The sequence below is a fragment of the Cohnella terricola genome, from assembly GCF_007786475.1.
GTDB lineage: Bacteria > Bacillota > Bacilli > Paenibacillales > Paenibacillaceae > Cohnella > Cohnella terricola.
Genome location: NZ_VNJJ01000009.1, coordinates 1 through 115343, shown reverse-complemented (window position 1 = coordinate 115343; position 115343 = coordinate 1). Strand labels below are relative to the sequence as shown.

Here is a 115343-nt window from a genome sequence, read left to right as displayed (position 1 = left end):
CCGGGCAACTGCCGAGGGGCCAGCGTTCCATCCGACAAATAAAGACGGTCCGCGAATCCCTCCACGACATAACGTAGTCCGACAGCCGCCGCGGACTCCAGCAATCGGCCTGCTGGAGGTCCATACAAAAGCAGCTTCGGATCGAGTTGATGAACGACCTTCACGATCGCTACCGCCAATCTCTCGTCTTTAGAGGCCATATGGTAAAGAGCTCCATGCAGCTTGACATGCCGGAGCTTGCCTCCCGCCGCATGAACGAAAGCCTGCAGCGCCCCGGTCTGATAGAGAACGAAATCGGCCGCCTCCTCGGGCGTGACCGCCATCTCGCGCCGGCCGAAGCCAAGGCGGTCCGGCAAGCCCGGATGCGCTCCGATCGCCACGCCACGCTTCACGCAGCTCTCTGCGGTTCGGCGCATCGCATGCGGGTCTCCTGCATGAAATCCGCAAGCAATATTCGCCGAGGAGACGAATTGCAGCAACGTTTCGTCCGCGCCCCACTCATAGGCGCCGAAGCTTTCGCCCAGATCTGCGTTGATATCGATCTCGTTCATGATTCTCCCTCTCCATTCATCAGCGCGCGTGTGTAAGCGAAAATTCCCGCTTTTAAGCGCGCAAACTCCTTTTCCCGGTTGGCCAATTCCCTCTCGGCCGTCTCTAGGTCGACCATCTCGAAATACAGCCGATCGCCAGGCGCCGCTTGAGCTAGCATCGGCCAATCGGCCGTAATGACGTGCGCGATCTTCGGATACCCGCCGGTTGGCTGACAACCCGCACCCAGGATGATCGGCTGGCCTCCGGCGGGAACTTGAATCGTGCCGGGCACGACGCCGTGGGACGACAACTCTTCACTCGCGTTCCGGCTCAGCGCCTCTCCCGACAGCCTTAGTCCCATCCGATCTGATGAGGCCTCCACACGATAGGAGGATTTTAGCAGCGCCTTGCGAGATTCCGGGGTAAAATCGTCCCATTCCGCCCCCGGGACAAGACGCAGCGTACCGGAACGACTGCCGTGTTGCCATAGACCGCTTGCCACGGGGGGCGCCGCGCTCCATTTCACCGTCCCCCAAGTTGCTTTATGTTTGATCGCCGATGTCCGAATTCTCTCCAGAAGAGCCGATGACTGAGGGGAAAACGGCCGCGAGCCGATCGCGTCCCCCTCCGCTAATGCCCGGCCGAATCGCCCGCCGAAGCCGGCCCTCGTATCCGTGCTTTTGCTTCCGAGCGTATCCGGGACATCGATCCCTCCGGCCACGGCCACGTACGCCCTGCAGCCGGAACGGACAGCCCCGAAAGACAATTCCGCGCCTCGGGCGAGGTAGACGGGCCGATTCATCGGAATCGGATCGCCGCCCGCGCACGGAGACAGATCCGCTCCGCATATGGCAATCAGAACATCGTTATCGCAGATATAGTGTCCTCCGATTAACGTGAGCTCCAGCACAGCGGCGTATTCGTCGTTTCCGACCAGAAGATTGGCCATCCTCATCGCTGCCCCGTCCATCGCCCCCCCGGGAGATACGCCGCTGGATCGCCATCCTATGCGTCCCGAGTCCTGAATCGTCGTATGCAATCCCGGCTTCAGCACAGTCAGCGCCGCATTGGCGGGACGTTCACGATCTCTGCTTGCATCGCCTGCAGCCGCTTCCGCCGGTATCGAAGAATATTCGGCGACCGGGACAAACTTGACGCGATCTCCTTGAGAGAGAAGAAACGGCCTTTCATGATTGGGCCGGAAAAGCGGAACCGCCGTTCTTCCGATAATCTGCCAGCCTCCCGGCGAGTCCGTCGGATATATGCCTGTCCGATCGCCGGCAATGCCGACTGAACCGGCTGGCACCTTCAAACGAGGACTGGCATGGCGAGGCTGCGTCAAACCGTCGGGCAAACCGCTCAAGTAAGGAAAACCGGGAGCGAATCCCATCGCATCGACTGTATATACGACCTCCGAATGCTTCGCCGCGAATTGCTCTGCCGTCATCTCGCTTCTAATGGCGCAATCCGCTAGATCGGGACCGTGCTCGCCACCATAGACGACCGGGAGTTCAACTTCCCTAGGGGGAAGATCGCTAACTTCCCCCACGAACTGCCGTCCCGCCATCGGTATAACTTCCCGAATCGCATCGCTCATCGCCATCGGAGAAGTCGCCTTCATATAAATCGCGATCGACCGGCTAGCCGTGACCGTCTCGAGCAGCCAGGGCAGACTCCTATTTTCGATGGCTATTGCTTTCGCCGCCAGTTCTCCCGCTTCGATCTCCCCATGCCAGCGAAGCAGGAACGCTCGATCGCCAAGCGGACTTGCGTAGAAGCCGATCATGCTCAAGATGCCGCCTCCTCTCGGAACTTCCGATTGCAACCTTCTTGAACCACACGTTACAATTATACTAACAGCAAGAGAGGTTGGGGTACAAAGTGGAATGTTACGAATTGGCGAAACTCGTCATCGAGCAGCGGCCTCGGTACGTGGATATCGATAGATTGTCGGGGTACGAACCGCAATAGCGCAAGAAGGAGGAGGGACGATGGACATCTGGATACGTTGGATAGCCAAGCTGCGCTGGGTTGTCGTCGCGGCTTGGCTTGCGGCCGGTTCCCTCGCAATCATCGCTCTGCCGAATCTGCAGGATGTCCTGCGAACGTCGGAGCAGAAATTTCTTCCCGCCGAGGCCGGGTCCGTTCAGGCGACGCATCTGCTGCAAAATATAACCCCGAACGATCGCTCGCTATCGAGCGCGGTTATCGTATTCTCGCGGTCTGAAGGCTTGACGCGGACAGACCAGGAATGGATAGACGGCTTGATGGATCGTATCGATTCAGAACGGGAAGAGATTGGCGTGACAAGCGTCGTTTCGGCCGGAACGCAGCCTGAGATCGCCGACAGATTGCTGAGCAAGGACGGTTCGACCCGGATCGCGATCGTGAATCTGCCTCATGCCGATTTCGACGAGGCGACCAAGACGACGCTTGGCAGGCTGAAGGAGTTGCTTAAGGATGCTCCCGAAGGGAGCTCAGCATTATTAACGGGCAGCGCTCCGCTGTCCCAGGACTTCCAGCAATCCGCGGAAAGCGGCCTTCGCCGTACGGAAATGCTGACGGTCGGGTTCGTCGTGCTCATCTTGCTGTTTTTATTCCGGTCCCCGATTGCCGCGGTGATCCCATTGCTCACGATCGGAACCAGCTTTGTGCTGGCTCGGGGAATCGTTGGAATATGCGCGCAGTTCGGCGTTCCTGTGTCCCATTTCTCGGAATCTTTCCTGATCGCCGTTCTGTTTGGCGCGGGCACGGACTACTGCATTCTCTTGATTTTGCGATATCGCGAGGAATTATCGGCAGGCAACCCTCGCGATCGGATTGCCGCGTTGTCCCGAACGATGTCCGGCGTAGGCGCGACGATCGTCTACTCGGCCGCCACCGTATTCGCGGCCTTCCTGCTTCTCGGATTAGCCGAGTTCGGCCTGTACCGGTCTGCTGTCGGCGTTGCCGTCGGCATGCTCGTCACCGTCGCGGCGGCTTTGACGCTCGCTCCCGCGCTGCTGCTCGTATTCGGCAAAGCCGCGTTCTGGCCCGATAGCGGCGCCGCCGGTTCGCAACGGCGCCTGTCCCGCCTATGGGAGACCTTCGCCTCGCTAGCCCGGAAACGCTCGGTTGCCGTGCTGCTCGCGGCGGTCATCGGATTAACGCCGCTGACTTTGCTTTATGAAGGCAAACGCTCCTTCGACGATATTTCCGAGATCAATCCGAATTTGCCATCCGTCTCGGGTTTCCGTCAGGCGGAGAAAGCATTCGGAGCCGGGGAGCTATTCCCGGTCACGATCGTCGTTACCGCCAAGCAGTCCATGCGCACGACTTCGGGGCTTGCCGCCTTGGAGCAAGCCAGCACGGACCTGACCCGTCTGGACGACGTTCGCGAAGTCCGCAGCGCGGTTCGCCCGCTCGGCCGCAAGCCGGACGAGCTGACCGTTCCGGGCCAGCTTCGGAAGCCCAACGTCGCAGAGCTTATCCAAACGATCGTGGGAGAACAAGAATCGCTGATCGACGGTCTGAAAACGATCGCTCTCAGCTCCGCCCCTCTGAGCCAAGGCCTGCTCGGTATCGCGTCATCCGTCAAGCAGCTCCAGAGCGGATTAAGCCAACTGATCGTCTCACAGCTTGGCGGACTGAAGCGATTAAACGACAGCTCTGGGGAGCGACATCACGCCGCCAGCGAACGAGCGTTAGACTACTACATTTCCCCGGACGGGCGAACGGCGAAGATTGAGCTCATTCTCGACTCGAATCCTTATTCCGATCGGGCGCTGGATACGGTACCGTTGATCATGGAGAAATTGCAGCACAGCTTGAACGCTACATGGCTGGAGGATCCGCAGGCGTATGCAGCCGGGATTTCCGCGAAATACGGCGAACTTCGCGACATCTCGCTGCGGGATTTCGTTCGCACGGGAGTATGGGTGCTTATCGGGATTGCCCTATTGCTCATGCTGCTGCTTCGTTCTTTCGTCGCTCCTCTATATGTATTGCTCTCGCTCGGATTAAATTATTTGATCACGATGGGCATATTGGAGTTTTTGTTCGTAAAAGGGTTGGGATATGACGGATTATCGTGGACGGTTTCCTTCTTCGTCTTCATCATTATCGTGGCGTTAGGAGTGGACTACGGTATTTTCCTCATGGCCCGTTTCAAAGAAGAATACCGCCCCGGGCAAGCGGCGGCCGCGATGACCACGGCCATGCGATCGACAGGAGGGGTCATCGGTTCCTCCGCCGTCATTATGGGGGGAACGTTCGGGGCGCTCGCCTTCTCCGGGGTTGATACGCTAGCACAGATCGGCGTCGGCGCGCTCATCGGGTTATTGCTGTACGCGACGCTGTTCATGGGCTTGATCGTTCCCGCTTGCGCTTGTTTGCTTGGAGACGCTAACTGGCGCCCGTTTCATCGCGTACGAAATCCGCGGTGACGTTCTGTTTTCTTCGCTTATCTATTCGGGGTTTACGGCGATACGTCCTTCGAGAAAACGAAGCACAGCCTCCAGTTCCAATTGTTGCAGGTACTCAAGCGGATAACGCGCGTTATCTTCACCGACCTGATTTTCCTGGATTTCGACGGCGTTCACGAACAGATACGGATTCCAACTCCCCTGCGTGACGATGTTGTCCAATGCTTGCTCAAGCGGGCCGCGAACCCCTTCATGCTGGCGCAGGAATGCCGCCGCCCTTGCTTGCAATCCGTGATAAGCAGGATGGTTGCCCGTCCGGTGGAACCAATATTTCGCATTGTCGTAATCTCCCTCGCGCCGATGAATAATGCCGTGAAGCAGCATTCCCGTCGGCGTATCCAGCTCCTGCACGAGCTCATGCGCAGCTTCCAGACTGTCGTTCCACAGATGAAGGGCGGCCTGGTAAGCCTGTAACGACGACAAGCCGTCGGGCAGTCCGTCCGCCCAGTACGCTCGCGACAACGCCGCGATCTCCTCGTCGATGCGGGGATGCCACGCCTTCTCCGGAGTCAGCGGCGGCAGCCGATTCCGAATGCTTAACCGATCCAGAATATCATTCAGCAGACGGGGTTGTTCGGCGCCTTCGGACCGTTCTCCCCCGTTCGTCCCCGGAAAGAAGCTTCCATACTCTGCTCCCGACATGTATCCGACCTCCATGCGTGCCATGTTTTTACAAAAACAATAGCCTACGGAACGCCTTTTGTCGAGTCGAAAGCACTATTGGGTGCGAAAAAAGAGCCGTACGAGTCGATTGGACTCGAAAACGGCTCTTGCGTCGACAAGCTTATTTCCCGTGGAAAACTTCCGGGGTCGTCATCTTGTCGTAAAATTCGGTAAACAGATCGCGCTTGTCCGAAGCTCTCCAACCCATGGCGCTTCTCGGATGCTCGTCGAGCGTGCCCGTGATCATGTCCGGAATGAGGTAACCCCACTCTTCCTTCTCGCGCAGCTTGATCATATGCTTCTCGATCATGCCGAGCACCGGACGAAGATTGTACTCCGGCTTCGTAAGCTTGGCGAGCAGCAGCTCGGTCGGCGTATTGCCGGCGGCGCGGCCCATGCCGAAAACGGACGCGTCGAGCAATTCGACGCCAAGTTGAGCGGCGGTTAACGTATTGGCAAAAGCAAGCTGGAGATTGTTATGCGTATGGACGCCCAGACGTTTGTTCTTGAGCGCGCGGCTGAATTTCTCCACGAGATAGCGAATATCGTCCGGGTCCAAGCTTCCGTAGGAATCAACAATGTAGACAACGTCGATCGGGCTGTCGTTAATCATCGCAAGCGACTCGTTCAATTCGTTGTCCATGACGCCGGACAGCGCCATAATATTGATCGTCGTCTCGTAACCGCGATTATGGAACAACGTTCCGAGGTCGATCGCCTTCGCCGTATCCCGCGCGTAACAAGCAACGCGAATCAAGTCGAGCATCGATTCGCTCCGCTGAAGCACGTCGGCTTCGTCTACCCGCCCTACGTCAACGAGCGCGGACAGCTTCGTACGTTTCTTCTCGCCGATCACTTTGCGCAGGAAGTCGTCGTCCAGAAATCTCCACGGTCCTTCCTTTCCTTCGCTCTTCAGAAGCTTCGGAGAGTTTTTGTAGCCGACCTCCATGTACTCCACGCCGGCAGCGTTCAAGGACTCGTACAAATCTTGCACGAACTCCACGCTGAAATCCCAGTTGTTGACGAGACCTCCGTCACGTACCGTACAATCCACGATCTTGCAATGATTCGTCTTGCTATGTACCGTCATATCCTTTCAATCTCCCTTTCTCTGCCTGCCGGAGCATGTCGAAATATAATGATTATTAGTTTACATCAATCCGCTCCGGTTTTCTACCTTAAGAAAAATGAAATACGATATCTTCGCCTTGGTTATCGATCCGAAGGCTTTTGCCCTCTAGGAACCAGACGTCTTTACTCTCCATGTAAAACGTCACCTCGCCGGCAACCGTTACAACCGCGGCATCGATCGGCGTATCTCGCGTTATTCCGAACGCAAACGGGGTCTCTCCACCGCTTACGTATCTGACGAAAATACGGACCGTTTCTCCTTGCCCAATACCCCATTCTTCTTTGAAGCATGACAGAGCGGAAGGCGTTACGATCAATTCCATGCCGAACACCTCGTCTTTTCTTTAGTGGATTCGTTCAATTCCATTCTACCACGGTTTCGCTGGCGCGCGATTGTTTCCGTTTACCGAATACGAACGGTGCGACGGCAAACGCCAATACGAGCAGCGCAACTCCGGCGATCGCGACAATCCCGTATGTCTGCAGCCAGAGCGGCCAGTTGTTCGCGGCATCGTACAGCCAGCCCCCTGCGATTGGACCGATAAATCCGGATATCCCCGTAAAGGCGGAGAAAACGGCGACATACATAGGCCGTTCCGATTTGGGCGAATCTCCGATTAGGAAATTAAAGACGAGCAAATTATAGCCTGCTTGCCCGAAACCTAGCAGCACGTGCACGACGATTAGCACGAGCAGCGCGGGAAGAATCGACATGCCCGCCCACACCGCGCAAGCGGCAGAGATGATCGGAAACGTCCACAGCAACAGCGTATTCGTCGAATAGCGGCTATTCAGCACACCCCAATAATAATAGCTGAACATCATGGCCAGGTTTTGCAGCATGATGACGATCGTCACCTTGCTCGCGGTCATGTCCAACACTTGGAGCATGATGTAAGAGAATAACGGAATCACGATATTTTGCAACAAAATAAAAACGGAAATAAACATCGTCGCCGACAAAAAACGCCGATCCGAGAATGGACGTGCGAACATCCGCAGCGACCGTCCGCTTTCCGATCGTTGGAAAGGCGGATTCGGATAACGCGTCAACGCCCAGCCGTTCCAAATGACGCATGCGGCGCTCAGCGAGAAGAGGACGATAAACCCTTGCGTTCCCGGCAGCCGCTCCATGATCTGCCCGCCGGCGAGCAACGTCACGCAGACGACCGCCCAATGGATCGTGTTGCGTATGCCGAAGTATTTGCCCCTCAAGGACGGAGGAACGACATCGGCCATTAGAGAGGTCCATACGACGCCTCCGGCTTGTCCGGATATCATGCAGACCAGCCAGACCGCGATATAGACCGGAATCCAGGCATCCTGAGTAAAGGTGAGAGGGATTAACCCCGTTCCGACCCATAGGGTGCGATGTACGATACCGAATAGCGCGGAGAAAAACCGTCGGTTCTGCCAGCTCTGCATCGCGAACGCAATAATAATCTGAACCAGCAAGGCGAATGGCGGAACCGCCAACACCAGACCGATATGGAATGCGGAAAAACCAAGATACGTTAAATATACGGTCTGCAGAGGACCGCCTAATAGGTTAGCCAAAATATTGGCAGGTATCCCCTCGATCAATGAGATCCGAAGGCTTCTCCGGTTCTCCGATTCGCTCTTGCGGATCCAGATCTTGCGCTTGATTTCATTCGCCCAACCGCTCATCGCGATGCTCCCCCATGTTGTCCCGGATGTTTACTCCGAAGCTCCCGTTTCATTGCGAATATATTCGAGCAGCGAACGAACCATGACGCCCGTTCCGCCTTTTCCTTCGAATCCCCTATCGCTCCACATCCAGGCGGTTCCTCCGATGTCTAGATGAATCCATGGCCGATCTTCCGCGAAGGCGCCGACGAACAACGCGCCCGCGATCGCCCCGGCCCAAGCCCCTCCATGATTTTTCAAGTCTGCGACATCGCTCTTAAGCAAGCTTTGGTATTCCGGGAACGTCGGCAGCGGCCATACGTATTCCCCGGCCCGCTCGGCGGAACGCAAAAAACTTTGGAGCATCCCTTCGGCGTTGGAGAAAACTCCTGTCGACCAATCGCCAAGCGCATGCATGACCGCCCCGGTCAAAGTCGCCACGTCGATCAACCTTGTCGCGCCATGACGGATGGCCGTCGTCAGGCCGTCCGCGAGCACGATTCTCCCTTCGGCATCCGTGTTCAGCACTTCGACGGTTTTCCCGCCGTACATGCGAATGACATCGCCGGGCTTAAAGGCGCTCCCCGACGGCATATTCTCCGCCGCGGGAATCACCGCAACGATGTTCGCCGCGGGTTTGCGTTCGCCAACGGCCCTCATCGCGCCCAGTACTGCCGCCGCGCCGCCCATGTCGGAGATCATCTCCTCCATGCCCTCTGCTTTCTTGAGGGAAATGCCTCCGGTATCGAAGGTTATGCCTTTGCCGATGATTCCAAGCGTTTCCTTCGAGTCGGGATTCCCGTTATGCCGCAAGACGATCATGCGCGGCGGATTGATGCTTCCTCGGCCGACCGCCAGAAGACCGCCCATTCCTTCCGTGGCGGCGTCTTTCTCGTCATAGATCAGACAATCCAAGCCGTAATGAGCCGCAAGGGAACGTGCTTCCTCCGCCAACCGCTCAGGGGTAAGGAGATTGGCCGGCTCATTCGTGAGTTCCCGCGCATAACATACGGCGTTCGCCGTTTCATAACCGCGTCGCAAGCCTTCGTCCCAATCGTTAGCCGCTTCTTCGTGATTCAGAATAAACCCGATCTCTTCCAGAACGGCCTCGGGACGGCTTTCAGCTGCCGCGCTTTGCCTGCGGTATAACCCGAGCAACAGTCCTTCCATGAAAGCTTGAGAGACCTCCTGGCGCTCCGCGGACGACAGCCCGACTAACCAATCCGTCGGCAAGAGGAAGGTCATCTTGCGAATTCGATATTGAAGCAGCGATTTTCCGAGGCTTCCCGCCGCTACTCGCCATTTCTTGGCTGGGCGGAAGTCGCCTTCGATCCCTGCGTAAGCCGCATATTTCTCGGGAACCAGTCCTAACGTCGGCATGAATTCCGCTTCTCCCGATTTGCTTGTATAGATGCCTAGATTCGCCCTGTCGCGTAATTCCCGATCCAGCTCGGAATGCAGCAATAAGCGTCTGTCGTCCAACGCTTTCCGATCCGTGAATACAGTGATCAAATCGGCCGCCGGCAGCAAGCCGTCACGATCAGATTTGATTTCCCATCTAATCATCCGTTCAGTCCATAACATCGCTGATGTCCCACCTTAGACAAAATGTTGCGCTCACCCCCGATTCTACCCTCCCTACTCCACAAAAGGCAAATAAATCATGAAAGCCGTTCCCTCCCCAATCTGGCTTTCTACATGGATCGTTCCTCCGTGATTGCTGATGATGCGATAACTGACCGACAAGCCCAATCCCGTCCCCGCTTCCTTCGTCGTGAAAAAGGGATCGAAGAGCCGATTTAACGTCGCTCTCTCCATGCCTTTCCCATTGTCACGAATCGTGATCAAGGCGTATCCGTTCTCCCGACTTGCCGAGATTACGATGAGACCTTTCCGCTCGTTCAGCACCTCCTGAATGGCGTCCATGGCGTTTTTCACGATATTCAAGAGCACCTGTTTGACCTGTTTCACATCAACAGCTACGGTTAAATCATCATCGTAAATTTCTTGATACAGCTCGCAACCTTTCATCACCGCTTCGCTCTCCGAAAGCATGATCGTGTCCTTAAGCAGCATCCTGATAGATACCTTCTGCTTCATCGGAACGAACGGCTTGGACGAATTCAGAAACTCGTATATGATGTCATTCGCCCTGTCGATCTCCGATAGGATGATTCTCCCGTATTCCTGTTTGCCGATTTCCTTTAAGTAAGGGTTCAACAATTGGATAAAGCCTCGAATCGAAGTCAGCGGATTGCGGATTTCATGAGCGATGGCCGCGGCGATCTTGCCCAGCATGGCAAGCTTGTCGTTCTGAAATGCCGCCTGTTCGATCTGCTTGAATTCCGATATGTCTTTCACGCTGACCAAGTAATCGCCGTCGAGCTCGTCGATTCTGGAAATGCTGATAAGCAGAAACCTGCCGCTCGCATCTTGAAATTCGTCGTTATACCGTCGGTAATAAATCATACCTTTATAGATGCGCAATAAATTTTTGCGAATGGACAAGCGTAGTTCCCGATGTAAAAACAATTGGCGAAGCGAGCAGCCGACCAACGATCTTCGCGGCAACTGAAGTACCTTCGACATCTGCATGTTGACGAATCTCAAATTCCCCGTGCCATCAAACAGGGCCACGCCGCTGTCCATATGCTGGAGAACGGTTTCAAATCTGTTCGGGCGTTTCTCCATCAGCTCCGTAATAAACAAAAGAGACCGGTGAACGATCGTCATCCGGTCTTCGGGTTCTGCGTTGGAAAGCAAAAGTTTGACGCACTCTTCATGTTGTTCAAGGACCTCGGCAGCCGACAGTCCGACAAGTTGAAGTCCTAACTCTTTCATCTCTGCGGATACGCTGTGCTCGACGGTCCGAACAAACTCGGCAAGAATTGCAAAATAACGCGTTTTCCACCCGTTCATTCGCGTATCCTCCATAGGCCTGTCAGTCACAATTCCATCCCTAAATTAATCAAATCATATCCATTTATGATTGCGACTGTCAACGGGAGAAGTTGTCGAGCGGTGACGAATCGAGCCGCTTAACGTTGGTCCCGGCCCTTGCCCGAGTTTTCGTGCTTGCGATTTCCATTTTTATCGCTTTTTCTATTGTCTTTGCCATTCTTTTTCTCATGATTTGTTCCGCTTTTATTACGATTCTCGTTCTTGCCGTCGCTTCCTTTGCTCGGTTTACTTCCTTTATTAATAGAAGACTTTTCGTTTTTCTTATCCTTTTGATCGTCGTTTTCGTTTTGATTGCCGTTTCTGTCTTGTTTGTCTCTTCCGTTTTTATTGTCGTTTCTATCTTGTTTGTCTCTTCCGTCTTTATTGTCGTTTCTATCTTGTTTGTCTTTTTTGTCGCTCTTGTCTTTTTTGTCGCTCTTGTCTTTTTTGTCGCTCTTGTCTTTTTTGTCATGTTTGTCTTTATGGTTTTTGGAGTCGCCGCTTTTCCCGTCGCGAGGCTTATCTCTCATCTTATGCTCGTATTGCCCCATGACCTCTTTGATGCCACCCCAATCGGCAGCGATATCCTTCATGGACTCCTTTTTGAGCGTCTCAAGCGACACTTCGTGGCCTTGGCTTTCGGAAGCGAGCCAGAACGCCATCTTGCCCGAGGAGATGCCGTTGGCTTCCGCCTCTTTCCTGACTTCCTTCGGTACCGAGACCGTCGTGACGTCAAGCTTGACGGCTTGATTCTCCCGCTCGCTCTTCGTCGCCTCGTTCAGAATTCGCGCCATCTTCCAGGTAACTTGCCGCTCCCATTGTTCGTCGACGTCTTTCACCGGAACGCTTGCGATAACAACCTCGCCGTCGTCCGGCGTCAGCATATGCGTCTCGACGAGTTTGCGGGCGATCTCGTTCACGACCGTCTCCATATCCCGTCCGCGATATTTTACGCCTTCGACGAGTTCTTTCCCGTCTTCGTTGACCGCGCGCAGCTCACGAACCTTCTCATCTGCGTCCAAGCCAAGTTCGATGCTTGGATTAACGTCCATCGTGACGTAAGCCACGACGGGGCGCGTCCCAAACATCGTCGCTGCGAAGAGGATCAGCGCGATGGCCGATACCACCGCCCCGGCTTGAAGCAAACGCCTCCGGACGCGGGAGGCTGCGCGTACGAGCGCTTCCCCGGCAATTTCTTCACCGATCTCGAACCAACTCTGCCTGCGGACTCTAATAAACTGCCCGTCCGGCGTCAGCACGACGGCCGTATTTCTCTGCAACGACATTACCGTTCCGCGTGTCACGTTACCCCTCCTCCTCTTCGCGATCCAAGCCGATATATTCCTGTAAGAATGGATAGGATCCTCCCGCTATCATGCTTACCGCGATAATGTATTTTCGGTGCCTTTCGACCGTTTTGCGCGACGTAGTTCCCATTTCGCATAATTCCTTAATCGGCAATTGCCGGGTTTCGCGGAGCGAACGAAATAGCCGTTCCTCTCTTGCAAGCTTTCTTCCTATTCGCAGCAACTGCGCGCGCGAATCTTGATGTTTGGGAGACAGCTTCGCCAGATCTTCGAAAGTAATCCCGTAAAGAGCCAGATCTTCCGTCAACGAAGCGATCTCCAGCTTGCGCTCGTCCGCCGTTACCTCCCGTCTATATGCCTCCATTGCTTGCGCGACTTCCACGCGGTTAACCGTGCTTCCGCCTTCTTCGGATTCGATGTCGAACGCGCTATAGGGGACGGCGGCGGCATGTTTGCTCTCTTGCCGGACATAATCGACCAAACGCCGGTGTATGACCGTTTCCGCGAAGCCCAAAAACAGCCTGCCCTTCTCCGGCGAAAAACGATTGATCGCCTCGTCGAAAGCGGCAAGCGCGACGCTGTACGCGTCGTCTCTAGCCGGATCGATCGACCGCCGGAAAAAGCGGCTGGTTATTTTCAGAATGTATGGATTATAACGACGAATAAACGCATTGCGAAGTTCTTCGTCACCGTTTTGAATCTGCTCTACCGAACGCTCCGGCGTTTTCCCGTCTCCGGGTAACTTCGACGTTCTGCCGGATGAGTTCAGCCATTTCTTGATCAATAAGAGCAGCACTCGCTCACCCCACTATATACATTCGCAAGTCGATCCGATTTTCAGGGGGTAACCTCCGAATAAATACAAAGAACCGCGATTAAGCAGAAGAGATCGGCCTAATCACGGTTCTTCCATTCTATCTAACGTTCACCCGCCCCGTATTTTCAGACCGTGCCCCCGGGAGCGCGTTTCATTTTAAGTTTGAGGCGCCTTTGGCTTAATACGATGAGACGTTTCTTCAATTGCTGCTCCCATTCCGAGTCGCCGATTTCCTTGGCGAACGTCAACAGATCGAGCGACATGTCAATCTGATTCTGCACGATCTGCATCGGATCTTCGTCCTCGTTGTTTACGCAATTCTCATGAAGCGCTTTATCCGATTCATCGACGTAATCGTGGAAGTCGACTTCAGATGCTCCGTCGCCATGCGCATATTCGGCCAATATTTCGTATTCGTTCTCCACCAGATAGTGCACTTCGATACGGTGACAAACGGGACAAAACAAAATCGGCACATTATGAATCCTGGTTCGGTAGTGTTTTAAGGTCCCCTTCGTACCGATCATGCTAGCTCCGCAGCAAAAGCTCATCGCCTTCCCTCCTTCGGTTCGATTCCTTATTCTTCTCACTATATTCTCTACCGATGAGCACAATTCCTGCCGCCAATATATGTCAAAAGCCTAATTTGAGTCTTTCTACCCGATAGGTCTGGTAGGATAGAAAACTCCCCGGAACTTTCGTTCCGAGGAGTTTTCTATCCGGGTTAAACGGTTTATTGAGCGACGAGGTTCTTGTCGCCGGCTTTCCAGTTCATCGGGCACAAGCCGCCGGATTGCAGAGCTTGCAGCACGCGCAGAGTTTCGTCAACGCTGCGGCCCACGTCGTTGTGGTTAACGACTTGGTATTTCAATTCGCCGTCCGGATCGATGATGAACAGACCGCGCAGAGCGACGCCTTCTTCATCGATCAGCACGCCGTAATCGCGAGCAACTTGTTTCGTAATGTCCGCCGCGAGCGGGAAGTTCAATTGGCCAAGACCGTTGTCGTTCTTAGGCGTATTGATCCATGCGCGGTGGCTATGTTTGCTGTCGACGCTGACGCCGAGAACTTCAGCGTTCAAACCTTTGAACGTTTCAGCCGCTTCGGAAAGCGCCGTGATCTCCGTCGGGCACACGAATGTGAAGTCGAGCGGATAGAAGAAGAATACCAACCATTTGCCGCGATAATCGGACAAAGAAACTTTACCGAAATCTTTACCGTCGCCGTTCGCCGTTTCCAATGTGAAATCCGGTGCGGGACGTCCTACTAAACGTTCTGCCATGCCGAATGCCTCCTAGTTAAGCCCAGCCTTGCTGCTAGTGCTTTCTGAATTTGCTCTCGACAAAAATCGTACCAAACTCGGACAGGCTCGTCAAGATGATAACAATTCCTTTTTTAGAATTATTATAATTAATTTCTCAAAGCCGCCACAATTAGATCGCCCATCGCGCCCGTTCCGATCGCTTTGCTCTTATCGACCGCGATATCGCCCGTACGGTGGCCCGCGTCGAGCACATTTTTGACTGCCGTTTCGATTGCCGTTGCCGCGTCTTCGTACCCAAAGGTGAGGCGGAACATGAGCGCGACGGACAAGATCGTCGCGATCGGGTTGGCGATGCCTTGGCCAGCAATGTCCGGCGCGGAGCCGTGCACCGGCTCGTATAAGCCAAAGCTGCCTTCACCCAAGGAAGCCGAGGACAGCATGCCGATCGAACCGGTCAGCATCGCAGCTTCGTCGCTCAGGATGTCGCCGAACATGTTCTCTGTCACGATGACATCGAAGCTCGAAGGACGGCGCAGCAATTGCATCGCGCAGTTGTCGACGAGTACGTGTTCCACTTCGACGTCCGAATATTCCGGTGCGATACGGTTAACCGTTTCTCTCCACAGGCGGGAGGTTTCGAGCACGTTCGCTTTGTCGACGGAAGCCAGACGTTTGCTGCGCTTCTGAGCCACTTCGAACGCTTGGCGTACGATACGTTCGATCTCCGTTACGTTGTATACGCATGTATCGACGGCTTCCTCACCTTGCGCGCCTTCGCGGCGGAATTTCTCGCCGAAATAGATACCGCCCGTCAGTTCGCGAACGACGATCAGGTCAGTGCCTTCAAGCACTTCCGGCTTCAGCGTGGATGCGTCCTTCAGGCAATCGAATACGACGGCCGGACGAATGTTGGAGAACAAGCCGAGCGCTTTGCGAATGCCGAGCAATCCTGTCTCCGGGCGAAGCTCCTTCGAATTGTTGTCCCATTTCGGACCGCCTACCGCGCCGAGTAATACGGCATCCGCTTTCTGGCAGATGTCCAACGTTTCTTGCGGAAGAGGCGTGCCTTTCTCGTCGATCGCGATGCCGCCGAACAGGCCGTGTTCGAATTCAAACTTGTATCCGAACAATTCTTCTGTTTTTTTCATGACTTTGATCGCTTCCGCGACGACTTCTGGACCGATACCGTCACCAGCGATGACGGCTATTTTTTTCGTTTCTGACATCGTTCTTATCCACTCCACATGTAGGTTATAGTTGTCCATTGAGACCTTCTCTCAATTGTAGTACATTTCCCCTCAAGAGACAAAATAGATAATAACTATCGATTCTATAGTTTTCGCCTATGTAAGGTTTGCAACTACAAACCATTCGGACGCCCTGGATAAAGGACGTCCGTCGTGAATCCGAAATACACGCGATTTACTTGACCAATACGGTCTGCATCGCTTCGTTTAATCGTTTCATTCCCGTAACGGTGCCTTCGAAGTCGTTGTGCGTGAAGTTCAAGCGCATCGTGTTCTTGCCCGTATTGTCGGCGAAGAATGAGACGCCCGGGACGAACGCGACGCCCAAGTCGACAGCGGTCTTGAGCAGCTCCGCCGTATCGACGGACTCCGGAAGCTCGAGCCAGAAGAACATGCCGCCTTTCGGCTCGTTCCAGGTTACGCCCGGCCATTCTTGCTCGGCAAGAAGATCCGCCATCTGGCGCATGCGTGCTTCGTATTCTTTGCGAACGAACTCGATGTGACCCGCCAGATCGAAGTGCTCCATTAACTGATGCAGCGTCTGCTGGTCGAGCGAGCTCGAGTGAAGATCCGCGGCCTGCTTGGCGCGGGCCATATGACGGATGATCTCCGGATCGGCCATTACCCAGCCTGTACGCAGCGCGGGAGCGACCGTCTTCGAGAACGTGCTCGTATAGACGACACAAGAGCCTAGCGGATGTTGGTCGAGGGAGAACAACGACGGATAGTGAATCGACGAATCGCCGAATTTCAATTCTCCGTAAGGATCGTCTTCCAGAATGAGCGCCTCGCTGGCCCGGCACAGCTCAAGCGCGCCTTTGCGGCGCTCCATGCTCCAGGCTTTGCCCGTCGGGTTGGAGAAAGTCGGAATCACGTACACGAGTTTCGGACGATACTCCTTCAGCTTGGCGGCCAGATCCTCTAGCACCATGCCGTTTTCGTCGGCGTCCACGGATACGAGAACCGCGCCGTAAGAGCGGAATACTTGCAATGCCGATAAATAAGTGGGCTTCTCAACTAAAATGACGTCGCCCGGGTCGATGTAGATGCGCGTCAACAGATCGATCGCCTGCTGCGAGCCGGTTGTGATCAGCATATCGTCCGGCGTTACGGTCACGCCTTTATGTGACATCCACTTGCATATGCTCTCACGAAGCGGCAAATACCCTTCCGTCAGCCCGTATTGAAGCGCTTTATTGCCTGCCGCCAGCACCCGTTGGAAAGCTTCTCCGATCGCCGCGACCGGGAAATGTTCTTCCGCCGGCAATCCGCCCGCGAACGAAATTATCGATTTCTTCTGCGTCAGCTTCAAAATTTCGCGAACCGCAGAAGAAGAGAACGAGTCCAGCTTCTTGGAATAACGGTAGTTCATCTAACGTTCCCCCGTTTCATAGAGATCAAGTTGACGCCGTTGTTTAGCAAAAACCCCGGCAGCGCTATGCCGGGGTTTCCTGTAATAATCGGTGATTATTTATTGATCCAGTGCATCAGGCCACGAAGTTGCGCGCCGACGACTTCGATCGGATGCTCGGCTTCGTTGCGGCGGGTAGCCGTAAGGAACGCGCGTCCGGATTGGTTTTCAAGGATGAAGTCGCGAGCGAATTTACCTTCTTGGATATCGGAAAGCACGCGTTTCATTTCTTTTTTCGTTTCTTCCGTCACGATGCGTGGGCCGGTAACATAGTCGCCGTACTCCGCCGTGTTGGAGATCGAGTTACGCATGGAAGCCAGACCGCCTTCGTACATCAGGTCGACGATCAGCTTCAGCTCGTGCAAGCACTCGAAGTAAGCCATCTCAGGAGCATATCCTGCTTCAACCAGCGTCTCGAAGCCCGCTTTAACGAGCGCGGAAGCGCCGCCGCACAGAACGGCTTGTTCGCCGAACAGATCGGTTTCGGTTTCTTCTTTGAAAGTCGTTTCGATAACGCCCGCGCGAGTACAGCCGATGCCTTTAGCATAAGCCATGCCGATCTCGAACGCTTTGCCTGTACCGTTTTGGTGGATCGCGATCAATCCTGGAACGCCGAAGCCTTCGACGTAAGTACGGCGAACCATGTGGCCTGGGGATTTCGGAGCGACAAGAAGAACGTCAGCGTCCGCAGGAGCTACGATCTGGCCAAAATGAACGTTAAAGCCGTGAGAGAACATCAGTGCCGCGCCTTTTTTCAGGTTCGGCTCGATTTCGTTTTTATAGACGGACGCTTGCGTTTCGTCCGGCATCAGGATTTGCACAACGTCCGCTTTGCGAGTTGCGTCGGCAACGGAAAGAACTTCGAAACCGTCATTGCGAGCGCTTTCTGCGGATTTACCTTCGCGAAGGCCGATGATGACGTTTACTCCGCTGTCGCGAAGGTTTTGCGCTTGCGCATGGCCCTGGCTGCCGTAACCGATAACTGCGATCGTTTTGCCTTTAAGAACGCCAAGATCAGCGTCTTTCTCATGGAACAAGTTAACTGCCATTGGATTGTGTTCCTCCTTAAAATAAGTAAATAATTTGTCAACCCTCGAAGCGGGCGTTCCAAGAGAGACGTTCCCGGTGCTAGCGCCGGCCTCTCTCCTCGAATACCCGCTCCGGCGGGCTTAATTACGCATAACAAGCGTTTTTTCAACTTATTTGGCGCCTCTGTTCATCGCGGTAACTCCGGTTCTCGACAACTCGCGGATGCCGTAAGGCTTGAGCAACTCGATCATCGCGTCGATTTTCTCGGAATCCCCGACGACCTGAACAATCAGGCTCGACGGACCGATGTCCACGATCGCTGCGCGGAACGTCTCCACGATGCCCAGAATTTCCGGACGCATGGACGGTTCCGCTCCGATCTTGATCAAACCGAGTTCCCGGCCGACCATCGGATTGCTGCTGATGTCGATGACCTTAATCACATCGATAAGCTTGTACAATTGCTTCTGGATTTGCTCCAGCGTATGGTCGTCGCCAGTCGTAACGATGACCATACGGGAGAGTCCCGGCTCTTCGGATGCGCCGACGGTGATGCTCTCGATGTTATAGCCGCGGCGGCCGAACAGGCCAGAGACCCGTTGCAGCACGCCCGGTTGGTCGTTCACTAATATCGCTATCGTATATTTACGGTTCATTCGGCATCCCCCATGATCATCTGATCGATCGTGCTACCTTGGGTAACCATCGGATAGACGTTCTCGTGTTTGCGGACGACGAATTCCACGACCGCGGGACCCGGATGCGCAAGCGCTTCTTTCCAGACTTGCAGAGCATCGTCTTTGTTCGTCGCGCGATAGCCTTTCACGCCGTAGGCTTCGGCAAGCTTCACGAAGTCAGGACTGCCTGCGAGATCGATGTGGCTGTAACGGTTATCGTAAATCAGTTCTTGCCATTGGCGTACCATGCCAAGCACCTGGTTGTTGATAATAACCACTTTGACCGGAATGTTGTTGATCGCGCAGATCGCAAGCTCTTGGGCGCACATTTGCATGCCGCCGTCACCGTTGATGGAGACGACCGTTCTTCCCGGGTTGCCCATCTGCGCACCGATCGCGGACGGGAAACCGAAGCCCATCGTCCCGAGACCACCCGACGTCACCCACGAACGCGGCTTGTTAAACGGATAATATTGCGCCGCCCACATCTGATGCTGACCGACGTCCGTCGTAACGATCGCGTCGCCGTGCGTCGTTTCATGAATCATCGAGATGACCCATTGAGGCTTCAATTCCGTATCGGAATCGATGTATTTGAAAGGCTTAGCCGCCTTCCATTCTTGGATCTGCTTGCGCCATGCGTCCGCTTTGGCCGCAGGTTTTACCAGTTGGTTCGCCTGCTGCAGCACGGCTTTCACGTCGCCGACGATCGGAATGTCGGTCGGCACGTTCTTGCCGATCTCCGCCGGATCGATGTCGATATGAACGATCTTCGCGTTCGGCGCGAAGCCGGACAGTTTGCCGGTAACCCGGTCGTCGAAGCGGGCGCCGATATTGATCAGGAGGTCCGCCGTCTGAATCGACGTATTCGCGGTCCATGTGCCGTGCATGCCCGGCATGCCCATATGCAGTTCGTGCCCGCTCGGGAATCCGCCTAGGCCAAGGAGCGTCGTTGTCGTCGGAATTCCCGTTTTCGTGACGAATTCGAACAGTTCCTCGTGCGCTCCGGAGTAGACAACACCACCGCCCGCGAGAATGACCGGTTTCTCGGCGTTCTCGATGGCGCGGATCATTTTCTCCACTTGGTTCTTGTTCGGTTGAACCGTCGGGTTGTAACCGCGAAGATGAACTTCGGACACCGGCTGGAATAACGTCTTCTCCGCCGATACGTCCTTCGGAATATCGATGAGCACCGGTCCTTTGCGTCCGCTATTGGCAATATGGAAGGCTTCGTGAATGACGCGAGGCAGATCCTCCGCTTTACGTACGAGATAGCTGTGCTTCGTAATCGGCATCGTGATGCCGACGATATCGGCTTCTTGGAACGCATCCGTTCCGATCAGGCTCGTCGCGACGTTCCCCGTAATAACGACCAGCGGAACAGAATCCATGTATGCGGTCGCGATTCCCGTGACCAGGTTCGTCGCCCCCGGTCCCGAAGTCGCGATACAAACGCCCACCTTGCCGGTAGAACGGGCATAACCGTCGGCCGCGTGGATCGCGCCTTGCTCATGCCGGGTCAGCAGATGCTGGAAATCGGTGAAGCCGTGCATCGCATCGTAGATAAACAGAACCGCGCCGCCCGGATATCCGAAGACGCACTCCGCACCCTCCAGAAGCAAACTGCGAAGCAGCATTTCCGATCCAGTGATGACTTCCGGCTTGCTCCATTTCTCGATTAATTCTTCTTTGGACTTCATTGTAACACCCTGTGTACTCATCTTTTTTCCTCCTTTCAACAAATCAAAAAGCCTTTCGTCCCGACGCCAATATGGCTGTCAAGGGACGAAAGGCTATAGCTTTCGCGGTACCACCCGAATTTACCGCCCACCTCACGGTGACGGCCTTATAAAGTATGAGCTTCCGCTTGAACAAAACACGGAATCCTCCATACTTCAAGCGCAATAACGTGCGCTACTCCGTTTCTCCCTAATGCGCCTATGCGGCGGTTCAGGGGAACAGCTCCGAGGAGACTTCGCGAACAGGGATTAAGGCATCGGTTGCAGCGTTTCCGACGCTCTCTGAGCATAAGAGCCCTATTGCTTTTTCCTCATCACGGCTATTTGATGTTCAGTCGATTTAGGATTTATTATATTCTTCGCAAACCCATTCGTCAATACACATCTTCGTTCGCATTTCATGCATTTTGCGGGTTCATTGCCGTTACCATCGGAGCGGCAGGTTCATACGTTGTACAATTAGCGCTTGTTGACGCAAGAAACGACAGCCGATCAACTGAACCGGCAGGGGAGGTACCCCGCTTGATCCGATGGAGACAATTACGAGACGACAAAGGTATTGTCGAGCTGGTCCGCAATGAATTGGTTCCGATTTCCCCTTGGCGACATCCCAGGGACGGCAGGTTGTTTGCCGAGATTTCCCACCGCCTTCGCAGAGGCCCAACATTAGTTGCCTCCCGAACGCTCAGAAGCCCTCCGATCGGTTTTCTTCACATGGAGTTTCGCGGCGGCGCATTATTTATCGACCTGCTTGCCGTAGATTCCCGTCATCAGAGCAAAAAACTCGGAACCCTGCTCATGAACCGCGCAGAAAGCTACGGCCGGTCAAAAGGATGCAAGTGGGCCCACCTCTTCGTCGACGATCATAACGAGCGAGCAATACGATTCTACCGCCGACGCGGTTATCATTCCGTTCGCTCAATTGAATCCTTGAAAATCATCGAGCTTGCGAAATCGTTAGACGACTAAACAAAAAGCAGCGGTTCGGGCCGAATTCGGCTCGAATCGCTGCTTTGTCATCTGCACGATATCGGGTTACAACCAGCCGTCATAACCATAGCCATAGCCGTAGCCGTCGTATCCATAGCCTGGATATCCCCATCCGAATCCGCCGTCTACCGCGCCTACAGTGAACAAGTCCAACAAGGCCAGCGACAGAAGGGCTTTCGTTTGCACCTTTTTGTTTTTCGGCTGCTCCAGGATGAGCGTGTTTCCCGAAATGCTTGCCAGCTTGCCCGTTGCAACGGTTCCGTCCTTGCGAACGGCATAAATCTGTTTGCCCACCAGCTTCTGCGCTTGCGAACGTGTAACGCGCGACATAGTCATGCACTCCTCCCTTTGCACGATCGATTGCCTTCACGCTGTGCCATTTACCTTACGCGCCAACATCCAATCCAAACGGCGAAGAGCTTAACTCCCCGTTGTCCTGTAACATATGGTCGAGGAGTCTATCGCGCTTGTACCTCTGTCCTTATGCTCGTAAATGGGGCTTGTGGTAAATTGGAAATCTATGGTATTTTATGTAAGTAAGCTAGTACTTTTTTGTGTTAAAAGCTTCGTAAATATCATTGGATTAGGAGGTTTCATTACGTGGTAGAAACGGCGGACCCGAAATTTGAGTTTGCTTATGAAAAATGGTTGGACAAGCACATCAAGATGGACTCCGGCGAGAGGAAACGCAAGCTTGCGAAGGGAATCGGCTACGCCCAGAAAATGTTTCTGTTCAAAATCTGGTGGCCCCTATTCCGGAACCTGAACGAGATGATTCCCGAGTTCGAGGTTCGCGATTTTAAAGACGGTTATCGGTATTTGGACTTCGCTTGGCAACTAAACATGGCGAACGTCGCCATTGAGATCGACGGCTTCGGCCCCCATTGGCGTAACGTCGACCGGTGGCAATTCGCCGACCATTTGCGGCGTCAAAACGATTTGATCCTTGACGATTGGATCGTGCTTCGTTTCTCTTACGATGAGATCATGGAGCACCCACGCAAATGCCAACAAACTATTATGCAGGCAAAAGGGAAGTGGGGTCACGTACCGCATCCGCCCTCTTCTGCAAACGATCCGATCGACCGGGCGATTCTGGATTACGCGGCACACGCGGATGGACCTTTCTCTCCTGCTGAAGCAGCAGAACGCTTAGGCTGGAACCGCGTTACTATCGTGCGTCGGGCGAAGGACTTATCCGCAGCGGGAAAGCTCATTCCGGCTGTACCCGGCAAACAGCGGAATAGAAGATATATTCTCAACTCATCCGACCAATAGAGCTATTTATAACGCACTGTCAGTGCTCTATCATCACCTCCAGCTCCTCCAACTCGCTCATAACGCACTGTCAGTGCTTTATCATCAGTTTCAGCTCCTCCAACTCGCTCACAACGCACTGTCAGTGCTTTATCATCAGTTTCAGCTCCTCCAACTCGCTCATAACGCACTGTCAGTGCTTTATCATCAGCTTCAGCTCTTCCAACTCGCTCACAACGCACTGTCAGTGCTCTTTCATCACCTCCAGCACCTCCAACTCGCTCACAACGCACTGTCAGTGCTCTATCATCAGCTTCAGCACCTCCAACTCGCTCATAACGCACTGCCAGTTCTCTATCGCGAGATCCAGCTCCGAACGAGACGGCGGGGCTAGGTATTCTACGAGTTTTAAGTAGAATATTGTCGAAATTTATCCCTATTTTATCGAATTTTAACCCTAATACTCTATTAAAAAGAGTTATTTTATAGCTAAGCGCTTATTTTTCACCAGTCTTTCCATTTTCCTCTACCCCTTCTCATCGCCCCCATTGGCGGCAACCTCGAATCCCCTTTTGTCGCCTTCTTTCAACTCCGATCTTCTGTCACTTCTTGTTTTGTATGTCCGATTAATTCGTTTAAGGAGGTGGTCATCTTCACGCCTGCCTGCTTAAACGTGCGTCGCACCGTCGTCAGGGTGGTTTATTGGAGGTGAAAACTAGCGTCTGGAAGACCAAAAATCAATTTATTTAGGAGGAATGGTTTTATGTTGCGGCAGTACACGTTTAATTCGTCAAAATGGTTGAAAATGTTAGTCGTTGTCATCGGTATGTTCATCGCGTTTGCGCTATCGGCATGGTTCGCAGACAGCGCGTCCGCACACGGTTATGTGGAAGGTCCCTCCAGCCGCGCTGCCCTGTGCAAAAACAACGTAAATACCGACTGCGGCTCGATCATCTATGAGCCTCAAAGTCTGGAAGCTCCGAAGGGCTGGCCGAATGCAGGACCTGCGGATGGGAAAATCGCCAGCGCAGGCGGTGCCTTTCCAAAGCTGGATGAGCAGTCCGCCACCCGCTGGGCCAAAGTAAACGTCACGTCGGGACCGACAACGTTCTCCTGGAAGCTGACAGCCGCCCACTCAACCGCAAGCTGGAAATATTATATTACGAAACCGAACTGGGATTCGAACGCCCCGTTGACCCGGAATTCCTTCGATTTGACGCCGTTCTGCAGCCTGCCGTACAGCGGCCAGCCGCCGGCTAACTTCTCCCATACCTGCGACATTCCGGCTCGCACCGGATACCACGTCATCTTGGCGGTATGGGAAATCGCCGATACGGCCAATGCATTCTATAACGTCATCGATGTCAACTTCACCGGACCGTCCGACACCATTCCGCCGACCGCTCCTAGCAATCTCGACGTCACAAATACGACTTCCTCGACAATTGCGCTCTCCTGGACGGCTTCGACCGACAACGTTGGCGTTACCGAGTATCGTATCTATCGCAACGGTGTTCAGGTCGGCACCGTTAACGGCACGACAACGACATTCCTGGATACTGGCCTTGCTGCCAATACTTCCTATGTCTACAAAGTCGTCGCACGAGATCTCGCTGGCAATACGTCGCCCGACAGCAACTCTGTGACGGGCACGACTAATCCGCCCGCACCTGACACTCAGGCGCCTACCGCCCCTGTAAACTTGCATAATATGGGCGTTACGCCGAACAGCGTCTCCCTGATGTGGGGAGCCTCAACGGACAATGTCGGCGTAACGGAATACCGCATTTACAACGGTTCGACTTACGTTGCTACTGTGAACGGATCGACGCTATCTTACAACGTAACCGGATTGTCGCCGGACACTAGCTACACCTTTACCGTCTATGCAGCCGACGCAGCCGGTAATGTTTCTCCGGCGAGCAACGCGCATACGGCGAAGACTGCGAGCGTCAACACTTGTCCGGCTCCTTGGAGCACAACGCAGGTTTACGTAAACGGCGATCAAGTCACGTACAACGGCAAAATCTATCAAGCCAAATGGTGGACGCTGAACGAACGACCGGATCTGAGAAGCGGCGAATGGGACGTCTGGAAGCTCATTGGCAACTGCTCTTAAGTCTCGCAATAACGCAACAGCCCCCGGCACCCTGCCGGGGGTTTTTGGCATCTGTTAATCGCTACCCCAATAATGTCGGCATTAAAAAAAACAAGCCCCGGTTCCCCGAGGCTTGTCTGCTCACGCGTAGCTTACGCGTTGATTTTTGCTTTAGCTGCGCCGGCAAGCGAGTTGAACGCGCTGATGTCGTTCACGGCCAGGTCGGCAAGCATTTTGCGGTTGACTTCGATGCCAGCCAGCTTCAGGCCATGCATCAATTTGCTGTAGGACAAGCCATTCTGGCGAGCTGCAGCGTTAATACGCACGATCCACAATTTGCGGAAGTTCCGCTTCGTCTGACGACGGTCGCGGTATGCGTACATCAAGGATTTCATTACTTGTTCTTTAGCTTTCTTAAACAGGCGATGTTTCGCGCCCCAGTAACCTTTAGCCAACTTCAACATTCTATTGCGACGACGGCGCGTGACGAATCCGCCTTTGACTCTTGCCATGATTCATTACCTCCCGGAAGTGTTCTTCAAAAAGTCCGAGACTTTTTGAACTGTTGTATCTACATTATTTCAGGTTTGCGAGTTGTTGCTGCATGCGACGAACGTCGCCTTGAGCTACTAGCGGTTGAGTACCTAGAACACGTTTTGCACGTCCCGATTTGTGGGAAAGCAAGTGGTTTTTGTAAGCTTTGAAGCGTTTGACTTTACCAGTTCCGGTAATTTTGAAACGATCTTTCAAGCTGCTGTGCGTTTTCATTTTAGGCATGAATTGTATCCTCCTGTCAGTGGGCTTTCGGAGCCAAAATCATAATCATGCTACGGCCTTCAAGCTTAGGCACGCGTTCAACAATACAGATATCGGTGACTTCGCTCGCCACACGCTCCAGAATCTTCTGGCCGAGCTTGGCATGCGTAATTTCGCGACCGCGGAACCGCACGGAGCATTTCACCTTGTCGCCTTCGTTCAAAAATTTCACAACGTTGCGAAACTTCGTTTGGTAATCATGTTCCTCGATGTTCGCACGAAACCAAACTTCTTTAAGGTCGACGATTTTCTGATTCTTCCGAGCTTCCTTTTCTTTCTTCTGCTGCTCATAACGGAATTTGCCGTAGTCCATAATGCGGCACACAGGAGGTTTTGCCTGCGGCGCCACGTTGACTAAGTCAAGATTCGTGTCAATCGCCATCTGCATCGCTTCACGAAAAGGTTTAATCCCCAGTTGCTCGCCTTCTGAGCCGACCAGTCTGACTTCTTTCGCCCGGATTTCCTCGTTGATTTGATGATCCTTGCTAATAATGTTCCACCTCCGAATTAGTCTGCCGAGTGAATGGTTGCAAACAAAAAAATGCGAGTCGTGTCGACCCGCATTCTAGTCCTAACGTTAACGTCCATGCTCGGAAACCATCGTTTCTTCCGCACTTCACGTCCATCGTCGGCTACGCTGACCCGTCAGCCGAAGCCGATCAGGTGAGAAGCGGGTGCTCCTTCTTGCGCGTGCTGATTAATTTTCATAAACAGTCACAACGATTACTTTATCATGACGTCTACGCGATGTCAACATATCCGTTGTGTGATCTGTCGCTGATCTTTTCTTACATTTGTTTGCCTTGGACTTCTTCCAGCCGAATGACGCGCGTATGCTGCGTATGGCTCCAAGTTTTGTTGTTTTGCGTGAAAAAGGCGTAAAACGCGATCGGCCACCAGGACAGGAAAAATACCGGGAACAGCAGCAGCTTCAAGTACATTTTCCAATTGACTTTCTCCATCAGCATGGCGATTGGACATTGCAGATAACCGTACAGCACGATGGTCAGCGACAAGCCGAGCGGCATTTTCGAGTAGATGGATGTCAGGTGCGGACCGCCCGGAAGCATGATGTCGAACCAAAGCGCGAGCGTAACCAGGAAACCGATCAAATAGATGAACGCGTTAAAAATATACAGAGCGGCGTCGATCTTGACGATGCTCCCCGTACGGATGCCTTGCCACAGCAAAGGGAGCAAATAACGGCGGGATACGTCGAAGTGTCCTTGCATCCAGCGCAGGCGCTGGCGGGCGGACGCTCGGAACGTAATCGGCTTCTCGTCATAGACGCGCGCGTCATAGTTGAATTTCGGGTAGATGCCTCTTTGAATACAGCGAACGGTGAATTCCAAGTCTTCGACGAGGCTTGTTGCGCCCCACCCCATATCCTTGAGCAGCTTCGTCTCGAAGCACATTCCCGTACCGCCGAGGAAGTTAGACAACTTCAGATTATACCGGGGCAATTGCCATAGCCGGTTGCAGAACCAGTAAGTAATGCCGTTGGCGGCGCTGATCCAGGAGTCGTGCGGGTTTTTCGTATCCAAGTAACCTTGGATGACGCGGTAGCCGTTGCACAAATCCTCGTTCATGTATTGTAGGAAGTTCGTCGCGACCAGGTTGTCGGCGTCGAACATGACGATCGCATCGTATTGCCGAGGATTTTTCCAAAGCTCCTTAAGCATCCACTCGATCGCGAATCCTTTGCCTCGTTGGTTCGGATTCGTTCTTTCGCAGGCATATACGCCCTCGTACTTGCGTACGACGTCCGCGGTTCCATCCGTGCAATTGTCGCAAATGACGAAAATATCGAACAGCTCGCGCGGATACTCCATCTTCAGCAAGTTCTCGATCAAAGCTCCGACGACAGTCTCTTCGTTGTGCGCGGCCACGAGCAGCGCGAACGACTTAGTTGGCTTGTGGGTAATCCGTTCTCTCCTGCGGTACCAGCCGAAAAACGACAGAATGATTTGATACACCCCGATCGCCGCGGCAAGTCCTTGGATCACCATAAGAACATTGTTAAACATATTCAGTTGTACCCCCTAGATCCCTTTTTTCTTTTTCTCTTTTTTCTCTCTGAGTGTTTTTTGTTTTTTCTCTTTGTCTTTTTGTTTACTAAGTGACCAACGCTATTCTTTATTGCCCCCTCCAAAAGAGATAATCTTGATTGTTATCCGTTTGCTTCCTTTTGTCAAAAGGAGATTAAATCCAAAATCGGTTGCTTTTCGGTAAGATGCGGCTTTCAGGTCGACTAACCGACGCTCGCAACGGAATATTCTGCTTCTCAACCCGGATTTTCATCGAATTTCATTGATTCTCTATCCGAAGACCTATGCTCATTTCACAGTAAATTAACGAAAAGCGTAACGACAAGGTTGCAGCCAATAGAAGTTTACCCAACGAAGGGGTTTATAAAACTGCTTTTCCACGATTCGGAAATTCCACGTTAATACTGTCATGACAATGGCGTTATATGTTAGAGAAGGAACGAAAAGTTCCCCGCTATGATCAGTATGTTCAAGCCTAAGGAGGAGAATATGAGCCGATTCTACCGTATCCTTCTGGAAGTAGAGCGCCCATTGTTCCTGCATGTCAACACACGTTGGAATCGTTCCGCTTTGAACTGGATTTTTCAGCTTTTGTCCCTGATCGCAGGTGCTACATTCAGTCTTGCCATCTCTCTTGCAGCAGGGTTATTCGCACCGGGGCCATGGAGCCATGCGGGCTGGCTTGCTTTCGCTTCCATCGTTCTCAGCCACATTCCCGTCGCGATCGCCAAACGCAGCGCGCCGCGGCTTCGCCCTTATCAAGTGCTGCCGCAGACGAATACCGGCCGCCGTCCCCTTAAAGATCCATCTTTCCCATCCGGACATACGACCGCCGCATTCGCTATGCTGACGCCTTGGATGCTGATGGAACCGCTGTTCATCCCGGTTTTGCTGCCGATCGGCATCGGCGTCGCCTTGTCGCGCATCTACTTCGGCCTTCATTTCCCAAGCGACACCGTAGCAGGCGCGGTACTGGGCAGCTCTACCGTTCTCCTATTATCGATATGGATATAAACGTTAAAAAACGTGCTAGCCAATTCCGGCAGCACGTTTTTTGATCGCTTATTATTATTCCTCTTCGAAATCCTTGGTCGTTCCTCTGCGGAATTGCTCTTGCAGCTCCTCCGCCACCGTACGGCGATGCTCTTGAAGAACTTTGTCGCCGATTACCGCTTCCAGTCTATAGATCGGCTTCCCCTGGCCGATGAATTTCGCCTCGTACTCTGTCAGAACAAGATCTTCCCGCACACCGTTGCGGTGCAGATCCAAAGAAATATTGCGCATCTGCAATTCGCTGTCGGAGAAGCTGTTCAACGAGAATTCGAACAGGCTTAACGAGTCGGTCTTGAAGTGGATTTCTCCGATGTCGTTCAGCACGTGCTTATATTTCATCAGAAAACGCGGGTGTGTCAGACGGCGCTTGCCGTGCTTCGACTTCGGCCACGGATCGCTAAAATTCAAGTAGATGCGAGTCAGCTCGTTCTCCTCGAACATGTCGTCCAGAAATTCGACATTGCCCCGCACCAGCGCAAGGTTCGGAACCTCCTCCGAGTCCTTCTCTTCCTTCCACAGCTTCCGAGCTTTCTCGCTGCCGCGCTGAAGCAGCTCATCGTATATATCCATTCCGATATAATTGATTTCCGGATTGTTCGCGCTCCACCGGCTGATGAACTGACCTTTGCCCATTCCGCACTCGATGTGAATGGGATTGTCGTTGCCGAAAAACTCTCTCCAACGCCCCTTCAACTTCTTGGGCTCGAGCACGACGATATCCTGTTGCGATTCCAAGCTTTCCCTTTTTCTTCCGCGAAGTCTCATTCCATTTCCTCCCGCAGCCCATGGCCGCCTAACGTCAATGAATCTTATTTTGCCCAATTCCGGGCCGGTTGTAAAGATAAGATTACCGCCCAGCAATCCCCTTCCCGAATTGAAGTGAAAATTTGATTTATGGGCATATTAGTGGTGAAGGGAGGCACATTTTATGAAAAAATCCATATGGTTACTCGCGATTGTCGCGGCGATCGCCATGTTCGCGCTAAGCGCGTGTGCAACCAAAAACAACGCAAACGTTTCTCCGTCCTCGCCGCCGCCTAGTTCTCCGCCCGCAGGGACTTCCCCAGCTGCCGGAGGCGGTGCGGTGAAAGAAGTGACGGTTAACGCCTCGAACTGGAAGTTCGAACCGAATGAAATTACGGCGAACGTCGGCGATACGCTGAAGCTGACTTTGAACAACACGCAAGGCGCGCACGGCCTCGAGATTCCGGATTTCGGCGTCAATCTCAAAAACGGCGATACCAAGGAAATCAAGCTCGATAAAGCCGGTTCATTCGAATTCCATTGCTCCATTCAATGCGGTCAAGGTCATGACAGCATGACGGGAGCGCTCATCGTTCAATAATCGAAAAAAAGGATTGCGGTTGTCCCTCTTCCCCCGGACGTTCCGCAACCTTTTTTTATTTGATCAGTCTTTGATTCCATTTGCGAAAAAATTCGATCATTAGTCCTAGCCATACGCTGCTTGCCAAGTAGCCCCCGATGACATCGCTCGGATAATGAACGCCCAAATAAATTCGGCTTAAACCGATGCAAAGGATGAGCAGGGAACCGATAACGACAAGAACGATTTTCCCGGCGCCGCTCCGGACGTGCCTCCATAGCAAATAAATCAATGCGCCGTATAGCGCGAACGCCGCCATGGAATGTCCGCTCGGGAAACTATAACCGGTTTCCTCCACCAGACGGTGAAGATTCGGACGCTCCCTGTGAAACGTATTTTTCAGCACTTTATTCAGTAAAGCAGACCCGCCGACTACGGCGACGAAAAAAATCAATTCCTTGCGGTGTCCGAGAACGAAAGCCAGAAAAAGAAACGCTACTGCGGATATTAGCGTTGCGCCGATCGTCGAGCCGATCCAACTGAATCCTTCCATGAGGCGAGTTAGACCCGGAGTCTCCCAGCCTTGAACGGCTGCGATCACGTTTTGGTCGAATCCGGTTATATGATCCGTAAAGGTGAGCGCGCAAACGCACGCGAATAGAATAATGACCAACCCCAACCAGACATAACTTCTTCTCAAATCCCCAACCCCTTGCCGAATTTTTACACTAAGTTAATAGAAGTTTATCATATTCGGCAGGATTCACGAAAAAGAGGACAAACAAAAAAAGTACTTGGGAAGGACTCATCTTCGCCAAGTACTTATGTTTGTTTTGCGCGGATGACGCGTAATCGCTCTGTCGCGATTAGTTATCATCGACAAGCTTAGAGAACAACTGGGCCATTATGGCTACCTCGACATCGGAAAGAACGGAAAAGATCCTTCTCGATACGCCTTCCCACTCTTCTTTGATATCGGGATAGGCTTTCCTGCCTTCGTCGGTAATTTCCATGAAAACGGCACGCCGGTCCTGCTCGGTCTTGATTTTGCGAATGTAGCCCAATTGACCTAATTTATCGGATATGACCGTAATTCCGCCGGAAGAGACAGCCAAATTTTCCATTAACTCTTTGGCCTGCATCGGCCCCTTCTGATATAGAAGAATTAGCATAAAAGCCTGACTACTAGTAAACCCGCTCTTGTTTGATCTTTGCCATTCCGATTCCCACATTTTGCGATGAACGACAAATTTTTCGAGATAAGTCGATAACCATCCATTTCTGTCCAATCGGAAATTCTCCTTCAAGAGTCATTGTATTAGTCCTCATAGCCTATATCCATTATATACGATCACTGGAAAGCTTTCCAACCAAGTCAGAACGATGCCTTGCGAAGCAGTAAATAAGACAATCCAACGTAAACAAGCGTCAATAAGAACAGTCCGTTTGCTAGACCCAGCACGGTCAAATCCACAAACCAATCGAAGACGGCACGCAATCTGTCGAACACGGAGAGCAGGTAAACCGCGAATGTAATCGCCACCCCAAACGCGATGAAGAAGAAGAATAACCCGTCGCGACCGAACTTGCGGTAGATCGATGAAATCGCGAATCCGACGAAGAAGAAATGCAACATCATGCTGAACAGCACCCAGAACTTCTGAATCAGCGGCCCATCTGTCACGTAGGAAATATTAAAAAAGTGAAGCTCGATCCCCCAGTAACCGGTCTGTCGCTCGACGTAACCGAGAATAAGCAGTAGAATCACCGAGCCCGCGCCGATCAGCGCGATCGTCGCGGTCGTACCGAGGAAGTAATCTTTTCTCCTTGCCCCGAATCCGATCAGAAATGGAAACGTCTGACCTACGCTACCGACACCGAGTACAAGCATATAAACATAGATCGAACTCAACCCACCGGTCTCGATCTTATCTCCGACCGACGCACCGATAATCACGTTTACGGTAAAGCTGATGCCAAGAATCAGCCATGGCATCATCGCCCAAGACCACAGGTCCGTCAAATGCGTTTTTACGATACCCGCCACTCTGCTCATAGCGCTTCCTCCTTATTTCCGCTTTTGCTCCCGGTCAGATGAACGATCATCTGCTGCAGGGATACCGGCGCGATCTCGAGTCCGAGCTCGGAGGCCCGGGCGCGGTCTTCCGCGGTCAACGCTCCCAGTATCGTCGCGGACGAGAGTCCGCCGAACGGTTCGCGGTGGATGACTTGCTTGCCCGCCAAGAAAAATTCGACCTTCGCGGCCGAGCCGACGATTTTCGAAGCTCTCCCCCGCAACGCTTCCGCTTCCTCGTTCAGAATCAATCTGCCCCGATCGAGAACCAGAACGTGTTCAAGCAACTGGCTGACTTCGTCGATCAGATGCGTTGACAGGATAATCGTGCGCGGGTGTTCCGCGTAATCCTCAAGCAATTTGTTGTAAAACAAACTTCTCGCGACCGCGTCCAGTCCCAAATACGGCTCGTCGAAAATCGTCAGAGGCGCCCGGCTGGCCAACCCGACGATGATACCGACGGCGGACAACATCCCTCTGGATAGCTTGCGGATGCGTTGTTTCAAAGGAAGATTAAACAGTTCGACGAGTTCGTTAGCGAATTTCCGATCCCAATTCGGGAAGAACATCGGCGATACTTTCAGCACATCCTCCATTCGGAACATATCGGGATATCTCTGGCTTTCTTTAATGAAGCAAATTTGTTTTAATACGCGTTCGTTCTCGTATGGATCTTCTCCGAACACTTTGATCTCTCCAGACGTCTTGAACAACTGTGCCGTCAGGATGTGCATGATCGACGTTTTGCCCGCTCCGTTCCTTCCAAGCAAGCCGTAGATTTTCCCTTCCTCCAGGGTAAAGCTGACGTTATCGATTGCGTTGACTTTGCCGAACTGCTTAGAAAGTCCGACAACCTCGACGATTTTGTTCATGGCTTCTTAGCCCCTCTCTTGACCATTTCGGTGAGCTGCTCTTCGTTAATGCCCAGCTTCTCCGCTTCCTTCACCATCGTTACGACGTACTGCTCGAAAAATTGCTCCTTGCGCTTCTCGACGATTTTCTCTCGCACTCCCGTCGCCACGAACATACCGATCCCTCTCTTCTTATACAGAATTTCTTGATCCACGAGCAGGTTTACGCCTTTCATGACCGTCGCCGGATTGATCTGGTAAAATGCAGCGAACTGATTGGTCGAGGGCACCTGCGATTCCTCCGGCAATCTCCCCTCGATAATATCGTTCTCGATCCGTTCAGCAATCTGCATGAAAATAGGGCGGCTGTCATCCATGTGAAACGTCATTTCCTCACCACCACGTTAGTCGGTTAGTTACTCATGTAACTAACTATATAACTAGTGGTTGAAATTGTCAAACCTAAAAAAGAACGAATCCCCAAAAATGGGTATTCGTCCTTTGTTTGCGTATCCGATTAATCTTAATGCGACCGTTTGTATTCTTCGATATAGTGGTCTTCGATAATGCTCTTAAGCTTCTTTCGTGCCGAGACTTCGATGCTATGATTGTTGGGGAACTTAGCTCCGGACAAGGCCAACACTTCTTTCACCGTCAATTCGACCTTAACCGTATCGTCCCCTTGCGGAATGCGCGTGCTCGAATTCATTACGCTCACCTCTCCAATAGGTTGTAATCGCTTTGCGTCTAGCCTGCCCGAGGTATGGAAACGACATGAATGAATCTGCGAAAAATGTTGTAATGTCAGGTTTTTTCATTGATTTGACGCACTTTTAATATAACACATCATGTTAGGTATTTCAAGCCGAACTTGATTCAAGATCGATGTTTGTTTGAAATCGGACTCCGTCCGATCAATCGGTAATCGGAATGAAATAAAGCGTTATCACGGGGTTATGAACCAGGAACTTGCGGTCCGCCCTCGCATTTTGATTCGATTTTCGCTACAATTATACCGACCTCAGCAAAGGACGGATGCATCGATGACAACGACCGAAAAAGCGGATCGCGCTCCGCTGTTATGGGCGGACAAACGATTTCACACTTGGAATTACGAAATGCGGGAAACGTTCGGCGAGAAAGTATTCAAAGTCATGCTGGACGCCGGCTTTACTTGCCCGAACCGTGACGGCAGCATCGCCGCGGGCGGATGCACATTCTGCAGCACGCGGGGCTCCGGGGACTTCGCCGGCAGCCGGCGGGACGATCTCGTCTCGCAATTCAATCATATTCGCGATCGCCAGCATTTGAAGTGGCCCGATGCGAAATACATCGGCTATTTCCAGGCCTACACGAATACGTATGCGCCGGTGGAGACGCTTAGGGAATATTACGAAGTCATTCTCGAGCAGCCGGGCGTCGTCGGATTATCGATTGCGACGCGGCCGGATTGCCTTCCCGACGACGTCGTGGACTATTTGGCCGAACTCAACGACCGCACGTATTTGTGGGTGGAGATGGGACTGCAGACGATCCACGAATCCACTTCGCAGCTCATTAACCGCGCTCACGATACCGATTGCTTCGTCGACGCCGTAAACCGGCTGAGAACCCGGGGGATACGCGTCTGTGCGCACATCATTCACGGCTTGCCCGGCGAGTCTCGCGAGATGATGCTGGACACCGTTCGAGCCGTCGCGGCGATGGACGTCCAGGGGATCAAAATCCATTTGCTTCATTTAATGCGCAAAACGCCGATGGTCCGCCAGTGGAAGGAAGGCCTGCTGCGCTTCCTGGACATGGACGAATACGTCTCGCTCGTCGTCGATTCCCTCGAGATGCTTCCGCCGGATATGATCGTGCACCGATTGACCGGGGACGCTCCGCGCGATCTGCTGATCGGGCCGATGTGGAGCTTGCGCAAATGGGAAGTGCTGAACGCCATCGACGACGAGCTCGTCCGCCGCGACAGCTGGCAAGGCAAGGCCTGGAAGGGAGCTCCGAATGGGATTCCTGTCCGTACTTAGCCAAGCCCAGCGCTGGGTGAAGGAACGGGCCGAATCGGGAGACATCGTCGTGGATGCGACGGCCGGCAACGGCTCGGATACGCTGTTCCTCTCACGGGCCGTCGGCCCGCAAGGACTCGTATACGCCTTCGACGTTCAAGCCGAAGCGCTTGCCAGCACGGAGCGCAGGCTTTCGGCGGAGGCGGAGCCGAGCTCGCTCTCTCCGGTGAAGCTTGTGCTCGCCGGTCATGAAACGATGGGCGACGTGATTCCAACCGACAAGCATGGAAGGATTGCCGCGGCGATGTTTAACCTCGGCTACCTGCCTGGCGCGTCGTCTCCCTTGATTACGAAACCGGAGACGACACTTGCCGCGCTGGATACCGCGCTTAAGCTGCTGCGAAGCGGCGGCATTCTGACCGTCGTCGTCTATCCGGGCCACGAAGGCGGTCTGGAGGAAGCCGATGCGGTGACGGCTTGGGCCGCGGAAGTCCCGCAGAACGTCGCGCAAGCCGTCCTGTACCGTTTTCCGCAGAAAGCGGCGTCGCCTAATCTCATCGCCTTGAACAAGAAGTAAGCGGCGAGTATTCAAAGAATGACACCACGATATTTATGAAACCAAGGAGGCAATTAATGATGAGCGTACAACCTTATCCTTTGCATTTTAAACCGGAGTTCAAAGAAAGAGTGTGGGGCGGGCGCGCCCTTGAGAAATTCGGCTTCGACGTTCCGGCGGGAGCGATCGGTGAAGGCTGGATGATCGCGGACCACCCGAACGGCGTGTCGCATGTGACGAACGGAGCGTTCGCGGGCAAAGGACTTGACGAAATCCGCGAACTCGTAGGGGATTCCTGGTTTGGCGCCAAAGACGGGGCATCCGGCAACGGTCGGTTCCCTCTTCTAATCAAGCTGCTCGATTGCAACGACGATCTGTCCATTCAGGTGCACCCGAACGATCATTACGAGAAGCTGCCGAAAGGCGAGCTTGGCAAGACGGAAATGTGGTACGTGCTCGATGCGAAGCCTGACGCGAAAATCATCTATGGGTTGAAGCCCGGCGTAGACCGCGACGCGATGGCTCGCGCGATCGAGGAAGGCCGAATCATGGACTGCCTTCAGGAAGTGTCCGTCAAAGCCGGGGATACGTTCTACATACCGGCCGGAACCGTTCATGCGCTCTGCGCGGGCGTCGTCGTGGCGGAGATTCAGCAGAATTCGGATACGACGTACCGGCTGTACGATTACGACCGCCCGGGTCTGGACGGCAAACCTCGCGAGTTGCATATCGAGGATTCTCTGAACGTAACGGCTTATGAAAATTCCGGCGCCGAACGGATGGATACGTCCGCCGCGACTCCGGGAGAGTGGCTGACGCTTGCCCGTTCGCCTTACTTCAAGACGGATAAAGGCATCGTCCGCGGACCTTGGTCCTTATCGACCTCTTCGGATAGCTTCGTGATCGTCATCGTCTGCGAAGGTTCCGGCAGCATTGGTTGGGCGAACGGCCATGTGGACGCCAAAGCGGGCGATTGCTTCCTGCTGCCTGCCAATCTAGGCTCTTACACGCTCGACGGAACGATGACCGTACTGCGGAGTTTGGTGCCTTAAGCAGAGAGGATATCGACGGATCGCGTCGAATACGTGAGCAAGTAGTCAGATTCTCGCGATCGCGAAAGGAAGGATTTCCATGCGCCAAGGATTGATATTAGCCGGATTAGGAGTCGCGGTATGGGCGGTGCCCACCCTCTTCTTCCTATTATTCGGTGATTGGGTCGTACTCGAAGTGGGAAATGCTTATTTCGGATCATCGCTGTTTCTGCTGGAGATGCTCTCGTTCCTTCTGCTCATCGGCCTGGCCATCATCGTAAGGCTCCGCTTGCTGCCGGAGCGCGGTTCCGCGACCCGTTTCGGCTTCACGGCGGCTGCCATTGGTCTTGTGCTGAATACGTTCACGGTATGGCATCGCGAATCGGTGTTCCCTTCATTCAGCGAAGGCCAGCACCATGCCTATTCGGTATGGATGACGCTCGCCTATGCATTGACGCTCGTCGTTCCCGCCGTCGTCGATCGGCTGATTAAGGAAAGCGCAAAGCCGCAAGCTGCTGTACCCGCGGATGAACCTGAGTTGACGGAAACAACGACTTCCCCGTCAGCGGATATCCCCGAATCCGCGAACTGAAGGCACACGGAGGAGAAATCCATTGTCGACTTCAATCGAGCAGCATCGCCGGGAAGCACCGGCTAGCGTTGCGTGCGCCATCATCACCGTATCCGATACCCGCACTCCCGACACAGACACCAGTGGGATGCTGATTCGCAGCCTGCTTGAGGAGAACGGACATCAGGTAACCGATTATACCATCGTCAAGGACGAATATAACGGCATCCGCAAGCTGCTCCGCGACGCCGCCGACAACCCTCGGGTTGAAGCGCTGCTGCTGAACGGAGGAACCGGCATCGCGGGACGGGATACGACGTACGAAGCGGTGCGCGATCAGTTGCACAAGGAGCTGCCCGGCTTCGGTGAGATTTTCCGCTATCTTAGCTTCGCGGAAGAAATCGGCTCCGCCGCCATCCTGTCGCGCGCAATCGCTGGCACGATCGGGACGACCGCCGTCTTCTCTATGCCGGGCTCGACCGGAGCGGTTCGCCTCGCGATGACCCGCTTGGTCCTCCCCGAACTCGGGCATGTGATGCGGGAACTATATAAGGACAAGTGAGCGACGGCGCATAGTGTGGCTAGGCGTCCCGGGATTCGTCTCGCCAAGGTACTATTTTGGCCTTCGTTCGCACGCTGTCCCGGGATTCGTCTCGCCAAGGTACTATTTTGGCCCTCATAGCTGAGCGCCCTCCCTTTCTGAGTGAAGGGGAGGGCGCTCTTTTATTAACATAGCCGAAAATGTCGCAACATGAACTCGATCGCTTGGCGGTTATGATCGTTGGTGACGACGTGGCCGGAGAACGGGTACGGTACGATCGTTTTCTCCGACGTTACCCGATTGTATGCCGCATAGATCGTCTCGGGCATCGTGATCGGATCCTTGAGGCCGACCGTCACGAGGATCGGAATCCGGATACGGTGCGCGAGATTCAAATTGTCAAAATAGCTGAGCGTACGAATTACCGTCTCCAGGTGCTCGGGAAATCGTTCGATAAATGCCGCAGCTTCCGTCAACGAGCTGGCTGAGTTTAATATTCCAAAATCCATGTGGCACATGTTCGGAATATGTGGTACGGCGATCGCTGGCTTGTCGGACAGCGCCGCCGCGATCATCGCGAGCCCGCCGCCTTGGCTGCCGCCCATCGCGCAGATGCGGGAGGCGTCCACCTCCGGCTGCTCGCTGACCCAATCAAGCGCTTTAAGCGCGTCTATCGTAATCGCTTTGTAATAGCAGGTGTCCCGATCGAGGATGCCTTGCGTTACCCACCCTTTGATCATTCCTTAATCTTGAGGCATCAAGTTGCCCGTCTCTCCCGCTTGTCCGCGAACGTCGACCGCGAATACGGCCAGCCCCGCCATCAAGTAAGTGGCGTAATTCTCCGGATAACCTTTGCTCTCCGTGTAGCCATGATAAAGCACAACGCAAGGAAGCTTCTGCTCACGGGCAAACCGTGGAAGCAAATACCACCCGCGAATCGGCGTCGCGTCGAACCCTTCATACTCGACTTTGTATACATCCATATGCATAAACGGAGTTTCTACCGGCGTCCTCTTCGCATTCAAAGGTTTGGCGGCAAACTCCTGCAACGTTCGGTCCCAATACTCGTCCAAATCCGGTTGTGCCGTCAACGGCGGATCCAAGCGTTCCAGCTCTTCGATTCTTCTCGTAATCGCGTTGCTCATATTCCAGTCTCCTTCAACGTAGCATTCTCGCTCTCCTTAACAAGGATATGCCCCATTCGAGGCTCGCTGCAAGTACCCAATCTCATCACCATTGCCGCTTTTTGCGACAATGATAGGGGCCGCTGCGGCTCCGACCTTACCATTGTCGCTTTTTGCGACAATGACAGGGGGCGCTGCGGTTCTGACCTCACCATTGCCGCTTTTTGCGACAATGACAAGGGGGCTGCGCGGCTCTAACCTCACCATTGTCGCTTTTTGCGACAATGATAGGGATCGCCGCGGCTCCGACCTCACCATTGTCGCTTTTTGCGACAATGAGAGGGGCCGCCGCGGCTCCGACCTCACCATTGTCGCTTTTTGCGACAATGATAGGGGCCGCTGCGGCTCCGACCTCACCATTGCCGCTTTTTGCGACAATGAGAGGGGGCGCCGCGGCTCCGACCTCACCATTGTCGCTTTTTGCGACAATGATAGGGGCCGCTGCGGCTCCGACCTCACCATTGTCGCTTTTTGCGACAATGAGACGGGGCGCCGCGGTTCTGACCTCGCCATTGTCGCTTTTTGCGACAATGACAGACCGATGCACGCGCTCGCCGCATCCGACACGGCGGCTATATACATCAGCCGAAAAAAAGCCCGGCGGAAAGAAATCCCGCCGAGCCGATCCCAATCTATTTACTTCAAAATCTCTTCGATCCGAGCCAGCTCGTCCGCCGAGAAGTCGAGACGCTTCAGCATATCGACATTATCGTCAAGCTGGGAGACCTTGCTCGCGCCGATAAGCACGCTCGTGACGCGTTCGCCGCGCAGCACCCAAGCCAGCGCCATCTGGGCGAGCGACTGTCCGCGATCGGACGCGATCTCGTTCAACCGGCGTACCTTATCCAGCTTCTCCTCCGTAATGCTGTTCTCGCTGAGGAAGATGGACGCTCCGGCCGCACGGGAATCCTGCGGAATCCCACCCAGATAACGGTTCGTTAGCAACCCCTGCTCTAGCGGTGAGAAGACGATGGAGCCGACTCCCCCTTCTTCCAGAACATCCTGCAGGCCATCCTCGATCCAGCGATCGAACATGCTGTAACGAGGCTGATGAATCAGCAGCGGCGTGCCGAGTTCCTTCAGAATACGGATCGCTTCCTTCGCTTCAGGCGCGCGGTAATTGGAAATGCCGACGTATAGCGCCTTGCCCGAACGGACGGCGTAATCGAGCGCCATCATCGTCTCTTCGAGCGGAGTATCCGGATCTGGACGGTGGTGATAGAAAATGTCGACATAGTCGAGACCCATCCGTTTTAAGCTCTGATCGAGACTGGAGATCAGATATTTGCGGGAACCCCACTCCCCGTAAGGGCCCTCCCACATGTAGTAACCCGCTTTCGTCGAAATGACGAGCTCGTCGCGGTAAGGTTTAAGATCGGTGGCGAGCAATTGCCCGAACATCGTCTCCGCAGATCCCGGAGGAGGTCCATAGTTGTTAGCAAGATCGAAATGAGTAATGCCCAGATCGAAAGCATGACGCACCAATTCGCGTCCGTTCTCGAAGGAATCGACTCCTCCGAAATTGTGCCAAAGACCCAACGATACAGCGGGTATTTTCAAACCAGATCTTCCAACTCGATTGTACTTCATCGTTGCGTAACGGTCAGACTTTGCCTGATAAACCATCTTCCGGTCACCTCTCGCCTATGATTTGTTTGCCGCCAGCCCCTCAGGCAACGGCAGTGCCGATAATTGCGGTCCCGCTTCTTCCCCGGCGTATAGGAATACGAGCAAAGACGGACTGTTCCGATCCACGCGCCCCTCTTGCACCCACGTGCCGTAATCGAAAGGAAGGAAGTCGAGCGCCGCCTTTTTCTGCAACTCGCGTTCGTCCATTCCGAGCTTGCTCGCCGCATGCTTTAAGCCTGCCGACCAGCTTACCTTCCCAATTCTGTCTTCCCACCACAGCTTGCGTGGCTTGTACTTGTGCTGCAAGTAGTAATCGATCTTAAGCAATCCGAGCGCAACGTCCTCGTCCAATTCCGGTCGAGCGTCGAACTGCAAGAATCCCCATATCCGCGAAAATAAATCCTCCAGCTGGTGCCCGATGCGGCTCCACCCGCGCTCTTCCCAATAGTCCCCGAATGCTTGGAAAAAATCAAACGGAGACGGATACGCCTTCTCGATCAAATATTCCATCGTGCGATCCATCCGGTGGGCGTTCCAATATTTCTCGAGCACATCCTCGACCCGCTTGATCCGCACGATATCGCCGAACGGCATCAGATCGTTGCCCAGCATCTCGTAAGGAGCCCGCTCCGAATAAACGTACCCGTACTTGGCCGCATCGATGCGCAGCCCCGTTCCCCGCAGCATTTTCAGGAATCCGAGCTGCAGTTCTTCGGGCCTGAGCGCGAACACGTCGTTAAATGTTTTGCGGAACGTATCGTAATCCTCGTGCGGAAGCCCCGCGATCAAGTCCAAGTGTTGGTCGATCTTCCCGCTTTCTTTCACCTTAACGACCGTGCGAGTCAGCTTCGCGAAATTTTGCCGCCGCTGCACTGCGAGGTTGGTCGGATCGTTCGTCGATTGAACGCCGATCTCGAAGCGGAAGATGCCCGGAGGCGCATTGTCCGCTAGAAAATCGAGCACTTCCGGCCTCATGATGTCCGCCGTAATCTCGAACTGAAACACGCAGCCCCGGTGGTTGTCGATCAGAAAACGGAAGATCTCCATCGCATAATCGCGTTTGATATTAAAGGTACGATCGACGAATTTGATCAGCTTGGCACCGCTGTCGATCAAATATGTCAGTTCTGCCTTCACCCGTTCCATATCGAAATAACGAACGCCCACTTCAATGCTGGACAAGCAGAATTGGCAGCTGAACGGACATCCCCGACTCGTCTCAAAATACACGACGCGGTTACGGAGCGAAGGAATGTCCGCTTCGAACCGGTGCGGGGACGGAATGACGTTCAGATCTAGCTTCGGTCTTGGCGGCGTGATGACGACTTGTCCGTCTTTGCGATAGGCCATGCCGAAGACGAAGTGGTATTTTCGCTCGCCGCTTATCTGCCTGAGCAGGTCGCGGAAAGTCTCCTCCCCTTCGCCCATGACGATAAAGTCAACCGAAGCCAGCCGATTCATCCAGTACTCCGTATCATAGGAAACTTCCGGTCCTCCCAGGATGATTTTCGCGTCCGGCAGAACCTTCCTTAACATATCGATGACGACGATCGTCTCTTCGATATTCCAAATATAGCACGAGAACCCGATCACGTCGGGCTTCTTCGAGAACAGGTCGGCCGCGATTCCCATCGCCGGGTCCTTGATCGTATATTCGGCAATATCGATGTCGAACTCGTCCTGAGAGAAAGCTTTCAAACATCTCAGAGCAAGAGAAGTATGAATATATTTGGCGTTTAACGTTGCTAGAACGACTTTCATGAGCGTTATCCTCTTTCGTTGTCAGGCTTCGCTCTTATTGTAACGGATAACGCCCTGGAATGACAAAGATCGGGCAGAGATTGTCTTTTATGCTTCAAACCCGCCATTCTTGATCACATCTTGAATAAAATAGTAACTGTCTTTCGGATAACGCTCCAACGTCTCGTAGTTCGTATAGACAATTCCGAAACGCTTGCGATAACCTTCCGCCCATTCGAAGTTATCGAGCAGAGACCAAGCGAAGTATCCTTTCAACGGAACTCCGGACTCGACGAGACGATGGCATTGGATAAAATGTTTCTTGTAATAGTCGGTGCGCAGAGTGTCATGAACGCGGTTGCCTTCGGCTAGGACGTCCTCGTAGCAAGCTCCGTTCTCGGTAATGTAAATCGGCGTATCGCCGTACTCCTCATGGACCCAGGAGAGAACCTTGTACAAACCTTCCGCGTAAACGTTCCAATCCATGTAGGTCTTGTCGAAGCCGATCTGCACTTCCTCGCAATCGAACAAGCCATCGCCTTTCTTATAACGGCCGAAACCGCCGCTATAATAGTTAACGCCGATGAAGTCGATTTTCTGTGCGATCGTCTCCATGTCGCCAGGCAGAACGGGGACCTTCGCACCCTTGGACGCGAACCAATCTACCATGAATTGCGGGTAAGTGCCTTTGAACGTTGGTTCCATGAACCATTCGTTGTTGAATGCGCGGTTACGGTGAGCCGCGGCCACGTCTTCCGCTGACTTCGAGTACGGCTCGCACCAACTCAGGTTGTGCGTCGTGCCGATCTCTCCTCGGATGCCGAGCGCGCGGAACTTCTTGACGGCCTCCCCGTGCGCGACCATGCAATGGTGAGCCACGTTGATCGCCAGTTGGAGGTCCGTATTCCCCGGAGCATGCAGTCCGATATAATTGGACAAGAACGAGACGCACCAAGTTTCGTTAAAGGTGATCCATTGCTTGATCTTGCCGTCGAAAGCTTTGAAAACGACTTCTGCATATTTGACGAAAGCATCGATCGTGTCCCGATTGTCCCAGCCGCCCTTGTCCTGCAGCGCTTGCGGCAGATCCCAATGATACAGAGTCACGCAAGGCTCGATCCCCGCTTCTAGCAGCGCGTCAACGACTTTGCGGTAATATTCCAAACCTTTTTCGTTGACTTCTCCCGTTCCTTGAGGAAAAATGCGAGGCCATGCGATCGAGAAACGATAAGCTGTCACGCCCAGCTTTTTCAGAAGGGCCACATCTTCCTCGTAACGATGGTAGCTGTCACAAGCAATGTCCCCGTTATCGTTGTTGAACACCTTACCCGGTGTATGTGAGAAAGTATCCCAGATCGACAAGCCGCGGCCGTCTTCCTGATAAGCGCCCTCGATCTGATACGACGCCGTAGCCGTGCCCCATACGAAATCCTTCGGAAAATCAATACGAGCCAAAAGAAATCCCCCCGCGAATAATCAAGTTAGAAAACGATTTCTAGCTTTAAAAATTCGTCGGAGGGAGCCGATTTCCTGTATGCGATTTTGTCCTCTATTTATCTCATTTTACGGCCGGGAGCTTCGATTGCGCCTTCTTTACAATATTTTCGCGGAATTGCTTCATGGCAGGAATGTCGATTTGCTCCCCTTTTTTGCCTTTTTGGTACACGAAGCCGCCAGTTTCGCTCAAGACGTCGAGCAATTCCTTGGCAAGCTGTCCCGTGATCGTACCTCCGTGGGAAACAACCATTTGCTCGTATTGTTTTTTGACGTCCGGCAGAACGGCGAAGGTGTCGTAATCGAAGATCGGCGTGTTGTTTAAGCCTACCAGGTACATGCTCAGATAGTTATGGTAACGATCTTCTACTTTGGCTCTTTCCGCCGTATCGGGGAACGTCACGATATAACTTTCCGCCGCAAGCGTACGGGAAGCCAGTTCGTCCCATGTGATGACCAATCCGGCGTCCTTGGCCGTCGGGGCATCGGATTCGGTACCCATTAGGTCCAAGTAAGCTTTCATTGCGATCGAGACTTTGTCGCCGAAGGATAGGAGCTTGCCGTAGTCAACGACCGGGAAATAAAAGCCTTCGGCCGTCTCCAGCTTATATCCGCCCGCTATCGTCTGTTCGACAAGCTGCCGCACGTCATCGTCTTTAATGGAGTGGATCTGATCTTCCGTAATCGGCCATTTTAATTGGGATAACTGTTGCTGAACGTCGCTTTGTTGGATCTTCTCCTCCGCCACGGGCAGATTTTTGTCATAGTAAGCTTCCATGGAGCGAATGAGTTCATCTGCTTGCGCAGGCTGTAAGCCCTCGATCGATTTCTCTAAAGACGCATATAGTTCATCCGCCGGGCCTCCGGCCAGAGCGAGCTTACGGAACGCATTGACGATCAGCTCATCCGATTCCTCGCTCGGAGTCTCGGATGCGGTTTCCGTCGGGGCCGGTTCGTTGATCGATGACGACGGAGAAGGCGTCGGAGTTTCGGAGCCGTCTCCTCTCGCCCCGCAGGCGGTAAGAATGGAAGCTAACAACACCGCGGTTAAGCTGATTTTGATGCTTGTTTGCGTTTTATTCATGGATGAAACCTCCCTTTAAAACAAAATCTTCTATAGGTAACAACGAGGCGGGAAAATGATAAGTTGCATCTCGTGGGATTATTTGGGTGGTTTTGGGCGGGTGGTTTTGGGCGGGTGGTTTTGGGCGGGTGGTTTTGGGTATGAGTTGTACGATTATTTCGTGCAATTCACGATTTTTGGAACGGTGCGTGGCGAGTTGTTCGATGATTTCGAGTTATTCCCGGAGTTTGGGCCGGCGCGACGTGAGTTGTTCGATGATTTCGAGTTATTCCCGGAGTTTGGGCCGGCGCGACGTGAGTTGTTCGATGATTTCGAGTTATTCCAAAGTTTGGAACGGTGTGTAGCGAGTTGCTCGATGATTTTGAACAATTCCCCGTGTGGGAGCGCGGTTTGACACATGGAGCACATCGCACACAAAAAAGCACTCCCGCCGAGAGAGTGCTTCGCTCTCAATGCGGGGCGTTAGCTTGTACCCACCGCCGGTTCGAAACGTACAATCCCTTCCAGCTCGGGCAGTTGAGTAAAGGATGAACATCTATTCCGAGGGATATTCCAAGCGATAAAAAAGTTGGAGAATAGCGTTTCCTGAACTATACTGAAAATATCCGGTGCGAACCCTAGGCTCACATAATTTTCCTGGGAGATCCGCACCTCTTAAGTTACATAGGACTTCGGGTTCTTGGCACATATTTGTGCCTAAATTTCCACCTCCGTAGTAACAACTCGCACTTTCGGACGTTGAATCCCTTGCTGTGCAAGGGCTCATATCGTTCGCTGTCGCCTCCGGCATGGAGGCGTGGATTGAAACGTGATCGGGTACCGGGAAGCGCTCAAGCTTCCGGGTCGCCTCCGGCATGGAGGCGTGGATTGAAACTCTGCACTGGCTTGAGCATAAGGAGGGAACGAATGTCGCCTCCGGCATGGAGGCGTGGATTGAAACCATTTGCTTTTCACCTCGTGAGGCATCGCTTTGTGTCGCCTCCGGCATGGAGGCGTGGATTGAAACCAATCGTTCCAGTGGACTCGCACGTCACTTCATGTCGCCTCCGGCATGGAGGCGTGGATTGAAACCATCTCCTGCAGCAGCCGGGCTTGGGTGTCAACCGTCGCCTCCGGCATGGAGGCGTGGATTGAAACATTGCCGTGCGTGTATAATTTTGAATTACAAAATGTCGCCTCCGGCATGGAGGCGTGGATTGAAACTTTTGAATTGGAGGAGTGACTATGAAGCCACGTGTCGCCTCCGGCATGGGGGCGTGGATTGAAACCTTCATCGATCGCATCCCGGACGCAGGCGCGGATGTCGCCTCCGGCATGGAGGCGTGGATTGAAACTTTGGCCTGTGCAACGGTCTTAATCCCGTCGGCAGTCGCCTCCGGCATGGAGGCGTGGATTGAAACCTAAATGCGCTCTACGGTAAATTCGGGCAGCGCGGGTCGCCTCCGGCATGGAGGCGTGGATTGAAACACTGTAGTGACGTACCTATAATCTGACCAAGCAAGTCGCCTCCGGCATGGAGGCGTGGATTGAAACGTATACTTTAATAGTACCGGATGCTGTGATTTCGAGTCGCCTCCGGCATGGAGGCGTGGATTGAAACTGGACATAAATTATTCTTGATATAGCGATCTCCCGTCGCCTCCGGCATGGAGGCGTGGATTGAAACACACCGCTGAAACTGTTTTACCGGAGTGGTTGTCGTCGCCTCCGGCATGGAGGCGTGGATTGAAACTTCATGTTGTTGCTGCCAGTAGGAGGACACTTCCGTCGCCTCCGGCATGGAGGCGTGGATTGAAACTGCTATACGGCATGGTGCAGGTGTACAACCCTCGCGTCGCCTCCGGCATGGAGGCGTGGATTGAAACGAGGGCGGAACGATCGCGATCGGAAGTGGAAACAGTCGCCTCCGGCATGGAGGCGTGGATTGAAACAGTAGTCCCATCTTTACCCACGTAGGACGGTAAGTCGCCTCCGGCATGGAGGCGTGGATTGAAACACTTAGCAATGCCCCACTCGTAACCCCGTTTACGTCGCCTCCGGCATGGAGGCGTGGATTGAAACTCTCCTGCGCTTGCAGAGCTTTCCCAGGGCGCAGTCGCCTCCGGCATGGAGTCGTTGATTGAAACGCATTTAAAACGACCCAGGACTATTATCTGAGCCGTCGCCTCCGGCATGGAGTCGTGGATTGAAACTCTGGGACGTAAGCCAGATTGTTCCAGAGTTCAGGTCGCCTCCGGCATGGAGGCGTGGATTGAAACTCGCATTTCAACTATGACCCGCAGGTGCTTTATGTCGCCTCCGGCATGGAGGCGTGGATTGAAACAAAAAAGCCCCAATCCGTGCCTTGGTTGTTTGTGTCGCCTCCGGCATGGAGGCGTGGGTTGAAACCCGCAAATCGTTCGCCAAGCCGCTTTTCGAGCAGGTCGCCTCCGGCATGGAGGCGTGGATTGAAACCCTTCTCATCGTAAACCATAATGCTCAGTCTCTTAGTCGCCTCCGGTACGGAGGCGTGGATTGTAACCGGGTTGAGTTGACCACTCGTTTCGGATGCGCACGTCGCCTCCGGTACGGAGGCGTGAATTGAAACTGACACAAAGGTTGTAGCAACACAGTCAACAGCGGTCGTCTCCGTCGACGCACAACTTGATGGCGTTTGTTATGGTCGGCGGCTCCCCGTACTAGAGTGTGGATTGAAACGGCTTATGATCCAGGATCACAGGGCCGTAAGCGAGTCACTCCCTTTGTGGGAGTGTGATTTAATACTTGATTTTCAGATTTAACCACTACTACGTAAATGAAATAAAGACCCCTCACGGAGTCTTTATTGGAGATTAATGTTGACTTATCCTATAACATCTCAATCAATTGAACTCCCTCGGGAACAGAGCCCTTATCTACTGTAAGTTCATAGTGTTTAAAAGATCTTGACGGCTCGCTTGGATTAATTAATTTTGCCTCGATGAGATCGAACAATGCTGCAGCCGGGGCATTTCCTAGCTCGGATTCATGCTTAAACACATACAACTTCCTTGCAGACATTTTACCTCGTGAGGCGGAACGATCTTGATCAAACATCAGCTTAAGCGATTCGAAGAAGAGATCGAGATCCTTTTGAGTAAAGCCTGTTTTCTGTGCAAATTTGGCCGACACGAATCCTTCCAATCGATATAGCCCATAGGGAACCAAGTACTTCCTTCCCATCGTGCGATTTTCGGAGGCATTTTCTTTTTCCGTAGTTGAGGCCATGCGTGTAATTGTCACTTCTTGTTGAAGGATCACATCCTCACTTTTGGAGAAACAAAGCTGGATTGGCCCTCTCACTTGGCCACACTTAAAATCGCCGGTATCCATGACAGCGCCAAATGCTCTTACGTCAAAAAATCGTCTGCACATATAAGCTTGGGCTGTCAGCTTATCGTCCTTATTATCTTTTGTTTTCAGATCATTAGCTTCGTAAGCCTCTTTCTGCTTATTATTCAATACTGCGCCCTCGCTAACGTAAATATCGAAACCGTCTTGACCCTCTTTGGAAAACTGAACATAATTACGTACTTTGCGTTTAATGCTTACATCACTCACAAGGCCATACCCCGTCTGCGGATCGATACGCGGCATATTTCCAGCATCGGGATCTCCGTTAGGATTACCATTCTCAACATCAAAATAAAGCACAAATTCATACCTGTTTTTCAATACTTCACTCATCCTCTTCAGCCTCCTATTATAATTAAACTTTGACTACCGATTCATTGCCTTCTTCCGACTGCTCCTTATCCTTCCTTTTATAAAAAACCTGTTCTTGATGAAAAAATCCCACTAGAAACCGACCTTGTTCATCGGCATTTAACGTCTTGGGAAAAGCAGTCGTGGGGACTTCTCCAAGTACCTCTAAAAGTAAATTGTATAGATAGAGATATCTGCCTTTATAATTTTTTTGAATTTTCGTGAAATGAGGTCGGGAGTTGGCCAGCAATGTCGGAAAAACTTGTTGGGGACTTGCTAATGCAGCGTTCAAATACTTGTCTACAACAGAAGAATTGACTTTTTCCAAAGCGTCCAGTTGCGCCTTGTTTAAGATTGCGAACAACCTGCCCAACCGATACGGAATGGCTTTCTCGTTTGGATCTAACACTTCACTCACCCTTTCCATCTGTTTCATTTGCCGTGCCGATCGATTTATACAGCCCTTGATGATGCCGATTCGAATTCGATTGATTGCTTTGCCTGCATCTTCTGACGCCTCCGCTCTAATTCTCCCAAGCATGGCCATGTAGAGGCTATTAGGATATGGAATTCCTGATATCACACTTCGAATTAGGGATGATTGATGCGGGGGAGGAATGTTCTTACTTTCCCTTCGAAGCGCTGTCTCCAGTAAAATTTGCGAAATTGAAGGATACTCTGGTTCCCAAGGTGCCCCTTGTACATAAATGTCGGACTGATGTTGCCGTATTTTTTCTACTAGTTGACCGAATGTGTCGATATAGAAATAACGAATCACAGCTCTAGTCTTGTTAGAGGATAAACCTAGCACAAAAAATCGAGCGTTTGCGTTGAGACCCAACTGTTCAGGCGAAGTACCATTATAGAGATGATCCATCACCCCCGATAGTTTTCGTCTTGAAAACTCGTCTAGCTTCCAGTTCCCCGCTTCTCCATTAAGCATTGAACCGACAATCTGCTCTTCCAATTGCGCTTTCTTCTCTGCCCAGAACAATACTTTTTCGTCATTAATGTTGATGCTATGATTTCTATCGTTTATAAGTAGATTTAGTGCCGTAACATACTTAAAAGCAGCAGATTCCGATATTGGAGCATTCTCTCCCTGCTCTTTCCGATATGAAACGAAGCTATCCTTATTGAATCCAACGAGAGTAGGCTTGTCCTGTCCGAATCCATCCAAATTGCCATGTATACGTGCTATGCGGTCAACTTCCCCCGTTACTAGACACTGACCTATGCCGGCTTCCGCGGAACGGCTATTCAAGTAATTCATCCAAGCTTTTCGAATAGCGGGTCTTTCATGAACGTAGTTCCACATGTCGTCTTCCAATTGAAAAACGATATTTCCCCCATCCTCTAAACCCGAAGTATCTATACCCACATAGTCCAAAGATCCCTTTTTTCGTTTGGAGAAAAATGAAAGAATGGCTGATGCCCCTTCATCCTCTACTCCCCTTAGAACTAGTTCATGTAAATCACGGCTAGCCCCAAATCTATAGTCCGCTCCATCTGGATCGCTATAGATTCCGAATAAAAAATTGGCGTTCTCGCACAAAAAGGCTGGTTCTGGCCGTTTACCCGATCTCTTAGGTTGCTGGGGAGTGAGAAGTCGCTGCGGAACAGCCTTAACTTTTACAACACCCTTTTTTTCAAAATACTCTTGAAATTGCATACGATCCAGAACTTGTACGATATTTCCTTCCCTGTCCAATACAATACATTGAGATACCGGAGTAATGGCAAAACCGAATGGCGCGACACTTTCCGGATACTCTTCCATCATGCGATCGTAAAACCCGCATAATGCCTGCAAAATCATAAGCTCACCTCGCTGGGAACGTTTATTATGCCGTTTACCATCCGGGCATGGAAAAAACGAGGATTGAACGAATATAGGGTTTTGTTTTTGAACTCTTTTTGTTCGTATTCAATATCCCACAGCATCCAACTGAGATCGTAGTCTTCGTCATTGGCGTAGTAACTGATTGGTCGTTCCCCTTGCGCTTCCACGAAACGGAATTTTGCTGCAAACTCTCTGCATCCCAAATAAGGGTTATGAAAACACTGTCCTTGTCTAGCCCTTCGCAAGAACATGTTATAAAATTTCTCCGGAGTATCACTCTCTCCCGCTTTCTCCGGAATGATTACAAAATGAGCATCGATAATATAAGCTACGTTACGAAGCACAAGAGAGGCACGTTGTTGTCGATCTTCGTTAATATATTGATGTAAATCCACCTTAGAGCCGGCCATGGCTGCCGAAACATTCCTGGGCGGAATCTTGGAGCCTACCTCGTTACGGCGAACAGACTCGAATTCAATTCGGTTAAGGACTGTTATGCGATCGACTACCCATCTGATGGCCGGACGCCACAATATTGCTTCTAACACACCGCGTGCTGCCGATGGCGTGATCACGTCATAGCTTACTCGCTCTGCTTTCATCTCAGGTCTTGAAAATAAGGCATAATCTCCACTCACATGTAACGAAACACCATATCCCATTGAATTTAGCCCTCCTCTTCTGCATAGATTTTCAAACCCAGCCTATCACCGTAGAGATCATTAATTTCCCCTTCGAATCCTCCTTCCGTATCTTGCAGATAGTAGATAGCACTACCGATGGTCTCCAATCTTCCTTTCTTGTGTAAATATTCCAGTTCCTTCGGATATAAAGAAATCGTATAACGCTGTAACTTGCGACTGAAGCTAGTAGGATAACGGGAATCAGTAGCCTGTTGAAGTATTTCTCGACAGGCTGTGTTATATGGAATGACAACAGATACGGTATCTTCATTAATAAAACGATACTTTTCAGCAATCTCGCGGAACTGGAACGAGTATTCATCCGCAGCACCGTTAAGATTACGCAAAATACCATGCTTGTCCAGTTGATTCATTTCTTGAAAATAAAATCGTTGAAAGTATTCTTCTACGGCTTCCGGAGTTAACGGGTCAGGGTGGCGACTTAGAATAAATTTGGCCAATTTGGCCCTTCCCGAATACCAGGCGTAAGGAGGAGACGGATAATCGGCAGATTCGAAAAGGAACATCATTCCTTTTTCGACTAGCATCTCACGGTTGCATCGTCCGGCGGCTTGGGCGATTCCCTCCAATCCGGTCATCTCCCGCATAACGACAGGGAAATCAATATCTACTCCAGCCTCAATAAGACTTGTTGCGATTACATAGCATGGATCTTCTTTTGTCTTTGATTTGATCTCTTCCAACATTACTGCCCGATGATCTGCATTCATTAAGGCGCTTAAGTGATAGACATCGGATTTCTCGATTTGCTTTGAATTCGTAAGAAGGCTATATAACTGTTGTGCCTGTTTCCTCGTGTTGACTATGCATAAAACCCGATTCCCATTAGAAATAATTAACTCGGCTAATTCCAGATTTGTTTTCCTGCCGATGAAGGTAGTGTTGACTCTCTTAAGTTCCGAATAAAGTTTACCTGGTTCTTCAATAATTTCTATAGGCTGCATCCCATCCAACCAAGAAGCTTGGAAAGCAGGTTGAGTAGCCGTACAAAACAAAACCGTAACCCCATAATCAGCTACTAAGCAACGAAGCACAGCCAAAGTCGGCAGTAAAAGATTCTCAGGTAGAGTCTGCGCTTCGTCCAGAATAATGACGCTGTTAGCTAACCTATGTAACTTGCGAGCACGCGAAGGTTTAGAGGCAAATAGACTCTCGAATAACTGAACGTTAGTGGTAACAATCAGCCCGGCATCAAAGTTTTCACTGTCGAGCAATCGGGGGTCCAACTCATTCTCAACGCTTGGCTCTATAACGATATTGCTGTGATACTCCAGAACCGTATTCAGATTATCTTTACCAAGCGCTTCACGGTATACCCCAACCGTTTGTTCTATCAGGCTCGTGAATGGCAAAGCCACAATTACTCTCTTTACTCGATTTTCAATTGCGTTTTGTTGTTCGGCATGTTTTAAGGCAAATGCTAATGAGGAATAGGTTTTCCCACTGCCCGTTGGAGCACGCAACATATAGAAGCCTTTCGGACCGAGAGCTTTTTGGAGGCAGCTCTCCATCACTCTTCTTCGAGCTCGAGCCATTACTGAATCTAATGATGAAGATAAAAGTCCATCCAGCTTCTTTTGATACAACATGCTTAACTGCTTTAACAGCATAAAACTTTGCCTCGCGGCCGCCTTCTCTGCATGTAAAAAACGTTCTGTATCCAAGTAATCAGCGTCCACCAGGGCAGAATACAACATACGAATCCATAAGGACCGGGACATTCCCTTATTTGTCGTAGGGGCTCGTTTTGGAATTGTATTCCCTATTAGTTCAGGAAAGTGTGGAGGGATATTATCGATAATCTTAAATTTGTTTTTGGATAATACGTCGTGCAAGCCGGGAACGCCACCACGAGAGATATGATCGGGAAGTCCTCCATGATGTCCATAAATTGCGTAGGCCATAATAAGACCATATGGAAATGGATAATGCTCGTAAACAGCAAGAGCTCCCATTGTTTTATGGTCTACATTGAGCTTCGAGCCTTCAAGTCTATGCTGGAAGTCAAGTAAGTTCTTTCCGTAATCATGCACATAGCCAAGAATTTCACCGAGTATTTCACACTTAAAGCAGCCAGCAAATTTCCCTGATAAATTCGCAGTACCTTCCGAATGGGAATCAAGTCCGTGCCATTGTTCTTTGGGGAGTAACTTTCTCGTTAGTGGGTCTCGTTTGGAATGGGCATAATTCATGGCAGACACTTCCTTTGATATAAGGATGTCTGTTGGTCTGAGGTGGTTGGAAGAACTTAAACTATGTAATTGAAAATTCATATTATTTATCTAGTGCTGATTAACCTCATGCTACTTAACTAACAGTACTAAGTCAATAGTTTTTTTACATTTAGAGATTATTAATCCAAATTATAGTTGCGCTTTATTGATACTCTTTCTGTTTCTATGATTTAATAGTGGTATTGGCACACCGTCGCTCTCTATACGGAAGCGTGGATTGAAACATATTGTTTATGTAGTATGGCTTGTCGAGGGGCTTCAGCCCCTCCCTTTTGATTTATAACTGACGATGCAAGCGACCGATAATTCCTGTCATTACAGCTAATACGAGTTTACTACCCTACCATACTTGGGAAAGCTTATAATAGAATTGACTGTGAGCAATATAACTCCTTGATTTTTGAAATGTGAGGTGAAATTGTTGTTTAGCTCTATTGATCAGAAAAAACAACAACTAGACTCCAAAAGACCATTTCCCATTCATACATTAAAAACTATCCGCGAGCACTTAATCGTGAACTGGACATATAACTCCAATGCGATTGAAGGCAATACGTTAACTCTATCCGAAACTAAAGTTGTTTTAGAAGGCATTACCGTTGGGGGTAAAACCATATCTGAGCATCTTGAAGCTCTTAATCATAGGGAAGCTATTTTATATATTGAAGCAATCGTAAAACAAAACCAAACTCTGACAGAATGGCAGATCAAGAGCATTCATAGTCTGATCCTAAAAGGAATTCACGACGATCAGGCTGGAATTTATCGTACGGAAAATGTCCCAATCAGCGGCACCCGACACTTGCCCCCTGACTATAGTCAGGTTCCTGATTTGATGGCACAATTTACTCAATGGCTTGAAGGGGAAGGAGTCAATTTACACCCCGTTGCCAGAGCTGCAGCAGTTCATAGTGAATTTGTAAACATCCATCCTTTCGTGGACGGCAATGGACGTACTGCTCGACTTCTGCTTAACTTTGAGCTCATGAAAAACGGATATCCCCCAATTGTCATCGAAAAAGAACAACGGCTTGCCTACTACACCGCTTTGGATGAAGCTCACACAACCGGGGATTTTTCGAGATTTATCAGTTTTGTCATACCAAATGTTGATCGTACATTCGATTGGTACTTAGAACTGCTGTAATGTTCTACGAAGTGCGAACCCAAAGCTCACATGATTTCCCCGGGGGATTCGCACCCCTTGCTACACAAGGGCTCTCGGGTTTTCAGGTCAATTTCAGGACTTTTTTCGTATCAAAAATGCCGTTTCGCACTTTTGAGCTTCAAATCCCTTGCCCTGCAAAGACTCTGTGAGCCTGCTGTCGCTCCCTACGCGGGAGCGTGGATTGAAACATTGACAATAGCGAAGTATCGCGACCGCAGTGCAGTCGCTCCCTACGCGGGAGCGTGGATTGAAACGGACTTCCGATAGAAAACGCGATCCCCCTCGATAGTCGCTCCCTACGCGGGAGCGTGGATTGAAACAAACTTAACTCGTATCCAGTTTTGCAAGGCGAAGGTCGCTCCCTACGCGGGAGCGTGGATTGAAACGCCACGGCTAAGACGGCCACAAAGCCAGAGAACGTCGCTCCCTACGCGGGAGCGTGGATTGAAACTTGTTCCTGTTGCCTGATTGAGAATTTGCAAATCTGTCGCTCCCTACGCGGGAGCGTGGATTGAAACAATTTTGTTCAACCGTCTCCGCACTTCTTGTTCGGTCGCTCCCTACGCGGGAGCGTGGATTGAAACTTTGATACCTACAGTCGCTTCCCTTGCATTGAGGTCGCTCCCTACGCGGGAGCGTGGATTGAAACTCAATTAGCATCTTCCGAGCATGTCCGCTTCTTGGTCGCTCCCTACGCGGGAGCGTGGATTGAAACTAAACTCCAAAATTGCTAAACGGGCGGCCGTACGTCGCTCCCTACGCGGGAGCGTGGATTGAAACCTGATAATTCACAAGACCTACAGCGTCGGCGGAGTCGCTCCCTACGCGGGAGCGTGGATTGAAACTTTTTCAGGTCAGCTTTCATACCTTCAAGATACAGTCGCTCCCTACGCGGGAGCGTGGATTGAAACCGACATTATCCCCGATCTGAGCCAAACGAGAAAGTCGCTCCCTACGCGGGAGCGTGGATTGAAACATTCTCTCGCCTACCGGCTTCGAGGGTGATTTTTGTCGCTCCCTACGCGGGAGCGTGGATTGAAACTTTTGGCGGTGTTCCGGCCGTTTGCTCGTATGTTGTCGCTCCCTACGCGGGAGCGTGGATTGAAACCCTTGGCTCTGGAAAAACACGGCTATGGCGCGGGGTCGCTCCCTACGCGGGAGCGTGGATTGAAACATCCGGACCCGTCTATGCAACCGGAGTCCTCAAGTCGCTCCCTACGCGGGAGCGTGGATTGAAACCCTTCTTGCGTAAAATAACGGTAAAGTAAATACACGTCGCTCCCTACGCGGGAGCGTGGATTGAAACTTCCTACAATTCCCGGAGGTACGGCCGCCCGTGGGTCGCTCCCTACGCGGGAGCGTGGATTGAAACATTAATGCAATAATAATTCATAATTTCGTTTTGCGTCGCTCCCTACGCGGGAGCGTGGATTGAAACGGCAACGGCGTTCCCATCGTGCCGAGATTTTCGAGTCGCTCCCCGTGCGGGAGTGTGGATTGAAACTTTCCTTCCCTAGCGAACACCGACTCGTCCACTCGGGTCGCTCCCCGTGCGGGAGCGTGGATTGAAACACGGTTCCCCCAGCTCAGGAGGCGTTACCGGACGTCGCTACCTATACGAGAGCGTGGATTGAAACGCCGTAGCGAGATCTATCTCAACCTAAATATCGTCTCTCCCTGTACGAAAGCGTAGATTGAAACATATTGTTAATGTAGTCTAGCTTGTCGAGGGGCTTCAGCCCCTCCCTTTATGATCACAATGTTGATGATATAAGCGACGATAATTCCTGCATTTCAGCTACCTGCAAAGTTTACTAACCTACCATCCTTGGGAAAGCTTATAATAGAATTAATTGTAAATGTGATAACTCCTCGAATTATGAATTGTGAGGTGAAACTGATTGTTTGACTCAATCGATCAGAAAAAACAACGGCTCGACACCAAAAGACCATTCCCTACCCATACATTAAAATCAATCCGCGAACACTTAATCGTTAACTGGACCTACAACTCCAATGCGATTGAAGGCAATACGCTAACCCTATCTGAGACTAAGGTTGTTTTAGAAGGTATTACCATCGGAGGTAAAACCATATCTGAGCATCTGGAAGCTCTTAACCATAGGGAAGCTATTTTATATATCGAGGAGATTGTGAAGCAGAACCATGCTTTGACAGAGTGGCAAATCAAAAACATTCATAGTCTGATTCTAAAAGGAATTCTCGACGATCAAGCAGGGATTTACCGTACGCAAAATGTCCTAATCAGCGGTGCCCGGCATTTGCCTCCCGACTATAGTCAGGTCCCTGATTTGATGGCACACTTTACACAATGGCTTAAAGAGGAAGGGGCCAATTTACATCCCGTTGCCAGAGCCGCAGCAGTTCATAGTGAATTCGTAAAAATTCATCCTTTTGTTGACGGCAACGGACGTACTGCCCGACTTCTTCTGAACTTTGAGCTCATGAAAAACGGGTATCCCCCTATTGTCATCGAAAAAGAACAGCGGCTTGCTTACTACACAGCTTTGGATGAAACGCATATAACTGGGGATTTTTCAAAGTTTATCAGTTTCGTAATACCAATTATCGATCGTACTCTCGATTGGTATTTGAAGTTATTGTAAGGTTCTACGAAGTGCGAACCCCAAGCGCACATGATTTTCCCGGGGGATTCGCACCCCTTGCTACACAAGGGCTCTCGGGTTTCCATGTCATTTTCGGGACTTTTTTCGCATCAAAAATGCCGTTTAGCACTTTTGAGCTTCAAATCCCTTGCCCTGCAAGGACTTAGTGAGCCTGCTGTCGCTCCCTACGCGGGAGCGTGGATTGAAACATAACAACGTTCCGGAAATTCCTTCAGCAGTCGTCGCTCCCTACGCGGGAGCGTGGATTGAAACGGCAAACGTGATAATTTTCGCCGGGGAAGCAGTAGTCGCTCCCTACGCGGGAGCGTGGATTGAAACACACTTTTACCCTTATATGTATCATTAAAATCATGTCGCTCCCTACGCGGGAGCGTGGATTGAAACCCTATCATCCTCCAGAGTGGTTAGTAGAGCAGCTGTCGCTCCCTACGCGGGAGCGTGGATTGAAACGTTTTGCCTGCGAACGAACCAAAAAGTGAGAATGGTCGCTCCCTACGCGGGAGCGTGGATTGAAACCCCTTGGCGATTTCCGATTTCGCCCACGCAACCTGTCGCTCCCTACGCGGGAGCGTGGATTGAAACATAATCTGGTTCGTACGTCTCCTCTGGCGCCAGGTCGCTCCCTACGCGGGAGCGTGGATTGAAACGAGAAATGCAATCTCCTTATCGATCGCCGCGAGGTCGCTCCCTACGCGGGAGCGTGGATTGAAACCCAAAGGAAACCGTCAAATCCATCCATGCATTAAGTCGCTCCCTACGCGGGAGCGTGGATTGAAACTTGCTTCCACGGGTTGGCTTGTCCGCCGCCCTTGTCGCTCCCTACGCGGGAGCGTGGATTGAAACAGCGTCCCATGACCATATCGAGAAGGATCGTAGAAGTCGCTCTCTACGCGGGAGCGTGGATTGAAACATTCCAAGTCGCCGAGCTTTCGCTCGAACTGAAAGTCGCTCCCTACGCGGGAGCGTGGATTGAAACAGCGCCTCATCAATATCTTGGTAGGTCGGATTAGTCGCTCCCTACGCGGGAGCGTGGATTGAAACCAGAATGCGCTTATATTCGGCGGTATCCTCATAGTCGCTCCCTACGCGGGAGCGTGGATTGAAACAAATAACGCTCTTTTGTACTGCCTGATATGTTCGGTCGCTCCCTACGCGGGAGCGTGGATTGAAACAATTTCTTTAATTGCTCTTTCAAGGCCGTGATAGTCGCTCCCTACGCGGGAGCGTGGATTGAAACCAAGATGCCGGGCTACGTTCTCGAGCGCCTTGCCCGTCGCTCCCTACGCGGGAGCGTGGATTGAAACCATGTAACGTATCCGGAAACGGTCGTTCCGTCTGTCGCTCCCTACGCGGGAGCGTGGATTGAAACTGCGCTCCCCAATTGGAATACATACATCGCAATAGTCGCTCCCTACGCGGGAGCGTGGATTGAAACTCAACTCTTAGATTTTTTAATACTGAACCAATGCCGTCGCTCCCTACGCGGGAGCGTGGATTGAAACTGGTTCACGGTGAATGGAACGTTATCCGTCGGAGGGTCGCTCCCTACGCGGGAGCGTGGATTGAAACTCTTTGCTCAACTGCTGCAATCTCGATTCGTCTTGTCGCTCCCTACGCGGGAGCGTGGATTGAAACTCTCGTCGACAATGCTTTTTAATTTATTGTAGGTCGCTCCCTACGCGGGAGCGTGGATTGAAACCATCATTACGCAACACCCGCCAAACTAGGCGGAAGTCGCTCCCTACGCGGGAGCGTGGATTGAAACCATTACGTTCATGTCGACGTTCCCCGGGATCCCCGTCGCTCCCTACGCGGGAGCGTGGATTGAAACTTATCCGGTGGTAGCAAGGATTATCCATAACATCGTCGCTCCCTACGCGGGAGCGTGGATTGAAACTTACGATGCTCGGCCTAACCAAAGCAGAGATTGAGTCGCTCCCTACGCGGGAGCGTGGATTGAAACATCAATATTAGCTTCCGAAGTTTCGCGCACTTGGAAGTCGCTCCCTACGCGGGAGCGTGGATTGAAACTCCCTTTGCTATTGGTAACCGAAAATCCTTCGCAGGTCGCTCCCTACGCGGGAGCGTGGATTGAAACCCACGCCTTGCGGCTCTTCTTCCAGCCTGCGCCCGGGTCGCTCCCTACGCGGGAGCGTGGATTGAAACTCCATCTTAAACCGATCAAGGTCGATAATATTTGTCGCTCCCTACGCGGGAGCGTGGATTGAAACCTCCACTTTGCCGCAGTTCGTTGACTTCACTCTCTGTCGCTCCCTACGCGGGAGCGTGGATTGAAACTAATCCAGAAAAAGGAGCATACCCGGAAATCGTGTCGCTCCCTACGCGGGAGCGTGGATTGAAACAAAAACATGATTCAGTGGTGGTGATTAGTTTGGAGTCGCTCCCTACGCGGGAGCGTGGATTGAAACAAAAAGCATATGGTCAAGCACGCTTTGAAAGCGGTCGCTCCCTACGCGGGAGCGTAGATTGAAACATTTTGGATGTCTCGCAGCACCCACCTTATACCGTGTCGCTCCCTACGCGGGAGCGTGGATTGAAACTGCGCTCTGCTGCATAGGCTTCGACTCGCGCTTGTCGCTCCCTACGCGGGAGCGTGGATTGAAACTCTAAGTTGCTTACGGATCGTCTCCATTGCTTGGGTCGCTCCCTACGCGGGAGCGTGGATTGAAACTGTTCTTTTGCGTGGTTCCTTCTGTCCTTTTTAGTCGCTCCCTACGCGGGAGCGTGGATTGAAACCTTGTACCGTGCCCCCTTTGACGTTAACGGCGGCGTCGCTCCCTACGCGGGAGCGTGGATTGAAACATCTTGGCGAGCTTCTCGGCTTCCGTCTTGGCGTGTCGCTCCCTACGCGGGAGCGTGAATTGAAACTACACTTGGTGAATGGCCTAGCTCGGAAGTTAAATGTCGCTCCCTACGCGGGAGCGTGGATTGAAACGAACGTGGTAAGGCTATCGCTGTACCATCGCCGGGTCGCTCCCTACGGGCGAGCGTGGATTGAAACGTAGCCGCAGACTGGTAGCCCGTGTTCGTAACCGGTCGCTCCCGACGCGGGAGCGTGGATTGAAACCGCCGTTAAGTGGTGTGCCGGTGATCGGGTTGACTTGTCTCTCCCTACGCGGGAGCGTGGATTGAAACCTTACGCTTATACGATGGTCGAGACCGTACTCCCGTCGCTCCCTACGCGGGAGCGTGGATTGAAACGTTTAATCGCGCTCTAGCTTGATGTAGAGCAGGTTGTCGCTCCCTACGCGGGAGCGTGGATTGAAACAATTACAAACGAATCCGGAAACGTTCGATTTGGATCGTCGCTCCCTAAGCGGGAGCGTGGATTGAAACATCATGCACATAGCTCCCGCCCCGGAATCCGTTTGTCGCTCCCTACGCGGGAGCGTGGATTGAAACAGTGAGGTCTTTCTCGGCCTTGTAAAGTTCCTCGGTCGCTCCCCATGCTGGTAGCCCGTAGCGGATTCTCACCGCCAATTTATCGCCCATGCCGGGCACAACTAAACAACCTTAGTCCGGTAAAGTACCGAACTAAGGTTGCATAGTGCTCTACAATTCTTACTCCGATTCCAAGATTCGCAGAAACTTCAACAGCATGACCGCCGCTTCTGCGCGGGTCATGACATCGTTAGGGCGAAGGCGCTTACGATGATCTCCCTGCAGCAGACCTGCCGAGATGCTCTCCGATAGGCTCTCGACAAACATCGGGGAGACATCGGATTTGTCCGCGAAGTCGTCCAACCTTCCCCCTCCGGCAGGTGTCGTTATCGATCGTTGCTTCAATGCCCGCATCAGTATGGCCGCCGCTTCGGAACGAGTAATCGGCGCCGCCGGTGCGAATATAGTCGACGTTCTGCCCGTTATAATGCCCGCTTCCAATGCGGAAGCAATATCAGCCGAATACCAACTCTTCTCACTCACATCAGTGAACGGCTGTCTCGCGTCCGGGTTCCTCAGGCCAATCGCCCTGACGATCAGGGTCGTCATTTCCGCTCTAGTCAGCTGCGTATCCTTGCCGAAAAGCCAATCGTTCACCCCGTTTACGACATGTCTGGCAGCCAGCTCGGAAACCGCCGCGTAAGCCCAATGCGCCACCGGCATGTCTTGAAAGGTTTTGTCGTATTCCAGAACTCCGTATTTGCTAAAATGGCTCGCGCCGACTTTCATGAACCCGGATTCGAGCTTTCCTCCCGCATACTCCAGTCTGCCGTTATCGCCAATAAAATAAATTCCCGACAATGAAGAATTTACGCCCGGTCCGATCTTCAACGCAACCGGGAGAGGATTGGCGAAAGTATGAATCTTCAAGGGAGCTTTACCGGATTTTACAAGACTTAAAGTGAATTCATAGAGCGGACTTCCCTGTCTCAGCTTTGCCTTAACGGATGGCGCGAGACTTTGTATGAGAGCAGCAGCGGCTCCGTCCTCGACTCGGCTCGCTCCAAGATAAAGCGTCCAATCGTCAAGGCCAGCGGCTTTTGCCCTTTCGAATAACTCCGCCAGCACATCCGGCGTTAGCGTAATCTCGAATTGCTGGCCCGCCAGCACGATCGGAAGAGACATCGCTTCTTTCAGAACTTCTTGAGAAATCCGAACGGAGTTGTTCCCTTCGGGTATCGTCACCTTTATGGTTTTAGATCCGTCTTTAGGTAGCTGAAGAAGCTCCTTCGTCACGACCAATATGCCCTTCTCTAGGGAATCAGTCGGCGTTAACGTGCCGCCTCCAACCCCGCCAGCCGACCCGGGGGAGTCGGATGAGCCTCCTCCGCTTGCGCGATCAATCGTAATGGCGCCTGTCGCTTCGCCAAGCGCTGTAGCGACTCTCACCCGGTAGGGGCCTGGAGTCAGAGCGGTCGGTATTGCGAGCGTGGCGGCAAATCGCCCTGCGGAATCCACCTGCGCCTCCACGGATCGACCGAATGACGTTATCTTAACCTGCTCGCCGCTGACGGAAGCTCCGTCCGCCCCCATAACTGTGCCCTGGATGCGCAATCCGGACCCGGCTTTTACCGGTGCAGTCGGTAACGCTAAGCTAATCCTGTGCCTTCCGTCCACTTGCTCAATGGTTCCAACCGTAAGAGAACCGTTCATGCCGTCACGAAGCACCTTCGCCGTTCCGCCTCCCGGTAGCGCATACGTTGCGTAAGAGTCTACAGGGTAGAGAATGAGTGCATCGATATCTGCCGGAACTGCCGGGTCGGGATTCTTCAAATCTAATGTTACGGCACCTTGGGGCAAATCCACCGTATCGATTCGTTTGATTTGGACGGCATCGCCGACCGAACCTTTTAAGGATACCGTCGCCGGTTCAAGATGATTGAATCCGATCTTTATATTGGCGTCCGGATTCACGATGTAACTCAACATGACATCGTACTTTCCTGCCTGGGGCACCTCGATGTTGAACGATTTGCTCTGTCCTGCGGGCATTTGCACATAACTGGAACCGGAAAGATCAGTATTCGAGTATCGGATTTCCGGCACGCTCATTTTGTAGATTTTCCCTTCGGTCACCGTGGCATAACCTTCTTGCGGCGGAGTCTTCGTGGAAGTCGCTCCGAACCCAACCTCCAGTTTCACCGCTCCTTCAGGAATCTTGGCGAGCGGCGTCGTCTTTACCGAACTTGCTCCCGCATACCAGGTACGAGGATGATAGTTCATATCGCCCGCATCCGCTATCCGCACTTTATCCCCGTTAGCCAAGACCGCGTAAACCTCGGCCTTCAGCGAAGTATCGAATTCCACCCTTGCCGAGAACTCCAGCTTTACCGCATCTCCGGCTTGGAAGTTACCTACTCCTCCTACCGGAAGTTCGGTCTTGATCGATCCATTGTTAAACAAACGGATATTATTGTAGCCGGTCGCAGCCACGAATAACGCGTTGGATCCCATCCAACCGGGATAAACCTCCCGCTCGCCCCCCAAATGTTGAGCATCCTCGTAAATTTTCAATTCATCCGTACCCGAGTCAACATTCTGCTTGACCAGGGCGACGTTCGGATCGTTTAATTCACCGTTAGGGAAAGGCATTCTCTCGTCAGGCGGTGCCACGCTTTTGTACAAATCCTCTATCTCTATCGTCACTGCACGAGCGGCCGCCATCTCATGGGCGAACAAGTACCGCTTAGCAATCGGATTTTCGAGTACCCGCACAAGGGCGCGAATAGCCTCGTCAAGCGATTCGGCACCGCTGTTGATGTTGACCTCTGTATCGTACAAGCCGTCGTACGCATAACCTTCTACCTGGTTAAACATCGGAAAATCGCGTACGTTGTTCCCCGTCCACCAGGAAGCCGCAATTCCTGCAAGCTCCGCATACTTCTCTTTGCCCGTGACTTCATAAAGCGCAAGCCAATTGTCTACATAACTCGCCGTTCCGTAGTTGATCAGCGGATAAGGCTTCTTGTTCGGGTGCATCGTCTCCGCGCGGCCCGAGATCAGCAGATCGCCTAGAAAGCTATCCGCAGCATGCTCGGCCGCTTCGATCCATGCCGGTTGATCGGCAATTTGTCCTGCATATGCCATAGCGCGCACCTGAATGCTGCCCCATTCGTCCCAATTGTAAAGCCCCGGAACGCCATTATAATGGTGCATAAATCCGCCGTATGGAAAATCCCTGAAGTCGCCGAATTGAGCGATCGCCACTCCTTCTCCCAGCTTGCGGACGGATTCGCGAATGGCAGCTTTGACCGAGGCATTATCCGCCACTTTGTAGTGTACTGCCAGCGCGTCGATCGCCGCGGAAGTGAGCCAAGTATCCCCGAACAGCAGCCACTTGGCCATGCGTATCCCGTTAACGTCGACATATTGGCCATAAGAAGGATCCGTATTTTCCTTTAGCCGTTTCAAACAAAGCGCCAGCCGTTCCTTCACCCTGGCGGCCAATTCGGAGTCTTCCGCTTTCAGTTTCGGCATCGCCGTTGCCAAAGCTTCGTAGGCGCGTACCGCCCACCAACTAAAGCTTTTTTGCGAAGAAGCGCTGTCTTTCGGTCTAATCGTGCCGTCCGGGTCCCTCACGACAAAATTATCGAAGTCCCCGTCACGATGCTGCATCCACATCAGAAACTCTAGACCGCGCTTGATTTTGCCGTAGCTGAACTCGTCGCCATACATGCCGTAATGCTCCGTATAAGCGATGACCGCGCGGGCGACGTCGTCCACTGCCGCAAAGCCCTCCTGCGGATCGCCCACCCACGCATATCCCTTGGATAGATCGCTCCGATCGATCGGCTCAGAATACAAATGGGTTACCATCATCGGAACTCCGTCGATCGTAATATCCTCGTTCATAAACGTAAAATGCTTCATGTTCAAATAAAACTCGTCATTATGATGCAGCGCGAATTTTTTAAAGTAAGACAAGTCCTTGGCGGTTAACTGACCATCCCGGTCAAAATCCGCCCTTGCATCGAACAGGCCGCTTGCGATCCTCTCGCTCAGCCAGGCTGCATCCGCCTCATCCACGATTCCATCGCCGTTTAAGTCGTATATCGAGGATGCCGCCCTTTCCGCCGTAAGGGATAATCCCTTCAACCGAATAGGGACGCTCGTATCGTTATGCAATTCAATCCATAGCTCCGACGAACCTTGGCTAATGATCCCCTCGTTGGCAATCACGTTACCGGATGAGACGAACCATTTGCCGCGAGCGGTTCCGGCAATGTCGTTCAAGTCCCTCAACGTGTAATGTCCGTCGTTCAAGCGAACGAACACGCCATCTGTCCGGTTCACGCCCGACGGGACAAACAAGCCGGCTTGAACGCTAACCTTGTCCCCGACCTGCGGCATGGTCAGCGAGTTTCCAACCGGCAGACTGCGCCAGGCAGCCGCGCCGGGCTCGAGATAAACCGCTGTTCCCAATGTCGCCTTTCCATTGCTTTCCCAATTGCCTTCGAAAGCCTGCGAGAAATCGCCGTTGGGCACAGCATAAGCTTTGACACGATTCTCGGCGTCAACGCCCCACACTTCGATGCGGGATACTTCAATCGTTCCGGGAGTATCGTTGTGCAGTTCGATCCACAGCTGGTCTTGATTCTCCGGAATACGGCCCCCCGCATTTTTGATATGCGACGTCAGTTCGACCGGAATCTCGCGCACCGCGCCGGACAGACTATCGATCTCAGCCAGTTGATCGCCTGCCACTAACCGGATAAGCACGTTGTCGTCCGTCGTGACATCGCTGCTTAGCGTTGCATATACTTTCGCATAAACGGTGTCTTTTACGCTTGGCCCGTCGGCATTGCCGGTGATGGCGAGAGGCTGCCAGATCGCCGCCCCCGGCTTCAATTCAACAACATGCTCGGCCCTGATTTTATCGAATAACCCATCCGTGTTGTTGTTGTCCCACCCTGCTAAACCTTGGCTGAAATCGCCATTGACCACATCATAAGCAACTTGAATCGTGTCCCCTGTCTCAGCGCTGACCGAAGGTGTCCATGCAGGGATTAACAAGATCAATGATAATAGAAAAGCTATTAGCCTTTTCACGATCATCCCTCCCCATTATTACACCCAATCCCCCTCAGAGACGCTCATACTCCAAGAAAGGATCCTCGATTTCAATCCGGTAGGCTTCCGCATCGCTTGCACCGACGAACAAATCCGCAAGTCCTCCGGATTTACGGACAAGCCCGCCGCTGAAGACGACATCCGCCAAATCTGGCCTCTTGGCGACTCCGGCCGGAAAGTTACTGCGCATAGCAATGATTTTCATAGGTGATATTTCCGAAGTCTCGGGGTTAATCGCAAACGTCATAGCACGATATCTTCGATCGAATCCGTCGAACTCGGCAATATGTCCAAGCACGCCCACAAAGCCATTCCCGAGCAGGTGAGCCTCGTTTGCACCTCCCCATTCCTGCGGTGAAAACTGATGTCCGAACGTCGGCGCGCTTGCGATGATCTCAGCCGTGATATCATCTAACGTCGAGACTTTCGTAAACCCAATGACGCTGCCCGGCCCTCCTCCGAGCAGACCGCCCGGTCTGGAAAGAACGCCAACCTCGCCGCTGGACAGCTCAATTAGCCTAATATCCTTCATCCTGTCCGGACCGGTCAGGAACGGCTTTAAGCTTAACGCATCCGGTCCCCGGTAGAATCGAGTCTCCCAAGAGACGATCCGGTCCGAGTCGAACGAATCTTTAATCAGCCCTACCCCTCCGAAGATCAGCTCGCCATTCATTCTTGTAAAGAACGGATCCTGCAGATCATAAACGGGATAATCGGGATGAGGCGTCCATACCTCCCCTTGCCGCCGGAAGAAAAGAACGTTCGACCATTCGGTCGTCCGTCCCTCTACCCGGCCTGCAAGGATCAATTCACCGTTATCCCTAAAAGGCGCCGTTATGTTGTACACGTCCTTATCTCCGACACCCTCGAACTGAAGCCGTATCCCTATATTCCGGCTTTCATCTCTTTTGAAAGCTTCCACCAGTTCCTTGTTGGTCTGGTAACCGCTTCGGTGCTGTATCATCGTTTACTCCTCAATCTCCCTATTGACCTTCGTACGGATTGGTCTTCAGGAATTCGTTGAACTGCTTTTCTAATTCCCCGCGCACCTTCGCGTAACCGGCTTTGTCGAACTCCTTTTGAACCTTGGCCAATGTTCCATCGATGTCGTCAGTGACGCCGTCGCCGATCGATCGGAGCAAGGATTTCACGTCGTTCAGCTTCGCCGTTTCGTTCTTTACGTTGTCCGTAACGAAATTAAAGCCCGCGGATAGTTTCTTAAAGAAGAAGTTCGTGTCGCCGAGGTTATTCAACGTCGTCACCACTTCGTCCGGCGTAGCGGCATCATAACGAACCATCGTTGGATTCCAAGTCAGCGTAAATCCCGGGAAATTATAATTGCTCGCAGCATCTACGCCTGCAGGGATCGAATATTTGGAGTTGCCATCTGCCGTCCAGTGCTTGCCTTCTATGCCGAATTCGAACAAATCGTGGTTCTTCAAATCCGAGAACAACCAGTCGAAAAACTGCATCGTACGGTCGATGTTCTTGGAGTTGGAAGGGATCGCGGCAAAATTCCAAGCTTTGAAATCGCTGCCCACCGCTTTAGCCGTGCCGGTGAGATATCCCGGGTTAATAATGAAGTAGCCTAATTTCGCTCCGGGAATCGCGGTTTCGAGCTGTTGCTTCTCCGATGGATAAATATCCAACGTACGAACGACAGAAGCCGCTTTGCCCGACATGAACTGTCCGTCCGGATCTTTCTGAGCTAAGATGTCCTTCTCCAGATAACCTTTCTTATACCAATCGCGGGTCATTTTGAAGCCTTCCAACGGGTCGACCGACTTTAACTCATCGGGAAGAAGCGCTACGTAATCCGGATCGCTCCAAGGATTGATCGTCTTGGCGACGTATAACGTTCCGTCCGGTTTAATCGCGATGCTGCTGTTCGTGCCCGCAACGCTCGTCTCATAATTATGTTTCTTGGTGATCGGCTGAACCATCGTGAGCAGCGTGTCGGAAAGCATATCCTGGCTGCCGTTCCAGGTGAGAGGGATCATCCCTTTCTCGTTCGCCACGATCCCATCGTAGTATTTCGTTAAATCTTCCACGGACTTGATCTCCGCGATTCCGTATTTCTCCGCAAGGTCTTTGCGATAGTAGATCACCCCGCCGCCATCAAACCCGTGCGTGAAAGGGATGCCGTAGATGTGCGACTCGCCGTTGGCGTCTATGAAGCTATTGTTTTTCAGATACTCGGGCGTGAACGCTTTCTTAAGTCCTGGGTACTGATCGTTATTGAAGTAAGAGTCCAGGTTGGCCAATTGGTTCTTGGCGATCATCTGATTGATGTTCGGCGCTGTCCATTGCGCGACAAAGGCGCTGTCCACTTGCTCGCCGCCTGCAAGCTTCAGGGATACCTGCTGTCCGATGTTATCGAACGTCGTAAAATTGAATTTGAGCTTCGTGTTCAAAGTATCTTTCGTGTCCGCGTAAAATTGGTCCAGCACCGCCTGCAAATCGTTGACGTTCGCGGTTCCCGATGGCATGTAAAATTCCAACGTCACTTCCTTAGGTGGAGTTTTGGCGGATTCGCTTGGCTCGCTCGACGCGGATGCGGATTCTGATGGAGATGCGGATGGGGATGCGGACGGCGACGAGACGTTAGGAGAATTCTCGTTCTTTTCGCCGTTCTTCGAGCATGCCGCCAATGCGGATAGCAGCAGAATCAGCGCCAAGGCCAATGCCGTGCTTTTACTTTTCATTCTAAACATCGTTAACCCTCCCGGAATTGAATACTATGCTAACCGGCAAAGCCGGCAATAGCCTTTCTCAACCTTTCACGGCGCCGATGGTCAGTCCTTTAATAAAGTATTTCTGGAGAAAAGGATAGAGCAGAACGATCGGACCGATCGAGACCATTGCGGTCGCGACCCGTATCCCGATGGTCGGTACCACTTGCCCGCCCAGCGCGGCTCTTGCTGAAGCGCTTAAAGAAGAATTCAGAAACTCCGCCTGCTGTTGCAGTCGCATAATCAGATACTGCAGTGTATACAATTTCTGTTCACTGACGAACAGAAGCACCCGGAACCATTCGTTCCAATACCCGATGGCGGAGAACAAACCGATCGTGGCCAGAATCGGCATCGACAGCGGGAGAATAATCTTGAAGTAGATATAAATCTCGCTTGCTCCGTCGATCTTGGCGGATTCCGCCAACGCTTCGGGAAGAGTCGCGAAGTAATTTTTCATGAGAAACACGTTAAAACCGTTCAGGGCGGCCGGAATAATGAGCACCCAAATCGTGTTCTGCATGTGCAGGAAGCGAGTCGTCAGAATGTAAGTCGGAACAAGCCCTCCGTTAAAGACCATCGTGACGTAGCAGAAGAAGGATAGGCTGTTGCGGAATTTGAACGATTTCACGGACAACGGATACGCAAACGAGCTTGTAAGCATCACCGTAAAAATAACGCCCGCGATCGTGGTGAGTATGGTGACTCCGTAGGCCCGATAGACGCTGCCCGTTCCCGTAAAGATCAATCGGTAGGCCGTCAGGTCGAAGCTTCTGACCCAGAAGCTATATCCGTTGCGGATTAGTTCCTGCTCGTTCGTGAAGGAAGCCATTAAAGCAATCCACATCGGGATTAAGCACATTAAAGCAAATAGGCCGATTGCGAGATAAAAAACGGTCATTATCGCTCGATCTCCGGCAGTTTGGCGATACATAGCGGCGGCACCTCCTCTCGATAGGGTTAGAACAGCGCGGAATCCTTCGACATTTTGCGAGTAATGGCATTCACGGAAACGACAAGCACAAATCCGACAAAAGCTTGGAATAACCCGACGGCGGAGGACATCCCGATGTCGTTATTCATCCGAAGCGCCCGGTAGACGTACGTATCGATGACATCCGTAGTTGGCCTAAGCAGCGGATTATCCCCGATCAGCGCGAAGATCATTCCGAAATCTCCATAGAAAATACCTCCGACAGAAAGAATCAGAAGCATAATCGTCGTCGTCTTGAGCATGGGAAGCGTAAGGTAGATAATCGATTGAAATCTTGTCGACCCGTCGATCCTGGCAGCCTCGAACATCTCCTGATCCATGCTCGTTATCGTCGCCAGATAGATAACCGTGCCGAAGCCGACGCCTTTCCATAGCTTCAGCATGACGAGGATGAAAGGCCAGGTCGAAGCATCCTGATAGAAATTAATAGACTCTAGTCCCAAAGCGTTCAAAATTCCGTTAATGACGCCGGTATCGGTAGAGAAGATCGCGATGGAAAATATTGAAACAACGGTCCAAGACAGGAAGTTCGGCAGAAACATAAACGATTGCGCCAGCTTCTTAAACCTTTTGCCAGCGACTTCGTTCAATCCGATGGCCATGAAGATTTGCACGGCAAGACCGGTGAGGATGAACAGGCTGTTCAAGTAGATTGTGTTGAACGTGATGCCCAGCCAATCTCCGGAGCTGAAGAAGAACTCGAAATTGTCCATGCCCACAAATCGGCTCTTCATGCCGAATAGGCCGGCCATCGGATTGTAATCCACGAAAGCCAGATACAAGCCGATCATAGGCAAGTAATTAAATACGATCAGAAAAACAATCCCCGGCAAAGTCAGCAGGTACAGATACCGGTTTTTCAGGATTTCGCGCCAAAACGATTCCTTGCTTTTAGTACGTACCGATGATTGCACCCCGAGATCCTCCTTAGCGCCTCGTCGGATTGGTTGCCGATCGAAGATTCAGATGAGCTAGAATATGATCAAGCGAGATCTCCGCATAACCGATGCATGTATCGCTCGCGCCATAATAGATCTTTACGATCCGGTTCTCGACTAGAACGCCGCATGGGAAGACGACATTTCCGAAAAAGCCCTCCGTTTCAAACTTTTCCTCCGGCTGCATGAATGGACTTATGCTTCTGGCGATCACTTTCCAAGGCTCATCCCGATCTAGCAGCAGAGCTCCTAGGCAATAGCGATTATTCTTGTCCGCTCCATGGTAGATCTCGAGCCAGCCTTCTTCGGTATCGATCGGAACGGCGCTCGCTCCGATCCGCCCGTCGTCCCAGCTTCCTTCGCGCAAGCCTGCCAGATGACGGTGGTTCCCCCACATCTGCAAATCGTTAGAATCCGCAATCCACATCTCAGGTTTACCGTAATGAGAAAAGGAAGGACGGTGAATCGCATAGTATTTGCCGCCGATTTTTCTCGGAAATATGACGACATCCTTGTTGTCCGGATGAAATATATTCCCTTTGCGATGAAAGGTGGCAAAATCCTTCGTCGTCATCAACCCGGTGCAAATTCCGTACTCCGAAATGGCTGAATAAGTAATATAGTAAGTGTCCTCGATTTGCGTAATTCGAGGATCCTCGATCCCGTAAGCTTCGTAGATCGAACCAGGCAAAATCGTAGGCTTGTCGTCGATCTTAAAATGGATGCCGTCTTGGCTGCGGGCGACCCGAAAATGCGAGATGGACGTTAAGTAACTTTGCTCCGGCGTCCTGATCACCCTGACATCCGAGAAATCGCAATCGGCGGTTCTGGCAATCGTCCGGATCGTCATCCGGTCGGTCGCGGCATCGTAGATCGGCGTGGAATAGGCGGCGGGATTGTCGTTAATTGGTCTCTCCGCGACGCGCAGCAATAATAGGACCTCATCTCTGTACTTGGCGACTCCGGCGTTAAACACTCCAATCACTTCCCAATCTTTATTGGAAGCGTTAACATTTTTCGGTGTAATGATCGGATTTTGATTCGATCGCGTGATTGTCAATTCGTTCTCCCCATTCCTGCTTATTCCGAAATTTAGCTAAGTTAGGATTCCCAGAGTTAATGACATTAATTATTTTACCTTATTTTACCTCATGTAGGCATTGTAATTTAAGTTAAATTAATTTGTCAATTAAATTTGTAAAGTAATTTTTAGATGACCAAATCGTTTAGAATTCGTAAAAAATCACTTCATATTCTTAAATATTAACTTCGAAAAGTATCGGGAAGGTAACGCCCAACCCTTGATTTCACTTTGTTCCTTTCACTATTTCGGGTACATTTTCGTTTTCTCGATTTGTAAAGTTACTTTTTGTTTATTCTTTATAGAATTGACTTGTAAAGTTACTTTAGTTAGTATTCTATGAAGAGAGATTATTATTATTCTTAGGAGACTGCTGACATGCAATCGGGGAAAGTAACGTTAGATACCATTGCAAGCTTGTTGGGCATTACGAAAGTAAGCGTCTCTAAAGCGCTGAATAATCAACCCGGCGTAAGCGAGGAGCTGCGGAAAAAAATCGTCCAAGCCGCAGGCGAGCTTGGATACATACATAAAAATGCGGCCAAATTGTCCAAATCCGTCTCCAAACTAGGGATAATCGTTCCTAAACGCTTTTTCCTCGATACGGATAACTTTTACACGAAGATTTACTATTATATGAACCAGGAATGCACGCAAAGAGACATTAGTCTGTCTATTTATTTGCTTGATCCGGAACAAGAGCAGAACGGAAGCCTACCTCTCTCGCTCGCTCAGGACTTGTCAGAGCTTAACGGCTTGTTCATCGCTGGCGAAGTGAGCGACGCCTATGTCGAAATGCTTGCCGGCTATCCGTTCCCGGTCGTCGCCATCGACTTCTATAAATCGGATATCGCGCTGGACTGCATTATTCCTGACAACTTTCAATCCGGCTACGCCGTGACCAAATATTTGGTGGACAGAGGCCACCGGGAGATCGGCTTCGTCGGTAATCCGCGCTACACGACAAGCGTCATGGATCGGTACTGCGGGTATCTGAAAGCCCTTAACACTTACGGATTAGAGCCGAATCGGGAATGGCTGCTCGTCAACAACGACGACAACGGCTCGTATTCGGTCGATTTCGAACTGCCCGGGAAGCTTCCGACCGCGTTCGTATGCCATTGCGACATGGCGGCCTACAAGCTGTTGCTTAAACTGCAGGCGGAAGGAATTTCGGTCCCCGACCAAGTCTCTTTGATCAGCTTCGACAACACGGATTTAAGCCGGACGGTCGTGCCCGCGTTAACCTCCGTGAATATTGGCAAAGAGGATTTCGCGATCGAAGCCGTCGCCCGAATGTTATTGTGCATCAAGCATCCGGATACGCCGCCGAAAAATATCTATTTGCAGAGCAAGATTATCGAACGGGACTCCGTCAAAAACTTATAAAACAGCTTAACGGCATAAAAAAGAGAGAGCATCCAAATTCGATGCTCTCTCTTCGCAATTTAATTCATAATTACCCGCTCACGCTTGCGAGCCGATTCCAGACAAGCGTCGATCAGCTTCATGTTCTCGACCGCGTCTTGCGCAGAATATAATGGTGCTTCTTCGCCCCATACGACGCGCGCGAACTGGTCGGATTGCGCCACGTAGGCGTCTACTCCGTAAGGACCTTCGATCCGGGTTTTGCCCCCGGCATAGATTTCGATCGTATCGGTCTCTTTGTTCGGAAGAAACGACGGCTTCAGCACGATCGTCCCGTCTGTCCCGACGATCTCAAGCTCGTTGCGGAACGTCGCCCACATGCCGCAATCGAACGTCAGGGCCACGCCGCCCTTGAACTCGACCATGCCCGAGGCCATCATGTCCACGTCGTCGTGCTCCGGAGAGAACAGCGCGTGCACCGTCGCCGCTTCCGGCTCGGCGCCGACGATCCAGCGCGCCGCGCTAAGCGGATAGACGCCGACGTCGTACAACCCGCCCCCGCCCCACGCCTTTACTTGGCGGATATCGGTTCGGTTCGCCGCGCCGTTATACGTGAACACACCCCGGATCGCCCTTAGTTCGCCGATCTCGCCGCCGGCAAGTATTTCCTTCACTCGCGCGATGCGGGGATGGTGTCTATACATGAAAGCTTCGGCCAGATGCACGCCGGCTTCCTTGCAGAAGTCAACCATCTCTTGCGCTTCCGCGGCGTTCAGCGCGAGCGGCTTCTCGCACAGGATGTGCTTGCTGGCCTTGGCCGCCGCGATCGTCCACTCCTTGTGCAGATGGTTCGGGAGCGGGATGTACACCGCGTCGATATCCTTATCGGCCAACAGCGCCTCATAACTGCCGTAATATTTCGGAATGCCGAACTCCTCGGCTTTTGTTCTGGCCTTCTCCACGTTCCTGCTGGCGATGCCGACGAGCTCGCCCGTCTCCGACGCCTGAATGGCAGGAATAACGGCGCGATCCGCGATCGCAGCGCAGCCGAGTATTCCCCAACGCAAACGCTTCATATCCAGTTCCTCCTTTTATCACGGATTATTGCTACCATTATAGCACGCCTGTCTCTCTTTTCGATCATGATTATTTGGGGTACAATGGGACGATATAAGAGACAGAAAGGGAGAGACAGATGCCATACCGCTTGATTGCCATGGACCTGGACGACACTTTGCTCACAGACGAATTGACGGTGACGGAGGCGACCCGCCAAGCGTTGAACGAAGCGATCGCCCGCGGCGTTCATATTACGATCGCCACGGGAAGAATGTTCGATTCCGCACAGAAAATCGCCCGCCAAGTCGGACTTAACGTTCCGATCATCACCTACCAAGGCTCGTTAATCAAAAACCTGCTCGACGAAGAGGTACTCTACGAGCGCTCCATTCCCGTAGACGTCGCCGGCGAGCTATACGAATATTGCCAAGCTAATGACTTGCATCTGCAAAGCTACATCGACGACAAGCTGTATGTCGCTGAAGATAACGAGAAAATCAAAGGCTATGCCGCGCAATCGAAAATTCCTTATACAATCGAACCGGATTTCCGCCGTATCATCGAGCACCCTAAACAGACGAAAATGATCATCATTGACGAACCCGCCAAGCTGGACGTAATGTTGCCCGCATTGAAGGAGCGGTTCGGCTCCCGCGTTCATCTGACCAAATCGAAACCGAACTACCTCGAGTTCCTGCATCTCGAAGGGACGAAAGGCCATGCGCTTCGTTTCCTCGCGGCCCACTATGGCATTCCGATGGAAGAGACGATCGCCATGGGTGATGCGATGAACGACCACGAGATGGTCGAAGCGGCCGGTTTGGGCGTCGCGATGGACAACGCCGTACCGGCGCTGAAGGAAATCGCCGACTACATTACGCTGAACAACAACGACGACGGCGTCAAGCACGTGATCGAGAAATTCGTCTTGAACGTTTAAGCGAGAAATAGAAACGGAAACAATTCTGCTATGAACTGAAGAAGATCGCCCCTTATCCCGCCTTCTTGGCTAGGATATTGGCGATCTTCTTTAGGTTCTGGCAGTTTGCGGTGGCGCAAACCATTTGAACCGCTCGAACGTGTTACGTTTGGAAGGGAGGGAAGCCGATGGAAAAATCCTTGTTACGTGCGAGCAAGGAAATGATCGACGATCCATACGCCGAAAATCCGAGGTTCGCGCTGCCCGATGCGTACGATCGTCACGTCGACACGGTGTACCGGGTGTGCTACTCGCTGATGGGCAACAGACAGGACGCGGAGGACGCGACGCATTCCGTCTTCGTCAAGTTGCTTGAAAGCGACAAGCTATTCAACGATTCCGAACACGAGAAGGCATGGCTCATTACCGCCGCGCAAAATCATTGCCGCGACCTGCACCGTAAATGGTGGAAAAAAAAAGTCGTCGATCTCGACGCCGGTACGTTGAAGCTTGCGTCGACGGACGCCGTCCGCGATCGGGATTTGGAGGACTACCTCCGCAAGCTGCCGCCGACGAACCGACTGGTGCTGTATCTGCATTATTACGAAGGCTACAAGGTGAACGAGATCGCGGAGATGCTGAAGCTGAACCCGAATACGGTCAAAACGCAAATGCGCACCGCCAGAAACCGACTGAAATTGGAAATGGGAGAGGATCCGCGTGAATAGGGAAAAATTGACGAAGGTATTCGATCGAATGGGGCCGGACGAGGCGCAACGGTCGCGGATGCGACAGCGCCTGCTGAATGGCCTTCAAGAGAAGGAGCATGCGCACGGCGATGCGACAGCGACGCGGAGCCGGCGGCGGGGCCGTCGCTCGTGGATCGCCATTCCGGCAATCGCCATCGCTCTGGCGTTGTTCGTCCTCCCCGGCATCCCGTTCGGGAGCGGGGAGACTTCGGCCTACGCCATTAACGTCAAGATGGGCGAAGGCGATGCCGTGTTCAAGTTGGCGGATTACGGAGACGCGACAGGCGAATCGCGCACGTACGTCAGTTACGTCGATTCGAGACCCGGGTTGGAATTTTACGTGGAGGGCGATAACATCGCCAAGATCGAGATGTCGACGGAGAATGAGTATCTGTACGCCGTGGATTGGACGAAGACGCAACAGGAAAAATATTGGAATCAGGACGTCTACCAGAAGTTCGACGAGGAGCGCCAGGTGTCGATAGCCGATTTTAACCTTCTGTACGACAAAAAGATGACGATGACGTTCGACGAGAACTTCCGCGACTACGACAAAATCTGGTATCGGTGGACGGCGTGGAACATGCACAAATGGGCCTCCGCGGACAACTTCTCGCATTTTCTCGGCGCGGGGCAGAAGCCGGCGCCCGATGCAGAGCCGAAAGAAAAAGCAGAGATGGCGGGCGGGAATGGATCGGGCATCGGACATATGCAACTGGAAGACTATCCGGACGAATTAAAGAAAGATCGGATCACGATTGCGATCACTGACCGCAACGGGCATCGCACGACAAAGGTGATTGCCGTCAACGTCGCGAACAACGAATTAGGGCAAACGGTCGTCACCGCGAGATTGTTGCGTTAAACAAGGACATTCGCCGGTTCCGTTTTTTTAACCCTGAGACAACGCATTACGAGTCGCTAGAATGTACTTGGACGTGTCTAGCGGGTTGACGCCGCGCCGGGTACGTTCCGCTTGAACGTCCGGCGGACATTCCTGGTAGCCGTCGAAGAACGTCGTGAGCGTTCCCCGACCCTTGGTCATCGAGCCAAGCCGCGCCGGAAAATCGAGCGAGGTCGCCACCGGCAGCCTGCCTTCGATCTCCATGCGGCCCTGCCGGACGACGGGTGTATCAAACTCCCCGCGCATGACGGAGAGCTCGCTCATCAGCTTGCCGCCGTATTCCTCGGGGGTCGACAGTCGGAAGTGAAGCATCGGCTCCAATAGCTTCGTGTCCGTATTCGCCAGTCCGTCCATGATGCCCATCGGCGTCGCGACGACGAAGTCGAGCGGATGGGTATGCCAGACGTGGTGCTCGCCCTCGATCAGCGTCACCTTCAGATCGGTGACCGGCCAGCCTTTCAACCCTTGCTCGAGCGCCTCGGGCACGCGACGGGCAACTTCGTTCTGATAACTCTCCAGCAGCCGCTCCGTACGCACGATTGAGCGGTACGAGAGCCCGCTGCCCCGCTCGCCAGGCTCGATGACAAATCGCAAAATCGCCCAACAAGGCTTCGGCATCGTATAAGCGACGAAACCTTCGCCTTGCTTCGCGGGCGTTTCCTTGTAGATCACCGACGGCGCTCCGAAGGTGACGGACAGGCCGTATCGACTCTTCATCATCTCCATCAGCACCTCAACTTGAATCGGTCCCATCACCCGAAGATGAAGCTCTCGGTCTTCTGGCAGCCACTGCACGTCCAAATGAGGATCCTCGTCCGCAAGCTCCTGGAACGCAGCGACAACGGCGGGATACTCCGCCTCGTTCGCCCAATGCGACTGAACGGCAAGCAGCGGTTCGGCTAGCCTCTTCTCGCCAGGCACTCCCTCTTCGGAGCCGATAATATCTCCGATTCTTGCGCGGCTTAACCCGCATACGACAGCGATATCCCCCGCGTTCAGAATTCCGACGTCTTCGCTGCGCTGCCCGTCCATTTTGCGAATCTGCGTCACCTTCTCTTCGATTCCGAGCGCGCGATGAAGCACGGTGTCCCGATTCCGAAGGACGCCGCCGTACAACCGAACGTACGCGATTCTGCCCATCACCGGGTCTTTGTCCAACTTAAAGACGACCCCGGACAACGGCGCGTCAGTCTCTCCTTCCGGAGCAGGCAATAGGTGAACGATCGCATCCAACAGTGAATCGATGCCTATTCCGCGATTCGATGCTCCGTACAAAACCGGAAAAATCCCGGATTCACGGATTTCCGAACGCAGTACCGGCCATAGCTCGGTGTCCGCCAAATCCCCTTGCTCGAAGTAGCGTTCAAGCAGCGCGTCGTCCTGTTCGGCGACTTTTTCGACCAACCGTTTTCTCTCCGCCGCATGCTCCCCGGAGATAGCCATGCTCCCAACATAGGATAATAACGGATCCGGTTCCGCGAATTCTCCTTCGACTCCCCCGAATGCCTGCACGGGAATCGCGTCCGGGGACAGCAATCTGCGGATTTCCTCCAACACCCGGTCCGGCTCCGCTCCAATCCGATCCATTTTGTTCACGTAGATCAATGTCGGAATGCCGAGATCTCTTAACGCCTGCCAAATCACTTCCGATTGCGCCTGAACGCCCTCGACTGCGGACAGAATAAGCACGGCTCCGTCCATGACCCGAAGCGATCTTTCCACCTCGGACAGAAAATCGACGTGTCCCGGCGTATCGACGAGATTAACTTGAATATCGTTCCATACGAATCTCGTTACCGCCGACCGAACCGAGATTCCTCTCGCCCGTTCGACCTCGAGCCAGTCCGTCTGGGCCGTGCCGTCGTCCACGCTGCCTAGCGACCGAATCTTTCCGCTTCGATATAACATTTGCTCCGTAGTCGTCGTCTTGCCCGCATCGACATGCGCGAAGATTCCGACGTTCCTCAGCTTTTTCCCCGGTTCGTTCATATTCCTTCCCCCGCAAGCGAGAAAGGGATGGCTATACGGCCATCCCTCCCTGATTATCAAAGTCAACTATTCCCAGAGTTTCTTCTCCATAGTCAGAGCTTTCACCGTACCTGCCGGACGAACGACCAGCTCTTGATCCACGATCTCATAGCCCATATCCTGATACAGCATCAGGTTGTTCTGGACCGATTGTCTCACTTTGCAGCGGCTGATCGTAAGTCCTTTGGAGACTCCCTGCTTCTCGATCCATTTGATCAATTGTTTCGCATAACCTCTTCTGCGTCTATGCGGAACGACGGATAAACGGAAGAAGTAAATGGTTTCTCCTTCGTACTTAAAGCGCACCATCGCCGTTGCCGTATCATCCTCGTACAAAATCGCCGCGGATTCGCTTCCTTCTCGAAGAGCTTCCAGCACCGATTCTTCCGTCTCTTCAAGGGCGCTGGATGGCGGAGTCGCCGTCCTGTACTCCTCGAACGCCATCATCATCAGCGAATAGACCGTATCCGCATCGTCCGCAGTCGCTTCGCGTATGTACACTTCCGGATCCTTCTTCAGCTTGGCGAGCGGTACGGTTGGCGCTTCGTCCGGTTCGTCCAATGCGGCCTTGTCGGCTTCGTCGCCGTCATCAGACAGATTTTGAGCCGGCACTGACGTCGGCCCCTCCCGGAAATATTCCCGGGTCTGTCTCAAGAAGAAGAAAAACACGATGAGGAGCGACAGCATAAATTGAATTTGATCCGGAGAAAACCATAAAATAACTAGACTCACAAGTATCGAAGGAAGCATCTTTCTTCTCTTCACGAATCGAAGCATAAGGAAAATAGATACGATCACTAGCAAGATTCTGATGATTAAAAAAGTAATGTCTCCGTTTGACAGACTGGCATAATCCTTGAAGCTGATTAACGACCATCCCATCATCACGACAAACGAAATGAGCTTAAAATAAAGAATCAAAGTTATCGTTCGAATCGTAGTTGGCGCTTTTGACAATGTTAGTCCTCCCTATCTGCTACCCTGCGATGAATTCTGTGAAGTAAACCTGCGATTGTTGTTCTAATCGATAATTATAGCAAAAAAAACAGCCCAGCGGAGCATAGCATTCCCGCAAAAGCTGTATTTTACCAAATGAAATCGGCATAATCCGCGTTATTCGCCGGCTAACACCTGATACCAAATTCCGCGTTTCGAATACAACGTCTTGCGAACCTCGTCCCAGCCGCCCAAATAATCGATCGTGAACAGCTCCGCAGGCATAGGGTATTGGGCTTGCAGTTCCTTCGACAACCCTTCGTCCACCGGGCGGAAGCCGTACTTAGCGAACAGCTTCTGCGCATCCTTGGAATACAAGTATTGGACAAACGCATCCGCGGCTTCCCTGACTCCGTGTCGATCCGCATTGCGTTCGACGACTGCGGCCGGGTTCTCGATCAGAATCGTGCTGGGAGGCACGACGATATCGTATTGAACGCCTTTCGCGATCCGGGCCAGCAGTTCGTTCTCGTACGTCACGATGACGTCGCCTACGCCGTATTCGAAAGCCGCCATCGAAGCGCGTCCGCTCTTGTCCATCGATTCGATGTTGCGGTGCACGTCCTCCAGAAACCGTTTGGCAAACGCCGGATCCTTCGCGCCCGATACCCGTTCCGACTTCTTCAGCCCCGCGCCGTAGATGGCGTTGATATCCCACTGCGCACCCCCGGACGTCTTGGGGTTCGGATACAGCACTTTCACGCCTGGCTTGGCCAGGTCTTCGAAGTCCTTAATTCCGAGCGGATTTCCGGCCCTCGTACCCATTACGACGATTGAACGCGTAACCATCCCTCGATCCTGTCCCCGGTTCCACTCCGCGGATACGAGGCCGGCACCTACAAGTTTCTCCATGTCTCCTTCGAGCGCTAGAAGCGTCACGTCAGCATCGAATCCACCGATGATCGAGCGGGCTTGAGTGCCCGAGGCTTCATAGGATTCCTGAAAAGAAACGTCCTGTCCCGTAGTCGCTTTCCAATGCGCCTTAAACGCCGGCAAAACCTCGTGCAAAGCGTCCTTGGCCACGGAATACGCGCCGATGACCAACGTGACGTTCCCCGGGGAAGCGGGGTCCCGAACCACATTCCCGCCAGCAGGCGTTTGCGCGCCGCTGCAGCCCGACAATACGAGCGCGCACAGCAGAAAAATAATGGCGCTGAACGGCAACGTTCCGCGATTTTTCGTAAATATACGGCTTCCCGTCCTCATTGCGATCCTCCCGGTGCCCGCGTAGGCTCCCTTTTGGCATTAAATATGAACCGGCATCGGGTCTACCTTCAACTTATTCTCCATGACCCAGCTGTCATTGTCGTTGAACAAATAGGCGCGATGGATCAGCACCTGAACTTCGTCTCCGGGATGGAGAATCTCCTTCTCGAGCGAGCGGTAGGTGACGAGCTTCGTCGAGCCGACCTCGATTTCGACGAGCCACTCGCTCCCGCGAAAATGCACGTGCCTGACGTGTCCGGTCTCTGTCGCCGACAGCAATTCGAAATCCGAGGATTTGCCCACCTCCACGTACTCCGGACGGATGAGCGCCTTCGTTCCCGGCCAGTCGGAGACATTGCCGAATCCACGCAAGGACGATACGTCCTCCACGATCGTAGACTCCCCGATGAAGCCTGCAACGAATGGCGACTGCGGATTTTTGTAGATTTCCCAAGGCGTGCCTTTCTGCTCCAGACGCCCCTTATTGATGATCATGATCTGATCGGCGACCTCGATCGCCTCGTCTTGATCGTGCGTGACGAAGATCGAAGTAATGCCCAAACGGTCGATCATTTCCCGCAGCCAAGAGCGGAGCTCGTGGCGAATCTTCGCGTCAATCGCGGCGAACGGTTCGTCGAGCAGCAGCAATTGCGGCTCCGGCGCAAGCGCCCGGGCGAACGCGACGCGCTGGCGTTGACCGCCGGATAGCTGGTGCGGATAACGCTTCTCGAAGCCCGAGAGCCCAGTCAGCTCCACCAATTCGGCCACCCGCTCCTTGATCTTCGGTTTGGTCCACTTCTTCACTTCCAAGCCGAACGCGATGTTATCCGCGACCGTCATGTGCTTGAACAGCGCATAGTTCTGGAAAACGAATCCGATTCCTCTCTCCTGCGGAGGAAGATCGTTAACCCGTTTGCCATGAAACAGAATATCTCCTTCGTCTACGGACTCCAACCCGGCCAGCATGCGCAGAATCGAAGTCTTCCCGCCGCCGCTCGGCCCCAACAGACCGATCAGTTGGCCTTTCTCAATCTCGAAGCCCACGTCCGTAACCGCCTGAAAATCGCCGAATTTTTTATTTAATCCCCGAACCTCGATATGCATCTTAATGCACTTCCCTTCTCGATTTGGCCCATTCCATAAGCAACAGTAAAGTTACCGAACCCGCCGCGAGAACCAAGGCGATGGAATTCGCCGCGGTGAGATTAAAGTTTTCGACATCTTGATAAACGAGCGTCGTCGCCGTCTGAGTCTTGAACAAAATGTTGCCGGAAACGACGAGCACTGCGCCGAACTCCCCGAGCGACCGGGCGACCGTAAGCACGACGCCGTATACGATGCTCCACTGGATAGACGGGAATGTCACCCTCCAGAACGTCGTCCAGGCGCTCGCGCCGAGCGTCGACGCGGCTTCTTCCTGAGCGTTGCCGATCTCCTGCAATACGGGCATCACTTCCCGCACGATAAGCGGGAAGGTGACGAACAGCGTGGCGATGATCATACCGGGCAGCGCATAGACGATATCGATTCCCGCTTTATTGAACAACGCCCCTAGCGCCGTTTCCGGTCCGAGCAGTAGCACAATCATCAGACCGCCGATGACGGGCGAGACGGCGAAAGGCAAGTCGACGATGCTGTTAATGAGCTGTTTCAGTCGTCGTCCCAGCCAATTCGCCCTTACCAAGTAGAGCGATAGCATCACTCCGAATAAAGTGTTCACGATCGTGACGACCACGACGATCAGCCCGGTCATGTACAGCGCGTGAAGCGATTCGGGTCTGGCCAACCCGTTAGAGAATCCGTTCCAACCCACGTCGAATGCGCCCATGGCGATCCGGATGACCGGAACGATTAGCAGCAAGCCGAATACGGCAACGGTTAACCCGATCCATAGTCTTCTCATCCGTTCTTCCTCCTCATCTGCACGTAATTAACCGTCCATAAGATAAGGAAGGAGAACGTCAGAAGCAGAACGCTGACCGCGGTCGCTCCGATCGTATTGTCGCTTTCGATTTCTCCGAAAATATATACGGATGCGATCAGCGTCTTGCCCGGGATGTTGCCCGCGACAAGGACGACCGCGCCGAATTCCGCCAACGCTCGGGAGAACGCGAGCATTGCACCGCTTAGAATGCCCGGGAGCATATTCGGCAGAATCACTTTCCAGAAGGTTGCCGCTTTCGTCGCGCCGAGCGTGTACGCGGCTTCTTCCTCCGATGCATCCATCTCCTCTAGAAGCGGCTGTACCGCGCGGATGACGAAAGGAAACGTCACGAACACCATCGCGATGACGATCGCCGGCTGATGGAACAGGATCGTGAAGCCGAGCCTCTCCGCCCATTCCCCGACGAAGCTGTGGGGTCCGAGCAACAGCAAGATCATCAACCCCGCGACAGCTGTCGGAAGCGCAAACGGCAGGTCCACCATGCTGTTCAGCAGTCTGCGTCCCGGAAAACGGTAGCGGATCAGCACCCATGCCGACATCGTGCCGATCAGCATGTTAATGATGGTTGCAATAACCGCCAATTTGACGGTCAGCAGCACCGCTTTCCATGCTAGCGGCTCCACGATATTATCGGTGAACGCCGCCCATCCCGATGACAGGGATTGCCCGTAGATCCCAAGAATAGGAAAGATGATCAATACCATAAAATAAAGAATGACGGTGCTGCGAAACCCCCAGCTCCACCAACGACCCTGCAGCAAGGAACTCACGTTGTCGCGTACCTCCCGAAGCTTTGAGCGCAGTATATTATATAATTCCTATTAAATTAGTAGGTATTGTTACTTTACCAGATAACGGCTTCTCCCGTCAATGAGGTTAACCCCGTACAAACGCCTTTTTATTAAAAAATCTAATGTAATTTATTCGAAGTGCTTATGGGTTGTGAGTTGTCTGTTGGGCTCAATTGAAGGGTGGTATAATCAGGGGAAAAGTGGAAGAGGAGAGATGTCCATGTTGTTAAAAGAAACTTTGCGAACGTCGCGCCGCGACGAGATGATCGACATCACGAGACAGGTTACGGCCCTTGTGGCCGCGCAAGGCGTTCAGGAAGGGCTCGCGGTCGTCTATTGCCCGCATACGACAGCGGGAATTACCATTAACGAGAACGCCGATCCCGATGTGAAACACGACGTTCTCTTACGTTTGAATGAAGTTTATCCATGGAACCATCCCCAATACCGGCACGCCGAGGGGAATACGGCATCTCATCTCAAGGCGATCACAACGGGAACGTCGCAGACCGTTATCATAACGGGAGGCAAGCTACTGCTTGGCCGCTGGCAAGGCATTTACTTCTGCGAATTCGACGGTCCTCGCCAGCGCGAGTATTACGTGAAGATCCTTAAGGGCTGATCGACTCACTCGCCTTCGATGAAATAGCGCTCCTCGCCAAGCTCGATGAGCGCTTGTCCTTGCGTGATATCGGTGATCCACGCTTGGAATCGCTCCGCTTCGCCGGCTTCGGGCAGGCATAACACCCGGACGCGATCCGTGAACGAGACATCGCCCACCCTCAAGCCTCTTCCCCTTAGTTCGTTCTCCAGTTTGCCGTACCACGTATAATCCACGTCAACGATCACTTCACGATGCAGCACTTTGACGATCGGGTCCGCGGCATCGATTCCGACGACCGCTCCGTCTGTATAGGCGCGGACCAAACCTCCCGCCCCCAGCATAATCCCGCCAAAGTAACGGGTCACGACAACGACGACGTTTTTCAGGCCGCGGTTTTTGATCACCTCGAGAATCGGCTTGCCCGCAGTTCCGCTGGGTTCGCCGTCGTCCAACGCCTTCTGGAACTGATCACGCTCTCCGATTAAGTACGCGGAGCAGTTGTGGGTGGCGTCCCAATGCTTTTTCTTGATTTCTTCAATGAATGCGACCGCTTCCTCTTCGGACTCGACCGGTTTCGCATGTCCGATAAAGCGGGATTTCTTGATCACGATCTCGTCCAAGCCGAATTGCCTGACGGTGGAGTATTTTGCGAGCATAGCTACCTCTCATTCCTATTCCCGCGCCGGGCGGGAACTTCTTATCCCCATCCTATCATATCGCTTCGGCGGAAGGAATTCGTAATCGTAGATAAAGGGGAATCTGGCGCTGGCGCGGATAAGCAGGCTTCGGATGGCAACGCACTGGCAGTGCGTTATGGGTTTGTTGGTGGTATGTCGGATGTGCGTAGAGCACTGGAAGTGCGTTACTGGTATGTTGGTGGTCGTCGATTGTGTTCTAGAGCACTGGCAGTGCGTTATGGGTTTGTTGGTGGTATGTCGGATGTGCGTAGAGCACTGGAAGTGCGTTACTGGTATGTTGGTGGTCGTCGATTGTGTACTAGAGCACTGGCAGTGCGTTACGGGTTTGTTGGTAGTATGTCGGATTTACGTAGAGCACTTGCAGTGCGTTATGGGTATGTTGGTGGTCGTCGATTGTGTTCTAGAGCACTGGCAATGCGTTATGGGCCTGTTGGTGGTATATCGGATGTGCGTAGAGTATTGGCAGTGCGTTACTGGTAAGTTGGTTGTCGTCAATTGTGCATTAGAGCACTAGCAGTGCGTTATGGGTATGTTGGTGGTATGTCGGATGTGCGTAGAGCATTGGCAGTGCGTTACTGGTAAGTTGGTGGTCGTCGATTGTGTACTAGAGCACTGGTAGTGCGTTACGGGTCTGTTGGTGGTCGTTGATTGTGTCATAAAGCACTGACAGTGCGTTGGTAGTTCGGTGGTCTACGTATCGTGCGATCCTCACGCCAACTCGTCCCAATCGTACGCGCCCGCAATCTTGCCAAGAAGAAGCGCGCACAAAAAGAGCGCCGGGAAGGCGCTCTTTTAAGAAAAGGGGTATTATAGACGCGCTTCCAGCGCTTTCTTCTGCTCTTCGAAGCCCGGTTTGCCAAGCAGCGCGAACATGTTTTTCTTGTACGCTTCCACGCCCGGTTGGTCGAACGGGTTGACGCCAAGCAGGTAGCCGCTTACGCCGCACGCGATCTCGAAGAAGTAAACCATGTAGCCGAACGTATACGGGCTCATGTCCGGAAGGTTGACGATCAAGTTCGGCACGTTGCCGTCCGTGTGGGCGAGCAAAGTTCCGAGGAACGCTTTCTTGTTGACGAAATCAAGCGTTTGGCCGGCAAGGAAGTTCAAGCCGTCCAGATCGTCTTCGCTCTTCTGGATCGTAATTTGCTCGGCCACTTCCCCAACTTGAAGCACCGTTTCGAAAATAATCCGGTTGCCCTCTTGGATAAATTGCCCCATGGAGTGCAGGTCTGTGGAGAAATCGACGGAAGCCGGATAGATGCCCTTATAGTCTTTGCCTTCGCTCTCGCCGTACAGTTGTTTCCACCATTCGGATACGAAGTGCAGTCCTGGCTCGTAGTTGACGAGAATTTCCACCGCTTTGCCTTTGCGATACAAGGCGTTGCGAACCGCAGCATACTGATACGCCTGGTTCTCGCTCAGGTTCGGATTGTTGTATTTCGTAGCCGCGTCTTGCGCGCCTTTCATCATCGCTTCAATGTCGATGCCGGCAGCGGCGATCGGCAGCAAACCTACAGCCGTCAACACGGAATAGCGGCCGCCAACGTCGTCCGGAATGACGAACGATTCGTAGCCTTCTTCAGTCGCTAGCACTTTCAAGGCGCCGCGAGCCTTATCGGTCGTAGCGTAGATGCGCTTGCGGGCTTCTTCTTTGCCGTATTTATTCTCCAGCGCTTCGCGGAAAATACGGAACGCGATTGCCGGTTCGGTCGTAGTGCCCGACTTGGAGATGACGTTGATCGACCAGTCTTTGCCTTCTAGCGCTTGCAGAAGGTGGGTCACGTAAGTGGAGCTGATGTTATTGCCCGCGTAGAAAATTTGCGGAGTCTTGCGTTGTTCCTTGGACAGCGTATTGTAGAAGGAGTGCTGCAGCATCTCGATCGCGGCGCGCGCGCCGAGGTAGGAACCGCCGATTCCGATGACGATAAGCGCGTCGGAATCCCCTTGGATTTTCTTGGCGGAGTTTTGGATGCGAGCGAATTCTTCCTTGTCGTAATCGAAAGGCAAGTTGATCCAGCCCAGGTAGTCGGAGCCCGCTCCGGTTCCGTTATGTAGCTGCTCGTGAGCCAATTTGACAGCTGGCGCAAGGTTGTCGATCTCGTGTTGGCCGACAAACTGCAGCGCTTTGGAATAATCGAACTGAATGGATTTGCTCATTGCCATCTCCCTTTTCTCTCGACCTCGAACGGTCTATGTAGATTAGATATAGAATACTGAATAAATCCGATCAGCACAAGCAAACGAGGATGAAGTTTTGATGAAGAAAACGCAAGCATAAGGCTTTCCACGTTCATTCGTCGCGTCAATGACCCGAAGGAACCGTTCGTTCGCCGTCTCCAAGTGGTATACTATGTCTTAAAGTACCCATTCAAAACGGAGGATAGCCATCATGAAAACGATCGGATTTATCGGTCTTGGAACCATGGGCGAGCCCATGGGCGCCAATCTGCTTCGTAAAGGATATCCGTTGCTTGTCTATAATCGCACTCCGGGCAAAGCGGATAAATTAATCGAACTAGGCGCAGACGAATTGTCTTCCCCTCTCGAGATCGCCAAGAGAGCGGATGTCGTCATTACGATGATCAGCAACGATCAAGCGATCGAAGAGGTCTACTACGGCGAAAACGGTATTTGGAATGAGCTTAAGCCCGGGACACTTATTATCGACAGCAGTACGATTTCACCTGCTCTCGCTAGAAGGCTTGCTGCCGATGCTGCTACCCGCCACAGCGATTTTATTGACGCTCCGGTAACCGGCAGCAAACCGGCCGCCATCGACGGAACGCTGCTGTTCATGGCGGGCGGGGACCGTCAGGCGATAGAAGATCACAAGGATATTTTTCTATCCATGGGACGCGAAGTGATCTATATGGGACCGAGCGGAAGCGGTGCGACCGCCAAGCTTGCCCATAATACGATCGTCGGCATTAATGCGGCCGGTCTCATCGAAGGCATGGCGATCGCCGCGAAGAGCGGCATCGCCGCGAAGAGCGGCATCGACGCCTCCTCGTTCCTTCGCCTCGTACAAGGGGGCGGAGCCGCGAGCAAACAAGCGGATCTCAAAGGGCGGAAGATCATCGAAGAAGACTATAGCGTGCAATTCTCGTTGGCCCTCATGCTGAAGGATCTAAAGCTAAGCTCCGTCTTAACGGATACGATCGGCGTATCCACTCCGATGTTGGAATCGGCCAAGAGTCTATTTCAGCTCGGACAAGCCGCCGGCCTCGGAGAGCTTGATCTCGCTGCTCTTGCCCGCATCTATGAGAACTGGATCGGCAAAAAAATCGGCGAAACGGCCGAACCTGCCGCGACCCAGGAAATTCTCGAACGGCGCAAGAACGCTCGCCTTCCCTTGAACATTCCGCTCATGATGTCCATCCATCAATGGGAAGGGGACGGCGGATTCCGCGGTCAGTCCGTTCAGGGACAGCTTCGCGATTTGTCCGAGGACGGTATTCTCGTCGAATCGCAGTTCCCGCTCGAGACGGATATGTTCGTCGTTATTCATTTCCTGCAAGAATCCCGGCTTCCGCCGATTACCGCACGGATCATCCGCATCGAACGGAATCACGGCACGTTCAAATACGGCTGCATGCTGAGCGCCCTTCCGCTCTATCAACGCATACAGTTGCAGGAATACATCGCATCGAAGTCTAACTGAATGCATACAAGCAGGAGCCGCCTTTTGCCCGATCTCGGACACTGGCGGCTCCTGCTTTTATTGCGTATCCTCAGGCGCGGGTTCGAGCGGCTTGCTCCGGCTGACCGACGGGAGTCTCCCCGCTCTGCGGAGCGCCTCTCGCAGCAAATATTCGATATGCCCATTAACGCTCCTGAATTCGTCTTCCGCCCACTTTTCTATCGCGCGGTGCAGATCGGCATCGAGACGGAGCGGGAACGCCTTCTTTTCCTTAGCCATAATCCCTTACCCGTACATCGTACCCGTGTTAATGACCGGCGTCGCGGCACGGTCGGACACGATTGTTACCATCAGATTGTTGATCATCGCCGCGCGCCGTTCCCCGTCAAGCTCAATCCCGTTGTCCTTCAGTTGGTTCAGCGCGGATTCTACCATCGTCACTGCGCCTTCGACGATTTTCTGCCTGGCGGCGATAATCGCGGTCGCTTGCTGACGTTGCAGCATCGCGCTGGCAATCTCGGGCGCGTACGCCAAGTGGGTGAGGCGCGTTTCCAACACTTCGACGCCGGCGATGGACAAGCGGTTTTGCAAATCGCGAGTCAGCTCCGCGGACACCTCGTCGGCATTGCCTCTAAGCGAAGGAGTCGTATCGTTCTCCGAGAACGTGTCATAGGCATAATTAGCCGCGATATGACGAATGGCCGTCTCGCTTTGGACTTCGACGAATTTGCCGTAATTGTCGACATCGAATACCACTTTGGCCGAGTCGACGACCTTGAATACGACGACGCAGCCGATCTCGATCGGATTACCTTCCGCATCATTGACTTTCAGCGTCTGGCTGTTAAAGTTACGCACTTTAAGCGATACCTTCCCCTTGCCCGAGAATGGAACGACCAACCATAAGCCGCTGTCCGTAATCGTCCCCTTGTACTTCCCGAAAAAAGTAATGATTTTCGCCTGGTTCGGCTGCACGATCGTGAACGATGTCAACAGTACGAAAAACAATAGAATAAGCACAATCCCTGCCGTAATCAGCAGACCGTTCGGCTCCGGACGATCTCCTCCGATAACAAGAAGAGCAATGCCCCCGGCAAGGGAGACGAGCGAAAGCAGCAGCGCCAGAAAACCGTTCACATGCCAAGCCTTTGTCGTTGTCATAGCGACACCTCATAAATGATTATATTTATTTGATATTTATATGATATCACTTTTGACAATCAATTTCCATAAAAAAACTGCCGATAGATGAAATATCAGCAGTTCCGTTATCGTCGTTATTTTGAAAGCTCGATAAAACCTTCCCCGAACACGTCGCGCACGTCGTGAATCGTGATAAAAGCGTTTTTGTCGCTTGCCTTGACGATCTTCTTGAGCATGCTTAATTCCTGTTTGCCGATCACGATATACAGGATTTCTTGCTGCGTTTTCGTATAGTATCCGTGGCCGTGCAGTACCGTAACGCCCCTTTCCATCAGGGATACCACTTGATCGGCGATTTTGGCGTGCTCCTTGGAAATGATGGTGACGGCTTTCTTCGGATTCAAGCCTTCGATAATAAAGTCCATCACTTTCGTGCCAATATACAGCATGACGACCGTCAACATGACAGATTGAGCACCGATGACGAAATAAGAGGCGAACACGACGATCAGGTCGAAGAACAGCAGCGCGTAACTGACGTTCCAGTCCAAGTACTTGTGCGCAATCCTGGCCAATATCGTCGAGCCCGCGGTCGAACCCCCTGCTCGAATAATAATGCCGATACCGGCTCCGGTCAGCAATCCGCCGAAGATCGCGTTCACCACGACCTCGTCGGAAGCGATCCGCCAGCCTTCCGTCAAATATAGGAACAAGGATAACATCATGATCACAACGATCGTATAGGCGACCGTCGTTCGGTCCAGGAACTTGTAGCCGATCAACAGCAGCAGCGAGTTCAGAATCAAGCTGACCAGCCCCGGGGACCAATGGAACAAGTAATATGCAATGATCGTAACGCCGGTAACGCCGCCTTCCCCGAATTCGTTCGGAATGGCGAATACGTTGATCGAAAGCGCGAACAGCAGAGAACCCGCCGCGAGCATGAGGAGATCAAGCAGCCTCTTTTTCATATCGGAACATCCTTTATTAGTCGTTATCCCCGAGCCACGCGATCACGAAAACAACCACCGCGGACTTCGATAGTCGGCAGTGGTTGATTCGGCTCATCAGAAAAGCCTAGTCGATATACGAGCAAATATAATCCGTAACCGTCTTAACCTTGAGCTTAAAGCTGGAGTTGGCCGGCACCTCGAACTTGGTCGGCTCCGCGATGTCCAGCCATGCGTCCTGGCCCGGAAGCAGCACGGACAGCTCTCCCGCTTGAATATCCATGATCTCTTTGGCGCCGGTACCGAATTCGTACTCGCCCGGAAGCATAATGCCGAGGGTCACTTTCGAACCGTCTTCGAGAATGACCGCGCGGCTAGTGACGTTACCGTCGAAATACACATTGGCTTTCTTAACTACGGATACGTTATTGAATTGTGACATCGTCTCTCCATCTCCCCTATGCGGATTACAGCAGCTTCTTGAATTCGGCTACGACGTTATCGACCGTGAACCCGTATTCTTTAATGACACGGTCTCCCGGAGCGGAAGCTCCGAACGTGGAGATGCCCAGAATCGCACCGTTGTCGCCGACATAACGCTCCCATCCGAACGGATGAGCCATTTCGATCGCCAGGCGAGCTTTGAGCGTTTTCGGCAGAACGCTTTCCTTATAGCTCGCGTCTTGCTTCTCGAACAAATCGAAGCTCGGCAGGCTGACGACGCGAACGTGTACGCCTTGCTCCGCCAATGCTTGCTGGGAAGCGACCGCAAGCTGGACTTCGGAACCCGTCGCGATCAAGATGCCTTGCGGTTGTCCGTTTGCCGCTTCGGATACGATATAACCGCCCTTGGCGATATTGTCGCGCGCCGACGACGTGCCTTCTAGAATCGGCAGGTTCTGGCGCGTCAAGACCAGAGCAACCGGGTTGCTGCGGTTCTGCAGCGCGTAAGCCCATGCTGCGGAGGTCTCGTTCCCATCCGCCGGGCGGATGACCGTCAAGTTCGGAATGATGCGGATCGATGCGAGCTGCTCGATCGGCTCGTGCGTCGGACCGTCTTCGCCGACCGCGATGCTGTCGTGCGTTAGAACGTAGACGACCGGAAGGCCCATCAGCGCGGCAAGACGTACCGCCGGGCGGAGGTAGTCGGTGAAGACGAAGAACGTTCCTCCGAATACTTTTAACCCGCCGTGCAGCATGATTCCGTTCATGGCCGCGGCCATCGCGAATTCGCGAACGCCGAAGTAAATGTTGCGGCCGTCGTAGCTGCCCGGTTTATAGTTAGGCAGACCTTTCATATGCGTCATCGTGGAGCTTTCCAGATCGGCGGAGCCGCCTACAAGGAAAGGAACGTTGGTGGCCAGTCCGTTGATCGCGTTGCCGGAAGCCACGCGCGTGGACAGAGGCTTGTCTTCCGTCGTATACGCCGGAAGATCGGCGTCCCAACCGCTCGGCAGTTCTCCTTTTACCGCGCCTTCGAATTGAACGGCCAATTCCGGGTGCGCGGATTTATACTTGGCGAACATCCCTTGCCAAGCTTCGTACGCCTGCTCGCCGGCTTTCTTCACTTCGGCGAAGTTCGCGCGAACCTCTTCCGGAACATGGAAGTCTTCATGCGGCCATTCGTAGAAGTTTTTCGTCAGCTTCGCTTCGTCCGTGCCGAGCGGAGAACCATGCGGGCCGGCATGACCGCCTTTGCCGCCTTTGTTCGGGGAACCGTAGCCGATGACCGTTTTCACTTCGATCAGCGTCGGTAGGTCGCTTGCTTGCGCGTCTTGGATCGCTTTAGCAAGCGCGTCCAGGTCGTTGCCATCTTCCACGCGGAGATATTGCCAGCCGTAAGCTTGGAATCTTTGGCCGACGTTCTCGGAGAAAGACAGGCCAAGCTCGCCGTCGAGGGAGATGTCGTTGGAATCGTAAAGCACGATCAGCTTGCCGAGCTTAAGGTGACCCGCCATGGAAGCCGCTTCGGAAGCGACGCCTTCGGACAAGTCGCCGTCGCCGCAGATCGAGTAAGTAAAGTGGTTAATGACTTCATAGCCATCGCGGTTGTATGTAGCGGACAATTGAGCTTCCGCCATCGCCATGCCGACAGCCATCGCGATGCCTTGTCCGAGCGGACCGGTCGTCGCGTCGACACCCGCCGTGTGGCCGAATTCCGGGTGGCCAGGCGTCAGGGAGCCCCATTGGCGAAAATTTTTCAGTTCTTCGATCGGAAGATCGTAACCGCTCAGGTGCAGAATGGAGTAAAGAAGCATCGACCCATGTCCCGCAGACAGCACGAAACGGTCGCGGTCGATCCAACTCGGCTGCGACGGATTATGCTTCATCGTTCTCGCGAACAATTGGTAACCCATCGGAGCAGCGCCCATCGGCATGCCCGGGTGGCCGGATTTCGCTTTCTCGATCGCGTCGATGGAAAGCGTTCGGATTGTCGTTACGGATAATTGGTCGATTGATTTGCTGCTTACTGTCATTAAACAATACCCTCCTCGATTCTATTCACGTACGTTTCGGTCGCTCGCACGTTCATTTCGTACAAACTCGATTTTGTTTTGTACATTGTAACACGGCATTATGCTCGTTATCCATTCATGGCCGGTGGGCATTGCGGTCTCGCAGACCGTTAGAGCGCGCAACTGCCGCTTCGACGGACCTGTAACGGTCTGGCAGACCGTTAGAGCCTCCAACTGCCCCTTCGGCGGACCTGTAACGGTCTGGCAGACCGTTAGAGCCTCCAACTGCCGCTTTTGCGGACCTGTAACGGTCTCGCAGACCGTTACAGCCAGCAACTGCCCCTTCGGCGGCCCTGTAACGGTCTCGCAGACCGTTAGAGCACGCAACTGCCTCTTCGGCGGACCTGTAACGGTCTCGCAGACCGTTACAGACAGCAACTTCCGCTTCGGCAGACCTGTAACGGTCTTGCAGACCGTTACAGCACACAACTGCCTCTTCGGCAGACCTGTAACGGTCTCACAGACCGTTACAGCCTGCAACTGCCGCTTCGGCTGACCTGTAACGGTCTCACAGACCGTTAGAGCACGCAACTGCCGCTTCGACGGCCCTGTAACGGTCTCGCAGACCGTTACAGCCAGCAACTTCCGCTTCGACGGCCCTGTAACGGTCTCGCAGACCGTTACAGCCAGCAACTTCCGCTTCGGCTGACCTGTAACGGTCTCGCAGACCGTTAGAGCCTGCAACTGCCGCCGCCCCAAACCGCCGATCCTTACACGAATGCGACGGTTTTATTTTGGTACACGAGCAATCTATCTTCGACATGCCATTTAACTGCGCGGGCCAACACGATCCGCTCGATGTGGCGTCCAATGCGCTTCAGCTCGTTCACTTCGTCGCGGTGGGTTACGCGCTGGATATCCTGCTCGATGATCGGGCCTCCGTCCAGTTCTTCGGTGACATAGTGCGCAGTAGCCCCGATCAGCTTGACGCCGCGGTTATACGCTTGTTGGTAAGGTTTGCCTCCGACAAATGCCGGCAGGAACGAATGATGTATGTTGATAATGCGGTTATGGTACTGTTCGATGAACTTCGGCGATACGATCTGCATGTAACGGGCGAGCACGATCAGATCGACTTTGCCGGCGATCAGTTCGCGTTGCTTCTGCTCGGCTTCGGCTTTCGTCTCGGCCGTGACTGGCACATGGTGGTACGGAATGCCGAAAGATTCGACGATTCCTCTCATATCGTCATGGTTGCTGATGACCATGCTGATCTCCGCGTCCAAGTCTCCGGATTGCCATTGCCAGAGTAGCTCCAGCAAGCAGTGGTCTTCCTTCGATACCAATACCGCGATTCTCTTGCGGCGTGCAGCGCGGAAGATGCTCCAGCGCATGGAGAAGCGGTCCGCGACACGGGTAAAATCTTCTTGGAGCGTAGGCAGACGCTGTTCGAGGTCCTGCAGATCGAACTCGATCCGCATGAAGAACATACCGCCTTCCGGATCCATCGTATATTGGTCGGACTGAACGATATTCGCTCCCTGTTCATACAAGAATTGCGATACCGCCGCGACGATGCCTGCTTTATCCGGGCAAGAGATCAGCATACGCGCCCGAATGCTCTTGTCCTCGAGTCTTTTATTTTGTTGCGGCTGATAACTGTGACTCATCTTTCCTATTCTTCCTCTCTTATCGTAGCTTCGTTAATCGCATTATAATTATTGATTGGACAACCATTCCTCGCCAGCCAGATAACCGAGCAGACGATGGTTGATCGCTTCCTCGCTGTACTCCTCCGGCAACACTTGATTCTCCATCAACATGTCGTACAGCCGTTCCATCGGTTCGCGCGGATCGGCTTTCCGGGCTTTCGCGTCGGACTTCAACAGTTCCCAAGTATTGAGAACGTACAAACGGGAATCGATGCCGACCTTATCGAAGAAATGATGCAGACGCTCTACGTCTACCATGAACTCGCCGCCGAACCGCTCTTCGGTATCGCCCCGCAGCATCGCGATTTCCGCCTCGTACATCGGACGCTCGTTTTTCCCGATCCACGGCGTCTCGAGAATAAAAGGCTTGCCCTTAAGCAAATCATGGCCGACTACTCCAGCGATACCCTCGTATCCGATCCAGCCCGAACCGATCGGAGCATGGCGGTCTTTGGCCGCGCCCAGCGGATTTTTGCTGTCGTTGACGTGAACGACCGCGATCCGATTCAGTCCGACGATTTCGTCGAACTTGCGCAAAACGCCATCCACGTCTCCGACGATATCGTATCCCGCGTCGTGAATATGGCACGTATCCATGCAGACCGTTAGACGCTCGTTCATCCGAACCCGCTCGATGATTTGCGCAAGCTCCTCGAAAGAACGGCCGACTTCCGTGCCTTTGCCCGCCATCGTCTCGAGCGCAATGTTCACGTCCGTCTCCTTGGTTCCTTCCAATACTTCGTTCAGCCCTTCGGCAATGCGCGCGACACCGTATTCGGCGTCTTTCTCCGTATAAGCGCCGGGATGCAGAACGATATTTTTCACGCCGATCTTATGGGTCCGACGAATCTCCTCTTGAAGGAATTCGACAGCTAGCCGAAAAGTATCTTCCTTATAAGAACCGAGATTGACAATATAGGGGGCATGCACGACGATCTCGCCGATGTTACCTTCCGCCATTGCTTCCTTGCCCTGTGGGATGTATAGATCCTCGATCGGTTTTCTGCGGGTATTCTGCGGGGCTCCCGTGTAGATCATAAACGTACTCGATCCGTATGAAATCGCCTCTTTGGTAGCCGTCAGCAAACCCTTGTCCGAAAAAGAAACATGCGATCCGATTTTTAACATATTACTGCTCCTCTCTCGCCTTTCGATCCGTCCTTCCGCAGCTAGCGGAGGCCTATTCTCGCAATTATTTCACTATTGTATCGCGAACGTCGAAATAAATCTAGAAACGAGGCGTTTTTCGTAAGCCGGGCACGGATATTCGGTCGCATCGCTTCGGGAAATGAGCTATAATTTCAGAATGAGGTGAACATTATGGGATCGACGCCAACTTGGTTTATTTATTTTATCGGATTTTGGACGGTTGTCCTCGTGTTGTCCATGAGCGTGGGCGGCTTTTTCATGTTCCGCAAATTCCTGAAGGTGCTCCCGCAAAAAGACGGGAAATCCAAGCTCGATTGGCAAAATTATTGGGTGGAACGCAGCCGGGACCTGTGGACGGATGAGTCTAAAGAGATGCTGAAAACATTAGTGTCTCCGGTGCCGACCCCTTTTCGGGACATCGCCAGCCATTCCATCGCCGCCAAGATCGGACAACTCGCGGTAGAGAGCGGCGCCAAAGAAGTGACGAAAGAACATTGCATTGAAGGCTATATCCGGGCGACTCCGGCTCGCGACCATCGCAGTCTGGTTAGCTTTCTGGAGAAAAACCAGATCGATTATTCCGCCTATAACCACCTTCTGAAATAATCGAAACGCAAAGCGAACGACCGAAAAACGAAACCTTTGCGGCTGGAGATCGTCTAACCTCTATAGGAGGTGCAAGACACATATGAAAAAACATAAGAAAACCGCTTTGGCCATGAGCGCTGCATTGCTGACCTTGGCATTAATGGGAACCGCCTGCAGCAGCAATAACAACAATGCGAACACTTCGCCGTCGGCCAGCCCTTCCTCTTCCGCAAGCCCTTCCGCCAGCATCACGCCGGATTCGGCTAACGAAACACCTGACGCTTCTCCCGAGCTGATCTCAGCTACCGGAAAATACGTCGGCCTGCAAGATAGCCACGCGATCGAGATCGAGACCGAACAAGGATCGGAAGGTTTCCAAGTCAGCGCTGAAATTGCCGATAAGGTAGATTCGTGGGAAGAGAACACTCCCGTCAAATTCGAATATAAAGTCGAAACGATAGATGCGAACGGATCGCAAATCGAGCAGAAGACGATCATAACGATCGACAAAGAATAGCGACGAGGGAGGACAAGCCTTATGCGCTTGTTGCTGTGCGGCGGTACGGGGTTTATCGGAAAAGCATTAACGCACGCTCTGTTATCCCGCGGGGACGAAGTATGGATCGTGACGAGAAACAAACCTTCCCCCGTGCTGCACGACAGCACCCTCCCCCATCCGCGGTACGTGACCTGGCAGGAATGGGATGTCGATCCGGACCGTTTGTCCGGATTCGACGGTATCGTGAACCTGACTGGAGAATCCATCAACCAGAGATGGACCGCTAAGGCGAAGGAACGGATCGTGCAATCACGCATCGAGGCCGCAACCCGGATCGCGGAACATCTCAAGCGTATGAGGTTCCCGCCCGACGTCGTGATTAACGCCTCCGGAATTTCATTGTACGGCCATTCGGGGGATGAAATCTTCGACGAATCCTCCCCGACCAAACCTGCCGATTTCCTAGGCTCTACAGTTGTCCGATGGGAAGAAGCGGCAGACTGCATTCCGGCCAATAGGATCGTCAAGCTGAGAATTGGTCTGGTCTGCGCCCGACAAGGCGGCGCTTTCCCGCTTATTCGGCTGCCCTACCGCTTATTTGTCGGGGGTCGCATCGGCGACGGCAAGCAAGGGCTGCCATGGATTCATCTTCAGGACATGGTATCGTTGATTCTGTTCTGCCTGGATACTCCCAGCATATCGGGAGCCGTCAATGCGGTAGCTCCCGACCCAGTTTCCAATGACGCGTTCGGAAGAATGTTGGGCAAAGCGATGAAACGTCCGCATTGGTTTCCCGTTCCGGGATTCATGCTTCGATCGGCTCTCGGAGAAATGAGTACGCTCGTGCTTACCGGACAGAAGGCAATGCCTCACAAATTGCTCGATCACGGATTTCAATTCACGTTTCCTAAATTGGAAGAAGCCCTGCGGGATTTAACCCGCTAGGGCTTCTTTTCCGTTTAAGTTCATCCTCCTGCATGTTGGAATTGATATTGCGATTGAGCAAGCGTCAAGCAATCTCCCGTCTGCAATGCATAGAGTTCATACGGGGCCATCGGCTTGTCGTTAAGTCTCGTGCCGTTGCGGGATCCGAGGTCCTTCACCTTCCATTGCTCCGACACCCGCACGAATTCAAGATGAGCGCGAGAAATTCCCGCCGAATCGTCTACATGCTGCGCAACATCCGCCGATCTGCCGATGACGAGCGAGCTGCCTTGCAAAGGAATTCGGCGCGAGTTGCTTTCTGTCTTCCACACTAAACAATAAGCTTGCTGATTCGAAGAATGTCCTTGATCTAGCAAAGCCGTTTGATCATGCGATGATGATGAGATCCATGACGTTTCCTCTAACATCCGTTCCCGCCCATGGAGACCGGCATCCTCCTCACGTGCTTCGGATCTGCGTAGAGCAGGAAACCTAGCATATTCCGAACTTTCGTCATTACTATCATACCGTACACGAGAATGCGACTGAAAAGCTTCTTCGATCTCCCGAATATTCGGATCAACCGACGAATCTCCACGTCCTGCCCTTTTTCGATGCGGAGGGCCGTTCCATAGCATCAGCGCTACCGCGCTAACGATCAACGTCAAACAAAGGCAAAACAATAACATTTGCTGGCTCGGATGGCCTAAATAAATAAACTTCCATGACAAGGCGATGGAGAATACGGCTATACAAGCAACGACGATTCTCCATCTCCCGATGTCCAGCTTCCCCGGCTCGTTACCGTCGCGTTTTCCCGAATCCGCATTGCTAACCACATTGGAATTAACCTTCAGGGGATCCCGATCGTCTCCCCACAATTCCGACACCGGCTGCAAATCCCCCGAGTCCGGTTGCAGCAAGTCCCAAGGACGGGAGGTTTTCGGCGAGCTCGGCTTATCCTGCGTCATGGGGGTAACCACAGGCGAAAAAGAAACCGGGATATTCCGAGGCGCCGCCTTTCCCCCTCCGCTCGACTCTGCCAAATACTGCTTGGCGTATTGGCTTAATACGGACGGTATGAACCCTTCGCTCGCAACAAGCCGCAATATTTGCTGCAACGCTTGACCATCCGGCTCGTTCACCCTCATCATCCATCTGACGATTAGTCGTTCCAGATCATCCGGCCTATGCATGGAAGGCATGTCGATCGGCAAATAAACAAACTTTAGATCGTGCCAATGCTCTCCGACAAAAATATACTCGTCATGCAAGCGGATGCGGTCGGCGTCGAGCAAATACAATCTGCACTCTTCCATCGCTTCCGCAAGCTTGCATATCGCCCCCGCCATTTCCGCCATCGACCAACGAGTCGCCCGCATCGCTTCCGACAACATACGGGTCCCGGACAACAAATATCGCAAGGAAACTTGTCCGTCGTACTCTTCGATTTCCATTGGAAGGAGCCCCGGAATTTCGCATTCCTTCAACATGCGCAACTGCGTCTCGTTCAGATCTTCCCTAGTGAGCGGAGGATCGCGTTCCACGACCATGTAATGGCCTCTCCGCTGCTCGAAGCGGACTGTTAATGGATCCATATCGCTTTATCCTTTCCCCAATAAGATCATAAAACCTGGAGCGACCGCCAGCATAAAAGGAAATTTCACGCTTCTTCCGCCTTCCGACGGATGAGTTCCCCAAGGCCATCGCAACTTTATACCGAGCGTTCGCGCTCCCGGCAGCCTCATGGCAAGAAGCGCGCAAGCTATACCTCCCGCTAACAAAATCGATACGACGAGCAATTGAAACGTTAGCGATGGTCCCGTCCATACGCCGAACGCGCCAAACCACTTGACGTCCCCCCCGCCGATCCCGCCAAAACGATTCATGATGTAAAGCGGAATCATTCCGCTTAACGCTCCTGCTAACGCCCATCCTCCGCCTTGAATGCCATGGAAAACAAGCTGATAGAGAATTCCTCCTCCGGCGAACGACAGCGTCAGTCCATTGGGGATACGCATTTTCCGTAAATCCGTCCAACATGCGGCCGCAAGCAGTACGCATATACATCCCCATACCCCTGCATTCACGGTTCTCCCACCTCCGTTGCGGTTCCGTTTTTCCCCACGACCTCGAATGACTGTTCCCATGTTCCTCCTTCGCCGTTCGACACTTTCCAATTCCAATAACCCGGCGTCGTCCTACCCGATACGTGCCAGGTCCACGATATCAGCCCCGACTCGTCGGCAACGGCACTGCCCAGATGTTTCGCCTGGCTTAAGCCGCTCTTGTACAAAATAGACAAGTCGACGGTCGTCCCCGGCTCCGTACGGATGACAAGCGTAGCCTTACGCCCCGGCTTGACCGGATTCGGCTCCAAGGAAACGAAAGAGACCAGAAACTGCTTCTCGCCCTCCTCTTTCATCTGCCTGGATGCAGACGGGCTTCCGCCGATCCATACCCGCTCTCTTGCCGATTCCTTGAGCACGAGTCTGCGGCCAAGAAAAGGAACCCTCATCGGAAGCGCGTATTCCGCTTCGACTGTCAAATAGGCTTTGGCCCGATCGTCTACGTCGGGCAGCCCCACGGAAGTCATCGTTAATCTTGATTTGTCCAGAACGCGTTCGTCCAAGAACTGCTCTACCAGTTGCCCGAACGCTAATCTTGCGGCATGCTGTTCCAATGAGAACGTCATGTTGCTCGCCTGCCCGGCCCATTCGCTCATAGGCGAAGGAAACCAGGTTCCGTATTTCCCGATCGTATCCGCTGCGTTAAACCACTTCCCGTTCCATTGCTCGATCTTCCGATTGATCTCGGATCCTCTGGCTTGGTCGGTAGCCAAAGCGATCGGATACCATGCAGAAGCCGCTTGCCTGACCGTCTGGGATAGCGCTCCGTGCAAAGCCATGGAAATGACGGCCGTACGCACCATGAAAATGAGAAAGATGACGAGAAGCAGAAAGATCGGCATCACGAGAGCCGTCTCGAGCGTAACGCTTCCGATCTCGCAGGTGTTCGGCCGCTCTCGTCTTTTATTGATAGGAACTATCCGCAACATATGTCGCCTCATATCGGTTCCCCTTTACCGTTCCTCCCAGATTCCCGAAACGACCCATGATTTTCAAAAGGCCAGGGAAGAACCATAATCTGACCGAAGCTGTCCCTTCGCCGCTTGCATAGGTGTACGCTCCGCTAAAATCTAGACCGGAAGCATGCTCCATCACAGCAATCGTTCTGGACATCTGACTGCCCGTACCTCCGTGAATGAGAAGAAATAGCCGCAAATAGTCCGTATATATCGTATCGACTTTGATATATTTCGAGAGCTGAACCCTCCCGGTGTTTAATAAGGCGTTCATATCCAGCATCGCTTTCGAGATGCCGTAAACCAGCGCGGCGGCTAGAACGAGGAGGGGGTGCCCCATCGACCTGCATTCGATGAGTCCCTCCATTGTTCGAATCGCTAACCGAAAAGCGAATATTTCTCCATATGCCGCCGCGATGTTGCCTGCCGGATTGTTTATTCCGTACAGCACGTATTCCGTCTCCTGGTCATGAATATTCAGCGATACGTCTCCCCCGCCGATCATATGTTTGACGGAAGGAGGATCGAAACGCGACAATCTGCCGATCGCATATTCGGAATAGTAAAGCTGATCCCTTGCCCCTATCAATGCTCCTTGCAGCAGATCCATTAACCCGTTCGAAGACGCCATCGCTTCGTCTCTTCCCTCGGAAGGATCGTCGCTCCTAGCAGCCCTCTTCGGTTCTTCTTCTGTTTTATTCCATTCCCGGTTAGCGATATATCGAGCATTCGTCTCGTTAAAGCTTGTTTTCTCCTCTTCCGACCCGGATACTCCCGCTAAGGAACCAAGGAATTTGGCCGCCCCGGACCATTCGGACTTCGCCTTTTGTTCTTCTTGTTTACGTTCGCTATCGTAGGAACGATAGGACTCGAAAATGGCTTGTCTCTCTCGAATGATCCTACCGTTCCCGCCATAGTCTCCGATAAATTCGGTAAGGGCGCTTTTAATTCGCGACTCTCCTTCGCCGAGCGACGGGCCCATTCCAGTCGATCCCGGTATGGAACCGACTAGAGATGCGAACGAGGACGCTTCACCTGCCAAGCTTAATCCTTGCGCATGCTGCCGATGGATCTCCGCATCGTACTCTCGGAAAAACGCCTGATCCATCACGAGATCTTCCGCCGCTCTGCGAAGCTCCTCCATCGTTCGAAGGCGATCTTTATCCTCCGGTTCCCCGATCGTATCTTCGACAGACGAAGCAGGTTGCGATCTGGCCATATCGATAATGGCGATCATTTCGTCATTTGCTTGTATTGCCTTTAGCAGAGAGGCCGCCGCTTCCGTGATGAAGCTTTCGGTTGCCGATCGCGCAGAGGAAGCAGCTTTGCTTAAGGAAGCCGATGCCGCGGCGGCGCTGGATTCGTAAGCAGCGACTTCGGCTTCGTAACGCGGTCCCTCAGGCCGATCCTTTTCGATTTCTTCCGTATCTTCTCCATTTTCCACGCGTTTCTCCCGATTTTCCTCCCATCTTCTGAGCGACTCCCTTCTCGATTCGTTGTCGAGTCTTTTCGTCACGTAATCCTCATACCCCCCGATTAACCCGCTAGCGGAGCCGACCGCGGAATCTAGCAATTGCCCAATCTTCCCTCCCTGTTCACGTTGCTCGCCGAATACTTTATCCAGTGCCTCTTCCCGGCGGTCGTATGACTTGCGCATTTTCTCCAGAAGGTCGACGGTTTTCGCCGCCTCTTTCATAGAACCCGACAAGCCTCGAAACCGGGTCGCCACTTCCAATGCAAGATCGATCGGCGCTTTGTATTTCATCTCTTCGAGAATTTGTCTGCGAAATACGTCATGCGCGGCCAACGGGCGGCTTTCGGTCACTTCCGCTCCCTCCCAGCGGGTATCCAGGAACGCGAAAGTTCCTTCTCCCGGAAGAGCAGAATTCCCTTCGAGCGAAGCTTTGAACACTTCGTTCGCTTGCTCGCCTCCTCGGATGAATAAGCCGTATCGCGCATAGATCAGCGGGTCGAATGAGGAAAGCGTCGAGCGGACTCCCGACTTGACCGACAGTTCGGCTTGTTTACGAAACGCGGCTATACGCGCGAAATCAATAAGCAACGCCGTGATCAGTAAAAATGCGGCTGTTGCGGCAATAAAGTAGACCGTGACGGACCCTTGCGTCCAGGATTCGCTAGACTGTCTCGAACGGAGAGGAACCCCTCCTGTTTTGCGTGAACCCCCCACCTCATCTCCTCCTCAACCGAGTTCATTCACATTTTGCGCTTGCTCAGCACGTCGGCCGCTTCCGCGCGATATTTCTCTGCCCCCTCCGAGTACCTGCTCATTTTGGCGGCATAATAACGAATGAGATCGAAGGTGCGAAGAAACTCCGCAGGTTCGACGACAAGTGCCGATACCTCAGCCTCCGCGGCACCGCCGCCGCGAAGCCTGACTAGCGGTTCGGCAAGCCAGACGCTTGCAAGTCCCGCCCGTATCTCCCGCTTAATCCCGATATTTCGGTAGCTTATCTCCCCGCTTCCGACGCGATGCGATCCTGCCGTCGCGGAGGCGACGCGAACAAGCTTGCTCGCCGCGGAAGATCCCTCGCTTCCCTGCATGTCCGGATAAACCTCGACTGAGGTTTCCCCGCCCCCCGTCGCCAAACCGAACAATCCTTGGACGAGACGGTCGTCGGTCAACCTCCAATACAATCCGTCGTATTGACCCTGAGGATACGCGCCTGTCGAAACTTTCTTAAAGGAATTGGACCAATTAAACGCGGCTCTTTCCGTCATGATTGACGAGCTATAATAAAGCAAAGTCCCTTGAGCGATATACAAAGCGAAAAACAATAAAAGAAACGTCATCATAAGCACCCACGGCAACAGCATAGAAGCTTCTAGCGTAAAGGATCCCGTTGTGTCTTGCCGCATACTTTTGCCGCATCTTCTTGTCGCTCCCGCCATTTACTTAAACACGTCTTCCGATTTTTTCTCGACGTTGTTCATCAACGTTTCCAGAAACGCGATAATCTCTCTTCTGAACACGAGCACGACGGCGATCAACACGGCTACGATAAGCACGAGCTCAAGCGTTCCGATTCCCTCTTCATCGTCTCGCAGGGAGCGAACGGCATTTACGGCGTACAAATACAATGAACTTAACATTTCCATCATCCTTTCGAGAGTTGTCTCGGATTTATTACATCATGAATATCGCAGGCGTTCCGACTAACACCATGATCAGCAGAAACACGACGGTCAAAGGAAAGGCCAGCCTTGAAGAAGCCTGCTCGCCGAGCGTTCTGGCGATCGCTTTTCTTTTCTCCCACATTTGCCGCGTCAGCTCCCGCAAAGCGGGGACAAAAGCATCTCCTCCCCTTCGCGCGTTAATCAGTACGGTCGTCGCGAACAGCTTCACTTCCGGCACGGCGCATCTTCTCCCCATTTCCTCGAGCGCTGCGGCCAATGTTTCCCCCCGCTTCATGCTCTCGATCGCGGCTCTTAACTCCACATATAAGGGATTCGTCTCGTCCCGCTTCTGTTCAGCAGCCTTTGCCAATGCGCGCATGACGTTCTCGCCCGCATTAACCATTAGAAGCAGCTTGCTTAACAGCTCGGGAAGCTCCATTACAATGCTCTGACGCCTCTTGCTTACCTTCCCGAACAGCTCCTTGATCCGCAAAGCGGGAAGGCATCCCGACAGAATTGCCCCAAGTACCCATAAACCGGGCGTATTCGTCAGAAGAGCGAGCAGCCCCATTCCCGTCAAGGCGGCATAAGCCGTTCCGATACTTTCCGCCGCCCAGTCGGCGAGTCTTTCGCGAGAACAGACACCCCCATTCAATATGGACAGGGATATCCTTGTCTTGTTTAACAAAGGATTCAATTTCGACCACACGGGCGGATAATTCACAAGCGGAACGAACGGTTCGACTTGAAGCCTGAACTTGCCTTTCTTTCGTTCTCTAAGTGCAAGGGCGACGAGCGCGGTATATATCGCCAAATCGCCTATGCCGGCAACCGCCATTGCCCATCCGCTCATATTCGGATATCCATAATTCTCATCATCCACCAACAACAGAGCGTTAACAGCGCCAAACAAACGGTCAACACAACGATCCCCATCCCTTCGCGCATAGGTTGCATATAATCGGCCGCCATAAATCCGAGTATGCCGACGAACGCGAACGGCATCCCCATCATGAGCTTCGATTCGAATTTTTTTTGGGCGACAAGCACGGATACTTCAAGCTCGACTTCCAGCTTCTCGGAAATCAATTGGGACGTCCTTCTCACGACTTCGACCAAGTCACCCCCCGCTCTCTTGCAGATCGTGATCGCCTCGGTGAAATTCCTCACCTCCTCCAATCCGGAACGCCCGGCGAAATCCTGCAAAGCGGTCTCAAGCTGCTCCCCGTTCCGAAGCCGATTGGAGATCGCCCTCAATTCCTTGATCAAGTCGGAATCCGAATCCCCGATGAGCAAAACCAAATCGTTCTCGAGCGCCATAAAAGCGTTCTCTACCGATCTTCCGGCGGATAACAGCGAAGTCAGCGCCTGCAGAGCGTCCTTGAACTGCTGCCGCAACTTCTCTATGCGCTTCCGGCATAAGTTCCCGGCGTACATACGCGGGTACAAAATACCTAGCGGCGAGGCAATCGCAGCCATGACCGGTTGACGGTAGACGATCCATATCGCCGCGTAGCAAAATACGCAGCCCATGACAATCGCCAAAGCTCTTTCTTTCGCGCTTAATCGGTACGCGGAATACTCCGTCACTCGCCCTCCCTCCCCAATAAGCCGGAATCCCGCAGTTTTTCCGTATTCATTAACGGTTCTACTCGCCGTAAACGGCCGACGATCTTGCCGCCGCGTTCTCCTTCCTCCTCGAAACGAAATAACGTATGCAACTCGACTTCGCCATCCCGAACTCCCTTTACCTCGCAGATTTCCGTCACCCGTCGCGAAGAGTCCCGGAATCGACTCAGATGAATGATCATATCGAGAGCCGATGCGATCTGTTTACGGACGACCGGAACAGGCAAATCCGCTCCTCCTAGCACCATCGTTTCCAATCTGGAGATCATATCCCTAGCGCCGTTGGCGTGTCCGGTAGATAAGGAACCTTCATGTCCCGTGTTCATGGCCTGCAGCATATCCAACGCCTCGGCGCCCCTCACTTCGCCGACGATAATGCGGTTAGGTCTCATCCTTAACGAAGCCCGAATAAGATCGCGAATGGCAATTTGACCTTTTCCTTCGCTATTCGCATTCCGAGTCTCCAGAGAAACCAGATTGGCTATGCCCCGGAGCTGCAATTCGGCAGCATCCTCGATCGTAATGACGCGTTCGGCGGAAGGGATCCACTGGGAAAGCGCGTTAAGGAAAGTCGTCTTGCCCGACCCGGTCCCGCCGCTGATAAACAAATTGTATTTCGCAGTGACCATATCGCGTAGAAAATCGGCGGCTTCTTGCGAGATCGCTTCCTTGGCGATTAATTGCTCGATCCCTAGCGGATGTTGCGGGAACCGGCGAATCGTTACGGTCGGTCCTTTTAACGCGATCGGCGGCAGCACGACATGAACCCGCGAGCCGTCAGGTAGACGCGCGTCGACGATCGGGGAAGCTTCGTTAACGATCCTGTTCACTCGTCCGACTATGCTTTGTATCAGATTTTCCAACCTCTCGCTGCTCTCGAAACCCAGATTAACGGATTTCAATTTGCCGCCTTTCTCGATAAAAATCTCTTGGTACGAGTTGATCATAATTTCCGTGATCTCCGGATCTTCAAGCAAAGGCTGCAATGCGTCCAGGCCGCGGAAGGAGTGAAATAGTCTCATGACCGCCGATCTCCGCTCCCCAGCCGTCATGCGGCGAATCCGCTCTCTCCCGAATAGCTCGCTCTCGATTAGCTGCAGCAGCTCCTCGTCCGAAACCGAGCTGTCCCAGGATAAACGCGCCCGCACGGCTTCCCTTAACTCAGCCAACTCCTCCGCTTCGAGTCCGCTCGTTCTCATATCCTCCCTCCCTTCTTCGTCTCCCTCCGTTCGTTGTTCCGTCCGAACCGGCGAATCCGACTAGCAATTCCCCAACCGCCCCGGCGAACGCCGGCACGGAGAGCAATCTGCCCGGTTGATCAACTGTTTTCCATTGCGGAATGTACGGAAGCAGGATGGGCTCGGAAGCTGCCGGCATCTCCAAGCGATTCACGAACCTATTGCCATTGGATTTGTTCATCACGATAGCGAACTTGTACATCTTATCTGCAAAATACTCATGCCAATACCGAAGCAGCTTTTCGGTTTTTCGCAAATTCTGGACATCGTCCAGGGTTAGCCATAACACTCTATCGCTTATTTCGAGCAGCCGCCGATGCCATTCGTCGGCGCCGGAATCCGGATCGATCACGATCAGATCGTATCGACCCAGGCTCTTGAGCTTGCGAAGGAATTCCTCCGTTAATTCCGGGGTTAGCGCCAGCCTCTCGCCCGGATGCTCGGGCGCGTCGATATAATCGGCGCGCAATTGCGGCTGATGCCGGATAGCCCGCTTCGCCAATTCGTCCCATTGCTCGGGATGCGTCTGAAGTGTATACAACAGTCTGGATAAACTGTCTGGTTCGCCCTTCCCGAATAGAAGAGCTGTCGCATTTAACGATTCCAGATTGAAATAAAACACGCGCAATCCACGTTCTCCGGCTTGTCTCGCGAGATTCAAGGCGACCGTCGTCTTGCCGGTTCCGCCGGATGCCGAGAATACCGTCCATGTTTGGCAGCCCTCCGCCGAGACGGCGGCCTCCAATCCAATGGCGCCGCGAATAGAGGATAAAATCGTCGGCAACGGCTGGTACTGGCCGATCTCGATCCAATGCTCACCGACCGAGCTATTCCCATCCACCAGTGCAACGATCTTGCCCGCCTTGCCGCACATCTGCATGACCTGGCCGAGCAGTTCCGGCTGTCCGATCAACAAATCGATCTTTCCGTTTCCTTGCAGTTCTCTTCGCAAGGCGCTGTCGTGCGTATATGCCGCGATATCCCAACCCGGCTCTTCTTCCCGCAAGTACTCGGCCAGCTTAGCCGCATACTCGCGCTGAACCACCGCCAGCACCACTCGCTTGACCATCCTCTATCGCCTCCCCTTCCGGAAACACAAAAAACCGCAAACCCCGACGTGTTAATGTCGAAATTTGCGGTGCTTCCGCTTTACGTGATTGATTTGTAACGATACAGTACCATGAATTTACACGACCGTCAACGGGATCTTTCTATCAAGTGCTCATGCCCACTCGATCGTCTGAAATGTGTTCGTCTCGGCCAGCTCGTTCGCCTTCAAGCACCCCGTAACTCCGCCAGCCAAGTTACTTCTTAAGGAACGATACTAATAACAAGGCGCAGGGCATCCATTCGCGAATACCTCAAACTTCGCAATATAATCAAAAAAGAGACCGCAACCCCGAATCGCCTTCGGGAATTGCGGTCCCCGTCTGATAACAATATTAGTCCTTATCGACCAAGTCGCGCTGCAAGTAATTCTCCAACGTATTCGTAATCTCATAGGTCGTCTGTGCCAAATCGTAATTCTCGAACGCATGCTCGCAAAAGCCGCGATATTCCATTTCAGTATCGTAGTGTCCCAGGTGCTGGGAGATCACGTCATCGGGCAAACCGAGCTTTCGCTGACGCTCTTCTACCGTGCGCCGGTCGGCATAGAGAAACAATCGGACAACCTTGTCGCCGTAAATTTTCTTCAGAATGGTAGCGCCTTCACGATTAAGGATCAAATAAGCCGAATCATGCTTTTCCAGCATACTCTCGACATCCAGGCTGCGAATGCCGTACAGATTCCCGTCGATCTCGACGCTTTCGAGAAATTCTCCGTGGCTCTCCATCTCCCGATAGGAATCATGCGAGATAAAGCGATAATCCTGCCCGTTCACTTCACCCGGCCTGGGCTGCCGCGTAACGTAAGATACGATCTTCTCCATGCCAAAGGTGTGGCCTACCGCTTCCGCAACCGATTTCCGACCGGAACCGTCAGGTCCCGTAAAGACGAAAAGCCAACTCCGATCCTTCAGTTCGTACATCCGCACAAGCACCCTCTCCCTTATGAAATGAATGATTAATATCAGAATTATCCGATAACTATAGATTATAGAAGAAGATGGGCATAACCGTCAATCAGCTGCCCTCTGGGCCACATATTCCCAATATTAAGATGGCCTTATATTCTCCAATTGGGGACAAGCAGCATGTTATACTTCCTTCTGTCATCAAGCCAATTAACAGGAGGGTATATATGAATATTGTAAAACATCTCAAAAAGTTGATTATAGGTACGGCATGTTTCGCGGTCATCATCGTTGGTGCAGGTATCTCCGGTACGCAGCAGTCCGCTTACGCGGCAACCACGACCGCTTCCGCTAGCAAAACATCGGCACAGAAAGCCGATTCGATTGTCGCATTAGCCAAGCAACTTAAAGGGAAGGTTAAATATAAATTCGGCCAGAACAATCCAAGCAAGCTGATCTTCGACTGCTCTTCCTTCACGAAGTACGTGTTCGGCAAGCAAGGCGTCAACTTGACATGGGGCTCCCAAGCACAAAGCAAGCAAGGCAAATTCGTCTCCAAAAGTAATCTGAAAAAAGGCGATCTGGTCTTCTTCAGCGTATCGACGCCGGGCAAAGTCAACCACGTTGGCATCTATATCGGCAATGGCCAGTTCATTCACAATACGATCGGCAGTAGCTTTAATGGTATTTTGATCAGCGACCTAAGTAAATATTCCAAGCGTTACATCACGGCTCGCCGCGTGCTGTAAGGAATCGCGGGAGCCCTCTCTACCGAGGGGGCTCCTTTTTTACGTTATTCAGACGATTTCTTCTTGAACGCCTCGCCAATCGCGCCGATGCTTCCGAGCGTATCCGCCGCGCTGACCGGCAAAAATACTTTGTTAGCCGGCCCTTTGGCGATGTGCCCCAGTGCCTCGAACGAATAATAAGCCAGCACGTTCTCGTCTAGTCCGGCGGATCTGAGCAACTCGATCCTAACCTTCTCGGCTTCGGCAACCGCTTGAATGGCCTTGGCCTGACCAAGCGCCTCCAGCTCCTGCGCGTGCCGCAATCCTTCGGCCTGGCGAATTCGCGCCTCTTTCTCGCCTTCCGACTTTAAGATTTTGCTTTGCTTATCCCCTTCGGAGCGAAGGATCAAATCCTGCTTGGCCGCTTCCGCCTCCAGCACAATTGCCCGCTTGTTCCTCTCCGCCTTCATTTGCTTATCCATCGCTTCCTGGATATCGGAAGGAGGCTTGATATCCAATACTTCGACCCGTTCGATTCGCACTCCCCACTTCTCCGTAGCCTCATCCAATGCCAACCGGATATTAGACGATATTCTTTCTCTGCCGGATAGCGTTTCATCGAGTTCCATGTTCCCGATAATCTGGCGCAGCGTCGCTGTCGTAATATTGCGAACGCCGTATACGTAATCCGAAATTCCGTATGTAGCATGCTCGGGCGCAACAATTTGATAAAAGATGATCGTGTCGATCTGTACCTGCACATTGTCCTTCGTAATGACGGTCTGCGGCGGCACGTTCGCTTGCTGAATCCGGAGATCGTGGAAAATACGGACGTTGTCGATAAACGGCACGAGAATATTCACTCCGGGCGTTAACAGGCGATGATACTTGCCAAGCCGCTCCACGACGCCGACACGCTGTTGAGGGATGATCTTGACCGACAGGATGACAACAAGCACGATCACGATGACAATTAAAGCCACGATATAAATCATTCCGTTTTGCCTCCCCACTTCTGGACTTCCAACACCGTCGTTCTCCGCCCGATGACCCTTACGTGTTCATCTTTCGGCAACGCCTCTTGCGATACGGCGCTCCAAGTTTCGCTGCCGATCTTCACGATTCCAGGACTCTCGGGAGAAATCGCTTCCATAACAATACCCGCCTTGCCGACAAAATCTTCGTAAACATCACGATATCCTTTCGATTTTCTGAAGTGCCGGGTTAACGATTTCGTGTAAATCGTCAGAACAAGCGCCGCAAGTCCCCCCGCTAACGCTTGAATCAGATAGGCCTCCGGCGCGATTAGCGCGACGATGGCGGCGACGATCGCGCCCACGCCAAGCCAGAGCAAATAAAACGTAAGCGTCAACAGCTCTGCGATTAGCAGAGTTCCCCCTACGATCAGCCATATTCCCCACCAATCCATCAGCCGCCCTCCTCTCCCGCTTCTTACATATTTACGATCGTCCGACGCCGATATGACTGCGAATCGACGAAAAGGCCCCCCTTGGATGTGCAAACATCCGCGGAGAGCCTCTATCGTCGTATTATCTTGGATTATTCGTTGCTCGCTGAAGGGGAAGCTTCATCCTTCTCGGCCTCTTGCCTTGATTTGACAAGCTCCTCTTGCCCCTTCTGTTGGATCGCCTTAAGCGCTTCTTCCACCGACTCCTTGTCTGCTAGGACGGCGTCGACCTCCTGCTTCACGACTCCGGAGAACGCCCCGAAAAATTTACTTGGCGCTTTCATATACTCGCTGTTCGTGTTCGCTTTCGGCTCGAGCTTATAGAACGGCTCCATGCTCCTGCCGTCCTTATCCGGATTGTGCTTCGTCCGACTCATCAAATTGCCGTAACTGGATTTCGACTTCAGCTTGGCAAATCCGTCGCTGTTAATGTATTTCACGAACTCCCATGCGGCGCGCGGACTAGCGGAGTTTGCGTTAACGGCGAAAATATTGCCTAGGCTGAAGTAGCTGCTCTGCGTCCGGTTGTTCGGATCAACTGGCGCCGTTACGATATCCCAATTCACGGGAGTAACATCCTTCAACTGATCTTTCGCTTGAGTAATCTGCTGAACCGCGTAACTATGCTTAAACGACATAGCCGAACGGCCCATAATAAACAGATCTTTCTTGAAGTAATCCTCCATCGATGAAAACGCGCCATTTCTATCTTCCTCAGTCGGAATATATATTGATCCTGACTTCGCGGCGTCTATCGTCGACTGGAATATTTTTTTCCACGAATCCGTGTTGATGTTCAATTCCGTTGCGTCCGAATTCAGAATTCTAAGGTCCTGACCCGATCCAATCGTTTGGATCAGGTTATCGATGGACATATAGCTGTCCATCGTCAAACCGTAAATTCTTTTGTCCTTATCACCATCTGTCGGGAATCGCTTAGCCAACTCAAAAACTTCTTCCCAGCTCATCGAATCGCGCGGCAATTCTACGCCGTACTTTTTGAACATGTCGACATTGTAATAAAGAGCCTGGCTTGAGAAATCCGGCGACAGTCCGTACAGCTTACCGCCTCCTTGCTCCCTCAGAAGCTTAAGGATGGCTGGATGGATGCCTTCCAAATCAAACTTGTCCTGTTCGATAACCGCTTCAAGGGGGAACAGCTGCCCATTCTGCGCGTATTTCTCGTAATCGGATCCCTGCAGAAGCAAAACGTCCGGTTTGTTATCCTCGATGAACTTATCGAATCTTTTATCCATCGGTTCCGACGAATCGCCGTTATAGATCGATTGCATGTTTACCACTTCGATCTCGATGTTCGGGAATTGAGTCGCGAACATATTGCCGTATTCCTGGAAAAAATAATTGCTGTCCCAGAACATAATTTTGATTTTAACTTCGTCGTCTTTTCCTATCTCTTCCAGCTGCTCTACTTTTTTGGACCCGCCGCCACCGCCGCAGCCGCTGAGCAATGCCAGCAAAACCGCTAAGGCCATAATGGTTGATAAAGTTTTCCGCAAATTAATGAGCCCCCTATGTATAATATGAACATAACGATTCATTTCCATTTTACAGTAAAATCATTAATAATTTCTTAAATTTTTCTGATGTTCCATAAATACTGTAAGAAATTGATATTAAATATCAAAAAAACCCATCTCTGCTAAGAGACGGGTTTCGATATAAGCCGGTTTTCCTTTCGGGATCAATGCTGCGGCTTGCCTAGGAGCGAATTCGATTTCTTGTGCTGGATTAACATTGATACCGTGACCATCTGATACCCGCGCCTCTTCAGCTCGGGAAGGATCGTTTTCAGAGCCTGTACCGTTTGGCTGGAACCTTCGACATGATCATGGAACAAAATGATGTCTCCATTGCGAACGTTCTTCAATACTTTGTTGATAATCTTGTTCGTTCCGGGCGAGCTCCAATCCTTCGTATCCTGATGCCATGACCATAACACCATCTTGTATCCTTTTTCCCGCGCGATCTGAATGACCGAATCGTTAAAAAAACCGCCCGGCGGCCTGAACCATGGGGAATGCTTGCCCGTAAGACTAACGATCTTCTCCTCCGTCTTCGAGAGTTCCTCCAGAAGCTTCTCCCTGGTGACGCGATGATTTAAATACAGATGACTGTATGTATGATTCGCGACTTCATGCCCTTCCGCAGCTTCGCGCTTCACGACTTCCGGAAATCGGTCCATACGTTTGCCGATGACGAAAAAGGTGGACTTCGCCTCATACTCGTTAAGCAAATCCAGAATTTGCGGAGTCGTAACGGGATTGGGGCCATCATCGAACGTCAGCGCGATCATTTTTTCCTGCATAGGGACTTCCCACACGACCTCTTCGCGTTCTTCGTAATAAGCTCGCGTTTTTCTGACCGGCTGTCCCTGAAAACCGCAGGTGACGACGATGATCGACAAACACATACCGATGAGTGCCGGCACTTTTAATCTGAACATGATTTCCCTCCGCTCCTGCGCGCTTCTCAGGATAGTATGGAGGTTTACACCGATATTTATTAGCTTGTTTTTCCCAGATTAATGAATACTTTTTTTCTCGATATTTCCCCCGAGAACGTCGGCCACGTTCGATATGGAGATAAACGCCTTCGGATCAATCTCATGCACGACCGCCTTCAGTTTAGCGACCTCTAGCCGAGTCACTACGCAATAGATCATCTGCGTATCCTCTTTCGTATACCCGCCTTTGGCGTAGATCAGTGTCGTATTTCTTCCTAATCTATCCATGATCGCCTCTGAGATTTCTTCGTGTTCGCCCGAGATGATCGTAGCCGACTTCGATTCGTCCAAGCCTTCCACGACGATGTCCATTACCTTGGCCGCGATATAGAACGTAAAGATGGAGTACATGGCCGAATCGGCTCCAAACACGAAACCCGCGATGATAAAAATAAAGATGTTAAAGAACATAATAATCTGTCCGACGGGTAACCGCATTTTCTTAGACAGCAAGATCGCCACGATCTCGGAGCCATCGAGCGCGCCGCCGAAACGGATCACCAATCCGACGCCAAGACCTAGAATAAGACCTCCGTATAACACGGCCAATATCTTTTCGTTGGTGAACGGCTCGACGTGATGAAGGAGTGCGGTCGTAACCGACATAACGGCGACTCCATATAAAGTCGATATCGCAAAGGTCTTGCCGATCTGTTTATAACCAATAAGCAAGAATGGAAGGTTGATCAGAAATATAAATACGCCTAGCGCAATGGGCGTCACTTTGGATAAAACGATGGAAATCCCGGTAATTCCGCCGTCGATGACTTCATTCGGCACCAGGAAAACTTCAAGAGCGACCCCCATTAACACCGCTCCGAGCGTGATGAAAATAAACTTGATGAGATAATCCGTGAACTTCAGTTTTCTGTGTTGTTTGTTTCTGGGCATAGATAGTCTCCTTCTGCTGAGTGTCGGTTTTCAAATCCGTATTCATTTATTATAACGCAATCGCTTGTCGAGACAAAAAAAATGAGCGACTTTTTTTCCCAATTTGCTGCAGCAACAAAAAAAGGTCTTGCTGTTAGCAAGACCTTTAATGCAGATATGAATCTGTCCAGCCTGGCGACGTCCTACTCTCCCAGGACCCTGCGGTCCAAGTACCATTGGCGCTGGAGGGCTTAACGGTCGTGTTCGGGATGGGTACGCGTGGAACCCCTCCGCCGTCATCACCAGACCAGATCATTCATTTCAAGGACTTGCGCCTTGAAAACCGGATACGAAACAAAAGTGTAGAGCGAAAGAAAGGTGAAGTATCATTTGTCTTACTGGGCCAACCTGTTAGGATAAGCCCTCGACCGATTAGTACTCGTCAGCTCCACACGTTACCGCGCTTCCACCCCGAGCCTATCAACCTGGTGTTCTTCCAGGGGTCTTACGAAT

The 115343-nt window shown here is 52.5% G+C and carries 100 protein-coding genes, 2 rRNA genes, 2 pseudogenes and 3 CRISPR repeat arrays (1 of these 107 running past the window's edge); of the genes and pseudogenes, 25 read left to right on the top strand and 79 right to left on the bottom strand.

The features are described 5' to 3' along the window. A protein-coding gene (locus tag FPZ45_RS16535) for a LamB/YcsF family protein (RefSeq protein ID WP_144704176.1) crosses the window boundary here: on the bottom strand, positions 1-551 show its 5' portion. The gene continues 172 nt to the left of window position 1, outside the view; the window shows 551 of its 723 coding nt (coding positions 1-551); it begins with the start codon at positions 549-551; its stop codon lies off the left edge, out of view. Beyond that, positions 548-2317, bottom strand: coding sequence for a 5-oxoprolinase subunit PxpB (pxpB, locus tag FPZ45_RS16530; protein ID WP_246120480.1), 1770 nt, complete (start codon positions 2315-2317; stop codon positions 548-550). Before pxpB ends, FPZ45_RS16535 begins: the two co-directional genes overlap by 4 nt. Positions 2318-2522: 205 nt before the next feature. On the opposite strand from pxpB, the gene FPZ45_RS16525 reads away from it, so the two are divergent. Continuing rightward, on the top strand, positions 2523-4955 hold the full coding sequence (locus FPZ45_RS16525) for an MMPL family transporter (protein ID WP_144704170.1): 2433 nt from the start codon (positions 2523-2525) through the stop codon (positions 4953-4955). Positions 4956-4976: 21 nt separating this feature from the next. Here the strand turns inward: FPZ45_RS16525 and FPZ45_RS16520 are convergent, their stop codons facing one another. The 15 genes from FPZ45_RS16520 to ilvB form a co-directional block, all read right to left on the bottom strand. Continuing rightward, positions 4977-5636 (bottom strand): hypothetical protein, encoded by a 660-nt coding sequence (locus FPZ45_RS16520; RefSeq protein ID WP_144704167.1) that lies wholly within the window; start codon positions 5634-5636, stop codon positions 4977-4979. 142 nt (positions 5637-5778) lie between these two features. Beyond that, positions 5779-6747 carry an aldolase catalytic domain-containing protein gene (locus tag FPZ45_RS16515; RefSeq protein ID WP_144704164.1) on the bottom strand — a complete coding sequence of 323 codons (969 nt, stop codon included), beginning with the start codon at positions 6745-6747 and terminating at the stop codon, positions 5779-5781. 88 nt (positions 6748-6835) lie between these two features. Further along, positions 6836-7111: a HesB/YadR/YfhF family protein gene (locus FPZ45_RS16510; protein ID WP_144704161.1), complete on the bottom strand. Its 276-nt coding sequence runs from the start codon at positions 7109-7111 to the stop codon at positions 6836-6838. Positions 7112-7145: 34 nt separating this feature from the next. After that, positions 7146-8456: an MFS transporter gene (locus FPZ45_RS16505; protein ID WP_144704158.1), complete on the bottom strand. Its 1311-nt coding sequence runs from the start codon at positions 8454-8456 to the stop codon at positions 7146-7148. 30 nt (positions 8457-8486) lie between these two features. Beyond that, positions 8487-10019, bottom strand: a complete 1533-nt coding sequence (locus FPZ45_RS16500; protein ID WP_144704155.1) for a leucyl aminopeptidase — start codon at positions 10017-10019, stop codon at positions 8487-8489. A gap of 54 nt (positions 10020-10073) precedes the next feature. Continuing rightward, complete coding sequence (locus FPZ45_RS16495) at positions 10074-11354, bottom strand: two-component system sensor histidine kinase NtrB (RefSeq protein WP_144704152.1); 1281 nt, start codon at positions 11352-11354, stop codon at positions 10074-10076. 119 nt (positions 11355-11473) lie between these two features. Further along, positions 11474-12679, bottom strand: coding sequence for an anti-sigma-I factor RsgI family protein (locus FPZ45_RS16490; RefSeq protein ID WP_144704149.1), 1206 nt, complete (start codon positions 12677-12679; stop codon positions 11474-11476). Position 12680: 1 nt separating this feature from the next. Next, on the bottom strand, positions 12681-13478 hold the full coding sequence (sigI, locus tag FPZ45_RS16485) for an RNA polymerase sigma-I factor (protein WP_144704146.1): 798 nt from the start codon (positions 13476-13478) through the stop codon (positions 12681-12683). Positions 13479-13624: 146 nt separating this feature from the next. After that, positions 13625-14050: a hypothetical protein gene (locus FPZ45_RS16480; protein WP_144704143.1), complete on the bottom strand. Its 426-nt coding sequence runs from the start codon at positions 14048-14050 to the stop codon at positions 13625-13627. Between the two features lie 182 nt (positions 14051-14232). Further along, a complete protein-coding gene (locus FPZ45_RS16475) occupies positions 14233-14781 on the bottom strand; it encodes a peroxiredoxin (protein WP_144704140.1) in 549 nt (182 codons plus the stop codon). 128 nt (positions 14782-14909) lie between these two features. Then, positions 14910-15989, bottom strand: coding sequence for a 3-isopropylmalate dehydrogenase (leuB, locus tag FPZ45_RS16470; RefSeq protein ID WP_144704137.1), 1080 nt, complete (start codon positions 15987-15989; stop codon positions 14910-14912). A gap of 196 nt (positions 15990-16185) precedes the next feature. Continuing rightward, positions 16186-17382, bottom strand: a complete 1197-nt coding sequence (locus tag FPZ45_RS16465; RefSeq protein WP_144704134.1) for an aminotransferase-like domain-containing protein — start codon at positions 17380-17382, stop codon at positions 16186-16188. A gap of 95 nt (positions 17383-17477) precedes the next feature. Further along, a complete protein-coding gene (ilvC, locus tag FPZ45_RS16460) occupies positions 17478-18470 on the bottom strand; it encodes a ketol-acid reductoisomerase (RefSeq protein WP_144704130.1) in 993 nt (330 codons plus the stop codon). 150 nt (positions 18471-18620) lie between these two features. Beyond that, positions 18621-19106, bottom strand: a complete 486-nt coding sequence (gene ilvN, locus FPZ45_RS16455) for an acetolactate synthase small subunit (protein WP_144704127.1) — start codon at positions 19104-19106, stop codon at positions 18621-18623. Beyond that, on the bottom strand, positions 19103-20848 hold the full coding sequence (gene ilvB, locus FPZ45_RS16450) for a biosynthetic-type acetolactate synthase large subunit (RefSeq protein WP_144704124.1): 1746 nt from the start codon (positions 20846-20848) through the stop codon (positions 19103-19105). The genes ilvN and ilvB overlap by 4 nt, the downstream gene beginning before the upstream one ends. A 540-nt stretch (positions 20849-21388) precedes the next feature. Between ilvB and FPZ45_RS25380 the strand changes: the two genes are divergently transcribed. Next, positions 21389-21835 carry a GNAT family N-acetyltransferase gene (locus tag FPZ45_RS25380; protein ID WP_186438426.1) on the top strand — a complete coding sequence of 149 codons (447 nt, stop codon included), beginning with the start codon at positions 21389-21391 and terminating at the stop codon, positions 21833-21835. Between the two features lie 66 nt (positions 21836-21901). On the opposite strand, the gene FPZ45_RS16440 is transcribed toward FPZ45_RS25380, so the two are convergent. Further along, positions 21902-22186, bottom strand: coding sequence for a 50S ribosomal protein L33 (locus FPZ45_RS16440; RefSeq protein WP_144704118.1), 285 nt, complete (start codon positions 22184-22186; stop codon positions 21902-21904). A gap of 270 nt (positions 22187-22456) precedes the next feature. On the opposite strand from FPZ45_RS16440, the gene FPZ45_RS16435 reads away from it, so the two are divergent. Further along, positions 22457-23134 carry a helix-turn-helix domain-containing protein gene (locus FPZ45_RS16435; RefSeq protein WP_144704115.1) on the top strand — a complete coding sequence of 226 codons (678 nt, stop codon included), beginning with the start codon at positions 22457-22459 and terminating at the stop codon, positions 23132-23134. A gap of 742 nt (positions 23135-23876) precedes the next feature. Next, positions 23877-25232: a lytic polysaccharide monooxygenase gene (locus FPZ45_RS16430; RefSeq protein ID WP_144704112.1), complete on the top strand. Its 1356-nt coding sequence runs from the start codon at positions 23877-23879 to the stop codon at positions 25230-25232. Between the two features lie 131 nt (positions 25233-25363). On the opposite strand, the gene rplT is transcribed toward FPZ45_RS16430, so the two are convergent. The 4 genes from rplT to FPZ45_RS16410 form a co-directional block, all read right to left on the bottom strand. Then, entirely contained in the window at positions 25364-25723 is a 360-nt protein-coding gene (gene rplT / locus FPZ45_RS16425; RefSeq protein ID WP_144704109.1) for a 50S ribosomal protein L20, read from the bottom strand. A 64-nt stretch (positions 25724-25787) separates the two neighbouring features. Further along, positions 25788-25988 carry a 50S ribosomal protein L35 gene (gene rpmI, locus FPZ45_RS16420; protein ID WP_144704106.1) on the bottom strand — a complete coding sequence of 67 codons (201 nt, stop codon included), beginning with the start codon at positions 25986-25988 and terminating at the stop codon, positions 25788-25790. 16 nt (positions 25989-26004) lie between these two features. After that, a complete protein-coding gene (infC, locus tag FPZ45_RS16415) occupies positions 26005-26499 on the bottom strand; it encodes a translation initiation factor IF-3 (RefSeq protein WP_144704103.1) in 495 nt (164 codons plus the stop codon). Positions 26500-26815: 316 nt separating this feature from the next. Then, on the bottom strand, positions 26816-28054 hold the full coding sequence (locus FPZ45_RS16410; RefSeq protein ID WP_144704100.1) for a glycosyltransferase family 2 protein: 1239 nt from the start codon (positions 28052-28054) through the stop codon (positions 26816-26818). Between the two features lie 510 nt (positions 28055-28564). Here FPZ45_RS16410 and FPZ45_RS16405 point away from each other — a divergent pair. Next, positions 28565-29089, top strand: coding sequence for a phosphatase PAP2 family protein (locus FPZ45_RS16405; RefSeq protein ID WP_144704098.1), 525 nt, complete (start codon positions 28565-28567; stop codon positions 29087-29089). 54 nt (positions 29090-29143) lie between these two features. Here the strand turns inward: FPZ45_RS16405 and trmB are convergent, their stop codons facing one another. Beyond that, the gene (trmB, locus tag FPZ45_RS16400) at positions 29144-29893 is read right to left on the bottom strand and encodes a tRNA (guanosine(46)-N7)-methyltransferase TrmB (protein ID WP_144704095.1); all 750 of its coding nucleotides are present in this window, start codon (positions 29891-29893) and stop codon (positions 29144-29146) included. Between the two features lie 163 nt (positions 29894-30056). Here trmB and FPZ45_RS16395 point away from each other — a divergent pair, with 163 nt between their 5' ends. Beyond that, entirely contained in the window at positions 30057-30473 is a 417-nt protein-coding gene (locus tag FPZ45_RS16395) for a cupredoxin domain-containing protein (protein WP_144704092.1), read from the top strand. Between the two features lie 55 nt (positions 30474-30528). On the opposite strand, the gene FPZ45_RS16390 is transcribed toward FPZ45_RS16395, so the two are convergent. The 6 genes from FPZ45_RS16390 to FPZ45_RS16365 form a co-directional block, all read right to left on the bottom strand. Beyond that, positions 30529-31152 (bottom strand): phosphatase PAP2 family protein, encoded by a 624-nt coding sequence (locus tag FPZ45_RS16390; protein ID WP_144704089.1) that lies wholly within the window; start codon positions 31150-31152, stop codon positions 30529-30531. Positions 31153-31318: 166 nt separating this feature from the next. Then, positions 31319-31741 carry a MarR family winged helix-turn-helix transcriptional regulator gene (locus tag FPZ45_RS16385; RefSeq protein ID WP_144704086.1) on the bottom strand — a complete coding sequence of 141 codons (423 nt, stop codon included), beginning with the start codon at positions 31739-31741 and terminating at the stop codon, positions 31319-31321. An 86-nt stretch (positions 31742-31827) separates the two neighbouring features. Further along, positions 31828-32508, bottom strand: a complete 681-nt coding sequence (locus FPZ45_RS16380) for a hypothetical protein (RefSeq protein WP_144704083.1) — start codon at positions 32506-32508, stop codon at positions 31828-31830. After that, positions 32505-33398, bottom strand: coding sequence for an ABC transporter ATP-binding protein (locus FPZ45_RS16375; protein WP_144704081.1), 894 nt, complete (start codon positions 33396-33398; stop codon positions 32505-32507). Before FPZ45_RS16375 ends, FPZ45_RS16380 begins: the two co-directional genes overlap by 4 nt. Next, positions 33395-33766 (bottom strand): GntR family transcriptional regulator, encoded by a 372-nt coding sequence (locus FPZ45_RS16370; RefSeq protein ID WP_144704078.1) that lies wholly within the window; start codon positions 33764-33766, stop codon positions 33395-33397. The genes FPZ45_RS16375 and FPZ45_RS16370 overlap by 4 nt, the downstream gene beginning before the upstream one ends. A 134-nt stretch (positions 33767-33900) precedes the next feature. Next, on the bottom strand, positions 33901-34086 hold the full coding sequence (locus FPZ45_RS16365; protein ID WP_144704075.1) for a hypothetical protein: 186 nt from the start codon (positions 34084-34086) through the stop codon (positions 33901-33903). 334 nt (positions 34087-34420) lie between these two features. Between FPZ45_RS16365 and mnmL the strand changes: the two genes are divergently transcribed. The 5 genes from mnmL to FPZ45_RS16340 all read left to right on the top strand — a co-directional run bounded on the left by mnmL (position 34421) and on the right by FPZ45_RS16340 (position 38103). Continuing rightward, on the top strand, positions 34421-35404 hold the full coding sequence (mnmL, locus tag FPZ45_RS16360) for a tRNA modification radical SAM protein MnmL/YtqA (RefSeq protein WP_144704072.1): 984 nt from the start codon (positions 34421-34423) through the stop codon (positions 35402-35404). Beyond that, positions 35382-35960 (top strand): tRNA 5-(aminomethyl)-2-thiouridylate-methyltransferase MnmM, encoded by a 579-nt coding sequence (gene mnmM / locus FPZ45_RS16355; RefSeq protein ID WP_144704069.1) that lies wholly within the window; start codon positions 35382-35384, stop codon positions 35958-35960. Before mnmL ends, mnmM begins: the two co-directional genes overlap by 23 nt. Before the next feature lie 59 nt (positions 35961-36019). After that, entirely contained in the window at positions 36020-36991 is a 972-nt protein-coding gene (locus FPZ45_RS16350) for a type I phosphomannose isomerase catalytic subunit (protein ID WP_144704333.1), read from the top strand. A 79-nt stretch (positions 36992-37070) separates the two neighbouring features. Further along, on the top strand, positions 37071-37562 hold the full coding sequence (locus FPZ45_RS16345; RefSeq protein WP_144704066.1) for a hypothetical protein: 492 nt from the start codon (positions 37071-37073) through the stop codon (positions 37560-37562). A gap of 22 nt (positions 37563-37584) precedes the next feature. After that, a complete protein-coding gene (locus FPZ45_RS16340; protein ID WP_144704063.1) occupies positions 37585-38103 on the top strand; it encodes a MogA/MoaB family molybdenum cofactor biosynthesis protein in 519 nt (172 codons plus the stop codon). A gap of 164 nt (positions 38104-38267) precedes the next feature. Here the strand turns inward: FPZ45_RS16340 and FPZ45_RS16335 are convergent. From FPZ45_RS16335 to FPZ45_RS16315, 5 genes and pseudogenes are all read right to left on the bottom strand, one after another. Then, positions 38268-39227 (bottom strand): annotated as a pseudogene (locus FPZ45_RS16335) (acetylxylan esterase). A 675-nt stretch (positions 39228-39902) separates the two neighbouring features. Next, complete coding sequence (gene mgrA / locus FPZ45_RS16330; protein ID WP_144704060.1) at positions 39903-40892, bottom strand: L-glyceraldehyde 3-phosphate reductase; 990 nt, start codon at positions 40890-40892, stop codon at positions 39903-39905. 18 nt (positions 40893-40910) lie between these two features. After that, complete coding sequence (locus FPZ45_RS16325) at positions 40911-42656, bottom strand: B12-binding domain-containing radical SAM protein (RefSeq protein WP_144704058.1); 1746 nt, start codon at positions 42654-42656, stop codon at positions 40911-40913. An 87-nt stretch (positions 42657-42743) separates the two neighbouring features. Continuing rightward, complete coding sequence (locus tag FPZ45_RS16320) at positions 42744-44090, bottom strand: GH1 family beta-glucosidase (RefSeq protein ID WP_144704056.1); 1347 nt, start codon at positions 44088-44090, stop codon at positions 42744-42746. 103 nt (positions 44091-44193) lie between these two features. After that, the gene (locus FPZ45_RS16315; protein WP_144704053.1) at positions 44194-45213 is read right to left on the bottom strand and encodes a hypothetical protein; all 1020 of its coding nucleotides are present in this window, start codon (positions 45211-45213) and stop codon (positions 44194-44196) included. Between the two features lie 55 nt (positions 45214-45268). Here FPZ45_RS16315 and FPZ45_RS16310 point away from each other — a divergent pair, with 55 nt between their 5' ends. Then, positions 45269-45607, top strand: a complete 339-nt coding sequence (locus FPZ45_RS16310; protein WP_144704050.1) for a hypothetical protein — start codon at positions 45269-45271, stop codon at positions 45605-45607. A gap of 382 nt (positions 45608-45989) precedes the next feature. Continuing rightward, a CRISPR array of direct repeats spans positions 45990-47800; the repeat unit is 32 nt; unit sequence GTCGCCTCCGGCATGGAGGCGTGGATTGAAAC. Between the two features lie 260 nt (positions 47801-48060). Here the strand turns inward: FPZ45_RS16310 and cas7c are convergent. The 4 genes from cas7c to cas3 are packed head-to-tail and all read right to left on the bottom strand — an operon-like array spanning position 48061 to position 53675. Further along, positions 48061-48918 carry a type I-C CRISPR-associated protein Cas7/Csd2 gene (gene cas7c / locus FPZ45_RS16305; protein ID WP_144704047.1) on the bottom strand — a complete coding sequence of 286 codons (858 nt, stop codon included), beginning with the start codon at positions 48916-48918 and terminating at the stop codon, positions 48061-48063. A gap of 22 nt (positions 48919-48940) precedes the next feature. Further along, the gene (gene cas8c / locus FPZ45_RS16300; protein WP_144704044.1) at positions 48941-50755 is read right to left on the bottom strand and encodes a type I-C CRISPR-associated protein Cas8c/Csd1; all 1815 of its coding nucleotides are present in this window, start codon (positions 50753-50755) and stop codon (positions 48941-48943) included. Then, entirely contained in the window at positions 50752-51441 is a 690-nt protein-coding gene (cas5c, locus tag FPZ45_RS16295; RefSeq protein ID WP_144704041.1) for a type I-C CRISPR-associated protein Cas5c, read from the bottom strand. The genes cas8c and cas5c overlap by 4 nt, the downstream gene beginning before the upstream one ends. Before the next feature lie 5 nt (positions 51442-51446). Then, on the bottom strand, positions 51447-53675 hold the full coding sequence (cas3, locus tag FPZ45_RS16290) for a CRISPR-associated helicase Cas3' (RefSeq protein ID WP_186438425.1): 2229 nt from the start codon (positions 53673-53675) through the stop codon (positions 51447-51449). Between the two features lie 463 nt (positions 53676-54138). On the opposite strand from cas3, the gene FPZ45_RS16285 reads away from it, so the two are divergent. Beyond that, entirely contained in the window at positions 54139-54864 is a 726-nt protein-coding gene (locus FPZ45_RS16285) for a Fic family protein (protein WP_144704035.1), read from the top strand. 177 nt (positions 54865-55041) lie between these two features. Then, positions 55042-56522: direct repeats of the CRISPR family, unit length 32 nt; unit sequence GTCGCTCCCTACGCGGGAGCGTGGATTGAAAC. A 264-nt stretch (positions 56523-56786) separates the two neighbouring features. Beyond that, entirely contained in the window at positions 56787-57512 is a 726-nt protein-coding gene (locus tag FPZ45_RS16280; RefSeq protein WP_144704032.1) for a Fic family protein, read from the top strand. A gap of 176 nt (positions 57513-57688) precedes the next feature. Then, a CRISPR array of direct repeats spans positions 57689-60956; the repeat unit is 32 nt; unit sequence GTCGCTCCCTACGCGGGAGCGTGGATTGAAAC. A 159-nt stretch (positions 60957-61115) separates the two neighbouring features. On the opposite strand, the gene FPZ45_RS16275 is transcribed toward FPZ45_RS16280, so the two are convergent. From FPZ45_RS16275 to FPZ45_RS16250, 6 genes are read right to left on the bottom strand one after another with little or no spacing between them, the layout of a single operon-like run. Continuing rightward, on the bottom strand, positions 61116-66044 hold the full coding sequence (locus tag FPZ45_RS16275; RefSeq protein WP_186438424.1) for an S-layer homology domain-containing protein: 4929 nt from the start codon (positions 66042-66044) through the stop codon (positions 61116-61118). A 34-nt stretch (positions 66045-66078) separates the two neighbouring features. Beyond that, on the bottom strand, positions 66079-67029 hold the full coding sequence (locus FPZ45_RS16270) for a DUF1861 family protein (protein ID WP_144704026.1): 951 nt from the start codon (positions 67027-67029) through the stop codon (positions 66079-66081). Between the two features lie 19 nt (positions 67030-67048). Then, complete coding sequence (locus FPZ45_RS16265; RefSeq protein ID WP_144704023.1) at positions 67049-68779, bottom strand: extracellular solute-binding protein; 1731 nt, start codon at positions 68777-68779, stop codon at positions 67049-67051. Between the two features lie 58 nt (positions 68780-68837). Continuing rightward, the gene (locus tag FPZ45_RS16260) at positions 68838-69731 is read right to left on the bottom strand and encodes a carbohydrate ABC transporter permease (RefSeq protein ID WP_144704020.1); all 894 of its coding nucleotides are present in this window, start codon (positions 69729-69731) and stop codon (positions 68838-68840) included. Positions 69732-69757: 26 nt separating this feature from the next. After that, complete coding sequence (locus FPZ45_RS16255) at positions 69758-70705, bottom strand: ABC transporter permease (protein WP_144704017.1); 948 nt, start codon at positions 70703-70705, stop codon at positions 69758-69760. Between the two features lie 13 nt (positions 70706-70718). Beyond that, a complete protein-coding gene (locus FPZ45_RS16250) occupies positions 70719-71789 on the bottom strand; it encodes a glycoside hydrolase family 130 protein (protein ID WP_144704014.1) in 1071 nt (356 codons plus the stop codon). A gap of 399 nt (positions 71790-72188) precedes the next feature. Between FPZ45_RS16250 and FPZ45_RS16245 the strand changes: the two genes are divergently transcribed. After that, positions 72189-73199, top strand: coding sequence for a substrate-binding domain-containing protein (locus tag FPZ45_RS16245; protein WP_144704011.1), 1011 nt, complete (start codon positions 72189-72191; stop codon positions 73197-73199). 59 nt (positions 73200-73258) lie between these two features. Here FPZ45_RS16245 and FPZ45_RS16240 read toward each other — a convergent pair whose 3' ends face one another. Then, entirely contained in the window at positions 73259-74254 is a 996-nt protein-coding gene (locus FPZ45_RS16240) for a Gfo/Idh/MocA family protein (protein WP_186438423.1), read from the bottom strand. Between the two features lie 119 nt (positions 74255-74373). On the opposite strand from FPZ45_RS16240, the gene FPZ45_RS16235 reads away from it, so the two are divergent. The 3 genes from FPZ45_RS16235 (at position 74374) to FPZ45_RS16225 (ending at position 76770) form a co-directional block, all read left to right on the top strand. Continuing rightward, a complete protein-coding gene (locus tag FPZ45_RS16235) occupies positions 74374-75177 on the top strand; it encodes a Cof-type HAD-IIB family hydrolase (RefSeq protein ID WP_144704005.1) in 804 nt (267 codons plus the stop codon). A 167-nt stretch (positions 75178-75344) separates the two neighbouring features. After that, positions 75345-75884: an RNA polymerase sigma factor gene (locus FPZ45_RS16230; RefSeq protein WP_144704002.1), complete on the top strand. Its 540-nt coding sequence runs from the start codon at positions 75345-75347 to the stop codon at positions 75882-75884. Continuing rightward, entirely contained in the window at positions 75877-76770 is an 894-nt protein-coding gene (locus FPZ45_RS16225; RefSeq protein ID WP_144703999.1) for a hypothetical protein, read from the top strand. The genes FPZ45_RS16230 and FPZ45_RS16225 overlap by 8 nt, the downstream gene beginning before the upstream one ends. A gap of 27 nt (positions 76771-76797) precedes the next feature. Here FPZ45_RS16225 and FPZ45_RS16220 read toward each other — a convergent pair whose 3' ends face one another. From FPZ45_RS16220 to cysT, 6 genes are all read right to left on the bottom strand, one after another. Further along, the gene (locus FPZ45_RS16220) at positions 76798-78798 is read right to left on the bottom strand and encodes a GTP-binding protein (protein WP_144703996.1); all 2001 of its coding nucleotides are present in this window, start codon (positions 78796-78798) and stop codon (positions 76798-76800) included. 66 nt (positions 78799-78864) lie between these two features. Beyond that, positions 78865-79794: a GNAT family N-acetyltransferase gene (locus FPZ45_RS25775; protein WP_246120475.1), complete on the bottom strand. Its 930-nt coding sequence runs from the start codon at positions 79792-79794 to the stop codon at positions 78865-78867. A 156-nt stretch (positions 79795-79950) separates the two neighbouring features. Next, positions 79951-81039: a sulfate ABC transporter substrate-binding protein gene (locus FPZ45_RS16210; protein ID WP_144703993.1), complete on the bottom strand. Its 1089-nt coding sequence runs from the start codon at positions 81037-81039 to the stop codon at positions 79951-79953. A 39-nt stretch (positions 81040-81078) separates the two neighbouring features. Continuing rightward, positions 81079-82143 (bottom strand): sulfate/molybdate ABC transporter ATP-binding protein, encoded by a 1065-nt coding sequence (locus FPZ45_RS16205; protein WP_144703990.1) that lies wholly within the window; start codon positions 82141-82143, stop codon positions 81079-81081. A 1-nt stretch (position 82144) separates the two neighbouring features. Beyond that, entirely contained in the window at positions 82145-82942 is a 798-nt protein-coding gene (locus tag FPZ45_RS16200) for a sulfate ABC transporter permease subunit (protein ID WP_144703987.1), read from the bottom strand. Further along, entirely contained in the window at positions 82939-83754 is an 816-nt protein-coding gene (gene cysT, locus FPZ45_RS16195) for a sulfate ABC transporter permease subunit CysT (protein WP_144703983.1), read from the bottom strand. The genes FPZ45_RS16200 and cysT overlap by 4 nt, the downstream gene beginning before the upstream one ends. A 241-nt stretch (positions 83755-83995) precedes the next feature. On the opposite strand from cysT, the gene FPZ45_RS16190 reads away from it, so the two are divergent. Beyond that, on the top strand, positions 83996-84397 hold the full coding sequence (locus FPZ45_RS16190; RefSeq protein WP_144703980.1) for a secondary thiamine-phosphate synthase enzyme YjbQ: 402 nt from the start codon (positions 83996-83998) through the stop codon (positions 84395-84397). A gap of 5 nt (positions 84398-84402) precedes the next feature. Here FPZ45_RS16190 and FPZ45_RS16185 read toward each other — a convergent pair whose 3' ends face one another. Together FPZ45_RS16185 and FPZ45_RS16180 are read right to left on the bottom strand one after the other, a co-directional pair. Further along, complete coding sequence (locus FPZ45_RS16185) at positions 84403-85035, bottom strand: YigZ family protein (RefSeq protein ID WP_144703977.1); 633 nt, start codon at positions 85033-85035, stop codon at positions 84403-84405. 849 nt (positions 85036-85884) lie between these two features. Then, positions 85885-87234 carry a glucose-6-phosphate isomerase gene (locus FPZ45_RS16180; protein ID WP_144703974.1) on the bottom strand — a complete coding sequence of 450 codons (1350 nt, stop codon included), beginning with the start codon at positions 87232-87234 and terminating at the stop codon, positions 85885-85887. Between the two features lie 232 nt (positions 87235-87466). Between FPZ45_RS16180 and FPZ45_RS16175 the strand changes: the two are divergent. After that, positions 87467-88366 (top strand): annotated as a pseudogene (locus FPZ45_RS16175) (NAD(P)-dependent oxidoreductase); the annotation flags it as partial. Then, positions 88349-88738: a PilZ domain-containing protein gene (locus tag FPZ45_RS26055; RefSeq protein WP_425457009.1), complete on the top strand. Its 390-nt coding sequence runs from the start codon at positions 88349-88351 to the stop codon at positions 88736-88738. The pseudogene FPZ45_RS16175 and the gene FPZ45_RS26055, both read left to right, overlap by 18 nt. 57 nt (positions 88739-88795) lie before the next feature. Here the strand turns inward: FPZ45_RS26055 and FPZ45_RS16170 are convergent, their stop codons facing one another. From FPZ45_RS16170 to FPZ45_RS16135, 8 genes are all read right to left on the bottom strand, one after another. After that, positions 88796-88996: a type II toxin-antitoxin system antitoxin gene (locus FPZ45_RS16170; RefSeq protein WP_144703968.1), complete on the bottom strand. Its 201-nt coding sequence runs from the start codon at positions 88994-88996 to the stop codon at positions 88796-88798. Between the two features lie 6 nt (positions 88997-89002). Next, positions 89003-89878, bottom strand: a complete 876-nt coding sequence (locus FPZ45_RS16165) for an SPFH domain-containing protein (protein ID WP_144703965.1) — start codon at positions 89876-89878, stop codon at positions 89003-89005. Between the two features lie 116 nt (positions 89879-89994). Next, positions 89995-90831 (bottom strand): YitT family protein, encoded by an 837-nt coding sequence (locus FPZ45_RS16160; protein ID WP_144703963.1) that lies wholly within the window; start codon positions 90829-90831, stop codon positions 89995-89997. 106 nt (positions 90832-90937) lie between these two features. Then, on the bottom strand, positions 90938-91252 hold the full coding sequence (ppnP, locus tag FPZ45_RS16155; RefSeq protein ID WP_144703960.1) for a pyrimidine/purine nucleoside phosphorylase: 315 nt from the start codon (positions 91250-91252) through the stop codon (positions 90938-90940). Positions 91253-91277: 25 nt separating this feature from the next. Beyond that, positions 91278-93287, bottom strand: a complete 2010-nt coding sequence (tkt, locus tag FPZ45_RS16150) for a transketolase (RefSeq protein ID WP_144703957.1) — start codon at positions 93285-93287, stop codon at positions 91278-91280. Between the two features lie 21 nt (positions 93288-93308). Next, a complete protein-coding gene (locus tag FPZ45_RS16145; protein ID WP_144703955.1) occupies positions 93309-94010 on the bottom strand; it encodes a hypothetical protein in 702 nt (233 codons plus the stop codon). Positions 94011-94036: 26 nt separating this feature from the next. Next, positions 94037-94936 (bottom strand): formyltetrahydrofolate deformylase, encoded by a 900-nt coding sequence (gene purU / locus FPZ45_RS16140; protein WP_144703952.1) that lies wholly within the window; start codon positions 94934-94936, stop codon positions 94037-94039. Between the two features lie 48 nt (positions 94937-94984). Then, positions 94985-96106 carry a deoxyribonuclease IV gene (locus FPZ45_RS16135; RefSeq protein ID WP_144703950.1) on the bottom strand — a complete coding sequence of 374 codons (1122 nt, stop codon included), beginning with the start codon at positions 96104-96106 and terminating at the stop codon, positions 94985-94987. 192 nt (positions 96107-96298) lie between these two features. On the opposite strand from FPZ45_RS16135, the gene FPZ45_RS16130 reads away from it, so the two are divergent. The 3 genes from FPZ45_RS16130 (at position 96299) to FPZ45_RS16120 (ending at position 98159) form a co-directional block, all read left to right on the top strand. Then, positions 96299-96733 carry a DUF2621 family protein gene (locus FPZ45_RS16130; RefSeq protein ID WP_144703947.1) on the top strand — a complete coding sequence of 145 codons (435 nt, stop codon included), beginning with the start codon at positions 96299-96301 and terminating at the stop codon, positions 96731-96733. 82 nt (positions 96734-96815) lie between these two features. Then, a complete protein-coding gene (locus FPZ45_RS16125; protein ID WP_144703944.1) occupies positions 96816-97232 on the top strand; it encodes a hypothetical protein in 417 nt (138 codons plus the stop codon). 21 nt (positions 97233-97253) lie between these two features. Then, on the top strand, positions 97254-98159 hold the full coding sequence (locus FPZ45_RS16120; RefSeq protein ID WP_144703941.1) for a TIGR01777 family oxidoreductase: 906 nt from the start codon (positions 97254-97256) through the stop codon (positions 98157-98159). Between the two features lie 20 nt (positions 98160-98179). Here FPZ45_RS16120 and FPZ45_RS16115 read toward each other — a convergent pair whose 3' ends face one another. The 11 genes from FPZ45_RS16115 to FPZ45_RS16065 all read right to left on the bottom strand — a co-directional run bounded on the left by FPZ45_RS16115 (position 98180) and on the right by FPZ45_RS16065 (position 109255). Then, positions 98180-99736, bottom strand: a complete 1557-nt coding sequence (locus tag FPZ45_RS16115; RefSeq protein ID WP_144703938.1) for a DUF6382 and FHA domain-containing protein — start codon at positions 99734-99736, stop codon at positions 98180-98182. A gap of 6 nt (positions 99737-99742) precedes the next feature. Then, positions 99743-100228, bottom strand: a complete 486-nt coding sequence (locus FPZ45_RS16110) for an A24 family peptidase (protein WP_186438422.1) — start codon at positions 100226-100228, stop codon at positions 99743-99745. Then, on the bottom strand, positions 100225-101196 hold the full coding sequence (locus FPZ45_RS16105) for a TadE family protein (RefSeq protein ID WP_186438421.1): 972 nt from the start codon (positions 101194-101196) through the stop codon (positions 100225-100227). Before FPZ45_RS16105 ends, FPZ45_RS16110 begins: the two co-directional genes overlap by 4 nt. Beyond that, complete coding sequence (locus FPZ45_RS16100) at positions 101171-103411, bottom strand: hypothetical protein (protein ID WP_144703930.1); 2241 nt, start codon at positions 103409-103411, stop codon at positions 101171-101173. Before FPZ45_RS16100 ends, FPZ45_RS16105 begins: the two co-directional genes overlap by 26 nt. Before the next feature lie 26 nt (positions 103412-103437). Then, a complete protein-coding gene (locus FPZ45_RS16095) occupies positions 103438-104100 on the bottom strand; it encodes a pilus assembly protein (protein WP_144703927.1) in 663 nt (220 codons plus the stop codon). A 33-nt stretch (positions 104101-104133) separates the two neighbouring features. After that, positions 104134-104334 (bottom strand): Flp1 family type IVb pilin, encoded by a 201-nt coding sequence (locus tag FPZ45_RS16090; protein ID WP_144703924.1) that lies wholly within the window; start codon positions 104332-104334, stop codon positions 104134-104136. 34 nt (positions 104335-104368) lie between these two features. Beyond that, positions 104369-105211, bottom strand: a complete 843-nt coding sequence (locus FPZ45_RS16085) for a type II secretion system F family protein (protein ID WP_144703921.1) — start codon at positions 105209-105211, stop codon at positions 104369-104371. After that, positions 105208-105948, bottom strand: coding sequence for a type II secretion system F family protein (locus tag FPZ45_RS16080; RefSeq protein WP_144703918.1), 741 nt, complete (start codon positions 105946-105948; stop codon positions 105208-105210). The genes FPZ45_RS16085 and FPZ45_RS16080 overlap by 4 nt, the downstream gene beginning before the upstream one ends. After that, positions 105945-107186: a TadA family conjugal transfer-associated ATPase gene (locus FPZ45_RS16075; protein ID WP_144703915.1), complete on the bottom strand. Its 1242-nt coding sequence runs from the start codon at positions 107184-107186 to the stop codon at positions 105945-105947. Before FPZ45_RS16075 ends, FPZ45_RS16080 begins: the two co-directional genes overlap by 4 nt. After that, positions 107149-108294 carry a CpaE/TadZ family protein gene (locus FPZ45_RS16070; RefSeq protein WP_144703912.1) on the bottom strand — a complete coding sequence of 382 codons (1146 nt, stop codon included), beginning with the start codon at positions 108292-108294 and terminating at the stop codon, positions 107149-107151. The genes FPZ45_RS16075 and FPZ45_RS16070 overlap by 38 nt, the downstream gene beginning before the upstream one ends. 373 nt (positions 108295-108667) lie before the next feature. Next, positions 108668-109255 (bottom strand): guanylate kinase, encoded by a 588-nt coding sequence (locus FPZ45_RS16065; RefSeq protein WP_144704327.1) that lies wholly within the window; start codon positions 109253-109255, stop codon positions 108668-108670. Between the two features lie 212 nt (positions 109256-109467). On the opposite strand from FPZ45_RS16065, the gene FPZ45_RS16060 reads away from it, so the two are divergent. Next, positions 109468-109989 (top strand): C40 family peptidase, encoded by a 522-nt coding sequence (locus FPZ45_RS16060; RefSeq protein ID WP_144703909.1) that lies wholly within the window; start codon positions 109468-109470, stop codon positions 109987-109989. 44 nt (positions 109990-110033) lie between these two features. On the opposite strand, the gene FPZ45_RS16055 is transcribed toward FPZ45_RS16060, so the two are convergent. From FPZ45_RS16055 to FPZ45_RS25550, 7 genes are all read right to left on the bottom strand, one after another. After that, positions 110034-110963 (bottom strand): SPFH domain-containing protein, encoded by a 930-nt coding sequence (locus FPZ45_RS16055; protein WP_144703906.1) that lies wholly within the window; start codon positions 110961-110963, stop codon positions 110034-110036. Then, on the bottom strand, positions 110960-111397 hold the full coding sequence (locus tag FPZ45_RS16050) for an NfeD family protein (RefSeq protein WP_144703903.1): 438 nt from the start codon (positions 111395-111397) through the stop codon (positions 110960-110962). Before FPZ45_RS16050 ends, FPZ45_RS16055 begins: the two co-directional genes overlap by 4 nt. A gap of 131 nt (positions 111398-111528) precedes the next feature. Beyond that, positions 111529-112953 carry an ABC transporter substrate-binding protein gene (locus FPZ45_RS16045; RefSeq protein WP_186438420.1) on the bottom strand — a complete coding sequence of 475 codons (1425 nt, stop codon included), beginning with the start codon at positions 112951-112953 and terminating at the stop codon, positions 111529-111531. A 185-nt stretch (positions 112954-113138) separates the two neighbouring features. Beyond that, complete coding sequence (locus tag FPZ45_RS16040) at positions 113139-113900, bottom strand: polysaccharide deacetylase family protein (protein WP_144703897.1); 762 nt, start codon at positions 113898-113900, stop codon at positions 113139-113141. A gap of 78 nt (positions 113901-113978) precedes the next feature. Beyond that, positions 113979-114851 (bottom strand): YitT family protein, encoded by an 873-nt coding sequence (locus tag FPZ45_RS16035; protein ID WP_144703894.1) that lies wholly within the window; start codon positions 114849-114851, stop codon positions 113979-113981. 169 nt (positions 114852-115020) lie between these two features. Further along, positions 115021-115137 (bottom strand): 5S ribosomal RNA (gene rrf, locus FPZ45_RS16030). A 105-nt stretch (positions 115138-115242) separates the two neighbouring features. Next, a 23S ribosomal RNA gene (locus FPZ45_RS25550) occupies positions 115243-115343 on the bottom strand; the annotation flags it as partial.

Bases quoted from the DNA above. Each gene is read 5' to 3' on its own strand.
- FPZ45_RS16170 (WP_144703968.1), bottom strand. From the start codon at position 88,996: ATGGCTAAGGAAAAGAAGGCGTTCCCGCTCCGTCTCGATGCCGATCTG.
- FPZ45_RS16515 (WP_144704164.1), bottom strand. From the start codon at position 6,747: ATGACGGTACATAGCAAGACGAATCATTGCAAGATCGTGGATTGTACG.
- FPZ45_RS16095 (WP_144703927.1), bottom strand. From the start codon at position 104,100: ATGCGGCAAGACACAACGGGATCCTTTACGCTAGAAGCTTCTATGCTG.
- FPZ45_RS16325 (WP_144704058.1), bottom strand. From the start codon at position 42,656: ATGAAAGTCGTTCTAGCAACGTTAAACGCCAAATATATTCATACTTCT.
- cas3 (WP_186438425.1), bottom strand. From the start codon at position 53,675: ATGAATTATGCCCATTCCAAACGAGACCCACTAACGAGAAAGTTACTC.
- mgrA (WP_144704060.1), bottom strand. From the start codon at position 40,892: ATGGTTTATCAGGCAAAGTCTGACCGTTACGCAACGATGAAGTACAAT.
- FPZ45_RS16430 (WP_144704112.1), top strand. From the start codon at position 23,877: ATGTTGCGGCAGTACACGTTTAATTCGTCAAAATGGTTGAAAATGTTA.
- FPZ45_RS16370 (WP_144704078.1), bottom strand. From the start codon at position 33,766: ATGACGTTTCACATGGATGACAGCCGCCCTATTTTCATGCAGATTGCT.
- FPZ45_RS16510 (WP_144704161.1), bottom strand. From the start codon at position 7,111: ATGGAATTGATCGTAACGCCTTCCGCTCTGTCATGCTTCAAAGAAGAA.
- FPZ45_RS16270 (WP_144704026.1), bottom strand. From the start codon at position 67,029: ATGATACAGCACCGAAGCGGTTACCAGACCAACAAGGAACTGGTGGAA.
- rplT (WP_144704109.1), bottom strand. From the start codon at position 25,723: ATGGCAAGAGTCAAAGGCGGATTCGTCACGCGCCGTCGTCGCAATAGA.
- FPZ45_RS16075 (WP_144703915.1), bottom strand. From the start codon at position 107,186: ATGAGAACGAGCGGACTCGAAGCGGAGGAGTTGGCTGAGTTAAGGGAA.
- ilvC (WP_144704130.1), bottom strand. From the start codon at position 18,470: ATGGCAGTTAACTTGTTCCATGAGAAAGACGCTGATCTTGGCGTTCTT.
- FPZ45_RS16440 (WP_144704118.1), bottom strand. From the start codon at position 22,186: ATGTCGCGCGTTACACGTTCGCAAGCGCAGAAGCTGGTGGGCAAACAG.
- FPZ45_RS16210 (WP_144703993.1), bottom strand. From the start codon at position 81,039: ATGAGGACGGGAAGCCGTATATTTACGAAAAATCGCGGAACGTTGCCG.
- FPZ45_RS16135 (WP_144703950.1), bottom strand. From the start codon at position 96,106: ATGTTAAAAATCGGATCGCATGTTTCTTTTTCGGACAAGGGTTTGCTG.
- FPZ45_RS16125 (WP_144703944.1), top strand. From the start codon at position 96,816: ATGAAAAAACATAAGAAAACCGCTTTGGCCATGAGCGCTGCATTGCTG.
- FPZ45_RS16480 (WP_144704143.1), bottom strand. From the start codon at position 14,050: ATGAGCTTTTGCTGCGGAGCTAGCATGATCGGTACGAAGGGGACCTTA.
- FPZ45_RS16380 (WP_144704083.1), bottom strand. From the start codon at position 32,508: ATGAGCAGAGTGGCGGGTATCGTAAAAACGCATTTGACGGACCTGTGG.
- FPZ45_RS16115 (WP_144703938.1), bottom strand. From the start codon at position 99,736: ATGGATCCATTAACAGTCCGCTTCGAGCAGCGGAGAGGCCATTACATG.
- FPZ45_RS16165 (WP_144703965.1), bottom strand. From the start codon at position 89,878: ATGACAACGACAAAGGCTTGGCATGTGAACGGTTTTCTGGCGCTGCTG.
- FPZ45_RS16065 (WP_144704327.1), bottom strand. From the start codon at position 109,255: ATGTACGAACTGAAGGATCGGAGTTGGCTTTTCGTCTTTACGGGACCT.
- FPZ45_RS16265 (WP_144704023.1), bottom strand. From the start codon at position 68,779: ATGTTTAGAATGAAAAGTAAAAGCACGGCATTGGCCTTGGCGCTGATT.
- FPZ45_RS16365 (WP_144704075.1), bottom strand. From the start codon at position 34,086: ATGAATTCGAGCACGCGCATTCCGCAAGGGGACGATACGGTTAAGGTC.
- FPZ45_RS16395 (WP_144704092.1), top strand. From the start codon at position 30,057: ATGAAAAAATCCATATGGTTACTCGCGATTGTCGCGGCGATCGCCATG.
- FPZ45_RS16500 (WP_144704155.1), bottom strand. From the start codon at position 10,019: ATGTTATGGACTGAACGGATGATTAGATGGGAAATCAAATCTGATCGT.
- FPZ45_RS16465 (WP_144704134.1), bottom strand. From the start codon at position 17,382: ATGAACTACCGTTATTCCAAGAAGCTGGACTCGTTCTCTTCTTCTGCG.
- FPZ45_RS16315 (WP_144704053.1), bottom strand. From the start codon at position 45,213: ATGAATAAAACGCAAACAAGCATCAAAATCAGCTTAACCGCGGTGTTG.
- FPZ45_RS16240 (WP_186438423.1), bottom strand. From the start codon at position 74,254: ATGAAGCGTTTGCGTTGGGGAATACTCGGCTGCGCTGCGATCGCGGAT.
- FPZ45_RS16090 (WP_144703924.1), bottom strand. From the start codon at position 104,334: ATGTTAAGTTCATTGTATTTGTACGCCGTAAATGCCGTTCGCTCCCTG.
- rpmI (WP_144704106.1), bottom strand. From the start codon at position 25,988: ATGCCTAAAATGAAAACGCACAGCAGCTTGAAAGATCGTTTCAAAATT.
- FPZ45_RS16375 (WP_144704081.1), bottom strand. From the start codon at position 33,398: ATGAACAAAATCGTCGAGGTTGTCGGACTTTCTAAGCAGTTCGGCAAA.
- FPZ45_RS16495 (WP_144704152.1), bottom strand. From the start codon at position 11,354: ATGAACGGGTGGAAAACGCGTTATTTTGCAATTCTTGCCGAGTTTGTT.
- FPZ45_RS16230 (WP_144704002.1), top strand. From the start codon at position 75,345: ATGGAAAAATCCTTGTTACGTGCGAGCAAGGAAATGATCGACGATCCA.
- FPZ45_RS16050 (WP_144703903.1), bottom strand. From the start codon at position 111,397: ATGGATTGGTGGGGAATATGGCTGATCGTAGGGGGAACTCTGCTAATC.
- FPZ45_RS16200 (WP_144703987.1), bottom strand. From the start codon at position 82,942: ATGAGAAGACTATGGATCGGGTTAACCGTTGCCGTATTCGGCTTGCTG.
- leuB (WP_144704137.1), bottom strand. From the start codon at position 15,989: ATGTCAGAAACGAAAAAAATAGCCGTCATCGCTGGTGACGGTATCGGT.
- mnmM (WP_144704069.1), top strand. From the start codon at position 35,382: ATGGGATTCCTGTCCGTACTTAGCCAAGCCCAGCGCTGGGTGAAGGAA.
- mnmL (WP_144704072.1), top strand. From the start codon at position 34,421: ATGACAACGACCGAAAAAGCGGATCGCGCTCCGCTGTTATGGGCGGAC.
- FPZ45_RS16235 (WP_144704005.1), top strand. From the start codon at position 74,374: ATGCCATACCGCTTGATTGCCATGGACCTGGACGACACTTTGCTCACA.
- cas8c (WP_144704044.1), bottom strand. From the start codon at position 50,755: ATGATTTTGCAGGCATTATGCGGGTTTTACGATCGCATGATGGAAGAG.
- FPZ45_RS16310 (WP_144704050.1), top strand. From the start codon at position 45,269: ATGATAAGTTGCATCTCGTGGGATTATTTGGGTGGTTTTGGGCGGGTG.
- FPZ45_RS16160 (WP_144703963.1), bottom strand. From the start codon at position 90,831: ATGAAAAAGAGGCTGCTTGATCTCCTCATGCTCGCGGCGGGTTCTCTG.
- FPZ45_RS16085 (WP_144703921.1), bottom strand. From the start codon at position 105,211: ATGAGCGGATGGGCAATGGCGGTTGCCGGCATAGGCGATTTGGCGATA.
- ilvB (WP_144704124.1), bottom strand. From the start codon at position 20,848: ATGAGTACACAGGGTGTTACAATGAAGTCCAAAGAAGAATTAATCGAG.
- FPZ45_RS16525 (WP_144704170.1), top strand. From the start codon at position 2,523: ATGGACATCTGGATACGTTGGATAGCCAAGCTGCGCTGGGTTGTCGTC.
- FPZ45_RS16185 (WP_144703977.1), bottom strand. From the start codon at position 85,035: ATGCTCGCAAAATACTCCACCGTCAGGCAATTCGGCTTGGACGAGATC.
- FPZ45_RS16260 (WP_144704020.1), bottom strand. From the start codon at position 69,731: ATGTATCGCCAAACTGCCGGAGATCGAGCGATAATGACCGTTTTTTAT.
- FPZ45_RS16410 (WP_144704100.1), bottom strand. From the start codon at position 28,054: ATGTTTAACAATGTTCTTATGGTGATCCAAGGACTTGCCGCGGCGATC.
- pxpB (WP_246120480.1), bottom strand. From the start codon at position 2,317: ATGATCGGCTTCTACGCAAGTCCGCTTGGCGATCGAGCGTTCCTGCTT.
- FPZ45_RS16120 (WP_144703941.1), top strand. From the start codon at position 97,254: ATGCGCTTGTTGCTGTGCGGCGGTACGGGGTTTATCGGAAAAGCATTA.
- FPZ45_RS16405 (WP_144704098.1), top strand. From the start codon at position 28,565: ATGAGCCGATTCTACCGTATCCTTCTGGAAGTAGAGCGCCCATTGTTC.
- FPZ45_RS16130 (WP_144703947.1), top strand. From the start codon at position 96,299: ATGGGATCGACGCCAACTTGGTTTATTTATTTTATCGGATTTTGGACG.
- tkt (WP_144703957.1), bottom strand. From the start codon at position 93,287: ATGACAGTAAGCAGCAAATCAATCGACCAATTATCCGTAACGACAATC.
- FPZ45_RS16060 (WP_144703909.1), top strand. From the start codon at position 109,468: ATGAATATTGTAAAACATCTCAAAAAGTTGATTATAGGTACGGCATGT.
- FPZ45_RS16505 (WP_144704158.1), bottom strand. From the start codon at position 8,456: ATGAGCGGTTGGGCGAATGAAATCAAGCGCAAGATCTGGATCCGCAAG.
- FPZ45_RS16180 (WP_144703974.1), bottom strand. From the start codon at position 87,234: ATGAGCAAATCCATTCAGTTCGATTATTCCAAAGCGCTGCAGTTTGTC.
- FPZ45_RS16205 (WP_144703990.1), bottom strand. From the start codon at position 82,143: ATGCATATCGAGGTTCGGGGATTAAATAAAAAATTCGGCGATTTTCAG.
- FPZ45_RS16040 (WP_144703897.1), bottom strand. From the start codon at position 113,900: ATGTTCAGATTAAAAGTGCCGGCACTCATCGGTATGTGTTTGTCGATC.
- purU (WP_144703952.1), bottom strand. From the start codon at position 94,936: ATGAGTCACAGTTATCAGCCGCAACAAAATAAAAGACTCGAGGACAAG.
- trmB (WP_144704095.1), bottom strand. From the start codon at position 29,893: ATGAGACTTCGCGGAAGAAAAAGGGAAAGCTTGGAATCGCAACAGGAT.
- ppnP (WP_144703960.1), bottom strand. From the start codon at position 91,252: ATGTCACAATTCAATAACGTATCCGTAGTTAAGAAAGCCAATGTGTAT.
- FPZ45_RS16345 (WP_144704066.1), top strand. From the start codon at position 37,071: ATGCGCCAAGGATTGATATTAGCCGGATTAGGAGTCGCGGTATGGGCG.
- FPZ45_RS16475 (WP_144704140.1), bottom strand. From the start codon at position 14,781: ATGGCAGAACGTTTAGTAGGACGTCCCGCACCGGATTTCACATTGGAA.
- cas5c (WP_144704041.1), bottom strand. From the start codon at position 51,441: ATGGGATATGGTGTTTCGTTACATGTGAGTGGAGATTATGCCTTATTT.
- FPZ45_RS16520 (WP_144704167.1), bottom strand. From the start codon at position 5,636: ATGTCGGGAGCAGAGTATGGAAGCTTCTTTCCGGGGACGAACGGGGGA.
- FPZ45_RS16245 (WP_144704011.1), top strand. From the start codon at position 72,189: ATGCAATCGGGGAAAGTAACGTTAGATACCATTGCAAGCTTGTTGGGC.
- FPZ45_RS16055 (WP_144703906.1), bottom strand. From the start codon at position 110,963: ATGATTTATATCGTGGCTTTAATTGTCATCGTGATCGTGCTTGTTGTC.
- FPZ45_RS16220 (WP_144703996.1), bottom strand. From the start codon at position 78,798: ATGAACGAACCGGGGAAAAAGCTGAGGAACGTCGGAATCTTCGCGCAT.
- cas7c (WP_144704047.1), bottom strand. From the start codon at position 48,918: ATGAGTGAAGTATTGAAAAACAGGTATGAATTTGTGCTTTATTTTGAT.
- ilvN (WP_144704127.1), bottom strand. From the start codon at position 19,106: ATGAACCGTAAATATACGATAGCGATATTAGTGAACGACCAACCGGGC.
- FPZ45_RS16070 (WP_144703912.1), bottom strand. From the start codon at position 108,294: ATGGTCAAGCGAGTGGTGCTGGCGGTGGTTCAGCGCGAGTATGCGGCT.
- FPZ45_RS16035 (WP_144703894.1), bottom strand. From the start codon at position 114,851: ATGCCCAGAAACAAACAACACAGAAAACTGAAGTTCACGGATTATCTC.
- FPZ45_RS16105 (WP_186438421.1), bottom strand. From the start codon at position 101,196: ATGTTGCGGATAGTTCCTATCAATAAAAGACGAGAGCGGCCGAACACC.
- FPZ45_RS16350 (WP_144704333.1), top strand. From the start codon at position 36,020: ATGAGCGTACAACCTTATCCTTTGCATTTTAAACCGGAGTTCAAAGAA.
- FPZ45_RS16190 (WP_144703980.1), top strand. From the start codon at position 83,996: ATGTTGTTAAAAGAAACTTTGCGAACGTCGCGCCGCGACGAGATGATC.